This window comes from Streptomyces sp. NPDC054783 (assembly GCF_053611725.1).
Genome location: NZ_JBSHAY010000022.1, coordinates 1 through 110697, shown reverse-complemented (window position 1 = coordinate 110697; position 110697 = coordinate 1). Strand labels below are relative to the sequence as shown.

The following is a 110697-nucleotide window of genomic DNA, read 5'->3' as shown; positions in this document are numbered from 1 at the left end:
GTCGACCGCCGGCACGCAGGTCTCGCTGAGCAACCTGCAGCCGGGCGACATCCTCTACTGGGGCAGCGCGGGCAGCGCGTACCACGTGGCGGTGTACGTCGGCGACGGTATGTTCGTCGGAGCGCAGAACCCGTCCACCGGCATCGTCGAGAAGCCGCTGTCCTACGACCCGCCGACCGGCGCCGTGCGGGTGCTCTGAACACACCTCGCACCTCTCACCCGCCTGTCACGCGCACAGGGCCGCAGCCGCTCGGGGGCAGCGGCCCTTGCGTCGTTCCCGGCACCTCACAGCGCCGCTCCTGACATGCTCTGCCCGGGCCGCCGTCCGGCGGTCCGTCCACGAGCGAAGGAGACCGCGTCATGCCACGCGTGTTCGTACAGGGAAGGCCCGCCGACTACTACCCCCGCCACGCCCCCGAGGCCGGACGCGGTGCGGTGCGCCGGATCACCGAGGTCGGCGAGGAGGTCCTGCACAGGCCGTGCAGGGACGTCACGGAGTTCGGGCCCGACCTCGCCGCGCTCATCGACGACATGTTCCTCACCCTGTATGTCGCCGAAGGGGCGGGACTTGCGGCGAATCAGGTTGGAGTCGATCTCCGGCTGTTCGTGTACGACTGCCCCGATGACGATGGTGTCCGGCATGTCGGACACATCGTCAATCCTGTGCTCGAAACGCCCACGAGCGGGCGGCGGTTGCTGGACGAGGGCGAGGGCTGTCTTTCGGTGCCCGGTGCCGTGATGGCCGTACCGCGGCCGGACCGGACCGTCGTGCGCGGGCAGGACAAGGACGGCAACCCCGTGGTCGTCGAGGGCACGGGGTACTTCGCGCGCTGCCTCATCCACGAGACCGACCACACCAACGGGTACATCTACCTGGATCGGCTCTCCAAGCGGGAGAAAAAGGATGCGCTGCGGCAGATGGCCGCTCGGCGGGACGAGGTGTTCGCCCGCCGGGCCGCCAGGGCCGAGGAGCTGAGCCCGGCCCGGTAGAGGCTCAGGCCTTCGGGGCCACCTTGCTCAGGCCGTTGATGATCCGGTCCATCGCGTCGCCGCCCGTGGGGTCGGTGAGGTTCGCCAGGAGCTTGAGGGTGAACTTCATCAGCATCGGGTGGGTGAGGCCGCGCTGGGCCGCGATCTGCATGACCTTCGGGTTGCCGATGAGCTTCACGAAGGCACGGCCGAGGGTGTAGTAGCCGCCGTAGGTGTCCTTGAGGACGCGCGGGTAGCGCTGCAGGGCGATCTCGCGCTGTGCGGGAGTGGCACGCGCGTGTGCCTGCACGATGACCTCGGCGGCGATCTGGCCGGACTCCATGGCGTAGGCGATGCCCTCGCCGTTGAAGGGGTTCACCAGGCCGCCGGCGTCACCGACGAGCAGCAGGCCGCGCGTGTAGTGGGGCTGGCGGTTGAACGCCATGGGGAGGGCGGCGCCGCGGATGGGGCCGGTCATGTTCTCGGGGGTGTAGCCCCAGTCCTCCGGCATGGAGGCGCACCAGGCCTTGAGGATCTCGCGCCAGTCCAGCTCCTTGAAGGAGGCGGAGGTGTTCAGGACGCCGAGGCCGACGTTCGACGTGCCGTCGCCCATGCCGAAGATCCAGCCGTAGCCGGGCAGCAGCCGGTCCTGGGGGCCGCGGCGGTCCCACAGCTCCAGCCAGGACTCCAGGTAGTCGTCCTCGTGGCGGGGCGAGGTGAAGTAGGTGCGCACCGCGACACCCATCGGGCGGTCCTCGCGGCGGTGCAGGCCCATCGCGAGGGACAGGCGGGTGGAGTTGCCGTCGGCGGCGACGACGAGCGGCGCGTGGAAGGTGACCTCGCGCTTCTCCTCGCCGAGCTTGGCGGTGACGCCGGTGATGCGGCCGGTGCGGTCGTCGATGACCGGGCCGCTCACGTTGCAGCGCTCGTACAACCGCGCCCCCGCCTTCTGGGCGTTGCGAGCGAGCTGCTCGTCGAAGTCGTCGCGCTTGCGGACGAGTCCGTAGTTCGGGTAGGCGGCGAGATCCGGCCAGTCCAGCTGGAGGCGGCTGCCGCCGCCGATGATGCGCAGGCCCTTGTTGCGCAGCCAGCCGGCCTCCTCGGAGATGTCGATGCCCATGGCGACGAGCTGCTTGACCGCGCGCGGGGTGAGGCCGTCGCCGCACACCTTCTCGCGCGGGAACTCGGTCTTCTCCAGGAGCAGGACGTCGAGGCCGGCCTTGGCGAGGTGGTACGCGGTCGTGGAGCCGGCCGGCCCCGCGCCCACGACGATCACGTCGGCGGTGTTCTCGGAGAGGGGCTCGGTCTCGACGGTCACGGCGGGATCTCCCCAAGTTCGAAATGCATGTGCCGACCGGCACTGGACATGGGCAGTCTATTCAGCAGAATTGATCACCCGGCTGAAGGGCTGCCCTGTGAACCGACCTCTCCCCGCGGTACGGCTACGCGTTCCCACCCACGAGGACGCGATCGCCTGGCACCGGGTCTTCGACGACCCCGAGGTCATGGAGTTCTACGGCGGCAGACCGGCCGCGCTGTCGGTCTACGAGGAACTCACCGCCCGGCAGCGGCGGCACGACGCGGAACTCGGCTTCTGCCTGTGGACCATGCTGGACGAGTCCGGCGAGGTCATCGGCTTCACCGGAGCGCAGCCCTGGCGGCCGGTCTGGGGCCCGGTGGGCGCGACAGAGATCGGCTGGCGGCTCGGCCGCGCGCACTGGGGCAAGGGGTACGTCACCGCGGCCGCGCGCGAGACGCTCGAGCGGGTGCGGGCGGCCGGGGTCAAGGAGGTGGTGGCGATGGTCCGGCCGGGCAACGAGCGGTCGATCGCGGTGACCCGGCGGCTCGGAATGGAACCGGCGGAGACCTATCCGCACCCCACCCTGGACGAGCAGGCCCTCTGCTTCCGGCTCCGCCTCGATCACGAGCCGCGCGCCGACCACGAGCCCCACGCCGATCACGAACCCCGCATCAATCACGCAGAGTAGCTATCTGTCACAGAAAGACACCGGCTCCTTCCGGCCGCGGCTCACGGGAGTTACCCTTCCAGTACCGCTGGGGGTGACATCTGTGCGCATAACACCCAAAACACCCGAAGTGCGCGTGCCGCGGCTGGTCGGACTGATGGCCGTGGACGCGCGCGAAACGGCCCGGGCGCAGGGCCTGTTCCTCAATGCGCCGGACCGCCCGGACTTCCACCTCGCGGTCGTCGACTACGTCGTACGCCAGTACCCGCAGCCGGGCGCCGAGGTGCCCCGGGAGTCCATGGTGTACGTGTGGTTCGACTTCGGTGAGGGAGAGGGCGGCGGAGGCGTGCGCGAGCCACGCATCCCACGGCCGCCCGCCGGTGGCCTCCAACGCGAACTCGGTGAGCCCGGTGACGCCTTCGAGATGATCAACCGCTGAGACCCCGCCTTGAAGCCCCGGTGCAGCGCGACCACGCCGCCGGTGAGGTTGCGCCAGGCCACCTTGGACCAGCCCGCCTTGCGGAGCCGCTCGGCGAGGGCGGGCTGGTCGGGCCAGGCGCGGATGGACTCGGCGAGGTAGACGTACGCGTCCGGGTTCGAGGACACCGCCCGCGCGACCGGCGGCAGCGCCCGCATCAGGTACTCGGTGTAGACGGTCCGGAAGGGCGCCCAGGTCGGATGCGAGAACTCGCAGATCACCACGCGCCCGCCGGGCCGGGTCACCCGGTACATCTCCCGCAGCGCCGCGTCCGTGTCCTGCACGTTGCGCAGCCCGAAGGAGATCGTCACGGCGTCGAAGGTGTCGTCCTTGAACGGCAGCCGCGTCGCGTCGCCGGCCGTGATCGGCAGCCAGGTGTGCTTCTTCTTGCCGACCTGGAGCATCCCGAGCGAGAAGTCGCACGGGACGACGTACGCGCCCGTGCGCGCGAACGGCAGCGAGGAGGTGGCCGTACCGGCGGCCAGGTCGAGGACCTTCTGCGCGGGGCGCGCGTCGACCGCCTTCGCCACCTCCCTGCGCCACACCCGGTCCTGGCCGAGCGACAGCACGTCGTTCGTCAGGTCGTACCGTTCCGCCACGTCGTCGAACATCGAGGCGACTTCGTGCGGCTGCTTGTTCAGGGAAGCGCGGGTCACGCCGCCCATTGTTGCAGCCCGGACTCACGGCAGGAGCCTCGGCTTCCTCCGCGCCGCGACATCCTCCACCCGGCCGCACAACAGGACGAAGACGGCGATCAGGAGCCAGCCGATGCCGAACATGAACCACTGGCTGTCCAGGGGCAGGTATCTCTCGAAGGCGGGCACGCTCCAGAACCGGTCGATCAGCGGGACGGCCGGCACCAGGGCGATCTCGTGCCAGAGGTAGATCGTGACCGCGCGCGTTGAAGACGCTGACCGTGCGGTCCAGCCGCCGGAACCGGGTGAGCCGGGCGAAGTAGACGATCTGCCGGCCCGGCATCCAGTCGTGGACGAGCACGGCCTGCTCCACGAAGAAGCCCCAGAACCAGAAGGGCGGCAGAAGCCTTCTGAACCGGTTCTTCACGACCTTCACCGCCGGGCGCTGAAGGGACTTCGCCATGAGGGGGCCGGCAAGGGCGAACATGACGCCCATGGAGGGGAGGACGAGACCGCACCAGGCCCAGCCGAAGGTGTGGTACGTCACGACCCTGATCAGCGCCAGGGCCCTGAGGGTGTCGAAGTAGCGGTCCCGTCCGGCGGGCTCGGGGCGGGAGGGTCGTACGACGGGAGCGGCCGCGGTTCTGCGGATTCACCCGGCCGTTCGTCATGCAGCACGCCCCAGTGGAACGGCACCGAGGCGATCGGCGACTCGGCCGTGAAGTCCCGGACAGCGCGCCTGAAGAAGGACGGCGCCGACGTCCGTGTCTCCTTCGGCGGAGCCTCCGGCGAGGAGCTCGCCGGAACCTGCGACAGCGCCGCGGACCTGGCCGCCGCCTACGGCAGGGCGCTGGACGCGGCCGGCTCCAGCCGCGCCGACTTCGACGTCGGGGGCGACGGACTGACGGACTGCCGACTTCGACGTCGAGGGCGACGAACTGACCGACTCCGCCTCCGTGGCCCGGCGTTCGCAGGCGATAGCGAGGCTCCAGGGGCAACGGCCGGATCCGAAGGTCTCCTTCACCCTGCCGGTCATGCCCTCGGCCTCGACTCCGACGGCCTCGCGCTGCTGGCGTCCGCGAACCTGTATGGCGTCCAGGTCGCCGCGGTGAACGTGATGACGACGAACTACGGCGAGTCGTACACCGGTGGCATGGGCGACTACGCCGTCACCTCCGCCGAGTCCGCGCACGCCCAGTTGAAGAAGGTGTTCGGGCTGTCCGACGCGGGCACCTGACGGGACACGGCGCTCACCTCGATGATCGGGGTCAACGACGTGGACGGGGAGACCTCCGCCCTCGCCGACGCCGCGCAGGTGCGGAAGTTCGCCGAGGAGAAGAGGAGATGGAGATCGCCTGGGTGTCGATGTGGTCCACCTTCCGCGACCGGCGGTGCGAGGACGGGGCGAGCGGGCAGGACGAGGCGACGACCGACTGCAGCGGGGTCAAGCAGGGCTCGGGGGCGTTCGGGAAGGCGTTCGCGGGCTGAGCCGACGTTCCCCGACCCGGGCCGTCATCAACGGCCGCGGTACACCAGCCGCCCGCCGATCACGGTCGCCACGCAGGTCCCGGCACCACACCGGACCAGTTCGGCGCGGTCCGCGACATCGAACACGGCGAATCGGGCGGGACCGCCCGGCACCAGCTTGGGCAGCAGGATCAGCGGGGTCGGCGACAGCGCCGCCGGGCCCGGCAGGCGGTCCGGGCGTTGTCCCATCGCGAGCCCCGCTCTGCGCACCGCGTCGACCACGGCCCGCGACCGCAGCTCCCCGGCCACCGCCACCGTGCCGTGCGCCAGCATCCGCTGCACCCCGCGCCGTGCGCTCGCGCCGAGGCGGGCTGGGTCGGCGCGGAAGATCTCCCGCGCCCGCTCCCCGCCGATGGGCTCGGTACCGAGGGCATCGGCCTCGCGCGGGTCGGGATGGTACGTGGCCTCCAGCAGCTCCGGACCGTACGGGTTCAGCAGTCCCGGCGTCAGGATGCCGGGCCAACGCCGCACCCGCGCCCGCGGGTCGGCGTCGGCCAGTTCCTGGTACCGGCCGACGGCGGCGACGGACGCCCCTTCGACCAGAACCGCCGTCTCGGGCGACTGTTCGGCAACGTGAAGTGTCAACACGGAACGCCTGGTCGGCTCTAGTTGGGCGCCAGCAGCTTCAGTTCGGGGTGGGCTGTGCCGCCCTCGATCGCCGTGGACGAGATGTGGGACATCACCCGCTCGTCGACGGGGTCGTTCGCCGGGTCGTCGTGGACGACCAGGTGCTCGTAGGTCGTGGCGCGCTGCGCCGGGACCCGCCCCGCCTTCCTGATCAGGTCGATGATCTCCAGGCGGTTGGAGCGGTGCTTGGCACCGGCCGAGGAGACCACGTTCTCCTCGAGCATGATCGAGCCGAGGTCGTCCGCGCCGTAGTGCAGCGACAGCTGGCCGACCTCCTTGCCCGTGGTCAGCCAGGAACCCTGGATGTGCTGGACGTTGTCGAGGAAGACGCGGGCGATCGCGATCATCCGCAGGTACTCGAAGAGGGTGGCCTGGGTGCGGCCCTTCAGATGGTTGTTCTCGGGCTGGTACGTGTACGGGATGAAGGCGCGGAAGCCACCCGTGCGGTCCTGTACGTCACGGATCATCCGCAGGTGCTCGATGCGCTCGGCGTTCGTCTCACCCGTGCCCATGAGCATCGTGGACGTCGACTCCACACCCAGCCGGTGCGCGGTCTCCATGATCTCCAGCCAGCGCTCGCCGCTCTCCTTCAGCGGCGCGATGGCCGTGCGGGGCCGCTCGGGGAGCAGTTCCGCGCCGGCGCCGGCGAAGGAGTCGAGGCCCGCCTCGTGGATCCGGGTGATGGCCTCCTCGACCGACACACCGGAGATACGGGCCATGTGCTCGACCTCGGACGCGCCGAGAGAGTGGATGACGAGCTGCGGGAAGGCGTCCTTGATGGCCTTGAAGTGCTTCTCGTAGTACTCGACGCCGTAGTCCGGGTGGTGGCCGCCCTGGAACATGATCTGGGTGCCGCCCAGCTCGACGGTCTCCGCGCAGCGGCGCAGGATGTCGTCGAGGTCGCGGGTCCAGCCCTTGTCCTTGTCCTTGGGGGCCGCGTAGAAGGCGCAGAACTTGCACGCCGTGACGCACACGTTCGTGTAGTTGATGTTCCGCTCGATGATGTACGTGGCGATGTGTTCGATACCGGCGTACTTGCGACGCCGTACGGCGTCGGCGGCGGCGCCCAGCGCGTGCAGCGGGGCATCCCGGTAGAGGTCGAGCGCCTCCTCGGGCGTGATGCGTCCGCCCGCTGCGGCTCGGTCGAGCACGGACTGGAGGTCGGCCTTCTCGGTCACCGGGCGTCCCTTTCGTCAAGGGGTGTGGACGGACTGACTCAGCCTACGCCAGCGGTTTCACCATGCAGACGTCAGGCCGCGTACGCGCCGATCAGCAGCCCGGCGAAGGCACCGGCCAGCAGGAAGGGCCCGAAGGCGATCGCGGTCTTGCGGCCCGCCCGCCGTACGACGACGAGGGCTCCGCCGTACAGCGCGCCGAACAGGAACCCGGCGAAGGCGCCGAGCAGGACGGTGGACCAGCCGTACCAGCCCAGTACGGCACCCATGCCGACGGCCAGCTTCACATCGCCGAAGCCCATGCCGGCCGGGTTGATGAGGTACAGCGCGTAGTAGCCGGCGCCGAGCGCGAGGGCTCCGTACAGCGCGGTGAGCCAGTGACCGGCGTGCTCGGGCAGCAGTGCGGCGAGGCCCAGCAGGGCGAGGGCGGCCGCGGCGAGGGGCAGGGTCAGCGGGTCGGGCAGCCGCTGCACCCGGAGGTCGACCACGGCCAGCAGCACCCCGACCGGCGCGAGCAGCAGCCAGACCGCCAGCTCGGGGCGGGTGCCGGTGGCGGTGGCGAGGGCGGCGCAGGTCAGGGCGGTGGCGAGGGAAGCCGGGAGGGCGGCGGTGGGGGGTACGCCCGTGCGGCGGGCCTCTCCCCCGCAGGCGCCGCACGCGACCCGGCCGATCCAGCCGCGGATCGGATGGCCGTCAGGGCAGCGGTCCCGCCAGGGTTCACCGGCCGGTACGGCGAAGCGGTAGGCGGCGCGGGGCAGCAGCGCGCCCACGAGCGCGCCCCACAGCGCGGCGACGGCGGCCAGCGCCCCTGTGCTCATTCGGTCCCCCCGCTCCGCGTCCCGCTCGCCGTGCTCATCCGGCCTTCGACAGGCGCGCCACCGGGTTGCCCTCGGCGGAACTGTCCGACGTGAACCTCAGGTCGTCGCCGACCGGGGTCAACTCGACCTGGTGCGGGGTGGGTACGCAGTGGCCGGGGTTGTCCTTTGCGCCGGTCGAGGTCGCAAGGACCTGGGTCTTCGTCACCTTCTTCAGGGTGAGGACGTCGGTGCACACGCCGCCGATCTGGTCGGTCTGCCGGAGCTGTCCCAACTCCTGTCCTACGGCGGCCTGATGGACGGTGAGCCGGAAGGTGCCCTCGGGCAGACTGCCGCCGAGGCCGGTGGCCTGTCCTTCCCAGGTGCCGAGGTAGCGTCCCGGGACGGCGCCGGGCTGGTCACTTCGGCCGGTGGGGCCGCCGGAGGACTCGCTCGGTGCCGGGGAGATCGAGGGGCGGCCGCCGCCCGCGCTCTTACCGCTGCCGTCCTGTTGGGCCCAGGGCTGCAGCAGCACGCCGAGCCCCAGCCCTCCTGCTGCCAGGGCACCGGCGACGGCCAGCACCACCGTGCAGCTCAGCCGGCGCCCCCGGCCGCCCTCGGCCGGCGCGGAGGCCGCCGCCACGCTGACGGAAAGCCGACCCTGTGGCACCGCGTCACGCTGCGCGGGCACGACGGTCGGCGCTCCGGAGGAAGCCCCGGAGGAAGCTCCGGAGGAAGCTCCGGAGGAAGTCCCGTCCACGCTGGTCGGCGCGCCCGGGGAAACCCCGTCAACACCGGTCGCCGGCCCCGAGGAGGCGTTCCGCGGAGTGCCGTGGCTTGGGACGGAGGAGTTCTGGAGGCCGCCGTGGTCTGGGGTCGAGGGGTGCTGTGGGCCGCCGCCGTGGCGTGGATGCGAGGGGTGTTGCGGGTCGCCGAAGGGCCCGGCAGGAACCCCTGGTCCGCCAACCGGCGCAGAAAGGGCCTCTGAATTCATCACCGGCGCAGGCCCGAAGACCCCGGCTCCCGTGAAAGAGTTCGGCTCGGCCGGAGGAGGGGCGGAGGCAGAGGCCGGAGCCCCTCCCCAGATTGGACCGGGGACCGGGGCAGAGGCAGAGCCCTGGACCGGATCCGGACCCGACGCCGAACCCGGACCCTGACCCGGCATCGAACCCGAAACCGCCGCCGACCCCAGTCCCGGCATCGAGCCCGAAGCCGACCCCAGACCCGGCCGCGAGCCCGAAGCCGAGCCCGCCCCCGCTCCCGCTCCCGCCCCCGACCCCGACTCCCGGGTCGAAGACCCCGTCTCCGCCGGGCTGTCGAAGGCCACCGGCCCCGAGTGCGCCGCGTCCCCCGTGTCCAGGTTCAGCAGGCGTACCGCGCTGCGGCTGACCTGTTCCACCAGGGGCCCCGGGAGCCAGCCACCTGTGACCAGGCGGGTGGCTCCCTCGGGAGCGAGCCGGTGGCTCACCTCTGCTGGGGTGGGCCGGGAGGCGGGGTCCTTGGCCAGGCAGGCCGCGGCCGCCTCGCGCAACTCCCCCTCAAGGAAGCCCAGTTCCGGCTCCTCGTGAACCACCTTGTAGAGCAGCGCGGCGGACGAGTCCCCCCGGAACGGCGGCTCGCCGGTCGCCGCGTAGGCCAGCACCGCGCCGAGGGAGAAGACGTCGGCCGCGCCCGTGGCGCCCTTGCCGAGGATCTGTTCGGGTGCCATGTAGCCCGGGGAGCCGATGGACACGCCGGTGGACGTCAGGGACGCCGTGCCGTCCATGGCCCGGGCGATGCCGAAGTCGATCAGCAGCGGTCCGTCCAGGGTCAGCAGGACGTTGGAGGGCTTCACGTCCCGGTGGACCAGGCCCAGGTCGTGTACGGCGGTCAGCGCCTCGGCGAGGCCCGCGCCCAGGGCCCGTACGGTGTGGGCGGGCAGTGGGCCGGTGTCGGTGACGGCCGCGGCGAGGGACGGGCCGGCCGCGTAGGCCGTGGCGACCCAGGGCACCGGGGCGTCCGGGTCCGCGTCCAGGACGGGTGCGGTCCAGGCACCGCCGACCCGGCGGGCGGCCGCCACCTCGCGCCGGAAGCGGGCGCGGAACTCCTCGTCCAGCGCGAAGTGCGGGTGCACGATCTTCACGGCGACGGTACGGCCGCCCGCGCTGCGGCCGAGGTAGACCCGGCCCATGCCACCGGAGCCGAGCCGGCCGAGCAGCCGGTAGGGCCCGACGGTGGCCGGCTCGTCCACGTCCAGCGGCTGCATGACGCGCTCCCCCCAACCCACATCCAGTGGTGAGCAGCCTAGTGACGCCCTCTCACGTCCGCAGCAGGTCCACCTTCACATCCGCCGGGAAGCCGGTCGTCGGGCCGACCCGGCGGGCGAACTCGGCGACGGCCGCCAGTTGGGAGGTGCCGAAGCTGAAGTCGAGGGTGGTGAAGTACTGGGCCAGGGTCGCCTCGTCGAAGGCCTCCCAGCGGGCCGCCTGTTCGGCGACCTTGCCGACCTCTTCCAGGGAGAGGTTGCGGGAGGCGAGGAAGGCCTCGTGGACCTGGCGGGTGATGTCCGGCTCGCGTTCCGCGTAGTCGCGGCGGGCCGCCCAGACCGCGAAGACGAACGGCAGACCGGTCCACTCCTTCCAGAGCGCGCCGAGGTCGTGCACCTCGAGGCCGTAGCGCGGGCCGTCCAGCAGGTTCGCGCGCAGCGCCGCGTCGCCGATCAGGACCGCCGCCTCGGCCTCCTGCATCATCAGGCTGAGGTCGGGCGGGCAGGTGTAGTAGTCGGGCGCCACGTCGTAGCGCTCGGCGAGCAGGAGCTGGGCGAGGCGGACCGAGGTGCGGGAGGTCGAGCCGAGGGCGACCCGGGCGCCGTGCAGGCGGTCGAGCGGGACCTGCGAGACGATCACACAGGACATCACCGGGCCGTCGCAGCCGACGGCGATGTCCGGGAAGGCCACCAGGTCGTCGGCGTTGCGCAGGAACTCGACCAGGGTGACGGGGCCGATGTCGAGATCGCCGCGCACGAGCTGCTCGCTGAGCTTCTCGGGGGTGTCCTTGGTGAGTTCGAAGTCGAGTAGGGTGCCGGTTCTCGCGAGCCCCCAGTACAGGGGCAGGCAGTTCAGGAACTGGATGTGGCCGACGCGCGGCCGGGTGCGAGCATTGTCCACATCGCGAGACTAGACCCCGTGCGGTACGGTGCCGGGACCGACCCCACCGCCGCCGCGCCGTCAAATGGCCCAGCGAGGGTTCAAACATTCGGGTGACGTGATCTTGACCTCTATTGCTTTCGGGCGCCCGCGTGCTAGGCTCGCCGCAAGTTGCAGTTTGGTTTCCCTTGCAGTACAGAGCCTGCGGAGCATGTGACCGCGGGCTCTCGTCGTTTTCAGACGAATGCAGTTGTGCAGCACCGTTTCGCACGTGCAGGTTCTGGAGCAGGGCAACCCTTTGTGAGCCCAAGGAGGGCTTATGGCTACCGGAACCGTGAAGTGGTTCAACGCCGAAAAGGGCTTTGGCTTCATCGCCCAGGAGGGCGGCGGCCCCGACGTCTTCGTTCACTACTCCGCGATCAATGCCTCCGGCTTCCGCTCCCTCGAGGAGAACCAGCAGGTGAGCTTTGACGTGACGCAGGGCCCGAAGGGTCCGCAGGCGGAGAACGTCACCCCCGTCTGATCACTGCCTGATCGCAGAACCTGAGAGAAGTACCCAAGGAGCCCCGCGCCGTTCCGGCGACGGGGCTCCTGCCTTTCCGGCCGCGACGCGTATGAATTCTGGGCGAATTCCCGGCGTTCGCCGCGCGCTGTTACGTGTGCTGCTACGTGTGCTGCATGACGAGGACGAAGGTCGTGCCCGGCTCCAGTGCCTCGTACGAGTGCGGAACGTCACCCCGATAGGTCATGTAATCACCGGGGCCGAGTTCGGTTTCCTCCCCCGCCGGACCCGCCTTCACCCGGCCCGAGCCGACGATCAGATGCTCGACCGTGCCGGGAATGTGCGGCTCCGACGTGCGGGCCGCCCCGGGCTCGGCGCGCAGGCGGTAGAGGTCCCGCCGGGCCCCGGGAGGGCTGGCGGACAGCAGTGTGGCGACGTAGTTCGCCTGCCGCGAGGCGACCTCCGGGCCCTCGCCGGCGCGGATCACCTGGACCTGCGGCGCGGGCGGCTCGACCAGCGCGCTGAACGGCACCCCCAGCGTGACCGCGAGCGCCCAGAGCGTCTCCACGTTCGGATTGCCGCTCGCCGCCTCCAGCTGGGAGAGCGTGGACTTCGCGATTCCGGCCCGTTTGGCCAGCTCGGACAGGGACAGGCCGGTGCGGGCACGCTCGCGCTTGAGCGATGCGGCGATCCACTCCAGCGGGAGCCGGGCGGGGGTCCGGGGAGGCGGCTCGGCCATGTCGTTCGCTCCATCGGTACGATCGTTCGGCTTGACGGACGGGCGTCTCACGTTCCAGTGTAGGAAACATGCGTTCGGTACAGCGAACATTCGATGACATGTCCCTGGTTCGTGACAGCTCGCTCGTCTGGCTCGCCAGCGGCATCGTCGGCGTCTCCTTCGGCGCCGTCTCGGTTGCCGGCGGGCTGCCGGTGTGGGTGCCCGTGGTGATGTCCCTGGTGGTGTACGCCGGCTCGGCCCAGTTCAGCGCGGTGGGGGTGCTGCTCGCCGGGGGCGGGCCGGTCGCCGCCGCGGCGACGGGGCTGCTGCTCAACACCCGCACGGCCGCGTTCGGTCTGGCGGTGGCGGACATCATCGGCACCGGCCGTGCGAGCCGTCTGCTCGGCGCGCACCTGGTCACCGACGAGACGGTGGCCTTCGCCCTCGCACAGTCCGATCCGGTACGGCAGCGGAGGGCGTTCTGGATCTCCGGGCTCGGTCTGTTCGCCGTGTGGAACACCGGGGTGCTGGCGGGCGCGCTCGCCGGGGGCGCGCTGGGGGACACGGCCCGGTACGGCCTCGACGCCGCGTTTCCCGCCGTGCTGGTGGCACTGGTGCTGCCCCAGCTGCGGGCGGACGCGACGGTACGGCGGTGTGCCCTGCTCGGCGCGGTCATCGCGCTCGCGGTGACGCCCGCCGTACCCGCCGGGGTGCCGGTGCTGCTCGCGCTGGTGGGGCTCTTCCTGCACCGCCGCCAGCCCGTGGAGGCCGCCGTATGAACGCCTCAGTCGTCGTGATCCTCGCGCTGGCCCTGGGCACCTACGCCTTCCGGCTGGTGGGGCCGCTACTGCACGGGCGGGTCGAAATACCGGCCCGGGCACAGGAGCTGGCCTCGGCCGGGGCGGTGGTGCTGCTCGTCGCCCTGCTGGCCACCGGTGCGCTGACGGAGTCCGGCGGCTTCGCGGGCTGGGCCCGCCCCGCCGGAGTCCTGGTCGGTGGCGTCCTGGCGTGGCGCCGGGCGCCGTTCCCGGTCGTGGTCGTGGCCGCGGCGGCGACGACCGCGCTGCTGCGGCTGGCGGGGGTGGGCTAGGCCGGGCTATGCCGCCTTCCGCCAGATCGTCAGGTCTCCCTGCAGGAAGGCGATGTCCGGCACCGCGGTGGACTTGACCTGGATCACGTACAGTCCGATGTCGCCCTCGGTGTCCTTCATGCAGAACTCGGTGCCGGCCGCCGCCCCGGCCAGCGTCCAGCTGTGCTTCTTGTCGCTCCTGAGCATGAGCCGGCAGTCGTCGAGGGTGACGCCGTGCGCGCCCCACATCTGCATGAACACGGCGCTGTCGCTCGTCAGTTCACACCCGGTCGACCGGCAGTCGAAGCGGATGTCACCCTTGCGGTCCTCCCGCGCGGGCCACTTGCTCCGGAGGCTCAACGAGCTCTTCGCGTTCAGCTGCACCTGGGCGAACCCCTCCGGACTCGGGTCCCGGGGCGACGCCGACGCGGACGCCCCGTCCCCGGACGCGCCACCGTCACCGTCACCGGCCCCGGCCGTCGAGGAGTCCGGCGCCTCCGAGGAGGAGCCCGGCGCGGACGCCGACGACCGTGCGGCCGGTCCCGTGGCGGACGTCCTGGAGCCCGCCGTGTCCCGGCCATCGGTCCTGTCCTTCGCGTCCATGAGCGACCACGCCAGGGCCGTGACCAGCAGCGCGCTTCCCGCCACACCGGCGGCCGTGATCAGCACGGCGCGCCGCCTGCGGGTCCTCCGCCGCTCCGCCGTCGGCTGCGGCCACCCGGCCGTGGGCTGCGGGTACCCGATCAGCGGCTGCGGGGAGACCGGGGTGGGGTCGGGCACCGGCGCCGGGACGACGGCCTCCGGCCCGGTGATCTCCCGCCACACGGCCGGTCCTCCGCCCGCATCGGCGTCCGCCCCGAGCCGCTGCCGGCACCACTCCACGACCTCCGCCGCAGTCGCCCGCTCGGCGGGATCGGCGGCGAGGCAGCGGGCGAAGAGCGGACGCAGAGGCTCGGGCAGCAGGGACAGGTCGGGTGCGGAGTGCACGATGCGATACAGCATGTTGACGCCCGAGCCGTCGCCGTAGAGCGGCCTGCCCAGCGCCGCGAACGCCGCCGTCTGACCGAGCGCGAAGATATCGGTCGCCGCCGTGACCTCGTCCCCGGACGCCTGCTCCGGGGCCATGAACGCGGGCGTGCCGATGGTGTTTCCGGTCGCCGTGTACGACGTCCCGTCGGCGGCCAGCGCGATCCCGAAGTCGATCACCCGTGGCCCGTCGGCGGCCAGCAGCACGTTCGACGGTTTCAGATCCCGGTGCACGATGCCCTCGGCATGGATGGCCTGCAGCGCCTCCGCCACCCCCGCCATCAGCGTCAGCACCGCCGGCACCGGCAGCGGTCCGCGCCGCGCGACGGCCTCCGTCAGCGACGGCCCCGGCACGTAGAGCGTGGCCAGCCAGGGCGGTACGCCGTCCGCGTCGGCGTCGATCAGCTCGGCGGTGTACGCGCCCCGGACCCGCCGGGCCGCCCTGACCTCCCGCGCGAACCGCCGCCGGAAGTCCGGATCATCGGCCAGCTCCGGCCGCACGACCTTGATCGCCACCGGTCGGCCGCCGGGCGTGTGCGACAGGTAGACCCGACCCATTCCCCCCGCGCCCAGCCGCGCGGCGAGCCGGTAACCGGCCACCACCGGCGGATCGTCCACCTGCAGTGGCCGGAAAACGTCTGTCGCCTGGTCCATCGACTCTCTTCCCCCCGTTCCGATCACTTGACCGAACGACAGCAGCCTAAAGGGCCTGTCGGTGCGGGCCGGTACGGTCCCCTCCCATGACCGACAGGACCGACTTCCTCACCGCCACCCGCACCTTCTACGACGCCGTCGCCGAGGACTACGCCGACCACTTCCAAAACCAGCTCGTCGACCGGCCGCTGGAGCGGGCGCTGCTCGCCGCGTTCGCCGAACTGGTCGGCCCCGCCGGACCCGTGGCCGACCTCGGCTGCGGACCCGGCGTGGTCACCGCCCATCTCGCGAGCCTGGATCTGACGGTCTTCGGGCTCGACCTCTCCGAGTCGATGCTCACCATCGCCCGCCGCGGGCATCCCGCCCTGCGGTTCGAGCAGGGGTCGATGCTGGAGTTGCCCTGTGCCGACGATTCGCTCGCCGGGGTCGTCTCCTGGTACTCCAGCATCCACACACCTGTGGACGAACTGCCCGCGCTCTTCGCCGAGTTCCACCGCGTGCTCGCTCCCGGTGGCCGTCTCCTCCTCGCCTTCCAGTCAGGCGACGAGCCGCGGCGCCTGGATCAGCCGTGGGGGTATCCGGTGACGCTGGACTTCGAGCGACGCCGCCCCGAGTTCATGGCGAAGCTGCTGACCGACGGCGGTTTCGCCCTCCACTCCAGCACTGTTCGCGAACAGGACGCCGCACTGGCGGAGTCAGCGCCGCAGGCGATCCTTCTCGCCCAGAAGAAGGGCTGACCGGGCGGCGGGGGCGACGGTGAGGTGGGCGGCGGCGGGCTGCTTCGAGTCGCGGATGTGGATGGCGGCGGGGTGTACGGCCACTTCGAGGCAGTGGCCGCCTTCGCCGCTGCTGTAGCTCGACTTGCGCCAGGCGCACGCAAGTTCGGGGCGCTGCCCGCCCTCGCCGTCGGTATGGCTCGACTTGAACCAGGTCAAGACCGTCTGGGCCGAACTCCCGCTCAGCCCGACGCAGCGCCCGCAGCGGCCCCGCCCCGGAACTCCGCGACCGTGTGTGCGAAGGCCCGTGCCGGAGGGCTGAGGGAGTCCCAGCGGCGGACGGCCCAGCCGACGGGCAGGGGGCGCAGGCCGGGCAGCGGGATCAGTCGCAGTGTGCCTGCTCCCGGGATCGGCAGCCCCGGTACGGCGGGGACGACCGCCCGGCCCACCCCCAGCTCGGCCAGCAGCAGTGCCGTGTCCCAGTCGGCGACGCTCGTGTCGTAGGTGAAGCGGACGCCCAGCTCGGCGCAGGCCGCGTCCAGGTGGACGGCGGAGGTGGAGTTCGGGGGCAGCCGGATCAGACGGATCCCCGTCAGGTCGGCCGCGTCGAGGCGGGGCCGGCCGGCGAGGGGGTCGTCCGCGCCGACGGCGAGCACCCAGGGCAGTTCGGCGACCGTCCGCTGCTCGATGCCCCGGACCGGGGAGCCGACGGTGATCCAGGCCAGGTCGAGGGTGCCGTCGGCCAGGGCGTCGAAGGTGCCGCGCCCCGAACTGACCGTGCGGAACTCCAGGTTGACCTCGGGGTGCCGACGGCGGAAGACGACCACCGCCTGGGACATGAAGTGCCGCACGGTGGTGGCACCGGTGGCGACGCGGACGTGCCCGCTGTGGCCGTCGACCAGGTCGCGCAGTTGCCGTACGGCGAGGTCGAGCCCCGAGATTCCCTCGGCCGCGGCGGCCTCCAGTATGCGCCCGGCCTGCGTGGGGACCACGCCTCGCGGTTGCCGTTCCAGCAGCGCGACCCCTGTCTCCCGCTCCAGCCGCCGCACGTGCTGGCTGACGGCGGACTGGGTGCAGCCGAGGTCCCTGGCGACGGAACTGAGGCTGCCGGCGCGGCACACGGCCACGAACACGCGGAGGTCGTCGAGGGTCATAACTCCCAAGTTAACGCTTGGGGTTGGCAAGGAAACCCAAGGATTGACTGGAATCAGGGGCCGTACGAGGATCGATACCGGGCCACGGCCGACCCAGGCGGCAACCCGCTTCGCGCGCGAGGAGCGGGTGCCGACCTTCAGGGGCCGGTGGCCGGGCCGTACAGGCCCTCCACCTCGCTCGCGAAGTCGGTCATGATCTGCTCGCGGCGCAGCTTCATCGACGGGGTCAGGTGACCGGCCTCCTCGGTGAAGTCCCCGGGCAGTACGGCGAACCGGCGGATGGACTCCGGGCGGGAGACCAGCTTGTTGGCCTCGTCCATTGCGCGCTGCAGGACGGCCTCCAGCTCCGGGTCGCCGACGAGGAGTTCCGGGGGCACCGGGTGCTTGCCGATCATCTGCCGCCAGTGGGTGACGCCGTCGACGTCGAGGGTGATCAGCGCGGCCACGTACGGGCGGGCGTCGCCGACCAGCATCACCTGGGAGATCAGCGGGTGCTGGCGCAGCCAGTTCTCCAGCGGGGCCGGGGCCACCGACTTGCCGCCCGCCGTGATCAGCAGTTCCTTCTTGCGGCCGGTGATGGTGAGGTAGCCCTCGTCGTCCAGTTCGCCGATGTCGCCGGTGGACAGCCAGCCGTCCCGGGTCGCGGGCACGACTCCCCCGGCCTGGGGGTCCCAGTAGCCGCGCAGGACGTGGTCGCCGGAGACGAGGATCTCGCCGTCGGCGGCGATGCGGACGCGGGTGCCGGGCAGCGGCCAGCCGACCGTGCCCAGGCGGGGTTTGAGGGGTGGGGTGACGGTGGTGGCGGCGGTGGTCTCGGTCAGGCCGTAGCCCTCGAAGATCTCGATGCCGGCGCCGGCGTAGAAGGCGGCCAGGCGCCGGCCGAGCGGGGAGCCGCCGCAGATGGCGTACCGGACGCGACCGCCCATGGCGGCCCGGATCTTGCGGTAGACCAGCGGGTCGTGGAAGGCGCGGGCCGTCTTCAGGGAGCGGCTCGGGCCGCCGCCGGTGCCGGTCTGCCGGGACTCCAGCGCCTCGCCGTAGCGGACGGCGACCGCCGCGGCCCGGTCGAAGGCGGCGACCCGGCCGCCCGACTCGGCCTTCGCGCGTGCCGAGTTGTACACCTTCTCCAGCATGTACGGGATGGTCAGCAGGCAGGTCGGCCGGAAGGCGGCGAGGCCCGGCAGCAGGTCCTCGGCCGCGAGGCTCGGCGCGTGACCGAGGCGGACGCGGGCCCGGACGCAGGCGATGGCCACCATGCGGCCGAAGACATGGGACATCGGCAGGAAGAGGAGGACGGACGGCTCCTCGTCCTGGCCTTTGAAGACCGGGTAGAGCAGCTCGATGGCGTTGTCGACCTCGGCGAAGAAGTTGCCGTGGGAGAGGGCGCAGCCCTTGGGGCGGCCGGTGGTGCCCGAGGTGTAGATGAGGGTGGCGAGGGTGTCGGGGCCCAGCATGCCGCGCCGTACGGCCACTTCGCCGTCCGGCACCTGCACGCCGGCCTCGGCGAGCCGGGTCACGTGGTCCTTGTCCATCACCCACAGATGACGCAGGTCGGGCAGGTGCTGGAGTTCGGGGCCGAGGGCGGAGGCCTGGGCGGTGGTCTCGGTGATCAGGGCGACCGCGCCGGAGTCGTGCAGGATCCACCGGGTCTGGAAGACGGAGGAGGTCGGGTAGATCGGCACGGTGACCAGGCCGGCGGCCCAGGCGGCGAAGTCGAGGAGCGTCCACTCGTACGTCGTACGGGCCATGACGGCGAGTCGGTCGCCCGGCACCAGGCCCTCGGCGATCAGCCCCTTGGCCACGGCGAGGACCTGCTCGGCGAAGTGCGCGGCCGTCACGTCCGCCCAGCGGCCGTCGGGCAGCGGGCGGCTGAGCACGGTGTGGGCGGGGGCGGTCTCGGCGTTGTCGAACGGCAGGTCCGCGAGCGAGCCGTGTTTCACCGGGGGCGCGAACGGCGGTACGGACACCTCGCGTACGGCGCCGTCCAGGCGCTGGACCCAGGGCTCCACGAGGACCGGGCGGCCGTCGTAGTCGGTGGCTGAGACGGGAGTGCCGGAGGAGGCGGGGGCGTTCGGGAAGGGGGTGGACACGGGCGGCTCCTCTGGCGGGCGTGCACCTGCGGTGGTCCCTCATAGATACGGAGAAAGGGGTTACCGCTGGTTAGGCAGGTGATCGTACGGGTCCGCTGTGAGGGGATCGTGCGGGTTCGGGGAGGGTCCGGGGCCGGGGGTGTGCAGCCTCGGGGGTTGTGTGACGGAGGCTCATGTTCGCCCGTGGCCCTCGGGTTGGGACCGTACCGTAGACTTACCAGCAGTAACCTTACTCCAGAGTAAGCACGTGAGGGATGGGCATGGTGGGTGAGTTGCTGCATCTCACGGGCGGCGTGTTGCGCTCCCCCTTCAAAAGGCCCTCTCCCGAGGCGGACTTCCCGCGAGAGCGGCTGGTGCTGCCCGGGGTGCGGGTCGACCAGAACCGGCTGGCCGCCTACGAGCGGGTGTGCGGCTTTCCCACCGGCGACAGCCCCCTCCCGGTCACCTATCCGCACGTCCTCGGCTTTCCGGCGGCCATGCGGCTGATGAGCGACGGGGCGTTCCCGCTGCCGCTGCTGGGCCTCGTCCACACCTCGATCGAGATCACCCGGCACACCTCCCTTCCGGCGACCGGGGAGTACGAACTCGCCGTGCACATCGCGGGACTGGCCCCGCACCGGCGCGGCACGGAGGCCACGGTGGTCACCGCGATGCGGGCCGGCGGGGAGGTCGTGTGGGAGTCGCGCAGCACCTACCTCGCCCGGCAGCGCACCGACCGGCCCGCCGAACCCCGGAAGGAACAGCCGGCCCCGCTGCCCGTCGTCGCCGAGTGGCGGCTCGCCGGGGACGTGGGCCGGCGGTACGGCGCCGCCTCCGGCGACCGCAACCCCATCCACCTGTACCCGCTCACCGCCCGCCTCTTCGGCTTCCCGCGGGCCGTCGCCCACGGCATGTGGACGGTGGCCCGCTGCCTGGCCGCCCACGGCACGGGCGGCTCCGTCGTGGTGCGGGCGGAGTTCCGGGCGCCGGTGCTGTTGCCGGGGACGGTGGCCTACGGGGCGGATGGGTCCGGGCGGTTTGAGTTGCGGGGTGCGGGGGGTCGGGTTCACCTGCTCGGAGAGGTACGGGCACTTTCAGGCTGAGCACCGTTGAGGGGGTCTCGCCATTGCCGGGTGCGGGTGTGTGGTGGATTGCTCGCGCAGTTCCCCACGCCCCTAGGCATCTCCAGCAGGCGGGGTCCAAGAGTGGCCGGACATCAAGTTGCCCAAACCCGACCAGGCGAAGTTCATCAAGGTCGTCGCCGCCTGCCGGGCGGTGACTCCCGGCGTGGTGTTGGCCCACGCGGCCAGCGACTCCGCCGCGCCCACCAGTGCCTCCGCCAGCCCCGCGACCTCGTGTTCGGGAAGGCCGGGGTCCCGGTGGGCCTCTCGGGCCGCGACCGCCACCAGGCGGGTCACGAAGGCGACGATCTCGCGGCGCATCGCGGCGACCTCGGTCGCGAAGGGGTCACCGTGGGTGCGGGCCTGCAGGTGCAGCACGGACCAGGCGTCGGGATGCTCGGCGGTGTGCGCGAAGAACGCCTTCAGGCCGTCCCACAGCTGGCGGTCGGCGGGCAGGTCCGTGTGCACCCCGGCGCGGACGGCCTCCGTCAGGGCGGTGGCCTCGCGCCGGATGCAGGCGGTGAAGAGGTCTTCCTTGGAGTTCAGGTACAGGTAGACCAGGGGCTTGGAGACGCCGGCGAGCTCGGCTATCTCGTCCATGGAGGCGGCCATGTAGCCGCGTTGCCCGAAAATGCGTACGGCGGCGTCGAGCATCTGCTGCTCCCGCACCGCACGCGGCATTCGCTTGGTCTTCGCCCCACCCATGAGGGCAAGACTAGTTGGACGCGGCTGCCCCGCCCTGCGTCCTCGCGACGTCGTCGGCGCCGTCCTCCTGGCTGCGGTTGGCCTCCAGGTTGGCCTTCATCCGGTCGACCCTGGTCACGATCCGCACCGAGGCCCGGTCCCGCTCCTTGCGCAGCGCCACCCAGCTGATCGGCGCCGACAGGATCAGGGCGAGCAGCAGCACCCACAGGCCGTTGGAGCTGCCGAAGCCTCGCGGGAAGATCCCGGAGTAGACGGCTCCCCAGACGACCACGAGGCAGCCGGCGAAGACGCCGAGGCGCATCAGTGTGTAGCGGAGCATCTCAATCCAGTCGTCCGATTCCAAAAGGGGTCATCGTCCAGTGAAGCACGGACGGGAGGGGATCTTGCAGCGGGGTCAGTGGAGGGGGTGCAGCATGATGATGTCGTCGCGGTCGTCGCCGGGCGCCACCCGGATGGCGCCGGGTATGCGGCCGACCTCCTTGTATCCGCAGGAGCCGTAGAACCGCTCCAGGCCGAGACCGCCCCGGCACGTCAGCCGGATCGCGTCGACGCCGTCGAAGGTGCGGGCCGCGTCCGCGGCGGCCGCCAGCAGGTCACGGCCGTACCCCTTGCCCTGGTGGCTCGGGTGGACCATCACCGTGTACAGCCACACCCAGTGCGTCTGGAGCCGGTGGGTGTTGAAGGCGAAGAACGCGGTCGCGGCCGGCTCGCCGGTCTCGTCGCAGCCGACGAGCAGCCGGTGCCGGCCCTCGGCCATGCCCACGAAGTGTTTCACCAGTTCCGGCCGGACGTCCTCCCGGCTCACCGGCGGCACGAAGCCCACGGCGCCGCCCGCGTTGGATACGTCCGTCCACAGGCCGAGAATGCCGTCGCGCAGGGCCGGGGTGATGGCGGGATCCAAGGTGAAAGTAAGTGGCATAGGGCCACTGTATCTATTACCCGAGGGCGCGTGCAGCCACTTTCAGATCGGCGACGAGCCCCTGGTACGCGGCCTTCCTGTCCTCGTCGTCCGGTGCCCGCAGCACCGAGGACGGGTGCACGGTCGGCACCAGCCGCTCGGGGCGCCCGTGGATCTCCCGCTCCAGCACGGTCCCGCGCACCTCGCCCACCCGGAACGACGAACCCAGCAGCGCCTTCCCGGCCGTCGCGCCCAGCACCACGATCAGCTCGGGCTCGACCAGCGCCAGCTCCGCCGCGAGCCAGGGTCCGCAGGCGGTCATCTCCCTCAGGCTCGGCGCCTTGTGGATACGGCGCTTGCGGGGTTCGGCCTGCGTGAACTTGAAGTGCTTGACGGCGTTGGTCACATAGGCGTCGCCGGGATCGATACCGGCTTCCGCGAGCGCCTTGTCCAGCATCCGGCCGGCGGGCCCGACGAAGGGTTTGCCCTGCCGGTCCTCCTGATCACCGGGCTGCTCACCGACGAGCATCACGCGCGCGTGCGCGTTACCGGCGCCGAACACCGTCTGCGTGGCGTTCTCGTGCAGGGGGCAACCCCGGCAGCCGGCCGCAGCCTTGCGCAGGGCGGTGAGACCGGCGCCCTCCGGCACGAAGGGCTCCGCCGTGTAGGCGTCCTCGGGGGCTCTGGTCGGCATGGGGGCCGAGTACCCGCCGCGGGGCGCCCGGACCCACGTCGTCTGCGAGTGGTGGTGGGTTGCCCGCGCCCACGCGGCGGAGCCGCACACCGATACAGCCCCGCGCCCCTTGGGTCGGGACGCCGGGACCCCGCTGAAAAGTCACACCCGCATCGGCTGGGGGGACTCCCTGCGCGCCGGGTCCGGGCCGTCGTACTCCCGGATGATCTCGTACCGCGTGTTCCGCTCCACCGGGCGGAAGCCCGCGTCGCGGATGAGTTCCAGCAGGTCCTCGCGGGTCAGCTTGTTCGGCGTGCCGAAGTTGTCCGCGTCGTGGGTGATCTTGTACTCGACGACCGAGCCGTCCATGTCGTCCGCGCCGTGCTGGAGGGCGAGCTGGGCGGTCTGCACGCCGTGCATCACCCAGAAGACCTTCACGTGCGGGACGTTGTCGAACAGCAGGCGGGAGACCGCGAAGGTCTTCAGGGCCTCCGCGCCGGTCGCCATCTGGGTGCGGGCCTGAAGGCGGTTACGGATCTTGCCGTCCTTCATGTCCACGAAGTCGTGCTGGTAGCGCAGCGGGATGAAGACCTGGAAGCCGTTCGTCTCGTCCTGCAGCTCGCGCAGGCGCAGGACGTGGTCGACGCGGTGGCGGGGCTCCTCGATGTGGCCGTAGAGCATGGTGCACGGGGTCTTCAGACCCTTCTCGTGCGCCAGGCGGTGGATGCGGGACCAGTCCTCCCAGTGGGTGCGGTGGTCCACGATGTGCTGCCGGACCTCCCAGTCGAAGATCTCCGCGCCGCCGCCGGTGAGCGACTCCAGGCCCGCGTCGATCAGCTCGTCCAGGATCTCCGAGGCGGACAGACCGCTGATCGTCTCGAAGTGGTGGATCTCCGTCGCCGTGAAGGCCTTCAGGGAGACGTTCGGCAGGGCCGCCTTCAGCTCGCGCAGGGAGCGCGGGTAGTAGCGCCACGGCAGGTTCGGGTGCAGCCCGTTGACGATGTGCAGCTCGGTGAGGTTGTCCGACTCCATCGCCTTGGCGAGCTTCACGGCCTCCTCGATGCGCATCGTGTACGCGTCCTTCTCTCCCGGCTTGCGCTGGAAGGAGCAGTAGGCGCAGGAGGCCGTGCACACGTTGGTCATGTTGAGGTGCCGGTTGACGTTGAAGTGCACAACGTCGCCGTTCTTGCGGGTGCGCACCTCGTGGGCGAGGCCACCGAGCCAGGCCAGGTCGTCCGACTCGTACAGCGCGATGCCGTCCTCGCGGGTCAGCCGCTCACCGGAGCGGACCTTCTCCTCCAGCTCGCGCTTGAGCCCGACGTCCATGCCACACGCCCTTTCTACGACAGCTCGCCCCACGGTATCCCTAGACCTCTTCGGGCAGTTCCCCGACCCGGTTCTCCCACTTGGTGGAGAGCACGATGGTGGTACGGGTCCGGGAGACGCCCTTGGTGCCGGACAACCGGCGGATGATCTTCTCCAGGCCGTCCACGTCCGTCGCCCGCACCTTGAGCATGTAGGAGTCGTCGCCGGCGATGAACCAGCAGTCCTCGATCTCCGACAGGTCCCGCAGCCGCTGGGCGACGTCCTCGTGGTCGGCGGCGTCGGAGAGCGAGATGCCGATCAGCGCGATGACGCCGAGGCCGAGGGAGGCCGCGTCCACCGTGGCGCGGTAGCCGGTGATGACACCGGCCGCCTCGAGACGGTTGATGCGGTCGGTGACGCTGGGGCCCGACAGGCCGACGAGGCGCCCCAGCTCCGCGTACGAGGCCCGGCCGTTCTCCCTCAGGGCCTGGATGAGCTGCCTGTCCACCGCGTCCATGCGATCGAAGCCTTCCGCTGAAGAGGTCTGAAGAGGTCTAGGAGATCTGAAGGGGTCTGAAGAGGTCTGAAGAGGTCTGAAGAAGTTCCGGAAGTGCTGAGAGGTACTGCTCGTGCGCTACTGGTCCGTGCCGCCGCCCAGTTCGCCCTTCCAGCGCCGGTACAGGCCGTGCCCGACGCCCGCCGCGTCCAGCACCCGCCCGGCGACGAAGTCCACCAGGTCCTGGATGTGGGTGGCGCCCGCGTAGAAGGCGGGCGAGGCCGGTACGACGCTCGCTCCGGCATCGTCCAGCGCCACGAGGTGCCTCAGGGTCTGGCCGTTCAGCGGGGTCTCGCGTACGGCCACGACCAGGGGGCGGCGCTCCTTGAGGGTGACGCTCGCCGCCCGCTGCAGCAGATCCTTGGACAGGCCCAGCGCGACGCCCGCGACACAGGCCGTGGAGGCGGGCACGATCAGCATCCCCTTCGCCGGGTACGACCCCGAGGACGGCCCGGCCGCGAGGTCGCCCGCGCTCCAGTACCGCACCCCGCTGATGTCCACGTCGAAGGTCCCGGGCTTGCCGTCGGCCCCCCGGGCCAGCCATTCCCGCAGGTCGTCCTGCCAGTGGGCGTCCCGGAAGGAGATGCCCGTCTCGTCCAGCAGGGTCAGCCGCGAGGCCCGGCTGACCACCAGGTCGACGGCCTCCCCCGCCCCCAGCAGCGCGCGCAGCACGGCCGCCGCATACGGCGTCCCGGACGCACCGGAAACCCCCACGATCCAAGGCACGCGCTGCGATTCTCCTGCGTTCACACTTTGAGCGTACCGGCGGACCGGACCGTCAGACGGTCAGCCCCCGCACCAGCAGGTCGAGCAGCGCGCACACGAACAGGGCGATGCCGATGAATCCGTTGACGCTGAAGAAGGCCCTGTTCAGGCGGGAGAGGTCGTGCGGCCGGACGATCGAGTGCTCGTAGAGGAACGCACCCGCGACGATCAGCAGGCCGAACCAGAAGAAAGCACCCGCGCCGGTGACGACGCCGTACCAGACGAACAGTGCCGTGGTGATCGTGTGGCAGGCACGCGCGCCCCAGATCGCGGCCGGGATGCCGAAGCGGGCCGGTACGGACATGACGCCGATCTCGCGGTCGGTCTCGACGTCCTGGCAGGCGTAGATCAGGTCGAAGCCGCCGATCCAGATGCCGACGGCCAGGCCGAGGACGGCCGCGTCCCAGTTCCAGGTCCCGGAGACGGCCAGCCAGCCGCCCACCGGACCCATCGCCTGGGCGAGGCCCAGGATCGCCTGCGGGAAGTTGGTGAACCGTTTGCCGTAGGGGTAGACCACCATGGGGATCACCGCCACCGGCGCCAGGGCCAGGCACAGCGGGTTCAGCAGGGCCGCCGCAACGAGGAAGATCACCAGGGCGATCAGGGCGCCGGTCCACGCGTGGCGGACCGACATGGCCCCGGTGACGAGCTCGCGGTGGGCCGTACGGGGGTTCCGGGCGTCGATCTCGCGGTCGATGATCCGGTTGACCGCCATCGCGAACGTGCGCAGGCCGACCATGCAGATGGTGACCAGCAGCAGCCGGCCCCAGTGGATGTTCCTGTCCCACTCGTACATCGCCGTGAGCGAGGCGATGTACGCGAAGGGCAGCGCGAAGACCGAGTGCTCGATCATCACCAGGCGCAGAAAGGCCTTCGTGCGTCCCGGCTGGGGGATCGCGGCGGAAGCGCTGCTCACAGGCCGTACTCCTTCCAGCGGCGGTCCACCAGGGCCGCCGTAGCGGGGTCCGACAGGACCATGTCCGGCCAGCCCCCGTCGCGGGTGTAGCCCTCCTCGGGCCACTTCTTCGTCGCGTCGATCCCTGCCTTGCCGCCCCAGAACTGCTGGTAGGAGGCGTGGTCGAGATGGTCGACGGGGCCTTCGACGACCGTGAGGTCACGGGCGTAGTCGGTGTTGCCGAGGGCCCGCCAGGCGACCTCGTGCAGATCGTGCACGTCGCAGTCGGCGTCCACGACCACGATCAACTTGGTCAGGGACATCATGTGCGCCCCCCAGATCGCGTGCATCACCTTCTGCGCGTGCTTTGGGTACTTCTTGTCGATCGAGACGATCGCGCAGTTGTGGAAGCCGCCGGCCTCGGGCAGGTGGTAGTCCACGATGTCCGGGACGATGATCTTCAGCAAGGGGAGGAAGAAGCGCTCCGTCGCCCTGCCCAGCGGCCCGTCCTCCGTCGGCGGGCGGCCGACCACGATCGACTGCAGCAGCGGCCGCTTCCGCATCGTCACGCAGTCGATCTTCAGCGCGGGGAACGGCTCCTGCGGGGTGTAGAAACCGGTGTGGTCGCCGAAGGGGCCCTCGGGCAGCATCTCGCCCGGCTCCAGCCAGCCCTCCAGGACGACCTCGGCGTTCGCCGGCACCTGGAGCGGGACGGTCTTGCAGTCGACCATCTCGATCCGCCTGCCCGCGATGAACCCGGCGAACAGGTACTCGTCGATGTCGCCGGGGAGCGGGGCGGTGGAGGCGTAGGTGACGGCCGGGGGGCAGCCGAAGGCGATGGCGACGGGCAGCCGCTCGCCCCTTCGGGCGGCCACCTGGTAGTGGTTGCGGCTGTCCTTGTGGATCTGCCAGTGCATGCCGATAGTGCGCCGGTCGTGCCGCTGCAGGCGGTACAGCCCGAGGTTGCGGATGCCGCTCTCCGGGTCCTTGGTGTGCGTGAGCCCCAGGTTGAAGAAGGAGCCGCCGTCCTTGGGCCAGGTGAACAGCGCCGGGAGCCGGTCGAGGTCCACCTCGTCACCGTGCAGGACGACCTCCTGCACCGGGGCCTCCTTGACCTTCCTCGGCGGCACGTGGGTCATCGCACCGAGCTTGCCGAAGGCCTCGCGCACGCCCACGAAGCCGTGCGGCAGCTCGGGCCGCAGCAGGCCGCCGATCTTCTCGGAGATCTCGCCGTACGACTTCAGGCCCAGCGCCTTCAGCAGGCGGCGGTCGGTGCCGAAGACGTTCATGGCCAGCGGCATCGCCGAGCCCTTCACGTTCTCGAAGAGCAGGGCGGGTCCGCCGGACTTCTGCACCCGGTCGACGATCTCCCCGACTTCCAGATACGGGTCGACCTCGGCCTTGATGCGCTTGAGGTCGCCCTCGCGCTCCAGCGCCCGCAGCAGGGAGCGAAGATCGTCGTAAGCCATGTGTCCCAGTATCTGCCACCCGTTACTCTGGCCCGGTCACCGGGGCCGTCTCACTTCGTCGGGGGATCGCACGCCATGCTCAGGTATCTGCCGTTCCTGCTGGTCCTGGCCCTGTGGATCCATGCCTTCGTGGACTGCCTGAACACCCCGGAGGAAGAGGTGCGGCATCTGCCGAAGGTGATGTGGGTGATCATCATCCTGCTCTTCGGCGAGGTCCTGGTCGGCCCGGTGGCCTGGCTGATCACCGGCAGGGCGCGGCAGAGGGTCCCGGCGGGCGGTGCCACGCCCGGGCAGTGGGTCGCACCCGACGACAACCCCGAGTTCCTCAAGTCCCTGAACAAGGACGATCCCGAGCAGGCCTGATGGAACTCCGGCTGCTCGTCACCTTCGAGAAGGTCGCCACGGTGCTGAGCTTCACCCGGGCCGCGGCCGAGCTGTCGTACGCCCAGTCCAGCGTGACCGGTCAGATCCGCACCCTGGAGTCCTCCCTCGGCGTCGAGCTGTTCGACCGGCTCGGCAGCCGGATCCGGCTCACCGAGGCCGGTGAGCGGCTGCTGCCGTACGCCCGGCAGATCATCGAGCTGACCGAAGAGGCCCGGACGGCGGTCACCGAGCCGGAGGAGCCCTCCGGCACGCTGACCGTGGGCACCATGGAGTCGCTGACCTCCTACCGGCTGCCGCCGCTGCTGGAGTACTTCCACCACCGCCACCCCAGGGTCCGATTGGCGCTGCGCACCACCATCGGCGACGAGACCCGGCAGGCGCTGCGTCAGGGCACCTACGACGTCGGGTTCCTGATGGAGGAGGAGAGCGAGCACCCGGGGCTGGAGTGCGCCGTGCTCGCGGTGGAGCCGCTGGCGCTGGTCGCGGCGCCGGGGCACGCACTGAGCGGCTCCCCGGTGACGACCGCCGCCCTGACGGACCAGCCGCTGCTGGCCACCGAGCCCGGCTGCGCCTACCGGGACCTGTTCGAGCGGGAGCTGAGGTCCTTCGGGGACGTGGAGTTCATGGAGTTCGGCACGATCGAGGCCACCAAGCGCGCGGCGGCGGCCGGCCTCGGGATCGCGTTGCTGCCCGAGGTGACGGTCGCCGCCGAACTCGCGGAGGGCTCTTTGGTCCGGCTGGACTGGGAGCCGCCGTTCACGCTTCGCACGCAGCTGGCGTGGCGGGCCGGGAAGCGGCTTCCGGCGCACGCCCGGCTGTTCGCGGAGCAGGCGCGGCGGCTGGTCGCCGAGCAGGACGGGCCAGGGTGACCTTCAGGCTCGCCGTCACGATCAGCGGGACGCCCAGCGTCTGGACGAGCCCGATGTGGTGGCCGTAGACCAGCCAGTCCATCAGCATCGCCACGGCCGGGTAGACGAAGGCCAGGACGGCGATCTTCGCGGTCGGCAGCTGGGCGTAGGCGGCGTACATGAGGACGTACATCACCCCGGTGTGGATCAGCCCGAGGCCGACCAGCCAGCCCCACCTCCAGCCGGTGCCGCTCATCGCGCCGAAGTCCGCGAAGGGCAGCAGGAGCGGGATGCCGACGAGGACCTGGACGAGGGCGATCAGGTGCGGGCGGACACCGGTGATCCGCTTGGTGACCAGGGTGGACAGGCCGTAGAGCAGGGCGGCGAGGAGGGCCTGTCCGACGCCGAGCAGGTACGAGCCTCCGCTCGTGAAGTCGCCGGGGGTGACCCCCGAGACGAGGACCAGACCGGCGAAGGCGACCGCGATCCAGCCGACCTTCGCGGCGGTGAGCCGTTCGCGGAACAGCAGGGCGCCGAGGAGGACCACGTAGAAGGGCTGCGTGTGGTAGACGACCGTGGCCACCGAGATGGACGTGTGCTCGTACGACGAGAACAGCAGCACCCAGTTGAGGACGATGAACACCCCGCCCAGGACGGCGAGTCCGAGGGTGCGGCGGGTGAAGCCGTGGTCGCACAGCCAGCCCCGGGCGGCGACATAGCCGCCGAGGGCGAGGGCGCCGAACAGGACGCGGAAGAAGACGACGTCGAAGGGCGAGGCACCCGACTCCACGACGAAGACGCCGAGGGTGCCGGAGAGCATCATGGCGGTGGTCAGCTGGGCCGTGCCCCTGGTCTCTGAGGTCATGACGCCGACGCTACGAAGGGCCCCCGGTGCCGGTCCACGCGCCAGTGCGGGGTGCTGCCGATGGGGTCATCGGCGATGCCCATACCCGCAGTTCACCGGAAGACGGCCACCGGGTACGGGAGGACGGATCGTCAGGAAAGTCCGTCGTCGCGCAGGACGAGGTCGAGCAGCCCCGGGAAGCGGGCGTCGAACTCGGCCCGGCGCAGGCGGTTGACCCGCCGCGGCCCCTCGTCCCGCTGCTCCACCAGCCCGGCCCCGCGCAGCACCGCGAAGTGGTGGCTGAGGGCGGCCTTGCCGACCGGCACGTCGAAGCTGCCGCAGCTGCGGGTCCAGTCGGCGGAGCCGGCCAGCTCCCTGACCAGGGTGAGGCGCACGGGGTCGGCGAGGGCGGCGAGCGCCGTGAGGACGGGCACGTCGTCGGGGTGGGTGTGCTCCGGGGCGGTCCGGTGACTTCCGGTGGTCACGCCACGTTCCCTTCTTCCGCTTCCGCTTGCCGAGTGTTCGATGAAAACCATACACTCGCGAGTGTTCGCTTTTGATTGAACAGTCGAGTCGAGCCAGGGGTGTGGCATGCGCGCGGTGGAGTTCCAGGAGTACGGCGGTCCCGAGGTGCTGCGACCGGTGACGGCCGAGGTGCCGGAGCCCGGGCCCGGGCAGGTGAGCATCGACGTGGCGTACACCGGCGTGAACTTCGCCGACCTCAAGGCCCGCGCGGAGGGCTACCGGGTGCCCGCGCTGCCGTACGTGCCCGGCCTGGAGGTCTCCGGCCGCGTCCGCGCGCTCGGCACCGGCGTCACCGGCCTGGCCGTCGGCCAGGAGGTGGTCGCGCTCACCGAGGGCGGCGCGTACGCGGAGGTGGCGGTGGCCGAGGCGGCGACCGTCTTCCCGGTCCCCTCCGGCCTGGACCTGCGCACCGCCGCGACCCTGCCGACGGTGCTGCCCACGGCCTACGCCCTCGTCCACACCGTCGGCCGGCTCCAGCCCGGCGAGACCGTCCTCGTCCAGGGCGCGGCCGGCGGGGTCGGCACGGCGGTCGGACAGCTCGCCCGGGCCGCGGGCGCGGGGGCGGTGTACGGCGTGGTGTCCTCGGCCGCGAAGGCCGCCCACGCCAAGGGCCACGGCTACGACGAGGTGTTCGTCGGCGCCTTCCAGGGGCCGCTGCGTGCGGCGACCGGGGGGCTGGGCGCCGACCTGGTGCTGGACCCCGTCGGCGGCGACACCCTGCGCGCCGGTCTGGCCTCGCTGGCGGTCTTCGGACGCCTGGTCTCCTACGGCAACGCGAGCGGCGCCGGGCCGTGGAGCGTGGGCCAGCCCGAGCTGTACCCGCTCGGCGTCTCGGTCTGCGGCTTCTCCATCCTGAACCTGGCCCGGACCGCGCCGGAGGCGCTGCGCCGGCTGTCGGAGCGGGCGTTCGCGAAGGCGGTCGACGGCACCGTGACCCTGCCGGTGACGGCCGAGTTCCCGCTCGCCGAGGCGGCGGAGGCACACCGGCTGATGGGAGGACGGTCGAGCACGGGGAAGCTGCTGCTGCGCGCGGCCGGCTGAGCCGCCCCCAACTGCCCCTCACTGCAGGCAAATTCGCCGCCCATAACGACTTGCCATCCCCCACCAGGGGTGTTGTTAATGGTCGTCACTGAGTTGCGAGGGATCGCCTGACCTCTGGGGGACAGAAGCAGATGGACAACGGCCAGCCACCCGAGCGCCCGACCCAGGACCCGCCACCCGCACCCGCCCGGCCGGCATCCGCACCCACCACGCCGGCCCCGGCATCCGTACCCCCCGCGCCGCACGCCGCGCCCGCCGCGGCGCCGGGCATGCCGGACGTCCCCGCGCCGCCGGCGCATCCGGCGCCGGTCCGGCTGGACCTGCGGGTCAGCAAGCGGATCCTGTGGATCGGGGCGGCGGTGTACCCGCTGCAGAACATCGCCCGCGTCTACACCTTCGTCCTGCGCCCCAAGCGCAAGGAGGCGGTGCTGCGGTTCCTGCGGTACACCGCCGTGACGCTGGTCGTCGGTTTCCTCGCGATGCTGCCGGGGCTGCTGGCCTCCATCAACACGGGCGGAGGGCAGGGCAGCTCCGGCGCCGCCGGCTATGTCGTGTTCGTCTGGATCGTTGCCGCCGTCGCCGAGATCTACTTCCTGATCGAGATGATCGGCGTCCTGACCGCCGCCCCGCAGCACGTTCTCGCAGTCGAGACCTCGGGCGCGTCGACCGCGCTGGTCACCAGCCAGGACCCGCGCTACCTGGACCAGATCGTCGGCCAGATCTCCTACGCCATCGATCACCCGGACGTCGAGTTCAAGGTCACGGTGGAGAGCCTCACCGTCTCGCCGAAGAACTACTACTTCGGCGACAACGTCAACATGTACGGCGGCAGCGGAAACGTGGGGATCGGCGCATGAGCGGCACGAACAACTACTACTACGGCGACAACGTCAACATGTACGGCGGCCAGGGCAACCAGGGCATCGTCAGGAACCAGGCGGGCGGAGCCGGGCAGCAGGACCAGGCCCTGGTCGCCGCCCTCGCCGAACTGCAAGGACTGGTCGCCGAGTTGCGGGCGCAGGTCGCGACGCCCAGCGCCCAGCTCCTCGACGAGTCCCTGCCCGCCCTCAGCCCCGACGCCGCCGTGCCCACGCAGGAGCGGCACCGGGCGCTGATGGCGATCGCCGGGATCGCCACCACCGTGGGGGCCGTCGGCCAGCCGGTGGCCGAGGCGGTCCGGGCGGTCATCGGGATGATCGGCGGCTAGCCGGCGGAGGGTGCGCCGGGCAAGCGCCTCCACTCCCCGTTGCCCCGCGCTCCCCCCGCCCAGCACAGTAGGGCCATGGACGAACGACAGGCCCGGGCCTGGCTCGCCACCGCCGTGGAGGAGGCCCGCGCAGGCCTGGCCGAGGGCGGCATCCCGATCGGTGCCGCCCTCTACGCCCCCGACGGCACCCTCCTCGGCCGGGGCCGCAACCGCCGGGTCCAGGACGCCGACCCCGCCACCCACGCGGAGACCGCCGCCTTCCGCGCGGCGGGACGGCAGCGCACGTACCGTGGCACCACCATGGTCACCACCCTCTCCCCCTGCTGGTACTGCAGCGGCCTGATCCGCCAGTTCGGGATCTCCCGGGTGGTGATCGGCGAGGCCACCACCTTCCACGGCGGCCATGAGTGGCTGGCCGAGCACGGCGTGGAGATCCTGGTTCTGGAGGACCCCGAGTGCATCGCGGTGCTGCGCGCCTTCGTCAAGGACAACCCCGAGCTGTGGAATGAGGACATCGGTGAGTGACGCGTCTGTTCCCACCATCGACCTGCGCCCCTGGCCGGCCGGCGGCGAGGAGGCCCGTGCAGCGCTCGCCCGTACCGTCGACCAGGCGCTGCAGACCGCCGGGTTCCTGCTGGTCACCGGGCACGGGGTGGAGCCGGAGCTGCGGGCCGGGATCCGGCGGGCGGCACGGCGGTTCTTTCTGCTCCCGGACGAGGTCAAGCGGCGGTACGAGGCGAAGGTCGGCGGCCGGGGCTGGCTCGGGCCCGGTGCCGAGGCCAACGGGTACGCGGAGGGTACCGAGACACCGCCCGACCTGAAGGAATCGCTGACCTTCGCCACGGACGAGCCGTTCGAGGACCCGGTCGTCAACGCCGAGTGGTACGCGCCCAATGTGTGGCCCGCCGAGGTGCCGGGGCTCCGGAGCCTGTGCAGGACGTATCTGTCGCGCATGGCCGCCCTGGAGAAGGAGCTGCTGTCCCTGCTCGGATACGCGCTCGGGCTCGAGCCCGAGTTCTTCTCCCGGCACATGGACCGTCCGACGTACGGCTTCAACATCAACTGGTATCCGGGGACGGACGTCGTCGGCGCGCCGCTGCCCGGGCAGTTCCGGATCGGGCCGCACACCGACTTCGGCACCGTGACCGTCCTCGACCGCCAGGCCGGGAAGGGCGGGCTTCAGGTGTACACCGACGCCGGCGGCTGGGAGGACGCGCCGTACGACCCGGCCGCCCTCACCATCAACATCGGTGACCTGCTGGCCCGTTGGACCGGCGACCGGTGGCGGTCCGGGCGGCACCGGGTGCTGCCCCCGCCCGTCGAAGCGCCCGCCGAGGAGCTGATGTCGCTCGTGTACTTCGGCGAGTGCACCCCGGGGACCCTCGTGGAGTCCGTGCCGGCGCCGGTGGGCCGGGTGACGTACCCGCCGGTCGACTCGCATGTCTACCTGCGCGAGAAGCTGGACTCGATCACCGTCGGCTGAACCGAGCCCCCTTCCGTGTCAATCCCGTGTTCGAGCCGCCACCCGTTCCGCTGAAACGAACCCGGCGGGCATGTCCCGTTCGCGTCCCACGGCATTGGCCCCTGAAGGGGGCCCGCGACCAAGGGCCCCCTTTCTGCGATGGGAGACGCGTGCGAATCACTGACATCCAGCGCTGCGAGGTCCGGCCGGGACGGCTCGTCGAATGGACACTGAGCCCGGCGACGGTGGCGGCGGCGACGGCGCTCCCGGACGACTGCCGGCCCCCGGCGTACATCCAGGAGTCGCACATCAGGACTGCCAGGTACGTCCGGGAGGACGGCCTGTTCGTGCCGACCTGGCTCGGCACCGGCTTCGACCTGCCGGGCCCGGTCGACCTCGATGTGCTGCAGGAGGCGCTGCGCGGCTGGACGGTACGGCACGAGACGCTGCGCAGCGGCTTCCGCTGGGCGGGTCCCGCGGAGGACGAACTGCGCCGCTTCACCCTGGACGCCGCCGACGTGTCCCTGCACCGGGAGGAGGCCGGCGACTTCCGGGACGCGGACGAGCTGGTCCAGTACCTCCAGGACCGTTTCGACACCGTCGCGGACGCGCTGCGCTGGCCGAACCTGATCTACACGGCGGTCGTGCGGGAGGACGGGGCCAGCGTGTACATGGCCTTCGACCACAGCAACGTCGACGCCTACTCCCTGACCCGGATCGCCTCCGAGGTGCACGAGCTGTACACGGCGGGCCTGACCGGCGCCGGCCCCGACTCCCGTACTCCGGCGGCCAGTTACGTCGACTTCTGCGAGCTGGAGCGGGCCGACGCGGACGGCATCGACGCCCGGCACGCGATCGTCGGCCGCTGGCGCGAGTTCATCCGGCGCTGCGACGGCGTGCTGCCGGGCTTCCCCGTCGACCTCGGTGTGGAGCCGGGCGGCCCGCTGCCGAGGCAGCGGATGCTGTGCGAGCCGCTGGCCGACGCGGCCGAGGCGGCGGCGTTCGAGGCGTACTGCAGGCCGTACGGCGGCAGCCTGGTCGGCCTGCTGGCCGCGACCGGGCTGATCGTGCACGAGCTGGGCGGGCAGCCGGTGTACCGGACGGTGGTGCCGTTCCACACCCGGGTGAAGTCGCGCTGGAACGACTCCGTGGGATGGTACGTGGGCGGCGCCCCGATCGAGGTTCCGGTGGGCCGTACGACGGGCTTCCCGGACGCCCTGCGGGCGGTGCGCGCGGAGCTGCAGGCCAACCGCTCGCTGGCCCGGATGCCGCTGGCCCGGGTGCTGAGCCTGCTCGGCGCGGACTTCCGGCCGGCCTCGCCGGACCTGTACTCGATCGTCTCCTACGTCGACACCCGGGCCGTGCCCGGCGCCGAGCGCTGGACCGAGCAGCGGGCGCACGCGCTGCTGCGGGTGTCGTACGGGGACCAGGTGTGCGTGTGGGTGAACCGGCTGCACGAAGGGCTGTGGCTGGCGAGCCGGTATCCGGACACGGACGTGGCGGCGAAGAACCTGCGCCTGTACGTCGAGCGGCTGCGCGACCACATCGCCTCGGTGGCCCACGGCAGCCTGTCCGCAGTGTCCTGAGCGCCCGCGCCGCCCTAGGTGAACTGCCCGGGAAGGGGCTCCGAAGGCTCCGAGGGCTCGTGGGGCTGCGGCGCCGAAAGGCCCTGGGCAGAGTCCAGGATTTCGATCAGGCGTTCGAATTTGTTGCGCCAGTCGGCCTCCGACGCCGCCTCGCCCTGGAACTCGTGCGTGAAGCGCAGCGCGCTCTCGCTCCCGCCGCCCCGCTCCAGATGGAACCGGATCCGGCCGCCGCGCTCGACGGTGTACTCCGCGACCCGGTCCACGTCCCAGGCGGTGACCCGGCCGGAGCCCAGGTCGCGCAAGGTGACCGCGCCGTCGAGGCGGGGCTGCAGAACGTCGACGGCGGTGCACCACGCCCCGAGTCCCTCGGGGGTGGCCACCGCCGGCCAGACGTCTTCCATGGGCCTCGGGAGCCGCACCAGAAAGTGGAGTATGTGCGTGTTCCCGTGGGTCTGGCTGATGCCCTGTGCGATGGAACCGCTCATGACACCAGTGTGGGCGACCCTCGGCTCACACGCCCGCGTAGGAGTGCTTGCCGCTGACGAAGATGTTGACGCCGTAGTAGTTGAACAGCCAGCAGCCGAAGGCGATCATCGCCAGATAGGCGGCCTTGCGGCCCTTCCAGCCGGCCGTCGCGCGGGCGTGCAGGTAGCAGGCGTAGGCGACCCAGGTGATGAAGGACCAGGTCTCCTTCGGGTCCCAGTTCCAGTAGCGGCCCCAGGCGTCGCCCGCCCAGATCGCGCCCGCGATGATCGTGAACGTCCACAGCGGGAACACCGCCGCGTTGACCCGGTAGGCGAACTTGTCCAGCGAGGCCGAGGCGGGCAGCCGCTCCAGCACCGAGGTGGCGAAGGCGCCCGGCTTGCCGCCGGTCTGCAGCTTGGTCTCGTACGAGTCCTTGAACAGGTACAGGATCGTGGCGACCGCGCCGACGTAGAACACCGCGCCGCAGAAGATCGCGGTGGAGACGTGGATGTACAGCCAGTACGAGTGCAGGGCCGGGACCAGCTGGTCGCTCGCGGTGTACAGGACGGTGACCGCGAGGCCCAGGTCCAGCAGAACCGTCGTGATCAGGAACAGCCCGAGCCAGCGCACGTTCTTCTTCAGTGCCAGCAGAGCGAGGTACACGCCGACGGCCACCGTGGAGAAGGTGATGTTGAACTCGTACATGTTGCCCCACGGCGCCCGCTGGACGGAGGCCGCGCGGGCGACGACACCGGCCAGCTCCACCACGAAGGCGAGCACGGTGAGCGAGACGGCGATCCGGCCGTAGAGGTCGCCCTGCGCGTCCCCGCCGTGCGCGCCCGGCCCGTCCGGTACGTCGCGGGCGCCGGAGGCCGAGCGGACCACGACCTTCGGCCGCTCCAGCACGGCCGTACCGCCGGCCTGCTTGACGGTGACCGTGGGAGCCTTCGCGGAGGTCTCCGTGCTCGCGGTCAGCGCGGCGGCCGTACGGGCCACCTTGCTGCGGCTGCCGAAGAGCCATTCGGCGATGTACGCGAAGAAGGCCAGGGTGTAGACGGCCATCGACGAGTAGATCAGCGTGTTGCTGATGCTCGCCAGGTGTTCGTTGGTTGCGGCGGCGAGAGTCACTTCTCAGCCCCTTCGGCAGGTACGACTGGGGTGTCGGGGGATTCTGAAGAGTGGTCGTCGGGGTCGGGTGCCCCCGGCGCCTGGTCGTAGAGGATTCCGGCGAGGTCGCCCAGTTCCTCGGGCACCTTCGCGGACTCGCTGCGGCCCAGCCCGGCCATCTCGACGACCGTCACGCCGTCGGCGCCGCGCACCGCGCGCACCCACACCCGGCGTCGCTGGATGAACAGCGAGGCGGCCAGGCCGAAGATCGCGGCGAGGGCACCGCCCAGCGCCCAGCCGCTGCCGGGCTCCTGGACGATCTCGAAGCCGGCCCACTCCTTGATGTCCTTCTCGAAGGTGACGGACCCGGCGCCGTTCGGCAGCGTGAGGGTGTCGCCCGGCTGGAGAAGCTTCTTCAGCAGCTGGCCCTTGCTGTCCTTGAACGCCTTCATGTGCGTCTTGTCGAGCTGGTACACGCTCTGCGGGATACCGGAGTTGACGCCGAGGTCGCCGTGGTAGGCGTTCACCGCGAGCAGCGGGTTCACCAGCGCGGGGAACTGGGAGAGCATCGTGCCGCTCTTCGGGTCGAAGGTCGGCACGAAGAAGGCCTGGAAGCCGAGCTGGTCCTTCTTGCCCTGCGCGTCGCGGTAGCCGTCCATCACCTTGATCACACCGTTGGAGGTGACGTTTCCGTCGAGCGGCAGCAGCGGTACGGCGTCGTGGAAGACCTCCTTGCCCTTGCCGTCGCGGACCGTGATGACCGGCGCGTAGCCGTGGCTGACGAGGTAGACCTTGGAGTCGCCGATGTGCAGCGGCTGGTTGACCTTGATGGTGGTCGACCTCTGCTTGCCGTACGCACCCTCGCTGTAGTCGATCTTCGCCTGGTAGGTGCGCGGGGTGCCCCGGTTCGGACCGCTGATCTCGTAGGTGCCCCTGAAGTCCTTCAGGTCGAAGCTGAACGGCACGAGGTCGTCGTTCTGGAACAGGCTGCCGGACTTGAAGTCGTCGTACTGCGACAGCGCGTTGGAGAAGCCGTCGCCCTCCACCACCAGCTTGGTGCCGTCCGACTTGTACAGCTGGCCGGAGGCGAAGGCGATCAGCAGCACGATCAGGGCGATGTGGAAGGCCAGGTTGCCCAGCTCGCGCAGATAGCCCTTCTCGGCCGCGACGGCGTCACCGGCGACGTGGGCGCGGAAGCGGCGCTTCTTCAGCAGGGCGAGCGCGGCCTCGCGCACCTGCTCGGGCTCGGCGGTCGTACGCCACGTCGTGTAGGCGGGCAGCCGGGTCAGCCGCTTGGGGGCGGCCGGCGGCCGGCCGCGCAGCTGACCGACGAACTGCCAGGTGCGCGGGACGATACAGCCGATGAGGGAGACGAACAGCAGGATGTAGATCGCGGAGAACCACACCGAGCTGTAGACGTGGAACAGGCCGAGCTTGTCGTAGACCGGCGCGAGCGTCTTGTGTGCCTTGCGGAAGTCGTCGACCTTGTTCAGGTCGGCGCCGGTCTGCGGGATGAGCGAGCCGGGGATCGCGCCGAGCGAGAGCAGCAGGAGCAGCAACAGCGCGACCCGCATGGAGGTCAACTGCCGCCAGAACCAGCGGGCCCAGCCGATGACGCCGAGGCCGGGCGCGGCGGACAGCTCCTCGCGCGGGGCGGTGGACAGCTGGGAGCCGGCCGCGCCGAGGTCCTCCTGGTCCTGGCTCGCCTGGTCCCGGCTCTTGTCGGTTTCGGTTGTGCTCATCGATCAGATCCCCACAGTGAAGCCGTCGGACCAGGTCTGCATCTGCTGCACCAGACTGTCCCAGGCGCCGGTCAGCAGCAGCACACCGGTCACGATCATCATCGTGCCGCCGATGCGCATCACCCAGACATAGTGGCGCTTGACCCAGCCGAACGCGCCGAGCGCCTTGCGGAAGGCGACGGCGGCCAGCACGAAGGGCACGCCGAGCCCGATGCAGTAGGCGATCATCAGCACCGCGCCGCGTCCGGCGCTCGACTGGTCCATGGAAAGGAGGTTCACGGACGCGAGGGTCGGGCCGATGCAGGGCGTCCAGCCGATGCCGAACAGGGCACCGAGGACGGGAGCGCCGATCAGTCCGGCGGCCGGCCGCCTGTGGAAGCGGAACTCGCGCTGGGTGAGCCAGGGCATCAGCCCCATGAAGAAGACACCCATGACGATCATGAGCACGCCGAGCACCTTGGACAGCGTGCCTTGGTACTCCTGCAGGGTGGAGCCGAAAAAGCCGAACAGCGCCCCGCCGGAGACGAACACGGCGCTGAACCCGAGCACGAACAGCGCGGCCCCGCCGACCATCCGCCCCCGCCGGGCCTCGGCCAGGTCGGTGCCGGCGACGCCGGTGACATAGGAGAGGTAGCCGGGGACCAGGGGCAGGACGCAGGGGGAGAAGAAGGAGACGAGCCCGCCGAGCAGCGCGACCGGCAGGGCGATCAGCAGGGCGCCGCTCCGCACCGTCTCGTTCTGGCCGGTCGCGGCCAGCGTCACCAGTGCGCTCACGTCACTTCTCCGCGAGGACCGGCTTGAGCATCTTCAGCAGGGCGGTGTCGTCGAGCGCCTCCAGGGCCCGCGCGGCGACCTTCCCGTGCCTGTCGATGACGAGCGTGGAGGGGATCAGCTGCGGGTTGAGGGTGCCCTTCTTGAAGCGGAGCATCAGCTTGCCCGTGGGGTCGTACAGGCTCGGGTAGCTGATCCCGTGCTCCTTCTCGAAGGCGACCGCGGGAGTGGTGCTGGTGTCCCGGGTGTTGATGCCGACGAACCTCACGCCCTTGCCGTCGTACTGCTTCGACACCTTGGAGAAGTACTGCGCCTCTTCCCGGCACGGCCCGCACCACGAGCCCCAGACGTTGATGACGACGACCTGGCCCTTGTAGTCGGCGACGTCCAGGGTCTTGCCGTCGATGGTCTCGCCCGACAGGTCCGGGGCGCTCGCGCGCTTGCCCGCCGGGACCGTGGCGATGCCGTTGTGGCCGGTGACGAAGTTGGTGTTGCCACCGCCGCCGGAGGTGCCGCCCTTGCCGCACGCGGACAGGGTCAGGGCCGCGACGGCGGCCACGGCGCTGAGCAGGACGGCGCGGCTACGGGTACTCATGTGAAAAGTTTCGCATGTCCGTTCCGGCGATCTGTGGCACCCCCCTGCCGGGCGGAAAACCGCATTTCAGGGCGTATTTACACGGGACATTTCCGGCAGGGGGTCGAGCGAGAGACCGTGCGGGGAAGCGAGCGGGAGGCTACGCGAGGAAGGTCTTCCAGCCGCCGGCCGGCGCCTGTCCGGGCGCCAGCGTGCGCAGCTTGGCGAGCACCTCGGGCTTCTGCACGTCGATCCAGTCACAGAACTGCCGGAAGGAGACGAGCCGTACGTCGGCGCCCTTCTCCTTCGCCCGGGCGATGTGCTTGAAGGCCTGCTCGACGGCGTCCATGTAGATGCCGCCGTTCCAGTGCTCGAAGTGGTTGCCGATGAAGAACGGCGCCCGGTTCGAGAAGTATGCCCGCTTGAAGCCGGCGATGTACGCCCCGGCCGCCTGCTCGCGCCAGGCCGGGTAGTTGGAGGCCGGCGCCTTGGTCGAGTTCTGCGACTGGTTGAACATCATGTTGTAGTCCATCGAGAGGACCTGGAACTTCCTGCCGGGGAAGGGAACCTCCTGCAGCGGCAGGTCCCACAGCCCCTGCTTCTTCACCGGCCACATCTGCAGACCGCCCGGCGAGGAGGCGTCGTAACGCCAGCCCAGTTCACGGGCGGTGGGCAGCAGGTTCTCCTGGTTGAGCAGACAGGGCGTACGGCCGCCGACGAGTTCCTTGTCGTAGTCGAACGGCAGGGCCGGCATGTCGGTGAGGCCGGTGTTGGTCTTCCAGTTCTTGACGAAGGACTTGGCCTGCTTGATCTCGCTGTGCCACTGCTGGGGCGTCCACCACTTGACCGAGGTGTGGGCATCGCCGCAGAAGTGGCCGTTGAAGTGGGTGCCTATCTCGTGGCCTTCGAGCCAGGCCCGGCGGACGTTGGTCAACGTCGCCTTGATGTGGTCGTCGGCAAGGTAGCCGATGTCGGAGGCGCCGACCCTGTTGTTCGGCGGCACGTACAGGCGCTTCTTCGACTCGGGCAGCAGATACAGGCCCGACAGGAAGAAGGTCATGCTCGCGCCGTGCTGCTTGGCCAGGTCCAGGAAGCGCGGGAAGAGCCCGTTGCCGACCTCGCCGGCGCCGTCCCAGGAGAAGATCACGAACTGCGGCGGGGTCTGGCCGGGCTGCAGCGGCTCGGGCGCGGCCGGCTGGTGCGGCTGTTTGCCGGTGTACGACGTGGAGCCGTCCCCGATGAGTTGGCCCTGCGGGGCGCCGCTCGCGCCTCCGTCCTGGCCGTTCTTTCCGTCGCCGGAACCGTTCGACCGCCCGGCGCCGTCCGATGACGTGTGGCTCCCGCAGCCGGCGAGGGTGGCGGCGGCAGCGGCACCCGCGCCGAGGCCGAGTATTCCCCGGCGGGAGAGGGTCCGGGAGACGGTGCGCATGGAAATCCCCGATTCATCGCGCCTTCTGGTGGTCACCCATTCAGAGGGCACGACGATCGGGGGGGTTCCGATAATTCTTATGTTTTTCGCAATAGTTGCGGCAAAGACACCCTAAGTGACGTCAAACGGGCCGTCAGAAAACCGCAATCAGACGACCTCAGGCCCCGAAGGCCTTCCCCTGCGCGGCACCCTTGCCCTGCTGCGGCTTGGCACCGGCCCGCAGATGAACCGGGACGAGATCGATGGCGGGCTCGCTGTAGCCGACCGACACGATCTTGTCGCCGAGGTAGGTGAAGGACGTGAGAGAGGCCAGCGTGCACTGCCGCTTGCGCGGATCGTGCCACAGCCGGCGCCGCTCGACATAGGACCGCACGATCCAGATCGGCAGCTGATGGCTGACCAGCACCGCCTCGCGCCCGCGCGCCTGGTCCTTGGCCGCGTTCAGCGCGCCCATCATCCGCACGACCTGGTCGACGTACGGCTCGCCCCAGGACGGCCGGAACGGGTTGACCAGGTGCTTCCAGTTCCCCGGCCGCTGCAGCGCGCCGTCGCCGACGCCGAAGGTCTTGCCCTGGAAGACGTTGCCGGCCTCGATGAGCCGCTCGTCGGTGTCCAGGTCGAGACCGTGCGCCTTGGCGATCGGGGTGGCCGTCTCCTGCGCCCGCTCCAGCGGTGAGGCGCAGACGTAACTCACGTCCCGCGAGGCGAGGTGCTCGGCGACCCGGTCGGCCATCTGCCGCCCCAGCTCGGACAGGTGGTAGCCGGGCAGCCGCCCGTACAGGATCCCGGTCGGGTTCTCGACCTCGCCGTGCCGCATGAGATGGACGACGGTGACGTCCTTGTCCCTGCTGCTGTCGCTGCCGCTGTTGCTGGTGCTGTTGCTCACGCGGTGGCCTCCGCAGCCGCCCGGGCCGCCGCCGGAAGGGCGTCGGCGATCTTCTGCACGGCCCGCTCGTCGTGGGCCGTCGACACGAACCAGGACTCGAAGGACGACGGCGGCAGGTAGACGCCGTTCGACAGCAGCGAGTGGAAGAAAGCGGTGAAGCGGAACGACTCCTGCCGCTTGGCGTCCTCGTAGTCGCGCACCTGCCGGTCGGTGAAGAACACCGAGAACATGTTGGAGGCGGTCTGCACCCGGTGCGCCACGCCCTCCTTGTTCAGCGCCTCGGTGACGAGGGCCTGGATCTGCGCGGACACCGCGTTCACCGTGTCGTACGCGGCCTCGTCCAGCAGCCGCAGCTGGGCGAGCCCGGCGGCGGTGGCTACGGGGTTCCCGGAGAGCGTGCCGGCCTGGTAGACGGGCCCGGCGGGCGCCAGGTGTGCCATGACATCGGCACGCCCACCGAAGGCGGCGGCGGGGAACCCGCCCCCCATCACCTTCCCGAACGTCATCAGATCCGGCTTGACCCCGTCGATCCCGTACCACCCGGCGCGGCTCGTGCGGAAGCCGGTCATCACCTCGTCGGAGATGTAGAGGGCGCCGTTCTTGTGGCAGGCGTCCCTGAGCCCCCGGTTGAACCCGGGCTCCGGCGGCACGACGCCCATGTTGCCGGGCGAGGCCTCGGTGATCACGCACGCGATCTCGCCGGGGTGCCGGTGGAAGGCCTCCTGCACGGCCTCCAGGTCGTTGTACGGCAGCACGATCGTGTCGCCGGCCTGGGCGCCCGTGACACCGGGGGTGTCGGGCAGCGCGAAGGTCGCGACACCGGACCCCGCGGAAGCGAGGAGGGAGTCCACATGCCCGTGGTAGCAGCCGGCGAACTTGATCACCTTGGACCGCCGGGTGAACCCGCGGGCGAGCCGGATGGCGGACATGGTCGCCTCGGTGCCGCTGCTGACGAGCCGGACCTGCTCGACGGGCTCGACCCGGGCGACGATCTCCTCGGCGAGCGCGACCTCGCCCTCACCCGGCGTGCCGAAGGACGTACCGCGGGCGACGGCCTCCTGGACGGCGGCGATGACCTCGGGGTGCGCGTGCCCGAGGATCATGGGCCCCCAGGAGCAGACGAGGTCGACGTACTCCCGCCCGTCCGCATCGGTCAGGTAGGGGCCGCGGCCGGACACCATGAAGCGGGGCGTGCCGCCGACGGCGCGGAAGGCGCGCACCGGGGAGTTCACACCGCCGGGCGTGACGGCACAGGCGCGGTCGAAGAGCGCCTGGGAGGCCGGCGCATCGTAGGGATAGGGCGTTTCGCTCAGGGCACTCATGGCGTGCGACTTCTCCGGCTTCTCGGACTCCGGTGACTTGGGTGACCTCCTCAGGGTAGGCCGCGGGCGGACCGCGAGGCGGCCGACCTCCGGTCCGCAGCGCCACGGGGGTGCCATCTGCGAGACTGAGACCTGATACACACAGCTCTTACGCACGTAATGATCAGAGGCCGGACAAGAACCCGTGGACTGTTGTTCCACCGCACGTTTCGGCGGGCGGGCGTGGGGGAGGTCACTGACACGATGATCGGGTTGCGCGGCGGGGGCCACGCGTCCTAGAAAAGCAGTCGGGTGGAGATATGCATCGCGGTGGCGGACTGGGCGAGGGGACTGATGACCTGGGTCCTCGACGTGCCCGGCGGGGAAGGCACCGGCGCGACGCGGAGGAATCGACTGAAGCACGGCAGAGCGACGCACGTCAGACGCAGGATGTACCGGGTGAGCCCGAGCGGTACGAGCGGCGGACCGACCGGCAGCTGGAGAGCCAGCTCGACCGGCCGACGGACCGCCGGCTCGACCACCGGGCCGACCGCCTGAGGGCGGGGAGCAGGAATGGTGGTCGGGTGGGGGTGACGTACAAATACTTCGGCGCGCCTGACGGCGCGACCGCGGCTCGCGTCCCCATCTCGATGCGTCCCGAGGAACTCGGCGGCGACGAGCTGGGCATGAACGGCATGTTCACCAAGATCAAGCCGGAGACCATGGCCGCGATGGTGCTGACCGGCATCGAGGGCGTCCCCCTGCACAAGGTCCCGCCCCTGGAACTGGTCGTCCTCCACCCCGACTACGCCGTCGTCAAGCTCCCCATGACCGTCGTCGACCCCCTGCGCGGCATCGGCGAGGAAGCGGTCGGCGCGGCAGCCTTCATCTGGTCGACGGTCCCGGACCGCGGCGGGCCCCGGGATGCGTTCAATGTGTACCAGTTGCTGCACGAGTGGCAGGACTTCAGCCATCGGCTGCATGAGGCGGGGCATCAGCCTTATTGCCTTGTGTGGCCCTGAGCTGGGGCTTCTGTCGGATTGGGCGGTGTCTTCGCACCCTGCCCTCGTCATGCGCCGGGAGGGGCCGCCAGGCGGCCAGGACACATGCGCCCCACTCAGCGACCCCGGCAACGCTTCACGAACCGGCATCTCAGGCACCTTCATGACCGCGGAAATCCCGTCGTTGCCGCGGGCGCTGTCGCTCTAGGGTGCTGGAGTGCTGAGCGGCAGTCAGATAAGCGAGTTCGCCGAGCGAGGCTTCGTCGTGGTTCCGCAGGTGGTGCGGGACGATCTTCTGGACCAGGCGGCCCGGCGGATCGATGAGGTCATCGCCGCCGATCCACCCGCCGCCGACACGCACGGCAGCCACTTCTACTTCCTGCGGACCGAGGACGAGCCGGCGCTGATGGCGCCTTTGACCGGCAGCCCCGCCTTCGCTCTCGCCGAGGAACTGGCCGGGGCCGGAACACTGGAGGTCCCCTGGCAGGTCCAGGTCGCGCTGAACATACCGCCGTACTCACACCGACCCGGCCTTCCCCACATCGATGCCGGCAACCCCGAGCCGACCGGCGAGCCGGTCCGCGGCACGTTCACGCTCCTGGCCGGTCTCCTGATGACCGACCAGCTCACGGAGGACTCCGGCAACCTCTGGGTCTGGCCGGGCACGCATCTCACGCACGCCGCATACTTCCGTGACCACGGCCCGCAGATGTTCTGCGCCTACCCACCGATCGACCTCCCCGAGCCCGAGCAGATCAAGGGACGGGCCGGCGACCTGCTGCTTGCGCACTACCTCCTCGGCCACAACATCGGCGGCAACTACGCATCCGAGCAGACGCGACGTGCGCTCTACTTCCGGATCAGCGCCCTTGACCATGCCTCCCATCGAGACGAGTTCCTCCAGGACCCGTGGCTCGACTACAGGCCCCTGAGGCCGCAGTCATAGAGCTGAGCCGGCTGGGGTTCACCGACGTCGGCCATCACCTGCCGGTAGGCCAAGGCACCGTGATCAGTGAGTGGTCCGGCGCTCGACGGTGTCTCTCTCCTCATGGCGGTCGGCGTCACGGCCCCGGTCACTGCGGAAGGAACAGGCCTTCCAGGTGAACCCGTGAAGTGGCTTCCAACATCATCGGTTGCTCCTGCTTGTCCACATATTCCTTCAAGGAACAGCAAAGCCCGGACGCCTCGCACAAAGAAGGACAATCCGCCCACCCGGGAGATTCGGCTCGGCCAACCGGAGGCCACACTTCCGCGAAAGAGCTGCAGCACCCACGCAACAGGGATCTCTAAATCCGCCCACAGCAGGCATCTGACCTCGGGTTCTTTACTAGACGTTGACATTTCTTCGACTTGGTAAAGACGTCGCACGGGGTGCATGTGAATCATGTGATCGCCCCCCACGGCTCAGCACATTTGTTGCAACAGGAGTTGCAGATGATTCACGCACGCCTAAGAGCGTGGCCAAGAACGGCTAAAGCCCGCATACCCAGACGGTCCCGGAGGCGTATAGGGGTCGCCGCCGCGCTGTCGCTGGCGATGCTGGCCGAGGCGGCGCTGGTGCTGGACGCGACCGGCGAGGCCTTCGCGGTCGGCAAGACCGGAGCTGCTGCCGCTTCCGCGACCAAGGCCAAGAAACCGACCGGGCCGGCGCAGGCGGACGATGCGGCCTCGGCCGTGCTGATGGCCCGGTTGCAGGGCCGCAGGATCGAGGTGCTGTCGGCACGGACGGCGGACACGACGACCTGGGCGCTGCCTTCGGGGTCGTTCCAGACCGAGTCGTTCGCCGGTCCGATCCGGGTGAAGCGGGACGGCGCGTGGCGTGACGTCGACACCTCGCTGACGGACGCGGGCGCCGATCTGAAGCCGAAGGAGGCGGCCGCCGACGTCGCCGTCTCCGACGGTGGTGACAGCCGGCTGGCTTCGGTGGCCCGGGGCAAGACCCGGTTCTCCATGGGCTGGCAGAGCAAGCTGCCCGCGCCGAAGGTGTCGGGGGCGACGGCCTCGTACGCCCTGGGTTCCGGTCAGACGTTGAAGGTCACTGCGCTCAAGCAGGGCTTCTCCGAGGACGTGGTCCTGGGGAGCAGGCCCAACGAGCCGGTGTCGTACCGGATTCCGCTGCGGCTGGACGGGCTGAAGTTGTCCCGGGCCCACTCGGGGCATCTGCTGATGAAGGACGCGTCCGGCAAGGTGGTGGCCGAGGCGCCGGCACCGATGATGTGGGACTCCTCCCGGGACCGGCGTTCGGGTGAGTCCGCGCACCGGGCGCGGGTCGCCACAAAGGTCGAGACCGGCACGGACGGGTCGCAGACCCTCGTCCTGACCCCGGACAAGAAGTTCCTCTCGGACCCCGCTCTCACCTATCCGGTGACCGTGGACCCCACGTCCACGCTGGCCGTCACGACGGACACCTGGGTGCAGACCCCCGACTACCCGGACTCGCAGGTCTCCTCCGAGGAACTGAAGTCGGGTACCTACGACGCGGGCACGGACGTGGCGCGGTCGTATCTGAAGTTCGACGTGTCGCCGTTCGCGGGCAAGCACATCCAGTCGGCGACGATGTCGCTGTACAACTACTACTCGTCGACTTGCTCGACGTCGGGTGCGACCACGGACGCCAAGCGGATCACCTCCACGTGGTCCTCCTCGTCGGTCACCTGGGGCGCCCAGCCCACCACCACGACCACCAACAAGGCGACGAACAGCGGGCACTGGGGCTACGACTCCTCCTGCCCCGGAGCCTGGTCGAACTGGAACCTCCAGGCCATGGTGCAGGACTGGGCCAATGGCTCGACCAATTACGGCCTCCAGGTCGCCAGCGCCAACGAGAACGACGCCACCACCTGGCGCCGGTTCCGCTCGGCCAACTACTCCACGTCCGGGTACGCGCCGAAGCTGGTGGTGACCTACAACTCCTACCCCGGCGTACCGACCGCGGCGGCCGTCTCGCCCTCGGCCGTCAACGCCTACAACGGCAAGCGGTACGTGACCTCGCTGACGCCGACCCTGTCGGCGAAGGTGACGGACGCGGACGGTGGCACGGTCAAGGCCCAGTTCGAGGTCACCCCGGACCCCGCGTACAACGACACCACGTACACGTACACCGCGACCAGCGCGGGTGTGGCGTCCGGTTCCACGGCCACCCTGGCCGTCCCGTCGGCCAACGCCTTCCCCGCGGGCTCGCATCTGCGGCTCCGGGTGCGCGGCTACGACTCCACCGACTACGGGTCCTGGACCGGGTACACCCCGTTCGTGCTGAACACGGCGCTGCCCGCGGCACCCAGCATCAGCTGCTCCTCGTATCCGCAGGACACCTGGTCGGCAAAGGCGACCGGCGCGGTGACCTGCACGCTCGACACGACGTCGACGGACGGTCAGGGCTTCAAGTGGGGCCTGGACGACCCGGCGATGAAGCAGAGCGTGTACGACACGGTGGACGGCAGCGGTGGTGACCCGCTGAACATCTCCATCACCCCCGCCGACGGCTGGCACACCCTGTACGCCCAGACCATCGACTCGGGCGGCAACCTGTCCTCGACGAACACGAAGTACTCCTTCGGTGTGGGCGCGGACGGTGCCGCGCTGCTGAGCCCCGGCGACGGTGACCGCCCCGCACGCCGGGTGGCGCTGGCGTCGACCGGCAAGAACACCTACACCGGTGTGACCTACCAGTACCGTCGCGGTGAGACCGACACCTGGCACAACGTGCCCCTCGCCGACGTCACCAAGAGCAGTGACGGCTCGGCCGTGGCGGCCTGGCCGCTGGCCGCACCGAGCGGTGCGCCTCCGGCGCTGACGTGGAACATCACCACGTCGCTGACCGAGGACGGCCCGGTCGACCTGCGTGCCGCGTTCACCGACGGAACGACGACGGGATACTCCCCGGTGTCGACGGTCACGGTGGACCGCAACGCCGGCACCGCGCCCTCCGAAGAGGTCGGTCCGGGTACGGTCAATGATCTGACCGGTGACTACACCCTGTCGGCCACGGACGCGTCCGCGTTCGACATGACCGTGACGCGCACGGCCTCCTCTCGGAAGCCGACTGCGGGTGCGGACGCCGAGGGCCAGGTGGCCATCTTCGGCCCGCAGTGGACGGCCGGCACGACCGCGGAGATCACCGACTCCGACTACGCCTACCTGCGCCAGACCTCCTCCACCTCGGTGGCGGTCGTGGACGTGGACGGCGACGAGACCGGGTTCACCGCCACCTCCACGGGCGGCTGGAAGAGCGAGCCGGGTTCGGAGGACCTGACGCTGACCGGGGCCGTGACGGGTACGTTCACGCTGAAGGACACCGACGGTACGACGACCACGTTCGCGAAGGTCGATCCCGCCGCCACCACCTGGGAGGTGTCCGCGACCTTCCTGCCGACCAGCAACTCCACCACCACGGTGGTCTCGGAGAAGGTCGTCAACGGTTCGACGACGCTGGCCCGTCCGAAGTATGTGATCGCGCCCACCTCCGCGGTGTCGTCGGCGACGTGCTCGACGACGCCGTCCACCAAGGGCTGCCGCGTCCTGGAGTACGTGTACGCCCCCACCACGACCGCCACGTCCTCGGTGTTCGGTGACTACACGGGCCAGGTGTCGCAGATCAAGCTGTGGGCGACCGACCCGGGTGCGGGCTCTGCGACCGCGTCGGTGATCGCGCAGTACGACTACGACACCTCCGGCCGGCTCCGCGAGAGCTGGGACCCCCGGATCTCGCCTGCGCTGACGACCGCCTACACCTACGACAGCGCCGGCCGGGTCGCGACCCAGACGTCGCCCGGTGAGCTGCCGTGGACCTTCACCTACGGCCAGGCCGGCAACGCGGCCACCGCGGGCGACGGCATGCTGCTCTCCGCCTCCCGTCCCACCCTGGTGGCGGGCTCGAAGACGCAGACCGACGGCGGCACCGCCACGACCAGCATGGTCTACGACGTTCCGCTGACCGGCACCAGCGCCCCGTACTCGATGGGTCCCACGGACGTCGCGGCCTGGGGCCAGACGGACATCCCGTCCGACGCGACAGCGGTGTTCCCGGTGGACGTGGTTCCCGCGTCGCATACCGGCTCGAACCTGTCGGCGGCGAACTACACCCGCGCTTCGATCTCGTATGCGGACGCGTCCGGCCGTGAGGTCAACAGTGCGAAGCCGGGTGGTCATCTGACCACGACCGAGTACGACCACTTCGGTAACACGGTCCGTGAGCTGACCGCGGGTAACCGTGAGCTGGCTCTCGCCACGAGCGGTGCGGGACAGTCCGAGCAGACCCTGCTCGGGATCAGCGGCCTGTCCACGGCGGACCGCGCGGAGCAGCTGTCCACCACGCATGTGTTCTCCACCGACGGGCAGCAGGAGCTGGAGAGCTTCGGCCCGCTGCACATGAGCACCCTGGCCGGTGTCCTGCACGCCGGTACGGGCGGTACCGACCTGCCTGCGGGCAGTGAGGTGGCGGCACGTCAGCACACCGTCACCGCCTATGACGAGGGCCGGCCCACCGACGGTTCGGCCACGGTGTCCAACCAGCCGACCACCGTCACCGTCGGCGCCTACGTGGACGGGTACCCGTCCGACGGCGACATGCGGGTCTCGAAGACCGCGTACGACTGGGTCAAGGGCGTGCCCACGTCCACCACGGACGACCCGGGCGGTCTCAACCTCGTCAAGACCACGACGTACGACAGCCAGGGCCGGGTCATCAAGACCAGCCTGCCCAAGTCGAACGGCGCCGACGCCGGTGCCACGGTGACCACCTACTACTCGGCGACGGGCACCGGTGCCTGCAACGGGCGTCCGGAGTGGGCGGACCTGGTCTGCTCGGTGGGTCCTGCCGGTGCCATCACCGGCGGCGGTACCAACCCCGCCCAGCTGCCCACCAAGACGACCGAGTATGACCGGTGGGGCAACGTCTCCAAGCTGACGGAGACGGCCAACGGGGTCACTCGCACCACCACGACCACTGCTGACGCCGCCGGCCGTCCGACCCTGGTGTCGGTGACGGGCGGGGTGGGCACCGCGGTCGCGGACACCACCACCACCTACGACACGGCCAACGGCAAGGTCGCCACGACCACGTCGAACGGCCAGACCATCACGCATGTCACCGACATGCTGGGACGGGAGATCTCCTACAGCGACGGCAGCGGCAACACCGCGGCCACCCAGTACGACGCGCTCGACCGGCCCACCCAGGTGACCGACTCTGCGCCGTCGACGACCACGTACACCTACGACACCGCCAAGGACCCGCGCGGCCTGGAGACCTCCCGCACCGACTCCGTCGCGGGTGCTTTCAACGCCACCTACGACGCGGACGGTGACCTGGCCACCGAGCAGCTGCCCGGCGGCTACACCCTCACCGACACCCAGGACGAGACCGGCGCGGAGACCTCCCGCATCTACACCAAGGACAGCGACGGCACCGTCGTCGCCTCCGACACCGTCGACCAGTCCATCCAGGGCCAGGTCGTCGACGACACCGACACGGGAGGCCAGACCTACTCCCGTGACTACACCTACGACAACACCGGCCGCCTGACCCAGGCGGACGACACCGCCCCGGACGGGACCTGCACCCGCCGCGGCTACACCTTCGACAGCAACACCAACCGCACCGCCCTGGCCACCAGCGTCAGCGCGGCGGGCACGGCGTGCAGCTCCAGCGGCGCCACCACCGTCAACAACTCCTACGACAGCGCCGACCGCCTGGTGAACGCGGGCACCGTCTACGACGCCTTCGGCCGCACCACCACCCAGGCCTCCGGCACGACCATCGCCTACTACACCAACGACCTCGTCCAGCAGCAGGCCTCCGGCACCAGCCGGCAGACCTGGACCCTCGACGCCGCCCAGCGCCTCGCGTCCTGGACGACGGAGACCAACAACGCCGGCACCTGGACCCAGACCGGGTCCAAGGTCAACCACTACGGCGCGGACGGCGACAGCCCCGACTGGATCAAGGAGGACACCACAGGCACCATCACCCGCAACGTCCAGGGTGCCGGCGGCGACCTGGACGCCACCACGAACGCCACGGGCAACACCGTCCTGCAACTGACCGACATCCACGGCGACGTCACCGTCCAACTCCCGCTGGACATCTCCAAGCCCGTCGTCGCGTCGGCCTACGACGAGTACGGAAACCCTGAGGCCGGCACCGCAGCCACCCGCTACGGCTGGCTGGGCGGCAAGCAGCGCTCCAGTGAGACGGTCACCGGCGCCACCCTCATGGGCGTACGCCTCTACGACCCCACCGCCGGACGTTTCCTGTCCACCGACCCGGTTCCCGGCGGCTCGGCCAACGCCTACGACTACTGCAACGGCGACCCGATCAACCACTACGACCTGGACGGACGCAGCTGGTGGCGCCGGTGGGTGCACAGAGCGGGACGTTTCGTCGCGCATCACCAGACGTGGGTCTCCTACGGTCTGGCCGCGGGCTGCTCCTTCGTCACCGAAGGATGGGGTGCCCCGGCCTGTGCGGCGGGAGCCGGCGCTGTGACAGGCTGGATCGCCTACCGCTACGGCACCAAGCGACGGCACCGGCACATCGGTGGCTACTGGGCCAGTACCTGGCGCGGAGCTCGTGACGGGCTGCTGAGCTACGGCGCCGGACGCACGGCCCACTACGTCCGCAGGGGCCGCGCCCTGTGGCGGTCGGCGCGACTCTGGCGCAGAGGGCTCTACAGCCACATCTGGCCGCACTTCTGATGTAGCAGTTCCCAGTCTCAGACAGGAGTACAACGCGTGTTCGGAGATCCACGCCGACACACCCGCCGATGGGCCGCACAGCACCCCCTCGGTACCGGGGTCGTCATGGGGACGCTCTTCTTCCTCATCGAGATCGCGGCGACCGGGGACTTTGTCGGCACCTTGCCGTTCGCGGGGGTCATCGGCGGCATCTTCTGGCTCACGGCCCTGAACGAGCGACGCAGGCGCAGAGCTGCCGGCAGGCAACAGCAGCTCTGACCGTGTGAGCGGGGTGGGGCAGTGCGAGCTCACTGCCCCACCGCGTGCGGAAAGTCCGTTCCGGCCCTGGAGGACACAGCGCCGGACGGAAGACAGTTCACTGCGGGGCGGCCGGTCCGAGATCCTTGGCGGTCGCCCCGCCCGATTCCCGCAAAGAACCTGGAAAGAAGTACATGCGTCGATTCGCAGCGCTGCTGATAGCGCCCGCCCTCCTGCTGGTGGGGTGCAGCAGCAACGATTCATCCCACCAGTCCCGGCCGGACGGCTGGCACCGGCCGCTCGCGGCCCCCTCGGTGCCGGTGCACGCGCGGCCCGAGCCCGCTGCGGTGCACACGGACGCCGTACTGCCCACCGTCTCCGGACAGTTCGGGCGCGCGGCCACGATCTCGGTTCCGAAGTCCGCGCCGAGCGGCAAGTTCGTCGTCGCACCGCAGACGCAGGGGCGGGGACCCGCCGCGCACACCGGCGACGTGGCCGTCGTCCGCTACACCGCCAAGGTGTGGCGCACCGGCAGGACACTGCCCGGCTCGTACGACAAGGGCGCCCGCCCCCAGGTGTTCGCCGTCGGGCGCGGCGCGACCCTGACCGCCCTGGACCGGGCCGTGCAGGGACAGCGGGCCGGGAGCAGGGTCCTGGTCGTCGCACCCCCTGCCGCCGCCTACGGCACCACCGGCAGCGCCCAGCTCCACATCACCGGCAAGGACACCATCGTCTACGCCGTCGACGTCCTCGACGTCATCGGCGCCCACGCCCTCGTCACGGGCGACCAGCACCCGGTCCCCGACGCCCTGCCCTCGGTCCACATGAACAAGAACGACGGCACCGCCACCCTCACCGTCCCCGACCAGGCACCCCCCAAGGGCCTGGTCGTCAAGCGCCTGGTGGACGGCACCGGCCCGGCGGCCAAGACCGGACAGACCCTGGTCCTCCAGTACTCCTCAGCCGCATGGGACACCGCCCGCGGCAAGGACGAGGCGCCTGTCTTCCTCAGCTCCCGCGCCGACGGCGCCCCGCTGCCCGTCGTGATCGGCCGCGGCAACGTCATCGTCGGCTGGGACCGCGCCCTGACCGGCCAGCGGGTCGGCAGCCGAATCCTCGCCATCATCCCCGCAAAGCTCGCCTACGGCCCCCATCCCCCGAAGGGCCTGGAACCCGACGCCACCGTCGTCTCCGTCCTCGACATCCTGGCCGCCGTCTGAGGCACAGCCCCTCCGCACGGCCGCGGAGTTCGGCCGCAGACGAACCCGTTCCCCCGGGCCGGCGGGCGCTCGCGCTCCGCGCCGGGCGGCCTATACCTCGATGTGTGAGCCCATGATGACGGTGCGGTCGCGAGGCAGGCCGAAGTACTCGGCGGCGTCGGCCGTGATGTAGGAGGTTGCGACGAACAGGCGCTTGCGCCAGGGGGCCATCGTCGGGGCCTTTCCGCGCCGCAGCTCGATCTTCGACAGGAAGTAGGACGCCTGGTCGAGGTGCAGCGGCCCTTCGGTCTGGGACGGGTCGAGCATCCCGAGGGTGCCGGGCACGTCGGGTGTCTCCATGTAGCCGAACCGGGCGGTGACGTGGATGATCCCGTCGTCCGCGTAGCCGAGGTCGTCGACGACGATCCGCTGGTCGGCCGGAACGCGGGGCACGGGTTCGGTGGCCAGGGAGAGGATCACGACCTGGTCGTGGCGCACATGGTTGTGCTCGACGTTGGCCCGCATGGCCAACGGTGCGGTCTGCTTGCCCCGGTTGAGGAAGACGGCCGTGCCGGGGATCCGGCGCGTCGGCACCTTCCCCGAGCGGAGGTCGTCGATGAACCCGGGCAGCGGACCTTCGAGCCGTGCCCGTTCGGCGGTGACGAGTTCGCGCCCGCGCTGCCAGGTCGTCATGACGGTGAACACGGTCAGGCCGATCAGCAGCGGCAGCCACGCGCCGTGGACGAGCTTGGTCAGGTTGGCCGCCACGAACAGCAGGTCCACGAAGAGCAGCACGCTCGCGCCGACGACGATCAGCCACCTGGGCGTACGCCACTTCGCGCGGGCGACGTAGAAGAACAGCAGGGTGGTGATGGTGATGGTGCCGGTGACCGCCATGCCGAACGCGAAGGCGAGCGCCGTGGAGCTGCGGAAGGCGAAGACCAGGGTGAGCACCGAGACCATGAGCAGCCAGTTGATCCAGGGGACGTAGATCTGGCCGATGGTGGATTCCGAGGTGTGCGCGATCCGCAGCCTCGGCAGGTAGCCGAGCTGGGCGGCCTGGGAGGTGACCGAGTACGCGCCGGTGATCACCGCCTGGGAGGCGATGACGGTGGCCGCCGTGGCGAGCACGACCATCGGCCACTGTCCCCAGTCGGGCACGAGCAGGAAGAAGGGGCTGCTGATGTTGTGCGGATCGGCGAGGATCAGGGCGCCCTGGCCGAAGTAGCTCAGGATGCAGGCGGGGAAGACGAGGAACAGCCAGGCGCGGGTGATCGACCGGCGGCCGAAGTGGCCCATGTCGGCGTACAGCGCCTCGGCGCCGGTGACCGCGAGCACGACCGCGGCCAGGGCGAAGAAGGCGGTGCCGAAATGACCGAACAGAAAGCCCAGCGCGTACGTCGGTGACAGCGCCCGGAGGATGCCGGGGTGGTCGGCGATGCCGGCGATGCCGCACGCGCCGATGGCCGCGAACCAGGCGATCATGACCGGCCCGAACACCCGGCCCACCGCCGCGGTTCCCCGGCGCTGCACCACGAACAGCATCACGATGATCACCGCGGTGATGGGTACGACCGCGCCGCCCAGCGACGGCTGGACGACCTTGAGCCCCTCGACCGCGGACAGCACCGAGATCGCCGGGGTGATCATGCTGTCGCCGAAGAACAGCGACGCGCCGAAGATGCCCAGCGCGGCCAGTACGGCGGTTGTCCGTCCGGCCCGCCGCGAGCCCCACCGCCGCAGCAGGGTGATCAGCGCCATGATGCCGCCCTCGCCCTCGTTGTCGGCGCGCATCGCCAGCAGCACGTAGGTGACCAGGACGATGATCACCACCGACCAGAACACCAGGGACACCACGCCGTACACGTTCTCGGTGCTGACCGGGACGGGGTGCGGGTCGCTCGGGTTGAACACGGTCTGGAGGGTGTAGATCGGGCTGGTGCCGATGTCGCCGAAGACCACGCCGAGGGCACCGATCACCAGCGCGAGTCGCACCGAGTCGTGGGCGCTCGCCTCCGGAGCTTGTGGCGCCCGCGGTGCGGCTCCGTCGTCCGACGCGGTCCCCTGCCGGCGTCCGGCCATGGTGATCCTCCTCCGTGCCGGCCGCTGAACTGCAGGCCAGGACATCGGGGCGGACGATACCCACCCCATGGCGCAACCTCCGGCAGGGGGGCGTTCGGCCTCGAACGGCGTTTCGCGCCGTCGGCCCGCAGGGGGACGTCTTGTCGAGGTCACGGGGATGTTCTGCCGGCCCCAGGGGATGTTGATTCACCCCGTTACCGGGCTCGGTTCACCGGCACCGGCGCATTCGCCGCATAGTGAGATGTGCACGTGTGCAGGAACCGACCCGAATCGCCGGGATTGCCCCCAGGGAGCGGGAAAGGGAGGCGGAGCCGTGCCCATCTCTCGTCGTGACGCCCTCAGGCTGGCCGGGGCTTCCGTGCTGGCCCAAGCGGGAGCCGGAGCGGTCGTCGGCTGTGACGCGCGGGCGGTGACGAGCGCGGCCGCTCCCTCGGACAAGGCGGACCACACGCTGCGGATCGCGACCGGTCGGGTCGAGCTCGCGCCGGACACGGTCGTCTCCACCACGACGTACAACGGCAGTTTCCCCGGTCCGCTGCTGCGGTTCGCCGAAGGCCGCCCGGTCGTGGTCGACGTCCACAACGACACGGCCACCCCCGAGCTGCTGCACTGGCACGGCCAGCGGGTTCCCGCCGACGTCGACGGGTCCGCGGAGGAAGGCACCCCGTACATCCCCGCGCACGGGATGCGCCGCCTGTCGTTCACCCCCGGACCGGCGGGTTTCCGCTTCTACCACACCCATGTGACAGCGCTCGGTGACCTGACCCGGGCCACGTACTCCGGTCAGGCCGGCCCGGTCTACATCGAGCCGAAGGCGCACCCGGGGGCCTACGACCAGGAAGTGTTCCTGACGCTGAAGGAGTTCCAGCCCTCCCTCAGCCACGGCGGGGACATCCCCCAGACCTTCCTCGCCGGTTCCCCGGCGCCGGATCTGAAACGCAGGGGCGAGCAGGCGATGGCCGACTCCCTGGCCCGGGGCATGCCGCGCGGCTACGAAGTCGGCTACCGCGCCTTCAGCGTCAACGGCCGCAAACTGGGCCACGGCCAACCGATCAGGGTCAGGACCGGACAGCGCGTGCTGTTCCACGTCCTCAACGCCAGCGCCACCGAGATCCGCAGCCTCGCCCTGCCCGGCCACACCTTCACCGTGGTCGCGCTCGACGGCAACCCCGTACCCCGCCGGGCCCGCGTGCCGGTGCTGTGGATCGGCACCGCCGAACGCGTCTCGGCGCTGGTGGAGATGAACCACCCGGGTGTGTGGGTGCTGGGAGACCTGTCGGACGACGACCGGAACGCCGGCATGGGCACCGTGGTGGAGTACGCCGGCCGCAGCGGTTCCCCGCGGTGGACCGCGCCGCCCGCGTTCACCTGGGACTACCGCGCCTTCGCCCGTCCCGGCTCCGCCGCACAGCGGCCCGACCGCACGATCGACCTGCTGGTGGAGAAGCGCAACGCTGCCGACGGGGGATTCAACATCTGGCCCCTCAACGGCGTCCCCTTCTCCCTGGACACCGACAGGCCGGTGCTGGACGTCGAGCGCGGCAAGCGGTACCGGATGCGGCTGCGCAACGCCTCCGACGACATCCACCCCCTCCACCTGCACCGGCACACCTTCGAGATCACGCACATCGCCGGCACCGCCACCCACGGCCTGCGCAAGGACGTCGTCATGCTCGGCGGCTACCAGAGCCTCGACCTCGACTTCACCGCCGACCAGCCGGGACTGTCCCTGTTCCACTGCCACCAGCAGCTCCACATGGACTACGGGTTCATGATCCTGCTGCGCTGCTCCTGATCCCGCAGACCTCGGGTGCCCTCCCACCCGTTGGGAACCGGCCGCGGTCGGTCTATCGTCGGAATTCTCAGGTCAGGACGAGGAGGACGGCCGGTGATGCCGCAGGACGAGGCCGTGGTCGGCTGTACGGGCAAGGTGCTCATCGGGACGCGCGGATCCGCGGGCCCCGGGGAGGTCCTGGTGCGGGTCAGAGGCGGCTCCGAGACCTTCCTGGCGTGGTCCGAGGATCCCCTGCCCGCGGGCGCTACGGTCCTCGTGATCGAATCACGGGGATGCCGCGAGGTCGGCGTCATCGAGTGGGTGGATCCATTGGACGCGCTCGGCGGCGAGGCCGCCGACGCAGGCTGAGGAGTACAAGCATGTTCGGATACCGCGTTCCCGCTCCCGACGAGGCGATGTTGATCTCGGGCGGCAGGCGGGGACTGGGGGGCGCGCCGTTCCGAGTGGTGACGGGCCACGGAAAGTTCGTGCTCCCGGTCTTTCGCAAGGTCCGGTTCCTCACCCTCTCCATGTGCGAGGCCGAGGTCACCGAGACCTGTGTGACCAAGCAGGGCATCTCGCTGCACGTCCGCGCGGTCATCGCCTTCAAGGTCGGCAACGACCACGAGAGCATCATCAACGCAGGTCAGCGCTTCCTCTCCGACCAGGAGCAGATGTCGGTGCTGACCGGCCGGATCTTCGCCGGCCACCTGCGGGCGATCATCGGCTCGATGACGGTCGAGGAGATCGTCACCGAGCGGCAGAAGCTCGCCGCCGAGGTCCTGGACACCTCCAAGGTGGAGATGGCGAAGATCGGCCTGATCGTCGACTCGCTGCAGATCCAGTCCATCGACGACGGCAACACCGGCTACATCGACGCCATGTCGGCCCCGCACAAGGCCGCCATCCAGCGGCAGGCCCAGATCGCCCAGGCCCAGGCCACCCAGGCCGCGGTCGAGGCGGAGCAGGCGGCGGCCCGTAAGCAGGCCGAGTACGCCCGGCAGACCGCCATCGTCAAGGCCGAGTACTCCGCCGAGGTGGACCGCGCCCAGGCGCAGGCCGCGCAGGCCGGACCGCTGGCGCAGGCCCACGCCCAGCAGGAGGTGCTCGCCGCCCAGACGGAACTGGCCGAGCGCCAGGCCAGGTTGCGCCAGCAGCAGCTGGTCGCCGAGGTCGTCAAGCCCGCCGAGGCCGAGGCCGAGCGGGTCAAGATCCTCGCCGCCGCCGAGGCGCAGCGCATGAAGATCCAGGCGGAGGCCGCGGCCTCCTACGACCGGGTGGCGCTCGACCGGATGCTCATCGACCAGCTCCCGCAGATCGTGAAGGAGGCCGCCGGCGGCCTGTCCGGCGCCAACGTCAACGTCCTGAACGGCGCGGACGGCCTCGGCGAGATCGCCGCCGGCCTGGTGTCCCAGGGCATGACGATCCTCGACTCGGTCCGCCAGGGCCTGGGCCAGGACAAGGACAACAAGGCGGACGCCGACAGGGGCCTGCTCCAGCTGCACTCGGGCAACAGGGACCGCAAGTCGGACGACGGTCCGGTGGACATGGACTAGCGGTCCGCCGACATGACCGTGAAGTGGCGCTCGGTGCCGGGGCGTTCGAGTCCGTCCAGCACGGCGACCGCCAGGTCCTCGGCGCTGATCCAGGACCGGCCGTGGGCATCCGTCAGCAAGGTGCCGGTGCCGCGCCGGTAGCGGCCGGTGCGTTCGCCGGGTTCCAGTACGGCCGGCGGACGGAACGGTGTCAGGTGGTGCAGTCCGCGCTGAGCCACCGGATCGCCTCGCTGGAGCGGGAGTTGGGAGTGCGGCTGTTCGCGCGGTCCAGCCGCCGGGTCGAACTGACCGGCGCCGGTGCGGCGTTCCTCGTGGGCGCACGCGAGTGTCTGGCCGCCGCCGACCGCGCGGTCGGCGGCGCCGCGGCCGCGCCCGGCGTGGTGCGCGGGCGGCTGGCGGTCGGCGTGATCGTGACCGCGGCCGCCGTCGACGTACCCGAGCTGCTGCAGCGCTACCGCGCCCGGCACCCGGAGGTCCGGGTCGTCCTGCGGTCCGGACGCAGTGACGAGATGGCGGCGGCGATCCGCGCCGGGGAGCTGGACATCGCCTTCCTGGGCCTGCCGGAGGGCGAGCGGCCGGCCGGGGTGGAGACCCTCGTACTCGATCACGACCGGCATGTCCTGGTGGTGCCGGCCGGGCACCGGCCGGCGGGCGCCTCCCGGGTCACGCTGGCGGAGATCGCGGGCGAGACCTTCGTGGACTTCGTGGCCGGGACGCCCGCCCGCGCCCAGTCCGACCGGGCGTTCGGCGCCGCGGGTCTGTCCCGTGACGTCGCGTACGAGTCGGGGGTCGTGGAGCTGATCACCCGGCTGATCGGGCGCGGGCTCGGCATCGCCCTGCTGCCGTCTGCGTTCATCCGGCCGCTCGCCGACGACGATCCCGGGCTGGTCCTGGTTCCGGTGGTCGACGGGCCGCGGCGGCTGGAGTACCTGGCGTGGAGCCGGTTCAACCCCAGCCCGGCGACCCGGGCGATGCTCGAGGTCCTCGGCGTCGGACAGCCGTCGGCGAGGAGCTGACCGCCCTGGACGGAGATCAGGCCCGGGCGGCATCGCCCCCTCGTACCGCGCCCGCCAGCTCCAGCAGCTCCTCCACCTCCCACTGGTCATACGCGTGCCGGCCGTACTTGACGGCGAGCACGCTGCCGTCCGCCGCGATCAGGAAGTCCGCGGGGAGGCCGAGCCGGCCGCCGTGCGGACGGGACGGGGCGCGCTCGCGGCCGCGCAGTATCGCCCAGGCGCTGCGCAGCACCGCCCGCACGATCGGCCCCCACACCCGCGGGTCCAGCAGTGCCCGGGGTGCCGACTCGACGCCGAACTCGGCGTACAGCCGCTTGTCCGGGTCGGCCACGACGGCGAAGGGCAGGTCCGCCGTGTGCTCCCGCAGTTCCTCGGCGCGCGAGTGGAAGACGACGACCTCCTGGATGCCGGCCGCCCCGATCTCCGCGTGCCGCCGCACGAAGGACCGCAGGTGCAGATTGCAGACCGGGCAGCCCGCGAAGCGGCGGAACTGGAGGTGGACCAGGCGGTCCGGGTCGGGCACGGGGAGCGGCGGGCCGGAGACGGGGGTGAGCTCGCGGGGGCCGAGCTGGGAGCCGGGGCGGAGGGGCCGCCGGGGCGTGGACGAGGACATGGACATCTGTCTCCCTCGTGGGCACGGACACGTAGGCGTACGTCGTACACCTACGAGCGTAAGCGTATGCCGTACGCTGTCAAGCGCCATGCCCCGACCCCGCTCTTTGACCCCCGACCGACTGGCGTCGGCCGCGCTCGCCGTCCTCGACCGCGAGGGGCTGACCGGGCTGTCCATGCGTACGGTCGCCAAGGAGCTCGGCATGAGCACGATGGCGCTCTACCGGTACGTCGCCGACCGCGAGGAACTGGAGCTACTCGTCGTGGAGTTCGCGCTCGGCGCGGTCGACACGGGAGCCCCGCCGGCGGACCTGCCGTGGCGCGAGCGCGTCGAGGTGATGGTGCGGCGGCTGCGGGACACGCTGCGCGCACATCCGTCGGTGATCCCGCTGTCGGTCGCCCACCGGCACCACTCCCGCGCCGTGCTGCGCTGGTCGGAGACGGTGCTCGGCGTCCTCACGGACGCGGGCTTCGCGGGCGAGCATCGGGTCGTGGCCCTGCGCAGCCTGGTCGCCTACGTCAACGGCGCCCTGCAGCTGGCGCAGCTCGGCTCCCTGTCGGGCGCGGGCACGCAGGCCATCTCCGCACTGGACCCCGGGGAGTTCCCGCTCATGGCCCGGACCGCGGCACACGCCCAACGGGTCGACGCCGAGCGGGAGTTCTTCGGCGGCCTCGTGGTGCTGCTGCGCGGTCTGGAGCCCTGAGGGGGTTCGGTTCAGTCCAGCTGGAGCCGGTCCGCCAGGCCCGCCTCTTCGAACGCCTTCACGACGTCGTCGCGGGTCTCGGTGAAGTGGGCCCAGCTGTCGCAGTGGGCCGGGACCACCCGGCGGGCGGCGAGCAGCCGTGCGGCGGTGGCGGCGCCCTGGCCGTCGAGGACGAGGAGGGCGTCGTCGAGGACGGGCATCCTGGGCGCGCCGGCGAAGAGGACGGCGGTGTCGACGGGGGCGTACCGGTCGGCGATCTCCTGGACCAGTTCCAGGGAGGCGTTGTCGCCGCTGACGTAGACGCCGGGCAGGTCGGCGGAGGTCAGCAGGAAGCCGGTGACCTCGCCGACGAGGAGCTCGGAGCCCTTGGGGCCGTGCAGGGCCGGGGCGGCGGTGACGGTGACCGTGCCGCCGTCGGGGCGGGCCAGCTCGACGGACTGCCACGGGGTGAGCGGCTCGGTGGTGCCGCCGAGCCGGGCGGCCGCCGCAGGGGTGGTGAGGGTGCGCGGAGCGGCGGCGAGCAGGGCGCGGCCGGAGTGGTCGAGGTTGTCGGCGTGCTGGTCGTGCGAGAGCAGGAGGACGTCCACGGGGCCGAGTTCGGCGGCGCTCGTACGGGGCGGCGCGGTCTTGGTGAGGGTGCGGCCGCTGGGGGACGGGTAGTCGCCGGGGGCGTCGAAGGTGGGGTCGGTGAGGAAGCGGAGTCCGCCGTACTCGATGAGGACGGTGGGGCCGCCGAGGACGCGGACGGGGATCTGCTCGCCGAAGTCACCGGCGCGGGCGGCAGCAGCAGCCATGAACTTTCTCCTCACGGATAAGAATGATGTCATCCGTGAGACACACTATCCCCCTCTCACGGATGGCGGCAAGCCGTACCATGAGAAGCATGAGTTCCGTGATCCCTGCCGAGGAGCACGCCGGCGCGGTTCCGCCGCCCGCGCCCGGCGCCGCCGAGCATCTCGCCCTCGACCTCGCCAACAGCGCGGTCGTCCTGCCCGGCGGCCAGCGGGTCGACCTCCTCGGCACGCCCGCGGGGGCACAGCGCTGGCTGGTGGACCGCGGGCTCGCTCCGGCCGGCGCCGGCCTGCGCGAGACCTGCGCGAGCCGGCTGCGGTCGCTGCGGGAGCACGTCCGCCCGCTGCTCGCCTCCCGCATCGAGGGCCGCCCCGCCCCCGCCGACGCCCTCGACGCCGTCAACGAGGCGCTCACCCTCGCCCCGGCCGCCTCCCTGCTGCACTGGTCGGCCGAGCAGGGGCTGCACCGCGCCACGGCCCACCCGACCACCCAGATCGTCGAGCACGCCCTGGCCGCCCTCGCCGCCGACGCCGCCGACCTGCTCACCGGCCCCGACGCCGACCGCCTCACCGCCTGCGGCTCCGCCCCCTGCAACCGCTACCTGCTCCGCCACGGCCGCCGCCACTGGTGCTCCACCCGCTGCGGCGACCGCGCCCGCGCGGCCCGCGCCTACGCCCGCCGGACGGGCCGCACGGAGGAAAAAGACTGAGTGGGACCGGGCGAAAACCCGCCCCGCGCCATCACCGTCCCCCCGACCGACCCTACGTATTGTAGGTTCCCAACCGCCGGCGGCCGCAGGGCTGTTCATTCGTCAGTTCATCGGGGGATCAATGCAGGACACGGAAACGGAGGCCGGCGGGGAGGTCTGCGTGCGCAGCCTGGCGCCGACGCTGACCCTGCTGGCCGTCAGCCTTCTCATCGCCGCTGTCGGCGTGTACGAACTGTGCGGGTTCGGGCTGCACAGTCTCGACCGGCGGCCGCACCTGTTCAGCGACGGGCTCGCGACCGGCGGGGTGATCGTCGCCGTGGTCGCGGCCGGTGCGGCGGTGGGCAACCTGGGCTGGCATCTGATGGCGGCCCGGCGCGGCAGGGGAAGGGCCGGGTAAGAGGCTCGGTACCGGAGGGTCCGGGTAAGAGCGGTTGTCGGTACGCTCCTCTCCGGAAGACGACCCGACCGGACTACCCTACAAGCTGTAGGGTCAGGGTCGGCCCCGACCGGGGTCGTCCCGTCCCCCACCCCAAGGTGACCAGTCACCATGCCCGCTCAGCACCAGACCCTGATCTCCCCGCAGGTCCCCGCCCAGCGCGGTCCCCGGCGCATCCCCCAGCTGCCCGTGCCAGGCCCCCGCCTGCGCGCGCGGGCGGCCTCGGCCACCGTGTGGTACCTGCGGCTGATCGCCGTCTTCAACATCATCGCGGTCATGTCACTGCCGTTCCGCAAAGAGGTGCAGGCACACAACGACGGCAAGCTCTTCACCGCCCGCCACGTCCACGCGCACACGCACCACGCCGGCCAGTTCTTCACGCCGTACCTGGCCACCGCCGGTCTGGTCTCGGCCGCGGCGGCGATCTTCCTGGCGCTGGTGATGCGGCGCGGCAAGCGGGCCGCCTGGGTGGTCAACCTGCTGTGCGCGGGCCCCCTGTTCGTGCTCTACGTCCTCGCCCTCACCCAGCACCCGTTCCGCGACCACGCCTTCAACTGGGTCTCCACCGCCCTCACCGGCCTCTTCGTGGCCGCCCTGCTGATCGGCCGCCGTGAGTTCAACGCCATCGGCGACCCCTCCAACCCGAAGCTCGCGCTGGCCGTCGGCGTCGGCGGCATCCTGGTGACCGGCGGTATCGGCACGCTGCTCGTGCACGCCACCAACAAGCTGCCCCACGCCCCCTGGGGCGAAGAGCTCGCCTACACCCTGCTGCGCGGCATCAGCGTCGGCCCGCTCGCCGACCGGGTCGACTCCGTGCACGCGCCCCGCTGGGCCGACATCATCGTCAACATCCTGCTCGCCGCCGCCTTCTGCCTCGTCCTGTACGCCTGCTTCCGCTCCCCGCGCGGCCGGAAGCTGCTCACCGAGGAGGACGAGACCCGGCTGCGGGCCCTGCTGGAGAAGCACGGCGCGCGCGACTCCCTCGGCTACTTCGCGCTGCGCCGCGACAAGGCCGCCGTCTTCTCCCCCACCGGCAAGGCCGCGGTCACCTACCGCGTCGTCGGCGCGGTCTCCCTCGCCTCCGGCGACCCGATCGGCGACCCCGAGGCCTGGCCCGGCGCCATCGACGCCTGGCTCAGCGAGGCCCGCCGGCATGCCTGGACCCCGGCCGTCATGGGCGCGAGCGAGGAGGCCGGCACCATCTACGCCCGGCACGGCCTGGACGCCCTGGAACTCGGCGACGAGGCGATCGTCGACATCGCCGACTTCACCCTGGAGGGCCGCGCCATGCGCGTGGTCCGCCAGGCCCACAACCGGGTCAAGCGGGCCGGCTACACCGTCCGCATCCGCCGCCACGAGGACATCCCCGCCGACGAGATGGCCCTGCTCATCGAGCGCGCCGACCGCTGGCGCGACGGCGCCACCGAGCGCGGCTTCTCCATGGCGCTGGGCCGGCTCGGCGACCCGGAGGACGGCCGCTGCGTGATGCTGGAGTGCCGCGACGCGAACGACGAGCCGCGCGCCCTGCTCAGCTTCGTGCCCTGGGGCGAGCACGGCCTCTCGCTGGACCTGATGCGCCGCGACCGCGACTGCGAGAACGGCCTGATGGAGTACATGGTCGTGGAACTCCTGCTGCGCGCCAAGGAGTTGGGCGTCCAGCGGGTGTCGCTGAACTTCGCGATGTTCCGCTCGGTCTTCGAACGCGGCGCCCGCCTCGGCGCGGGCCCGGTCCTGCGCCTGTGGCGCTCGACCCTCACCTTCTTCTCACGCTGGTGGCAGATCGAGTCCCTCTACCGCGCCAACGCCAAGTACCGCCCGGTGTGGGAACCGCGTTTCCTGCTCTTCGCCAAGAGCAGCGACATCCCGAGGATCGGTCTGGCGAGCGCCCGGGCGGAGGGTTTCCTCACGCTGCCGGGGATGGGCGGCCGGGAGTCCTGAGCCGCTGGAGGCCGCTCACCTCACCCCGACCGTCCGCAGCGCCGTAACCACCAACGACCTTGCCACGCACGCGGCTGTGCGCGCCGACACACACTCCCGCGGGCTGTGCGCCACCCGCGCGTCCCCCGGCCCGTGCTGCAGGGCCGGTATCCCGGCCGCCGTGTACAACCGCAGGTCACTGCCGTACGGCGCCTTCGCGCTCACGCGGCCGGGAACCGCCTTCCACGGCCGCGCAGGGCTCCGCCACGGTCCGCCGCAGCGGATGCCCCTCCGCGAGCCGGCCACGGGCGAACTGCCCACCGGTCCGCTCCTGAGGCCCGGCCCGATCATCACCCCAGGGCAGGCTCCGGCAACACCCCCCGAACGCCACCACCGCTCGGCCCGGCGGGGCCGGGCAGCCGTACTCAGCGCATCGCGAAGGGGCGGGAGGCGGTGTCGATCACGCGGTGCCCGCACCCGGCAGGCCCACGGCGCTCATCCGCCCACCGTGAAACCGATCACCGCTCCGCCGCCCTCCCGCCGGAAGGCGAACGGTGCCCCGCCATGTGCCATGGCGACCTCGCGGACGATGGACAGGCCGAGGCCGGAGCCCGGGAGGGAGCGCGCGTCCGCGGCGCGGTAGAAGCGGTCGAAGATCCGGATGAGGTCGCCCTCGGCGATACCCGGCCCCCGGTCCAGCACCTCCACCCGCACGGTCCCCGCCCGCCCCGGCCCGGTGATGCTGATCTCGATGGGTCCCTTCCCGCCCCGGTCGAACTTGGCCGCGTTCTCCACCAGGTTCGACATGGCCCGCTGAAGCATCCCGGGCCGCCCGTCGGTCGTCGTCTCACCGCTGGTGCGCAGCACGATCTCCCGCCCGGTGCGGCGTCGTGCGAGCCCCATGACGTCCTCGGCGATGTCGGCGAGGTCCACCCGCTGCGGCGGCTCGGTGTCGGACTGCCCCGCCGCGAGGTCGACCAGCTCGTTGACCAGGTCGGTCAGCTCCCGCGCCTCCTGGGTGAGGTCGGCGACCAGTTCCTCCCGGGTGGCGGGCGGCAGTTCGTCGATGCGGCGCAGGAGGGAGATGTTGGTGCGCAGGGACGTCAGCGGGGTGCGCAGTTCGTGCCCCGCGTCCTGCACCAGGCGCCGCTGGTCCTCCTCGGACTGGGCCAGGCGGCCCAGCATGCGGTCGAAGGCGCGGCCGAGCCGACCCACCTCGTCCAGGCCCGCGACCGGCACCTCGATGCCCAGCCGACGGGTGCGGGCCACGTCCTCCGCGGCGGAGGTGAGGATCACCAGGCGCCGGGTGATCCGGCGGGCCAGCCACCAGCCGAACAGACCGGCCGCCACCACCACCGCCGCCATCAGGATCAGCGTGCGCTGCTGCAGCGTGCGCAGCAGGTCCTCGGTGTCGCTGAACTCCTGCGCGACCTGGACGGCGCCCCGCCCGTCGCCGAGGGAGACGGTGGCGACGCGGAACAGGTCCGTGTCCACCAGTACGTCCTTGTGCTCGACCACCTTCCCGGCCGTCACCGCGAGCGCCATGGCCTTGTCGCGGGAGGTGACGGGCAGGCTCGGGTTGCCGTGGTCCACGATCTGGCCCTGTGCGCCCAGCACCTGGACATCGGTGCGGGCGGGCCGGACCAGGTCGTGCCCGGGGCGGGAGGAGGAGAAGTCCTCGGGGACCATCTCGTGCTGCCGCACCTCGTCCCGGACGTCCTGTACGACCTGCGTGAACACCGACTGCTGGTCGACCCGGACCAGCCGGGCGGCACTGCCGTAGGACAGGATGCCGACCAGGATCGTGACGGCGGCGGTGACGGCCGCGAAGGAGACGGCGAAGGTGGTGCGCAGGGAGACCAGCTTGGGCCGGCCGGGCGCCAGCAGCCGCCGCAGCCGGCTCACCTAGTCCTCCCGGAGCACGTAACCCACGCCCCGCACGGTGTGGATCAGCTGCGGCGCGCCGGGCTCGTCCAGCTTGCGGCGCAGGTAGCCGACGTAGACGGCGAGGTTCTTCGACCCGGGCCCGAAGTCGTAGCCCCAGATCCGGTCGTAGATCGTGGAGTGGTCGAGCACGATGCCCGCGTTGCGCACGAGCAGTTCCAGCAGCTCGAACTCGGTGCGGGTCAGTTCCAGCTCGCGCTTGCCGCGCCAGGCCCGGCGGGCCTGCAGGTCCATGCGGATACCGGCGGCCTCGATCTGCCGGTCGGAGAGCTGGGGCTCCCGGCCGCCGTTGTCGCCGCCGCCGACCGCGCCGCTGCCGGCGGGCACCGGGCTGGTGCGGCGCAGCAGCGCGCGCAGCCGGGCGAAGACCTCCTCGACGTCGAACGGCTTGACCACGTAGTCGTCGGCGCCGGCGTCCAGGCCCGCGATGCGGTCGGCGGTCTCCACGAGCGCGGTGAGCATGAGGATCGGGGTGCGGTCACCCTCGGCGCGCAGCACCCGGCAGACCTGGAGGCCGTCGATCCCCGGCATCATCACATCGAGCACGAGGACGTCCGGCGGCGTCTTGTGGGCCTGTGCCAGCGCCTCGACGCCGTCGGCCACCGCCGTCACCTCGTACCCTTCCAGGGTCAGGGCACGCTCCAGGGCATGGCGGATGGCACGGTCGTCTTCAGCGAGCAGCACAGTCTGGGGCACGCACCCAGTTTGCCAAGGCCTGAAGCAGTTCGGTCGGGGCGGGCGGACCTACGATCACGCTTTTTACCCGCCTCTCACCGTCACACGGGCAACCCGCCCCGCCGCCCTACCGTCTTCTCACCTTGCGTGAGCGCCGAGCCGGGCGAGCTGCTCCTCGAACGGTACGACCAGCGGCGCGGCCTCCCGCCCGGGCGCGGCCGCCCGTAGCCCCGCCATCAGGCCGGCCAGCTCGCCCGCCGCCCGCTCGATCCGCCCGGGCAGTCCTTCCTCGCCCCAGTCCTCCGACGCCGCGTACACCCCCGTCGGCACGACCACGGCCCGCAGGTGGGCGAACAGCGGCCGCAGCGCGTGCTCCAGCACCAGCGAGTGCCGGGCCGTACCCCCGGTGGCGGCGACCAGCACCGGCTTGCCCACCAGCGCTTCCTTGTCCAGCACGTCGAAGAACGACTTGAAGAGCCCGCTGTAGGACGCCGAGAACACCGGTGTGACGACGATCAGCCCGTCGGCCCCCGCCACCGCGTCCTGCGCGGCGGCGAGCGCCGTCCCGGCGAAGCCGTTGGTGAAGTTGTGCGCGATCTCGACGGCGAGGTCCCGCAGCTCGACCACCTCCACGTCGACCTCAGCCGCCCGCGCCACGGCGGTGGCGAGCCGGTCGGCCAGCAGCCGGGTGGAGGACGGGACGCTCAGTCCCGCGGACACGACGACGAGCTTCATGCGGCGCTCTCCTTCTGTGCGTCCTTCTGTGCGGCGGCGAGCAGGGACGGGTGGGTCGGGGCCTTGGGCACGTCCGCCGGGCGGCCGATCGCGAACTCCTTGCGCAGTACGGGCACGACCTCCTCGCCGAGCATGTCGATCTGCTCCAGCACGGTCTTCAGCGGCAGCCCGGCGTGGTCCACCAGGAACAGCTGGCGCTGGTAGTCACCGGCATAGCTGCGGAAGGACAGGGTCTTCTCGATCACCTGCTCGGGCGTGCCGACGGTGAGCGGGGTCTGGTCGGTGAACTCCTCCAGGGAGGGCCCGTGGCCGTAGACCGGCGCGTTGTCGAAGTAGGGCCGGAACTCGCGCACCGCGTCCTGCGAGTTCTTCCGCATGAACACCTGGCCGCCGAGGCCGACGATCGCCTGCTCGGGCGTGCCGTGCCCGTAGTGGGCGAACCGGGTCCGGTACAGCTCGACCATCCGCTTGGTGTGGTCGGCCGGCCAGAAGATGTTGTTGTGGAAGAAGCCGTCGCCGTAGTAGGCCGCCTGCTCGGCGATCTCCGGGGAGCGGATGGAGCCGTGCCAGACGAAGGGCGGTACGCCGTCCAGCGGGCGCGGGGTGGAGGTGAAGCCCTGCAGCGGGGTGCGGAACTTCCCTTCCCAGTCCACGACGTCCTCGCGCCACAGCCGGCGCAGCAGGGCGTAGTTCTCGATGGCGAGGTTGATGCCCTGCCGGATGTCCTGGCCGAACCAGGGGTAGACCGGCCCGGTGTTGCCGCGGCCCATCATCAGGTCGACGCGCCCGTCGGCCAGGTGCTGGAGCATCGCGAAGTCCTCCGCGATCTTCACCGGGTCGTTGGTGGTGATCAGGGTGGTGGACGTGGAGAGGATCAGGTTCTCCGTCCGGGCCGCCACATAGCCGAGCATGGTCGTCGGGGACGACGGCACGAACGGCGGGTTGTGGTGCTCGCCGGTGGCGAAGACGTCCAGGCCGACCTCCTCGGCCTTGAGCGCGACGGCGACCATGGCCTTGATGCGCTCCGCCTCGGTCGGCGTACGCCCCGTGGTGGGGTCCGGCGTGACGTCGCCGACCGTGAAGATCCCGAACTGCATGGTCGCTCACCCTCCAGGTTGTTTACCGTTCAACTATATCCGTCGAACAGTTTCCCACCCCTGGTTTGTTCCAGCCCCTCAGGGCACGATCACCAGCCGACCGCGCACCCCGCCCTCCGCGAGCCGCGCATGCGCCTTGACCGCCTCCTCCAGGGCGTACGTCTCCGCCACCCGCAGGGTCAGCACGCCCTCGTCCACCAGCCGGACCAGCTCCGCGAGCTGCGCACCGTCGGCCCGCACCCACACGTTCTGCGTGCGCACCCCCCGCTCCGCCGCCGGCAGCACCCCGTCCCGGACCGCGACGAACCCGCCCCCGTCCCGCACCCACGCGAGCGCCGGCGCCCCGAGCACGGCCGCGTCCAGCACCGCGTCCACACTCCCCCGCTCCACCCCGCCCGCCGTGAAGCGCACGGCACCCAGCGAGCGCACCAGCTCCGCGTCGCCCGCCCGGGCGTGCCCGGTCACCTCGATCCCCCGGTGCGCGGCCAGCTGCACCGCGAACCCGCCGACCGCACCCGCGGCCCCGGTCACCAGCAGCCGGTCGCCCGGCGCGAGGTCCAGCAGGTCCAGGGCCTGCAGCGCGGTCAGCCCGTTCAGCGGCAGGGTGCCCGCGTGCGCCGCGTCCACCGAGGCGGGCGCCGCGGCCACGGCCTCCGCGTCCACGACCACGTACTCGGCATGGGATCCCAGCGGCTCCGCAACCCCCGCCACCAGCGCCACCACCGGATCGCCGACCACCCAGGAGGCGGGCGCACCCACCGCGTCCACCGTGCCGGCCACGTCCCAGCCGAGCCCGAGGGTCTTGCCGGCCCCGCCGAAGACGCCGGCGCGCACGGCCGCGTCCACCGGGTTCAGCGCACCCGCGGCCACCTTGATCCGCACCTGCCGCGCCCCCGGCTCCGGCACCGCCACGTCCGCGATCTCCACACTCTCCGGCCCACCGAACGCCCTCACCACAGCAGCACGCATGACAACTCTCCCCATACACAAGGCAGTTGATGACTTCGCGGCACCTTTCCGCCGCAGCACCAACCGTAGGAGAGCTACTATCCATCCGAAAGTAGTTACCTGAGAGTGCGTAGCTGACCCGAAGGAGAGGGATCATGGCGACCACGACCGCCGCCCAGCGCCGCGAACAGGCCCGCGCCGACTACGACGCCTTCCTGCGCGCGTGCCCCTCCCACCAGCTGCTCGGCCGGCTCAGCGACAAGTGGGTGAGCCTGGTCATCGCCGCCCTGTCCGGCGGCCCCAAGCGCTACAGCGACCTCGGCCGCACGATCGCCGGCGTCAGCCCCAAGATGCTCACCCAGACCCTGCGCACCCTCGAACGGGACGGCATCATCAGCCGCACCATCACCCCGTCCGTCCCCGTCCGCGTCGACTACGCCCTCACCCCGCTCGGCGCCAGCCTCGGCAGCCTGCTGACCGCCGTGAAGGACTGGGCCGAGACCCACTTCGAGGAGGTACGAGCGGCCCGCGAACGCTACGACGCGGAGAACCCCGCCTGAACCCTGATCAGCGGGCCTCAGAAGGCGTACGCGTCCCCCGTGTCCAACGGCGTCTCCTTCAGCCGCACCGGCACGTCCAGCTGCTCACCCACCCCGTTCACGGCCGGCGCGCCCGTCCCGCACACCACCGTCCGCTCGTCCTCCCGGGCACACCGCGCCGTCAGCTGCTGCGTCTCGGCCAGCGCCACCGACCAGCGCAGCCGCACGGTCGCGTCCGGCACGGCGGCCGGACCGCCGTTGCGCGGCGTCAGCTTCACCTCGACCTTGTCGCCACTCATCACCGCCGTCCCGTGGAAGGCCAGATCGGCCTCGGGCACCGGCGCCGGAGCGGCCACCGCGGCGCCCGACGCCGACAGCACACCGGCCAGGGCCCCCGCCACCATCCACGTCCGCATCCGCACGCCGCTCACCACTCCGCACTCGCGATCGATCCCACTGCCGAACGGATGTATGCCACGCGGACCACGGCGCAGGCGCCGTCCATCAGGTGACAAGCCGCGCACCGGCTCCCGCACCCCGCATGCGAGGCTGCTGCCCATGTCGATCCTCCGCTCCGCCACCCTCTTCGTCGTCGCCGCCGTCTTCGAGATCGGCGGCGCCTGGCTGATCTGGCAGGGCGTACGCGAGCACCGGGGCTGGCTGTGGATGACCGGCGGGGTCCTGGCCCTCGGCGCCTACGGCTTCGTCGCCACCTTCCAGCCGGACGCCCACTTCGGCCGCATCCTGGCCGCGTACGGCGGCATCTTCGTCGCGGGCTCACTGCTGTGGGGCGCGGTCGCGGACGGCTACCGCCCCGACCGCTACGACATCGTGGGCGCGCTGATCTGCCTGGCCGGCATGGCCGTGATCATGTGGGCCCCGAGGAACGGCGCCTGAGCCTCACTTAGGCTGGACGCAGCCTTTAGCCACCAGACCCTGAGGAGCTGCCCATGGCCCCCGCCTCCCGCATCGCCGTCGTCACCGGTGCGAGCAGCGGCATCGGCGCGGCCACGGCCCGGCAGCTCGCCGAGGCCGGCTACCGCGTCGTCCTCACCGCCCGCCGCAAGGACCGCATCGAGGCGCTGGCGGAGCAGCTGACCAGGGCGGGCCACTCGGCGGTGGCCTACCAGCTGGACGTGACCGACCGCGCGGCCGTCGACGAGTTCGCGACCGCCTTCCAGACCGTCGGCGTCCTGGTCAACAACGCGGGCGGCGCCCTCGGCGCCGACCCGGTGGCCACCGGCGACCCGGCGGACTGGCGCACGATGTACGAGACGAACGTCATCGGCACCCTGAACCTCACCCAGGCCCTGCTGCCCAGGCTGGTGGCGAGCGGCGACGGCGTGATCGTGGTCGTCTCCTCCACCGCGGGCCACGGCACCTACGAGGGCGGCGGTGGCTACGTCGCCGCCAAGCACGGCGCCCACGTCCTCGCCGAGACCCTCCGCCTGGAGATCGTCGGGCAGCCGGTGCGCGTCATCGAGATCGCGCCCGGCATGGTCAAGACCGACGAATTCGCCCTGACCCGCTTCGCCGGCGACGAGGCGAAGGCGGCCAAGGTCTACGAGGGCGTGGCCGAGCCCCTCACGGCGGACGACGTGGCGGAGACGATCACCTGGGCGGTCACCCGCCCCAGCCACGTCAACGTGGACCTCCTCGTCCTGCGCCCCCGCGCCCAGGCCTCCAACACCAAGGTCCACAGGGAGCCGTGATGCCCGAGACCCCCGAGACCCCCGCCTCCGCCGACTCCCCGGAAAGCCTGGAGCAACGCCGCCTGGCCCAGGAAACCAAGGACGAACGCAAGGTCTGGTACTTCCTGGGCTACTTCCTCTTCGGCATCCACATCGTGGCGTTCGTGATGATCTACGCGGTACGGCACGCGAAATGACCCCCGTTCGAGCCGAACGGGCGAGGCTCCCGTAGCCAGGGGGCCTCGCCCGATCAGCCCTTCACGCAGACAACCTGCTTCAGCTTGGCCACGACCTGCACCAAGTCCCGCTGCTGGTCGACAACCTGGTCAATGGACTTGTAGGCGCCCGGGATCTCGTCCACGACGCCGGAGTCCTTGCGGCACTCCACACCCCGGGTCTGCTCCTCCAGATCCTTGGTCGAGAACCGACGCTTGGCCGCGTTGCGGCTCATCCGCCGACCCGCGCCGTGCGAGGCCGAGTTGAAGGCCTTCTCGTTGCCGAGACCCTTCACGATGTACGACCCCGTGCCCATCGAGCCCGGGATGATCCCGTACTCGCCGGAGCCGGCCCGGATCGCTCCCTTGCGGGTCACGAGCAGGTCCATGCCGTCGTACCGCTCCTCCGCCACGTAGTTGTGGTGGCAGGAGATCTCCGGCTCAAAGGTCGGCTTCGCCTTCTTGAACTCCTTGCGGATCACGTCCTTCAGGAGCGCCATCATCAGCGTGCGGTTGTACTTGGCGTACTCCTGCGCCCAGAACAGGTCATTTCGGTAGGCCGCCATCTGCGGGGTGTCCGAGACGAAGACCGCCAAGTCCCGGTCGACCAGGCCCTGGTTGTGCGGGAGCTTCTGGGCCACGCCGATGTGGTGCTCGGCGAGTTCCTTGCCGATGTTGCGGGAGCCGGAGTGGAGCATGAGCCACACGGAATCAGATGTATCGACACATACCTCGACAAAGTGGTTGCCGCTGCCGAGTGTTCCCATCTGCTTCGAGGCCCGGTCCGCACGGAACCTGACCGCTTCCGCAACCCCGTCGAACCGCCCCCAGAAGTCGTCCCACCCGGCCGTGGCCAACCCGTGGAAGTCCCCCGGCTCCACGGCGTCCTCATGCATCCCCCGCCCCACCGGAATCGCCTGCTCGATCTTCGACCGCAGTCGCGACAGGTCACCCGGCAGGTCGTTCGCCGTCAGCGACGTCTTCACCGCCGACATTCCGCACCCGATGTCCACCCCGACCGCCGCCGGGCACACCGCGCCCCGCATGGCGATGACGGAGCCGACCGTCGCGCCCTTGCCGTAGTGCACGTCCGGCATCACGGCCAGGCCCTTGATCCACGGCAGGGTCGCCACGTTCTGGAGCTGGCGCAGGGCCACGTCCTCGACCGTCGCGGGGTCGGTCCACATCCGGATCGGGACCTTCGCGCCCGGCATCTCCACGTACGACATACGTTCCTCATTCCCCCGAAAACGACAACAAAGGCTTACACAAGGCTTATAAGCGGCAAAGTGGAAAAGCAATGCCGATGCCAGCGAAAAAGGACAAGGGACCGGCGGTCACGGCAGCGCGTGCGATACACATTGTCTCCAGGGGACGCCCCGCTGCGGCAAGCGAATAACCAGCGGGGACACTGGACCACCAAGCGAGTGCACACCCGGAAGGAGCCCGACCGTGCAGCGGAAGGCGTACGTAACCGGCACCGCCGCCCTCCTCGCGGCGCTGCTGGCCGGCTGCACGAGCGGCTCGGGCAGTGACAGCCCCACGGACAACGCCAATCCGGGCGAGGCCGGCACCGCCACGGTCGCCGCCCAGCCCGGCAAGTACCGCACGCTCCCCGAACCCTGCGGCGCGCTCGGTCACGACACGCTCGGCTCGATGCTGCCCGGCATCAAGCAGATCACCGACCCCGTCCAGCGGGACAAGGCCTACCAGGGCCAGGCCGCGCTCACCTACGACACCGATCGCAAGGTGGGCTGCCGTTGGAAGGTGGAGTCCGCAGACGCCACCGACCGTCTCTCGGTCGACTTCGAGCGCGTGGTGTCGTACGACAACACGGTCAGCGACGACGACGAGGCGCAGAAGCTGTTCGAGGGCAAGGAGTCGGCCGCCGACCTCCCCCAGCCGAGCGGCTCCGCGGGGACGAGCGGGTCACCGACGTCCTCGGCCTCCTCCTCGCCCTCGCCGTCGTCCTCCTCGCCCTCGGCGTCCTCTTCCTCGTCCGCGCCCAGCGGCAGTCCCTCCGGTTCTCCCAGCGGCTCCCCGTCCGGCTCCCCCTCCGATTCCGCCGCGGCTCTGCAGCCGCGGGTGCTGTCCGATCTCGGTGACGAGGCGTATATCGACGACAAGCTCGGTTCGTCCGGTTCGACCGTCGAACAGCGGACGGTGACTGTGGTGTTCCGCACGTCCAACGTCGTCGTCACCATCGAGTACGAGGAGCAGCCGACGGCCGTAGGTACGGTCCCGGACAGCAAGGAAATGCAGGACAGGGCCCGTAATCTGGCCTCTCAACTGGATGATGCGCTGGGCGGTTGACCGCCCCGGGAGCCGCTCGCTGCACCCCGCGCAAAGCACCGGAACGGAAACCGCACAGCTCCTTCACCGCGTACCGTGGGGCCCCGCAGGAACCCGCACGACCACCGAGCGTCATGAGTGAAGGAACCATGCAGCGAGCAGCCCAGCAAGACGACCGTGCCCAGCGACAGATGCGTGGCAAGCGCCTGAGCCGTGTTCTTCTCTGCGCGGCAGCCGTGCCGGCGGTGCTGATCACCGCCGCCTGTTCGTCGGGCTCGGGCGACTCCAAGGGCGCGGGCACCGACAGCAGCGCGCAGCAGTCCGCGGGCGGCGGCACGCAGTCCTCGGCGAGCGCGTCCCCGACCGTGCAGGCGGCCGCGTACCAGAAGCTGCCCGACGCGTGCGCGGTGCTGTCGAAGAAGACCCTGACGGGCCTGGTGCCGAAGGACACGTCGGGCAGGAAGGGCGGTTCGGACGACCCGTCGTCGCGTGGCTCCTGCTCCTGGAGCAGCCTGGACAACAACGGTGTGAAGGGCTCGCAGTTCCGCTGGCTGAACGTGTCCCTGCTCCGTTTCGACTCGGACACCACGCGCGGTGCCGGTGACACGCAGGGCCACACGTACTTCGCCCAGCAGGTCAAGGACGCCGAGTCGGTGCCTGGTGCGAAGAACACCAAGGAGATCCCGCTGTCCGGCACGGGCGCGGAGGCGACGGCGGTGCGCTACGACCTGAAGAAGAAGGAAGGCCTCTTCAAGCAGCAGACGGTGGTCGCGCGGGTCGAGAACGTGGTCGTCACGCTCGACTACAACGGCGCCGGTCTCGCGGGCGAGCAGACCCCGAACGCCGACGACCTGACGAAGGCGGCGGAGAACGCGATCAAGGAGGCGGTCGGGGCGGTGCGGTCCGCCAACGACTCTTCCTCGTCGACCGGTTCGGGTGCGAAGACCTCGGCCTCCCCGTCGCAGTCGGCGTCGAAGTCCCCGTCCAAGTCGGCCTCTTCCAGCGCTTCTCCGTCCAAGTCGGCGACGAAGAAGAACTGACCGACCGGTCCGAAGGGGTCCGAAGCCCCGACCGGTACCACGTTCGCCGTTCGCGTGTGCCACCCTGTTGCGCGCAACAACAGGCAAGGGGAGGGGAGTACGAGTGGCCGCGCCACTGCAGTTGACTCGATTGCACCGCGTTCTCATCGGCGTGGTCGTGACCGGCGCCTTGATCATCGCCGGTATCGGCTTCGCCGGCTCCTACGCGGCCGTCCGTGAGCTGGCCATCAAAAAGGGCTTCGGGAACTTCTCCTATGTCTTCCCGGTGGGCATCGACGCGGGCATCTGTGTCCTGCTGGCCCTGGACCTGCTCCTGACCTGGATCCGCATACCCTTCCCGCTGCTGCGGCAGACGGCGTGGCTGCTGACGGCGGCGACGATCGCGTTCAACGGCGCCGCCGCCTGGCCGGACCCGCTGGGTGTCGGCATGCACGCGGTGATCCCGGTGCTGTTCGTGGTGGCGGTGGAGGCGGCCCGGCACGCGATCGGCCGGATCGCCGACATCACGGCGGACAAGCACATGGAGGGCGTCCGCCTGACCCGGTGGCTGCTCTCCCCCGTCCCCACCTTCCTGCTCTGGCGCCGCATGAAGCTGTGGGAGCTGCGCTCCTACGACCAGGTGATCAAGCTGGAGCAGGAACGTCTCGTCTACCAGGCCCGCCTGCGCTCCCGCTTCGGCCGCGCCTGGCGCCGGAAGGCCCCGGTGGAGTCCCTGATGCCGTTGCGGCTCGCGAGGTACGGCGTCCCGCTGGCGGAGACTGCCGGGGCGGGCCTGGCGGCGGCGGGCATTGAACCGGTCCTGTTGCCGGCCGTGCCCCAGCAACTGCGGCTGACGGCGGCCGACGCCACCGCGGTGGCCGCGGGCGGTCGTGCCGTCGGGGCGGTATCCGTCCCGCAGCAGGCGGCACCTGCCGGCGAGCAGCGCCCCCAGGAACCTCCGGTGGACGAGCAGAGCCCCTGGTTCCAGGCCCCGCGGCAGGTCGACTACCACGGCGGCTACGACCCGAGCTACGACCCGATGCTGCAGGAGCCTCAGTACGCCCCCGACGAACAGTACGAGGACTGGTACGAGGAGCAGCAGCCGGAGGACTTCCAGCAGCCCTCGTCCGAGGAGACCGGCAGCTTCCCCATCCCGGTGGGCCCGAACCGCACCCGCGAGCTCGGTGAGGGCGGCGGCGCCCCGGAGCCCGACGAGGAGTCGTACTACCAGGTCTTCCGTCAGTCGATCGACGGCAGCTTCCCCACCCCGCACCAGTTCGGCGAGGCAGTGGAGGCGACGTACAGCATGAAGCTCCCCAGCCGTGAGGCCGACCGCATGGTCAAGCGCTTCACCAACCGCTTCAACGCGGAGCTGGAAGAGAACCACATCGCATAGGAACCGCAGGAAAAAAGGGGCCCTTTGCCGAGGGCCCCTTTTTCCGTTACCGCTCAGCCGTACCGGTTACGCGTACCGGCTTACTCCCCGAGCAGGCGCCGCACCCGCTCCTGCCCCACCGCGAGCAGCAGCGTGGGCAGCCGGGGCCCGGTGTCGCGCCCGACGAGCAGGTGGTACAGCAGGGCGAAGAACGCGCGCTGGGCCGTCTTGATCTCGGCGGGCAGCTCCTTCGGCGTGGCGTCGGCCGGGAACCCGGCCTGCACCTTGGGCACGCCGTAGACGAGGTGGGTCAGCCCGTCGAGCGACCAGTGCTCGGCGAGCCCGTCGAGCAGCAGCCGTACCGACTGCTGGGAGGCCTCGTCGAGGGACTTCAGCAGCTCGGCGTCGGGCTCGTCGCGCACGATGGTCCGCTGGTCGGCGGGCACGTGCGTGTTGATCCAGGCCTCGGCCCTGTCGTACCGGGGCCGCGCCTCGTCCAGGGAGGCGAGCGGCTGCTCCGGGTCCAGCTCGGAGAGGATCCGCAGCGCCTGGTCCTCGTGTCCGGCGGTGATGTCGGCGACGGACGCGAGCGTGCGGTACGGCAGCGGGCGCGGCGTCTTCGGCAGCTCAGCGGCGGCCGTACCGACGGCGCGCGTGTACGCGGCGACGTCGGCCGGCAGGGCGGAGCCGTCGGCGACCTTGGCCGCGAGCTTGTCCCACTCGTCGTACAGCCGCTGGATCTCCTGGTCGAAGGCGATCTTGAAGGACTGGTTGGGCCTGCGGCGGGCGTAGAGCCAGCGCAGGATCTGCGGCTCCATGATCTTCAGCGCGTCGGCGGGGGTCGGAACCCCACCACGCGACGACGACATCTTCGCCATGCCGCTGATGCCCACGAAGGCGTACATGGGTCCGATGGGCTGCTTGCCGCCGAAGATCCCGACGATCTGGCCGCCGACCTGGAAGCTCGACCCGGGCGAGGAGTGGTCGACGCCGCTCGGCTCGAAGACGACGCCCTCGTACGCCCAGCGCATCGGCCAGTCGACCTTCCAGACCAGCTTGCCGCGGTTGAACTCGCTGAGCCGCACCGTCTCGGTGAAGCCGCACGCGGTGCAGGTGTAGGCGAGCTCGGTGGAGTCGTCGTCGTACGAGGTGACGGTGGTCAGGTCCTTCTCGCAGTTGCCGCAGTACGGCTTGTACGGGAAGTACCCGGCGGAGCCGGAGCTGCCGTCGTCCTCGGACGCCGCGCCCGAGCCCTCCTCGGCCTCCAGCTCGGCCTCGTCGACGGCCTTCTGCTGCTGCTTCTTCGGGGCCTTCTTCGTGCGGTACTGGGCGAGGATCGCGTCGATCTCGCCACGCTGCTTCATGGCGTGCAGGATCTGCTCGCGGTAGGTGCCGGAGGTGTACTGCGCGGTCTGGCTGATCCCGTCGAACTCGACACCCAGCTCGGCCAGCGAGGCGATCATGGCGGCCTTGAAGTGCTCGGCCCAGTTCGGGTACGACGACCCGCGCGGCGCCGGCACCGAGGTCAGCGGCTTGCCGATGTGCTCGGCCCAGGACTCGTCGATCCCGGCGATGCCTGCCGGGACCTTGCGGTACCGGTCGTAGTCGTCCCAGGAGATCAGGTGCCGGACCTCGTACCCGCGGCGGCGGATCTCGTCGGCGACCAGGTGCGGGGTCATGACCTCGCGCAGGTTGCCGAGGTGAATCGGACCCGACGGCGAGAGTCCGGACGCGACGACGACCGGTTTGCCCGGGGCCCGGCGCTCCGATTCCTCGATGACCTCATCCGCGAAACGGGAGACCCAGTCGGTGGTCTCGGTGCTCTGAGCCACGATCGGCACGTCCTTCTTTCTGAACGGGGTGGCACTCCGTCTGATCGGGGTGACACTCCATTCTCACAGACCGGCTCGCGCCCGCGAAAACGGCTTTACCCGCCGTGGGATACTGGCTGGGACTATCCATCCCCACGAGGAGAACGGCACCCATTCCTATGGCCTCGGTCACGTCCCTCAGCGATTCCGTCCAGCAGCACCTCGCGTCCGCCCTCTCGGCCACCCTGCCGGAGGCCGCCGGCGCGGACCCGCTGCTGCGACGAAGCGACCGGGCCGACTTCCAGGCCAACGGGATCCTCGCGCTGGCCAAGAAGGCGAAGGCGAACCCGAGGGAGCTGGCGACGCAGGTCGTCTCCCAGGTGGTGACGGGTGAGGAGCTGATCAAGGACGTCGAGGTCTCCGGCCCCGGCTTCCTGAACATCACGATCGCGGACCGGGCGATCACCGCGAACCTGGCCGCGCGGTACGCGGACGAGACCGGCCGCCTCGGCGTGCCGACCGCCGCCGAGCCGGGCACGACGGTGATCGACTACGCGCAGCCGAACGTGGCGAAGGAGATGCACGTAGGCCATCTGCGGTCCGCCGTGATCGGCGACTCGGTGGTCCAGCTCCTCGAGTTCACGGGTGAGAACGTGGTCCGGCGCCACCACATCGGCGACTGGGGCACCCAGTTCGGCATGCTGATCCAGTACCTGGACGAGCACCCGCACGAGCTGGACCACAAGGCGTCCACCGAGGACACGGCAGTCTCCGGCGAGGAGGCGATGTCGAACCTCGACCGCCTCTACAAGGCCGCGCGGAAGCTGTTCGACTCCGACGAGGAGTTCAAGACGCGTGCCCGGCGCCGGGTGGTCGACCTCCAGGCCGGCGACCCGCGCACCCTTGCCATCTGGCAGAAGTTCGTGGACGAGTCGAAGATCTACTTCTTCTCCGTCTTCGAGAAGCTGGACATGGAGGTCCGCGACCCCGACATCGTCGGCGAGTCCGGCTACAACGACATGCTGGCCGAGACCTGCCGCCTCCTGGAGGAGTCCGGTGTCGCGGTACGCAGCGAGGGCGCCCTGTGCGTCTTCTTCGACGACGTCAAGGGCCCGGACGGCAACCCGGTCCCGCTGATCGTCCAGAAGTCGGACGGCGGCTACGGCTACGCGGCGACGGACCTGTCCGCCATCCGCGACCGCGTCTTCAACCTGAAGGCGAACAACCTCGTCTACGTGGTGGACGCCCGCCAGGCCCTGCACTTCAAGATGGTCTTCGAGACGGCGCGGCGGGCCGGCTGGCTGAACGAGGACGTCACCGCCTTCCAGCTGGCCTTCGGCACGGTCCTCGGCAAGGACGGCAAGCCGTTCAAGACGCGTGAGGGCGAGACGGTCCGCCTGGTCGACCTCCTCGACGAGGCGATCGACCGCGCCTCGGCCGTCGTACGGGAGAAGGCCCAGGACCTGTCCGAGGAGGAGATCGCCGAGCGGGGTGCCCAGGTGGGCATCGGCGCGGTGAAGTACGCGGACCTGTCGACGTCGGCGAACCGGGACTACAAGTTCGACCTGGACCAGATGGTCTCGCTCAACGGCGACACGAGCGTGTATCTGCAGTACGCGTACGCCCGTATCCGGTCCATCCTGCGCAAGGCCGGCGAGACCCGCCCGGCGGCGCACCCGGAGCTGGCGCTGGCGGAGGCGGAGCGCGCCCTCGGGCTGCACGTGGACGCGTTCGCGGAGACGGTCACGGAGGCGGCCGCGGAGTACGCCCCGCACAAGCTGGCGGCGTACCTCTACCAGCTGGCCTCCCTCTACACGTCCTTCTACGACAAGTGCCCGGTCCTGAAGGCCGAGACGCCGCAGCAGGTGGAGAACCGCCTCTTCCTGTGCGACATCACGGCCCGCACCCTGCACCGGGGCATGGCCCTGCTGGGCATCCGGACGCCGGAGAAGCTCTGACTCCCTGACGGGCAGCCGGCGCGCGGGTCGGGAGTGCAACTAGGACAGCAGCTGTCCTAGTTGCACCCTAGGGTCCTCCTCATGACTACGGAGACCGCTTCCGCGCCCGCGTTCCGCTTCGCCGCCGTCACGTTCGACTGCGCCGACCCCGCCGAAATGGCCCGCTTCTACGGCGAGTTGCTCGGCATGTCCGTCCTCTTCTCCACCGACGACTTCGTCCTCCTCGGCAAGGAGGGCGCGACCGGCCTGGGCTTCAACCGGCTCGCCGACTACCGCCCGCCCACCTGGCCGGACCCGGCTCAGGAGAAGCAGGCGCACATCGAGCTGGGCGTGGACGACCTGGACGGCGCCGAGAAGCGGCTGCTCGAACTGGGCGCCGCCAAGCCGGAGTTCCAGCCGGGCGAGGAGCGGTGGCGGGTGCTGCTGGACCCCGCCGGGCATCCGTTCTGCATCACGACGCTGGTCTAGGGGCAGGACGAACTCGCACCACACGAGCTTGCCGGGCGGGGAGCCGTTTCCCTACGCCCCACTTGTCGGCCGGCACCGACACGAGCAGCAGCCCACGCCCGCCCTCGTCCGGCGCGTCCACGATTTCGGGAACACCGGTTCCGCTGTCGTGCACCTCGCCCCGAACGAGGGCGCCGTCGTATCGCAGCCGCAAAAGAAACCCCCGCCCCGGCGGCACGCCCCGGCCTGCCTCGAAGTCGCCGTCTCCGCCCGCACCGTCCACATCCGCGGCTCAAAGAACAGCCCCGCCGCTAGCCCCACCCTGCACCTCACGCCCGCCACCTGGGTCGCCTTCACCGCCTCCCCCAAGTGACCGTCGGCCCCGTCTGCCGCGCGGCGCGCGTTGGGGCCAGAACAGGACGTACGCCGCCGAGCCGACGCAGAACGCCAGGCGTATGAGGCCCCGGGTGGAGTCCGACGGGACCACCAGGGCGCTGCCGTAGAGGGAGATGAGGGCGATCCAGCTGACCCACGGGACCAGGCGGCGCTGGCCGATCGAGTCCCAGATGAGGGTGCCGAGAAGGACCGAGGCGTTGTAGTAGGTGTACACGCTGGGGTCCAGGAGGATGCGGGCGTCGGCGGCCAGGAAGACCACCGCCGGCCAGCGGCCCCGTCGTACCGCCAGGGCACCGAGACCCATGCCCAGCGCCATCTGCGCGGGGCGGTCCCACCAAGGCGTCGCGGGGTCGTTCACGCCGAACCAGCGCAGTGAGGACGCCCGTTGGTTGGGGATGGTGAAGCGGGCCGCGTGCAGGGTTTCCAGGTGGCTCAGGTAGAAGGGCAGCCAGGCCACCGCCACCAGGCCGAATGTCCAGGCCGCCGCGCGCAGGCGGGTCGGGCGCGGCAGGGCCAGCAACAACGGCAGAAAACCTACGGCCCAGGGCTTGGAGTCGACCGCCAGCGCCAGGAAGACGCCCACCCACGTCGCGTTGCCCCGGACCAGTGCGCGGACCGCGAGCGTGGTGAAGAACAGGGCCAGGACGTCGTCGAGGTGGGCGAAACGGACCGAGACCTCGACCCACATGGGCATGAAGGCCGTTCCGGCGACCAGGACGCGTTGCTGGAGGCGTTTGTGGTTGACGCCCGTGCCGAGGTAGTGGTCGGCCGCCGCGCGGCCCACCAGGACGAGCATGTAGAGGCCCAGGCCGGACATGAACGCGTCGGCCAGTTTCTCACCAAGGGCGGCGGGGAAGGGTGCGAAGAGTCCGGCGACCAGAAAGCTGACCGGGCCGATCTGCAGCTCGGGGTGGTTGGCATAGAGAGCGAGGCCGCCACCGTCGCCTTGGCCGAAGAGCAGTTGCTCGCCCTCGCGCAGATAGTGCCAGGACACGGCCGCGTGACGTTCGGCCACGACGAACCAGACGGCGGTCCACAGGGTGAGCAGCACGATGTGCCACCGCACCGGGTAACGCCCGATCCGCACGTTCCTCCGTCCCTCCCGTCACACCGGTCACCGTGTCCGCATCCATCACAACACCACCCGGTAAGAGCGGCTGCGGCGGACGTGGGTTCCTCGGGACGGCAGGGCAACGTCGTTGTCAGTGGCGGCCCTTACAGTCACGGGCATGGCGACTCTTCCCAATCCGCTGCCCAAACTGGCCACCGATCCCAGCGGCCGTTCCCTGGGGCTGCAACTGCCTCCCGGCAGGCTCATCGACGAAACCGACGACGGCCCCTGGCACGAACCCCTGCTGTGGCAGGCGGGGAAGCCGGCCGCGCCGGGCACGTGGAAGGCACTGGGCGCGCCGGGCGCCCGGGTCGGCCTGCTGCCGGTGCTCGTGGACGTCGGCGGGAGGCAGGGCGGTCCCACGGAGTGGGAGCTGATGCCCCGGTTGATGTCCTACCCAGGTGATCACGACGCCGAGGACGTCCTCGTCGACTACTGGGGGTACTGGACGGAAGAGGAGGAAGAGGGAGAAGAGGAGGAAGAGGGAGAGGGGGAGGAAAGGGAGGGATCGGCCGAGGAAGTGGGCGAGGACGAGCCGGCCGAGTTGCTCGCGCCGTTCGGGTCCGCCTGGCCTGGGCTCGCGCCCGCCTCCACCCCGACCGCCGATCCCGACACCCGCGCGGCCCAGGTGGCCGACTCGCTGACGGAAGCCGCCTCCGGGTGGTTCAAGGAGGCGCGGCTCGCCCTGGTTCCGGCCCGCCGGTCAGCAGACATACCGGCGGCGATCGGCTGGACCGGCCCGCTGAACCACGACAACGACGTGGCCCGGCTGTGCGCGGTCCTCCGCTCGTGGGAGGACCGCTTCGGCGTACGGGTGGTGGGGCTCGGCTTCGACATCCTGGTCGTGTCCGTCGCGGCCCCGCCCAGCACGCTCGCGGACGCGGAGGTGCTGGCCGCCGAACACTTCGCCTTCTGCCCGGACAACCTCACGCAGAGCGGACCGACCAGCCTGCGGGACTACGCCAAGCACCTGGTCGGTAACCCCACCTGGTCCTTCTGGTGGGACTGATCCCCGGCCGCCGTCAGCCCCCGAGTCCCCGCCCCAGCCTGCGCAGCCCCTCCGCGATCTCCTCCGGGGCCTGGGTGACGAAGCACAGGCGGAGGGTGGAGGGGTCGGGAGTGCCGGCGTAGAAGGGCGCGCCGGGGACGTAGGCCACGTTCTGCTCGACGGCGCGGGGCAGCAGGGCGAGGGTGTCGTACGACTCCGGCAGGCGCGCCCAGAGGAACATCCCGCCTTGGGGCCGGGTCCACACCGACCCGGCCGGGAGCGCGTCGGGCAGCCCGGACAGCATGGCGTCCCGGCGTTCGCCGTACACGGCCCGCACCCGGGCCACATGGGCGTCCAGGACGTCCAAGTACCGGGCTGCGGCGAGCTGGTTGAGCGTCGGGGTGTGCAGGTCGGCCGCCTGCTTGGCCACGGCGCAGGCCCGGCGCAGTTCGGCGGGCGCACGCAGCCAGCCGAGGCGCAGGCCGGGGGCCATCACCTTGGAGAAGGAGCCGAGCAGGACGGTGCGGTCCTCGGCGCCCGGGAGGGAGGCGATCCAGGGGACGCGCTCGCCGTCGTAGCGGAGTTCGCCGTACGGGTCGTCCTCGACGATCCACAGGCCCAGGCGGGCGGCCACGGCGGCGATCTCCGCGCGGCGCGGAGCGGGCATCGTACGGCCGGTGGGGTTCTGGAAGGTGGGGACGAGGTAGAGCAGCTTGGGGCGCTCGCGGCGGATCGCCGCCTCCAGCGCGGCCGGGTCCACGCCGTCCGCGTCGCCCGGCACGGCCACCACGCGCGCTCCCGCGAGGCCGAGGACCTGAAGTGCCGCCAGATAGCAGGGGCTTTCCACCAGGACCGTGTCGCCGGGTTCGAGCAGGGCCGTCGCCAGGAGGGACAGGGCCTGCTGGGAGCCGGTGGTGATCAGTAGCTCGTCGGGCGCGGTGACCAGACCACGGGCGCTGATGCGCGCGGCCAGGCCCGCCCGGAGCGCCGGCTCGCCCTCGGTCGTGGAGTACTGCAGCGCCCGCTCCGGGACCGTCGCCAGCACCTCCTGGAACGCCGCCGCGATGCCCTCCCGGTCGAAGAGCTCGGGCGCCGGGAGACCGCCCGCGAAGTTGATGACCTCGGGGCGAGCGGTGACCGCGAGGATGTCCCGCACGGGCGAACCCCCCACACTGCGAGCACGCGCGGCGAGCGGCGGGACGGGAGCGGGAGCCGGGGCAGGCGTCAGGTCCGGCTCGGGGACAGCCGGGGCGGGAATCGGGTCCGGCTCGGCGACGGTCGTGGCGGATCTCGGGGCGGGCTCGGCGGCGGTCATGGCACGGCTCTCCTTCGGCTCTGGGAGCCGTCAGGCTAGAGAACTACATGCCGCCTACACCGGTAATTCCGCGATCCGGACGGCCCGTTCGCGGCGGGCAGTGCCGACGACGCCAGTGCCGGACTCCGCTTCGCATGGCGCCCACACCAGTGGGCGCCGCATCGAGCCGCGTCCGCGAGGTCAGCGCAGCTTCTGTGCCGCCTCGGTCGCCCAGTAGGTGAGGATGTTGCGGGCCCCGGCGCGCTTGATGCCGGTCAGGGTCTCGAAGATGGCCCGGTCGCGGTCGACCCAGCCCTTCTCGGCGGCGGCCTCGATCATCGAGTACTCGCCGGAGATCTGGTAGGCGGCGACCGGCACGTCCACGGCGTCCGCGACCCGGGCGAGGACGTCGAGGTACGGCCCGGCCGGCTTGACCATGACCATGTCCGCGCCCTCCTCCAGATCGAGGGACAGCTCCCGCAGGGACTCGCGCCAGTTGGCGGGGTCCTGCTGGTAGGTCTTGCGGTCACCCTGGAGCGAGGAGGCGACGGCCTCGCGGAAGGGGCCGTAGAAGGCGGACGAGTACTTGGCGGTGTAGGCGAGGATCGCCACGTCCTCGCGCCCGATCTGGTCGAGCGCGTCGCGGATGACGCCGATCTGGCCGTCCATCATCCCGCTGGGCCCGACGACATGGGCGCCGGCGTCGGCCTGCACCTGGGCCATCTCGGCGTACCGCTCCAGGGTCGCGTCGTTGTCGACCCGGCCCTCGGCGTCCAGGACCCCGCAGTGTCCGTGGTCGGTGGTCTCGTCCAGGCACAGGTCGGACATGACGAGCAGGTCGTCGCCGACCTCGGCACGCACGTCCCGGATGGCGACCTGGAGGATCCCGTCCGGGTCGGTGCCGGCCGTGCCCTGCGCGTCCTTCTTGGCCTCCTCCGGCACACCGAACAGCATGATTCCGGAGACCCCGGCCTGCACGGCCTCCAGTGCGGCCTTCTTCAGGCTGTCGCGGGTGTGCTGGACGACACCGGGCATCGCGGCGATCGGCACGGGCTCGCTCACGCCCTCGCGGACGAAGGCGGGGAGGATGAAGTCGGCGGGGTGCAGTCGCGTCTCGGCGACCATGCGCCGCATGACGGGCGAGGTCCGCAGTCGCCGGGGACGGGTACCGGGAAACGATCCGTACTTCGTCATCCCTCTACGCTACGCCCGCCCGGTCCCCACATTTGCCGACGTCCTGTCGGCTGACCCCGCCCGGTGCGGCCGGCCTGCCCCGGACGAAGATTTTGCGGTAGCTCGACCATTCTTCGAACCGCCCCCACCTGCGCGGTGTCCGGAATGCCCGCCCCTTGTCCCCGGTGGTAACGCCGAGTTCACTCCGCACCCCCTCCCCAGCGTTCTACGCGCGTGGTGTCATGCCCGCGCCACCCCTCCTCGCCCGTGAGCCTAGGAGTCACGCATGCTGCGGAAGGTCCTCACCCGCGCGGCCATCGCCCTGACCGCCGGTACCGCCGTCGTCGCCACGGCCGTCCCCGCCAACGCCGCGAGCTACTCGGCGTTCGCCTTCTCCCAGAGCGGCAGCCAGCCCACGATCTACGACTTCATCGACTCGGCCACCAGCACGCTCGACATGACCATGTACGAGCTGGAGGACACCACGGCCGTCAACGACCTCATCGCCCTGAAGAACAAGGGCGTCACGGTCCGCGTCATACTCGACCGCCAGCACAAGACCGCCAACAACTCGGCGTACACGTCCCTGACCAACGCGGGCATAGGCGTGGTCTGGTCGTCCTCGGCGTTCGTCTACACCCACCAGAAGACGATCACCGTCGACGGCGTCAAGTCCCTGGTGATGACCGGCAATCTGACGGCGCAGTACTACACGACCAGCCGCGACTACGGCGTCTTCACCGACGACACGCGCGACGTCGCCTCCATCGAGAAGGTCTTCAACGCCGACTACACGGCGACCTCGATCACCCCCACCGACGGCGACCACCTGCTGTGGTCCCCCACCGACTCCCGCAACCGCCTGGTGTCCTTCGTCAACTCCGCGACCAAGAGCCTCGACGTGGAGGAGCTGGAGTTCAGCGACAGCACGGTGGTCAACGCGATCGTGGCCCGCGCCAAGGCCGGCGTGAAGGTCCGCGTGGTCCTGGAGAATCCTTCCAGCTACTCCAGTGAGGTCTCCGCCGTCAAGGCCGCCGGCGGCACGGTCGTCGGCTACTCCGACCCCAACGGCTTCTACATCCACGCCAAGGCCATGGTCGCCGACTACGGCCTGACCACCCAGGAGGTCGAGGCCGGCTCCATGAACATCAGCAGCAACTCCCTCAGCAGCAACCGGGAGCTGGGCATCATCCTCACCGGCACGGGCGTGGCCCAGCCGGTGGCTCAGACGATCGAGACGACGTTCAACAGCGACTACGCGGGCGGCACGGGGGCCTGACCGGCACGTGCGGCAGGCGGGCGTCGCCTTGCACCCGCCTGCCGCTCAGCCTTCACCGAGGTCCGCGAGGATGCGATCGATCAGCTCGACCCGGTCGGGGGCGTGTCGCATCCGGGAACGGCAGTCCTCCAAACGGCGCACCACTCCGAACGGAACACGTTCCGCTCCCACGTCCTCCACGCCTCTCCCCAGGGCCTGCAGCCCCCAGTACTGGTTGAAGGGGAGTGATTCGCTGGTCACCGCGTCGACCAGCGCGTCCAGCGCCTCTGGCTCGGACAGCGCGTACAGGCGTGCGTAGGCAGCCAGGCGCAGTCCGGCGTCCTGGGAGCCGAGCAACGCGCCGGCGTCGAAGTCCCGCACACGCTGGGTCGCACGTACCAGGCGGGCGAAGATCTGGTCCATCCGGTGGGTCCGCGCTCGGCCGGCGGGCAGTTCAAGACGTACTTTCACGTACTCGGCCGCCAGTTCCCTGACCGCGTCCCGGGCCTCGGTGTCGTCCACGGCTCCGCCCTCGGGGCCGTCCCCGGCAAGAGCCGCGTTCGCCGTCCGCTGGACGGCCTCGATCCTGCGCTCGATGTCCCGGAACTCGATCCTCCCGAGCCCCGGCACCTCGATGCTGCGGAACAACTCCCCGAGCCACGGCACCACCGCCACCGCGAGCAGCATCACCGTGACACCGTCGATCTTGAGACCGGGTGCCAGGACATGCAGAACAGCGGCCGCAACCCCGAAGCATGTCAACGCCACCGCCGCCGCACGCCGTCGTAACCAGCGGGCTGCACCATCACGTCGTCGATCTCCCCCACCCATGCCGGTCAGCATCGCAGACGCGAGATCACGACGAAGGTGATTCGGTCAGGAGTGGCCCCGGGGACGCAGCGGGCAGGTGTCCCAGGAGAAGCGGCGTAATCGAGCCTGCGCGATGTGCTCGGCCGTGTTGCCGTAGCCGATGTTGAGGTGGCGACCGAGAACTACGATCGCCACGCTGGCGGCGCCGGCCGCTTTCAGCGCGGCGCCCGCGGACTGCGCATGGTTGCCCGTGGCCCAGGTGTCATCGATGAGCAGTACGCTTTCGCCCCGCAGCCGCGCTGACGCATAGCGTCTGGAAGAGGCAGCTCGGCCCAGATCGGCCGCCTCTGGTGTCGGGACGAGCAGGTCGCGGTGGCGGTCCCGGGTGACCCCGGCCATGTCGGCGACCATGGCACGAAGGGGGTGATCGCCACGCCCGCTCGTGCTGGGAACCGTGGTCACGATGTCGAAGGAGGGCACTGCGCAGTGAGTCCTGATGCACTCCTCGTGCATGGCCAGGAAACGCCATAGAACGGCTGCCAGCCCCATGCGGAAGTACTGCTGCTGAGGCCCCGCTGCGTTCTTGTAGCGCCAGAGCTCGTTGGCATACTGCTCGCCCTTGAGGGCCAGGCTGACAGGAACGACGGCGTCGGCCGTTCCCACCCCGAGAAGCTTGGCGGCCTCGTTGCACCGCCAACAGGTGGGATACCCGACGTTGGCGGGACCTCGGCAGACCCGACACACGCCCGGGCCGGGCAGCAGCGGATGGACCAGGAAGTTGGCGTAGCGGGCGGACAGCCCGACGACGGTTGCCACGTCGGCCCGCCAGTCAGGTCCAGGTCAGCTCGCCCGTGGTGGGGACGAGGGAGTCGAGGTGGCGGAAGACGTCCTCCGGGCCGTCAATGACGGTCGTATTGGGCCTGGTGGCGTACTCCCGCGCCCATTCGTGAGTCAGCAGTGAGCGCATGAGGAACACCCGGCGGCCGTGCTCCAGCGCGAGTCGGGCCTGCATCCGGGCGCCGCTGCGGTAGGCGGCCTCGATGACGACGGTGGCCAGGCTATAGCCGCTCATCACCGCGTTACGCATGGGGAAGGACGCCTTCGACGGAGGAGCGTCGGGCCAGAACTGGGAGATCAACAACCCCTTTTCGGCGATCTCCTGCTGGAGCCGCGCGTTCTGGGCCGGGTAGACATGGCGCAGACCGGTTCCGATCACAGCGATGGTTCGGCCGCCGGCGGCCAGAGCGCTGCCATGCGCGGCGGTGTCGATACCCGCAGCCAGCCCGCTGACTACGGTGACACCGCGCTCGGCAAGACCACCCGCGATCGTACGGGCGTGGGCGACGCCCTCCGGAGTGGGCGTGCGGGTGCCGACCACGGCGACACGCAGGTCGTCATCGGCCGTCGCCCCCCGGAGAAAGAGCAGAGGGGGACGCTGATGGACCAGCCTCAGGTAGAGCGGATAGTCAGGATCGAGAATCGTGACCAGCCGCATGCCGTCACGCTCCCAGCCCACGATCTCCGCCGCGACCTCCTCCAGATCGACAGAGGGCCCGGTGCCGAAGAGCGCTCCCTGTCCCGAGAGATCAAGTGAGTCTTCGAGGACATCCCGGGCACTTCCGACCGTTTCCACCTGGTCGGTGACCTCGGACCAGGGCCGATCACCGCGCCGCAGCAGCGCGACGAGGGCGGCTCGCTCCAGTTCCTGGTCCACGCCGCAAGTATAGGAACGGCTCCCCCCGGAGCGGGCAGCTTGCGCAGGGGCCACGGGCCGGGACAGCAGGCTCACGCGGCGCACACCTCCTGGCCCGGAGCCGCACAGTCAGCGCGGCAGTCACGACAGAGGCCGGGATGTGGGGCGCGGAAGGCGCGCTCGCAGCCGTCGCACGTCTGGAACCGTTCGCGCCGAGGGGCGGCCGCGGCCCCCGTCGCATCGACCGGCGCGGGCGTGGGGCGGGCAGGGAGCGGTACGGGCAGCAACTCATCCAGGCGGTAGGCGATCAGCTTCGCGGGATTCCTCATCTCGGTGGGAAGACCGTTGGTGAGGGTGTGGTGGATGTCGGCTGCCGTCACTCCGCTGTCGAGCCAGGCGGTGACGGCCGGCGCGAGCCGGTCCACGTCGCGGCGGGAGAGGATGAGGCGGCTGTCGGTGCGGCGCAGGCCCGCGAGGAGGGTGACGGCCCTGTCATGTCGACTGTCGCGCGGGCCGCGCTCCTCAGGTGCCGTGGACGTTGTTGCGGGCGCGGGCACCTGCCGACGATGGGATTGGCCGTCCTCCTCGGGCGCCTCCGGTACGTCCGTCCCCGCAACGGGCCGACGGTCTCCGCAGCGGGTCGTCGCGGGGCGTCCGGCCACACGAAGAGACGCGGGAGAAGCGGCCCCCGAGGCGGCGGCAGGGGTGTGGTGGGCGTACGTACGCGTGACCAGGCGACCCGACTCCGTGTGCTCGCGCACCCGCTCCAGGTAGCCGTGCGCCTCCAGTTCGCGCAGCGCGGCGGCGATCCGGTCCCGTCCCTCGGGGAAGCGTTCGGCGAGGCTGCGGATGTCGACCGGGGTGCCGTCGGGCACCGACAGGATGTGGGTGGCGAGTCCGATGGCGGTCAGCGACAGCTCGCGGTGCTGGGCCAAGTGGTTGCCGACGACCACGTACTGGCCGGACTGGTACGTGCGTACGTGGGTGACACCGGAGTGGGTGGTGGATCGCCGAACACCCTGAATCGGGCGCAGGACAGCGTTAGGCTTCTTCTCAGCCATGGGGAAGAGGTCTCGACTTCCTCGTTGGTCAGGCCCTCGCACTGGGATTGCCGTCCCGGCGGGGGCCGATGCATGTGTGGGCTTGTGGAGTTGTGACGGAGGCAATTGCCTCGGGGCGAGACTGCACGCCCAATCCGCCGCCGCGCCAGCCGGACCGACCACTTTCACCCGCCCGGGTGACCTACGCGCGGTTTGGTTTGGTTGGTTGGTTTTTTCCCCGGGTTCTTTGGTCTTTTACCGCCCGCAGCCCCGGCCCGCCTGCGACCGGGACGCCTGTTTCCCGGCTCCGGTCGTCAGATCCAGTTCCGCCCACACCGTCTTGCACGGCACAGGTCCGTGCCGCACACCCCAGCGGTCCGCCAACTCCTCGACCAGCAGCAGGCCGTAGCCGGACTCGGCCGGCCCGGTGGCGGCGGTCTGCGGAACGGGCAGTGCGTCACCACGCGTGTCGGTGACCTCGATGCGCAGAACGCCCTCGGCCGTCACCGCGAGAGCGAGCCGGAAGCTCCGACCGGGAGCTCGGCCGTGCAGCGCGGCGTTCGCCGTCAGCTCGGCGACGATCAGCCGGGCGGGGTCCAACGGCAGCCCCCAGGAGCGCAGCTGCTCGGTTGCCGGCAGTCGCCCGAGACGGGCGTCTCGCCGGGTCGCGGAGAGAGGCACGCAGAACTGCCGCACCGGAATGTGGAGGGTGGAGATTTGCTCGTTCACGTCACTCAGCGTGTCCAAGCGTGCTTAGCCTGTGAAGAACGGCAGCCCGTGCGGACGGGGGCTGTCCGCGTGGTGTCCGGTTACGTCCGGGCCGTACGGGGTGAGTGGTGACGGGAGGACGGCTTGCAGGTCCTGCCCCTGGACCGTGAGGACAATGCCGGTCTGGCAGGTTCGTTCAGGCTGCTGCGACTGCGGGATGGCAGCACCGTCGGACACAACGAGGTCCAACTCATCAGCCGCGTGATCACCGACCCGAGAGAGGTTCAGGTGCTGGACATCCGCTATGGGATCATCCGCGCACAGGCTCTCACCCCTCGGGAGTCACTGGCCTTCATCGAGAAAGTGCTTGGAGAGACATGAAGCCGGAGTGGATAAAGAGCAGCTACAGCACGCCCGATGGCCCCGACTGCGTCGAAGTGGCCGCGCTCGATCGGGACCACGTCCTCGTCCGCGACTCCAAGAACCCCACCGGCCCCCGCCTCGCCCTCACCCCCACGGCGTGGGCCCGCTTCCTGCCGTACGTCTCGCAGCGCTGACAGAACGGAAAGGCGGAGTGCCCCGGCAAGGAGCACTCCGCCACACCTCACGTAGTAGACCGGCGCCGCCGAGCCCCCGGCCGCCGCTCGCTCGGCCGGGTCACCGGATCCCCGTTCTCCGCTGCAGCAGCCCGCCGCTTCAGCCCGAAGTCGGCGAGCGCCTCCGCCAGCTTGTGGACGGACGGCTCCGGGGCCATGACGTCCACCCGCAGGCCATGCTCCTCGGCCGTCTTCGCCGTAGCCGGGCCGATGCAGGCGATCACCGTCACGTTGTGCGGCTTGCCCGCGATACCGACCAGGTTCCGGACCGTCGACGAGGACGTGAAGAGGACCGCGTCGAAGCCGCCGCCCTTGATCGCCTCGCGGGTCTCGGCCGGCGGCGGCGAGGCGCGGACGGTCCGGTAGGCGGTGACGTCGTCCACCTCCCAGCCGAGCTCGATCAGACCGGCGACAAGCGTCTCCGTCGCGATGTCGGCACGGGGCAGGAAAACCCTGTCGATCGGGTCGAACACCGGGTCGTACGGCGGCCAGTCCTCCAGGAGGCCCGCCGCCGACTGCTCACCGCTCGGCACCAGGTCCGGCTTCACGCCGAAGGCGACCAGCGCCCTGGCCGTCTGCTCGCCCACCGCGGCCACCTTGATGCCCGCGAAGGCACGCGCGTCGAGGCCGTACTCCTCGAACTTCTCCCGTACCGCCTTCACCGCGTTGACCGACGTGAAGGCGATCCACTCGTAGCGGCCGGTGACCAGGCCCTTGACCGCCCGCTCCATCTGCTGGGGCGTGCGCGGCGGCTCGACCGCGATCGTCGGGACCTCGTGCGGCACGGCGCCGTAGGACCGAAGCTGGTCGGAGAGCGACGCCGCCTGCTCCTTCGTACGCGGCACGAGCACCTTCCAGCCGAACAGCGGCTTGGACTCGAACCACGACAGCTGGTCGCGCCGGGCGGCGGCGGAACGCTCGCCGACCACGGCTATCACCGGCCGGCCGCCGTCCGGGGACGGCAGCACCTTCGCCTGCTTCAGGGTCTGCGCGATCGTACCGAGCGTCGCCGTCCAGGTGCGCTGACGGGTCGTCGTACCGGCGATCGTGACGGACAGGGGGGTGTCCGGCTTGCGGCCCGCCGCGACCAACTCGCCCGCCGCCGCGGCGACCGAGTCCAGGGTCGTGGAGACGACGACCGTGCCGTCCGAGGCGCCGACCTCCGTCCAGCAACGCTCCGACGCGGTACGGGCATCCACGAAGCGGACGTCCGCGCCCTCGGCGTCCCGCAGCGGCACACCGGCGTACGCGGGCACGCCGACCGCCGCCGCGACTCCCGGGACCACCTCGAAGGGCACCCCGGCGGAGGCGCAGGCGAGCATTTCCTCGGCCGCGTACGTATCAAGTCCCGGGTCCCCGGACACCGCACGGACGACCCGCCTGCCGCCCCGCGCAGCCTCCATGACAAGATGAGCGGCATCCCGGGCAGCAGCCGGGGCAGCGGCGGGTGTTGACGTGCCGTCAACGACCGTCAGCTGGGGCGTGCCCGTGCCCGGCGGCGAGACCGAAGAGGGATCGGCGTCCGTCTGCACGACGGAGACGCCCTGTCGGGCGTGCGTCCGGATCACGTCGAGCACCTCGTGCTCGGCGATCAGGACGTCCGCGTTCGACAGCGCCTCCACGGCGCGCAGAGTCAGCAGTCCCGGATCTCCGGGTCCGGCACCGAGGAAGGTGACGTGCCCGTGTTCAGGACCGGCGGCAGGAAGGGCGGTGGGGCTCAATGTGCTCGCTCCCCCATCAGACCGGCCGCGCCCTGGGCGAGCATCTCGGTGGCGAGTTCGCGACCGAGTGCCAGCGCCTGGTCGTGCGTCTGGGGCACGGGACCGGTGGTGGACAGCTGCACCGTGCGGGTGCCGTCGGGCGTGCCGACGACGCCGCGCAGGCGCATTTCCTTGACAATCTGCCCGTCGGCCAGAAGGTCGGCCAGCGCGCCCACGGGGGCGCTGCAACCGGCCTCCAGGGCGGCGAGCAGTGACCGTTCGGCGGTCACGGCGGCCCGCGTGAACGGGTCGTCGAGCTCGCCGAGTGCCGCGATCAGGTCCGCGTTGTCCGCGGCGCACTCGATCGCCAGGGCCCCCTGGCCGGGGGCGGGCAAAACCGTGTCGACCGACAGGAAGTCGGTCACCTCGTCGATCCGGCCTATCCGGTTCAGTCCGGCGGCGGCCAGCACGACGGCGTCGAGTTCGCCGTCCTGGACGTACCGGATCCGGGTGTCGACGTTGCCGCGTATCGCGACCGTCTGTATGTCCAGGCCGTGGGCGCGGGCGTACGCGTTCAGCTGCGCCATGCGGCGCGGCGCGCCGGTGCCGATGCGCGCCCCGCGCGGCAGGTCCGTGAACTTCAGCGCGTCCCGGGCGACGATCACGTCGCGCGGGTCCTCGCGCACCGGTACGGCGGCCAGGACCAGGTCCTCGGGCTGCGCGGTCGGCAGGTCCTTGAGCGAATGAACCGCGAAGTCGACCTCGCCCTTCAGCAGCGCGTCGCGCAGCGCCGTGACGAACACGCCGGTGCCGCCGATCTGCGCGAGTGCCTCGCGGGAGACATCGCCGTACGTGGTGATCTCGACCAGCTCGACGGGCCGCCCGGTCACCCGGCGGACGGCCTCCGCCACCTGCCCGGACTGGGCCATGGCGAGTTTGCTGCGCCTGGTCCCCAGCCTCAGTGCCTTCTCAGTCATGCCGGTCGGTCCTTCTTGTCTGTGCTGTCCCCGGCCCGGGAGACGGAGGCGACCGTCTCGGGGTCGAGGTCGAACAGGGTGCGCAGCGCGTCCGCGTACCCGGCGCCGCCGGGCTCGGCCGCGAGCTGCTTGACCCGTACGGTCGGCGCGTGCAGCAGCTTGTCGACGACCCGGTGCACGGCCTGCCGGATCTCCCCGCGCTGGCGTTCGTCCAGGTCGGGCAGACGGCCGTCGAGCCGCGCGATCTCACTGGCGACGACGTCGGCGGCCATGGCGCGCAGCGCGACCACGGTCGGCGTGATGTGCGCCGCCCGCTGCGCCGCCCCGAAGGCCGCGACCTCGTCGGAGACGATACGCCGGACCTGGTCCACATCGGCGGCCATCGGCGCGTCGGCGGAAGCCTCCGCCAGCGACTCGATGTCCACGAGCCGCACCCCGGCCAGCCGGTGCACGGCCGCGTCGATGTCCCGGGGCATGGCCAGGTCGAGCAGGAAGAGGAAGGGCGCCGGACGCTCGGCCGGCGGCTCCGGTCTGCGCCGCTCGGGGATGCGGCCCACGCTCGCGGCGGTCGCGGCGAGCGCGGTGATCAGCTCGGCGTCCGCCTCGGGGCTGCGGCGGCCCGAGCGGTCGATCGTCTTGCCTGCGGCCCAGGCCGCGTGCTGCTCCAGGGTGGCCGCGTCCATGCCGGCGACGGCGGCCTCGCCCATGAGGGAGAAGCCGGGCTGTACGGCGGCCAGGTCCAGCGGGCAGTTCTCGTCGTTGCCGACGGTGCCGGCCGGCAGCGGCGCCGCCCTCTCGGCCGTGACACCGGTGTCGGCGACGGCCGGCCGGCCGGTGCGGCCCTCGACCGCCTGCGCGACCGCCTGCGCCGTGAGCACCAGGCCCGTGGCCCCGGTGCAGGAGACGACGACGTCGGCACGTGTCAGCTCGCCCGGCACGGCGTCCATCCGTACCGCGCGGGCGGTCACCGCGTTGTCGTCGGCCTCGGTGAGGATCTGCGCGAGCCGCTCGGCGCGCTCGAAGGTGCGGTTGGCGACGATAACCTCGGCGACCCCGGCCCGCGCGAGCGTGGCGGCGGCCAGCGAGGACATCGACCCGGCGCCGATGACCAGCGCCTTCTTGCCCCGGGCCCAGTCCTCGACGGCTCCGCCGACGGCCAGCTGCTCCAGGCCGAAGGTGACCAGGGACTGGCCGGCGCGGTCGATGCCGGTCTCGGAGTGGGCGCGCTTGCCGACCCGCAGACCCTGCTGGAACAGGTCGTTCGTCAGCTTGCCGGCGGTGTGCAGCTCCTGCGCCTTGGCCAGGGAGTCCTTGATCTGGCCGAGGATCTGCCCCTCGCCGACGACCATCGAGTCCAGGCCGCAGGCCACCGAGAACAGGTGGTGGATGGCCCGGTCCTCGTAGTGCACGTAGAGGTAGGGAGTGAGCTCCTCCAGGCCGACGCCGCTGTGCTGGGCGAGCAGCGTGGACAGCTCTGCCACACCGGCGTGGAACTTGTCGACGTCGGCGTACAGCTCGATGCGGTTGCAGGTGGCGAGCACCGCGGCCTCGGTGGCCGGCTCGGCGGCGACCGTGTCCTGCAACAGCTTTATCTGGGCGTCCGCGCTCAGCGCGGCCCGCTCCAGCACGCTGACCGGCGCGCTGCGGTGGCTCAGCCCGACGACGAGGAGACTCATGCCGGCATCACGGCGGGTACGTCCCCGTCGGGCCCCTGGTCGGCGGAATCGTCGGCGGCCGCGCCACGGGGAGCGGACGCGGGCAGCGCGCCCTCGCCCACCGCGGTCTCCATGGGGGACTCCTCACCGGCCTTGCGCTGCTCGTGGAAGGCGAGGATCTGGAGTTCGATCGAAAGGTCGACCTTGCGCACGTCGACGCCGTCCGGGACGGACAGCACGGTCGGCGCGAAGTTCAGGATGGAGGTCACCCCGGCGGCCACGAGCCGGTCGCAGACCTGCTGGGCGGCACCGGCGGGGGTGGCGATGACGCCGATGGACACCCCGTTGTCCTTGATGATCTTCTCGAGGTCGTCGGTGTGCTGCACCGGGATACCGGCGACGGGCTTCCCGGCCATGGCGGGGTCGGCGTCGATCAGCGCGGCGACCCGGAAACCGCGCGAGGCGAACCCGCCGTAATTGGCCAGGGCGGCGCCGAGGTTACCGATACCGACGATGACAACCGGCCAGTCCTGGGTCAGGCCGAGTTCACGGGAGATCTGGTAGACGAGATACTCCACGTCGTAGCCGACACCGCGCGTTCCGTAGGAGCCCAGGTAGGAGAAGTCCTTGCGCAGCTTGGCGGAGTTGACCCCCGCCGCGGCCGCGAGCTCCTCGGAGGAGACCGTGGGTACCGAGCGCTCCGACAGCGCGGTGAGGGCTCGGAGGTACAGCGGAAGCCTGGCGACGGTGGCCTCGGGAATCCCTCGGCCACGGGTCGCCGGTCGGTGTGTTCGGCCAGTTGCCACGGTGCTCCTGCGGGTAGAGCGGGGCTGCGGGCGGTCGTACGTCCCCAGACCGCCCCGTCGACAGCAGGCTATGTCTTTGTGAACGCGTGCACAAAGATGGTGTCCGATTTGCCCGGCAGAAGTGACCGGGGTCACGCGCCTTTCACGCCCTCGACGGGAACCGGCGCATACGCACCGACGCTCCTTCGTTACTGGGGGCAAAATCGCACACTCTCCTCACGAATCCCGCCCCCGAGATCACTCCGCCGTCGATCCTAAGCGACTTTCCGACCTGTTTGGACTACTCGGTCAGTGCCCGGCGCAGACGCTCCTCGTTCACGCGCCAGAAGGTGTGCTGTTCACCGTCGATCAGTACGACCGGGATCTGCTCCCAGTACCGGTCGTGCAGGGCCTTGTCCTCGGTGATGTCCCTCTGTTCCCAGGACACGCCCAGTTCCCCGCAGACCTTCTCGACCACGGCCTGCGCGTCGTCGCACAGATGACAGCCGGGCTTGCGGATCAGCGTGACCAGCCGGACACGGGGGTCGGCGGGGTCGGTCGGGTCTGCCTTGCGCCGGAAAAGTGGACTCATACCGGCCATTCTCGCGCGTGCCGCGCACGCTTCGGATCAGGTCTTTAACGGCCCGGTCGCGGAGAGTTCACACACACCCAACCTCTCTTCCGACGGAAGCACCGAACAGACTGGCTATGCTCACGACATGGCCGCTCTTGGATGGCTCACTCCCCGTAGGCGCTCCGCCACGGCGCGCAGCGTGTTGGCAGGCGAGGCCTCGGCGGAGGCTGCCCGCAAGTCCTCGCAGGAGGCGCAGGAAACTCCGCAGGTCACCCACAGGGAACCGGAGTTCCCCGTCATCGGCGACGAGAAGGCGGCTGCCTTCTTCGACCTCGACAACACCGTCATGCAGGGCGCCGCGCTGTTCCACTTCGGCCGGGGCCTGTACAAGCGGAAGTTCTTCGAGACGCGCGACCTCGCCAAGTTCGCCTGGCAGCAGGCCTGGTTCCGGCTGGCCGGCGTCGAGGACCCCGAGCACATGCAGGACGCGCGCGACTCGGCGCTGTCGATCGTCAAGGGCCACCGGGTCGCCGAGCTGGAGTCGATCGGCGAGGAGATCTACGACGAGTACATGGCCGACCGCATCTGGCCCGGCACCCGCGCCCTGGCCCAGGCCCACCTGGACGCCGGGCAGAAGGTGTGGCTGGTCACGGCGGCCCCGGTGGAGATCGCCCAGGTGATCGCCCGCCGCCTGGGCCTCACCGGCGCGCTCGGCACGGTGGCCGAGTCGGTGGACGGCGTCTACACCGGCAAGCTGGTCGGCGAGCCGCTGCACGGGCCGGCGAAGGCGGAAGCGGTACGCGCGCTGGCCTCGGCCGAGGGCCTGGACCTCTCCCGCTGCGCCGCCTACAGCGACAGCCACAACGACATCCCGATGCTGTCCCTGGTCGGCCACCCCTACGCCATCAACCCCGACGCCAAGCTGCGCAGGCACGCCCGCGAGAAGGACTGGCGCCTGCGCGACTACCGCACGGGCCGGAAGGCGGCGAAGGTCGGCATTCCGGCGGCGGCGGGCGTCGGAGCGGTCGCCGGTGGCACTGCGGCGGCGATCGCTTTGAGCCGACGGCGGCGGTAGCCCGGCGCTGGTCGCGCCCACGCGGCGGAGCCGCATGTCGACGCAGCCCCGCGCCCCTTTGGGGCACTTCCCCGCGCGCCTGGATTATGCCGCGGCCATTTCAACACGCCCTGTACCTCACCGAAACCGGCCAGATTTCGGTCAACAAGTGATCAGACTGCGGCACTTGATAGGACGTCAATCAGTAACAGAAGCGACGCAATCGATGATTTGAGCAACTCGGTGTAGCAGTGCCTGCACGAAGCGTTATTCTCCTCAGACGCAAACCGGTACCTCTCCGTCGCTACGACGAGTGAATGGTTCCGTACTGCACGTGATGGAAGCTCTGCCTCTGGGAGTCCCGTGTACCCACACGTCGGGGTTGACGCCTCGGGCCTGGCTACGCTGCGCGCAATGGTCGCGACGGTCAAAGTGACGCTGCGCGGCCTCGTCCCCACCGCGTACGCCGTCCCCGCCCTCGCCGGCGCCGCGCCCGTGGGCCCGTGCTACGCACTGGCCGACGGCGGCGCCGCGGTCGGCAGACGAGGGCGCTCCGCCGGGGGCGCCGCCACCGCCCGCCGCCCGGCCGCCGACAGCGACAGCGCCCGGATGATGGACCTGGTCGAGCGTGCCCAGGCGGGCGAGGCCGAGGCCTTCGGCCGACTGTACGACCAGTACAGCGACACGGTGTATCGGTACATCTACTACCGCGTCGGCGGCCGCGCGACCGCCGAGGACCTGACGAGCGAGACCTTTCTGCGGGCCCTGCGCCGGATCGGCACCTTCACCTGGCAGGGCCGCGACTTCGGGGCCTGGCTGGTCACGATCGCCCGTAACCTCGTCGCCGACCACTTCAAGTCCAGCCGCTTCCGCCTGGAGGTCACCACCGGCGAGATGCTCGACGCCAACGAGGTCGAGCGCTCCCCGGAGGACTCCGTCCTGGAGTCCCTGTCGAACGCCGCGCTGCTGGACGCCGTACGCCGGCTCAACCCGCAGCAGCAGGAGTGCGTGACGCTCCGCTTCCTCCAGGGCCTCTCGGTCGCCGAGACGGCCCGCGTCATGGGCAAGAACGAGGGCGCCATCAAGACCCTCCAGTACCGCGCCGTCCGCACGCTCGCCCGTCTCCTGCCGGACGACGCGCGCTGAGCGCGGCGACTCTCGGCAACACTCAACTCACGTTCCGTGAACGCCCGTTGCCGTTCCGATCCGGGCATCCGCCGTCCGTAACCCAAGTGCCGCGCCAGTCGTTGTGCGGGATACAGGCTCCCTGTGGTCACGTCCTGGCCGACCCTGATCGCTCGATCGTGTGAAGTGGTCGCAGGCGTGCAACCCTCAGGACCCCCTGGGGAGTCGACCGTCATGACGAGAGGAGGTGCCGCCAGTGATCGCGAACGTATCGGCGCACCGGCGGGCGAACGCCTTCGCCCAGGCCCTGGAAGAGCAGTCCGACCGGGACACGGCGGCCGAGCAGTCCGTAGGCACGGCGGGTTCCCCGCCGACCGCCGAGGAACAGACCGAGCGGGGCGAGCTGCTGGCCCTGGCAGTGGGCCTCGGCGCACTGCCCAAGCCGCAGCTCGACCCCGAGGTCAAGGTCGTGCAGCGCGCCCAGTTGGTGGCCGCGATGGAGGCCATGCTCAAGGAGGGCACGGGGGCGGCGGACGCGTCGGTACCGGAACAGCGCGCGTCCCGGTCACGGGGCGCGCACCGGGCGAGCCCGCTGGGCAAACTCCGCCCGCGTTCCCGGCTGACCAAGGGGCTCGCGGCGGGCGGACTCAGCGTGGGCGTGGCCGCGGGAGCCTTCGGCGGGGTCGCCGCCGCCAGCTCGAGCGCCCTGCCCGGTGACTCCCTCTACGGCCTCAAACGCGGCATCGAGGACTTCAAGCTCAACTACCTGACCAACGGCGACGACCAGCGCGGCCAGACCTACCTCGACCAGGCCTCCACCCGGCTCAACGAGGCCCGCCGGCTGATGGAGCGCGGCCGCGGCGGCCACCTCGACCACGAGTCCATCAGCGAGATCCGCCGCACGCTCTCCGGCATGCAGCAGGACGTCAGCGAGGGCCACCGCCTGCTGCACGAGGCCTACGAGGCGAACCCCGACCACCTGGGACCCATCCAGGCCCTGTCCACCTTCTCCCGCTCCCACCGGGAGGCGTGGACCGCGCTCAGCGACAGGCTGCCCGTACAGCTCGGTGACGTCAAAGAGCAGGTGTCGTCGGTGTTCGACGCCATAGACCAAGAGGTCGCCCCGCTGCAGTCCCTGCTCCCGCGGTCGCCCGGCCAGGGCGGCGACGGCAAGCGGCAGGGCTCCGGCTCGGCATCCACCGGCTCCTCCGGCGGCCACCGGTCGACGGCACCCAGTTCCTCCGGCACCACCCCGTCCTCCGGCAAGCACGCACGCTCCGGCGACCCGAGCGGATCGGCCACCAACAGCAGCGGCGAGGGCCTGCTCGGCGGGTCCACGGGCGGCCTGCTGGAGCCGCCGAAGACCGGCACCGGCAGCAGCACCCCGTCCACCAGCAAATCCCCGGCAACGCCCCCCGCCGTCACTCTCCCGCCGCTCCTCCCCGGCCTCCTTCCGGGCCTGGGCATCGAAGGCGAGGACACGCACTAGCGGCGGTACGACCACGCCAGTGGCCTACGACAGTGGGGGCGCCCTTTCCGAGCAGGGCGCCCCCACTCGGCTTTCTCAGAAGAGCAGATCAGAAGAGCAGATCAGCAGAACACCGGTCAGAAGAACACCGACCGGCGCTGCACCAGCAGCTTGTACAGCGTGTGCTGGATCTGCTCGCGCACCTGGTCGGTCAGGTTGAACATCAGCATCGGATCCTCGGCCGCCTCCGCCGGATACCCGTCCGTCGGAATCGGCTCCCCGAACTGGATCGTCCACTTCGTCGGCAACGGAACCGCACCGAGCGGCCCCAGCCACGGAAACGTCGGCGTCAGCGGGAAGTACGGAAAACCCAGCACCCGCGCCAACGTCTTCGCGTTGCCGATCATCGGGTAGATCTCCTCCGCCCCCACGATCGAGCACGGAATGATCGGAGCTCCCTGCCGCAGCGCGGTCGACACAAAGCCGCCCCGCCCGAACCGCTGCAGCTTGTACCGCTCGCTGAAAGGTTTCCCGATGCCCTTGAAGCCCTCCGGCATCACCCCGACCAGCTCACCCTGAGCCAGCAGCCGCTCGGCGTCCTCCGCGCAGGCCAGGGTGTGCCCCAGCTTGCGGGCCAGCTCGTTGACCACCGGCAGCACGAAGACCAAGTCGGCCGCCAGCAGCCGCAGATGGCGGTCGGCCGGGTGGCGGTCGTGCACGGCGACCTGCATCATCAGCCCGTCCAGCGGCAGCGTCCCGGAGTGGTTGGCGACGATCAGCGCACCGCCCTTCGCCGGGATGTTCTCGATGCCCTTCACCTCGACCCGGAAGTACTTCTCGTACACCGGCCGCAGCAGCGACATCAGGACCTGGTCGGTCAGCTCCTCGTCGTAACCGAAGTCGTCGACGTCGTAGTCCCCGGTCAGCCGGCGCCGCAGAAAGGCCAGCCCGGCCGCCACACGCCGCTCCAGGCCGCTGCCTGGCCCGTCGGCACCCGACGACCGCTCCTGCGGCTGCTCCGGCTTCTTCTCACGGCTCACAGGCCCATCTTCCCGTGCCCGGCCCCGGCCCGGCAGCGGCTGGACCTCACCCATCTCCCCGGTCCCGGTCCCTGACTCGGCGTGGGCGCCGCGCCGGCTGCCCGTGCCGCGGCGCCGCGCCGGGCGCTGTGCGGCGCTCCCGCGGGACCGGTCGTCGTCGAACGGAATGACCTTGGCGTCCGCCATCGTTGCCGCTCTCCTCAGTCGGTGCTGTCGGCGCTGTGCGTCGTGGGCCTGCCGCCGCCCCTCACGGCGAGCGCGGCGACCCGGTCGACGGCCCCCGCGAGAGCCTCCGGCGGCACCAGTCCGGGACCCTGGCCGCGCGCGAAGTCCGCGAAGGTCTCCGCCGTCGTGTACCTGGGCGTGTAGCCCAGCGTCTCGCGCATCTGGACGGTGTCCACCACCCGCCCGTGCGTGAGCAGCCGGATCTGCTCCGGCGAGAAGTCCGTCATACCGAGCGTACGCACCAGCGAACCCGCCCAGGTGACCGCGGGGAGCAGCAGCGGCACGGTCGGCCGCCCGAGCCGCCGGGAGCACTGCGAGAGCAGCAGCACACCGTCCCCGGCGATGTTGAACGTGCCGCTGTTGAGGGTGCCCCTGCGCGGCTCGTGGGAGGCGATCCTGAGCACCTCGACGACGTCGTCCTCGTGCACGAACTGCAGCCGCGGGTCGTAACCGAACACGGTCGGCAGGACGGGCAGCGCGAAGTAGGAGGCGAGCGGGGTGTCGGCGGCCGGCCCCAGGATGTTGGCGAACCGCAGCACGCACACGGCGACGTCCGGCCGCCGCCGGGCGAACCCGCGCACATACCCCTCGACCTCGACGGCGTCCTTGGCGAAGCCGCCGCTCGGCAGGGACTTCGGCGGGGTCGTCTCGGTGAACACGGCCGGATCGCGCGGCGCGGAGCCGTACACGTTCGTGCTGGACTTCACCACCAGCCGCTTCACGGTCGGCGACTTCTGGCAGGCGCCGAGCAGCTGCATGGTGCCGATGACGTTGGTCTCCTTGACCGTGGCCCGGTTGCCGCTGCCCAGCGCCGTGCCGGTCACGTCCATGTGGACGACCGTGTCGGCGCCGGTCTCGGCGAGCACCCGTGCGATCGTCGCCTGCCGGATGTCGGCCTGGATGAAGTCCGCGCCGCCCAGACGGTGCGCCGGCGGCACCGCGTCCACGGCGATCACCCGGTCGACCTCGGGATCCCGCTGGATCCGCCGTACGAACCGGCCGCCCAGTTGCCGGGCCGCTCCGGTGACGAGCACGACCTTCCCCAAGATCAGCGCCTTCCCTCGTACGTGATGCGTACGGCCAACCTAGCGGGTCGATGTTGCGCTGTGATGACCGCCCGATGCACGAAGTGACGGAAATTCACTCATCGGAATATGCCAGGTCGCCGCAAACGCCTGTGGCCCCCCATCAGTATCGATGGGAGGCCACAGATCCGCGCTGACACGCTCTCGCGGCGCCGCTTACTTCTTGTTGCGGCGCTGAACGCGCGTGCGCTTGAGCAGCTTGCGGTGCTTCTTCTTGGCCATCCGCTTGCGCCGCTTCTTGATAACAGAGCCCACGACTACCCTCGCTCACTTCTCATCACTCGGTTGTTTGGGCGCCATGGGCCCACACGACCTACGAGGGGCTAGCCTACCCAACCGAGCGCCAAGGTCGTAATCGAGGGGGGTGCCCCGGGTCACCCCGGGGTCACCCTGGAGTTGCCGTCAGGCCGTCTCCACCCCCACATAGCTGTCACGGAGGTACTCGTGTACCGCTTGCTCCGGGACACGGAACGACCGCCCGACCCGGATAGCGGGCAGATGACCGCTGTGCACCAGGCGGTACACGGTCATCTTCGACACTCGCATCACCGAGGCGACCTCCGCCACGGTAAGGAACACGACCTCGTTCAGAGGCCTCTCGTCAGCTGCAGCCATGACACACCTGAACCTTCCGCACTCGACGGCCACCGGCTTCCCCTTCCGGTGACTCTTCGTCGTTGCGTGCTCACTCCCCAATGTAGGGGCGGGTGATGCAAGTGGGGAAGAGGTGCACCCATCGCAGGCCTACTGTGACAGACATGCTCGTTTGAGTACGTAGCGGGTGAGCGGCCGGTAGTGATCAGACGGCCCGGCGTCCTCAACCGGAACGGCGACGGACACGCGCCCCTCCGCCTCCCCCACGAACAGCGCCGGATCGTCGGTGTCGGCCAGACCGATGGCCTCGAACCCCAGCTGACCAGCGCCGCAGACCCACCCGTGGTCCCCCACGACCAACTCGGGCATCGGCCCTCCACCCTCCGCCGCGGCCTCCAGCGCGACCCGAACCGGCAGCGGCGAATGACTGTGCACGCCGGGCTCACAACCGGGGCGCCCACCGTCGGTTTCCCGCACCAACCCGACCCCTCGTGCGTAGTCCACTGCACACGTACGTAGACCGAACCGGGTCAATATGTCGACACAGCGACCCTGCGCGGGAGTGAGCACGTCACACCCCGCCGCCGAGAGTGCGTCCGCCAAGCCGGCGTAGAACCCGAGCAGCCGCTGCGGATGCCCGGTCCCGAACAACACGGGCGCACCGCGCCTGGCCGCCTCCCGGATCCGCCCCGCAAAGACGTCCAACGCGGCCAGCGTGCGCTCCGGATCGATCACGTCCGGCCCCGAAGTGTGCCGGGGATCGGCCGAAACCCCGCACTTCTCCGCCATCAGCCCCAGCAACTCCGGCTGCCCCCAGGCACCATCGGGATCGATCCCGATCAGCACCCGGGGATCCCGGGCCGCGAACAGCCGATAACTCCGCAGACTGTCCTCCCGGGAGGTCCCCACCTCCCCGGCAAACCGAACAGCCAGCAGATGCGCGCGCAGAGCTCCGCTGGTCGACATGGGTGCGATGGTGACGCATGGGGGCGACAGAGGGGGTGCAAACCGGGGAAGTGTGCACGGTTGGCGTAATGCGGGACGAAGGCGACGGGTGCCTTCTCGGCCACCTGAGCCTCTCGGGCCCGCTCTCGGTTTCAGGGGAGCAACCCGCGCAACGGGAACACCGCCCGACGAGTGGCCCGTACGGCCTGGTCCAGGCGGTCTGCTGGGTCGTAACCCGACTCCCACGACGCCCAACTCACCGGCCACCGCCCATCGGTCATCCGCTGCGGACCGAACTGCCGGGTCCGAGCGAACACCTCCTGCCGCCACGCCTCGGGGATCGCCGCCTCCGGTGCCACCGGCCGCCCCGCCGCGATCCCCACCAGATGCGTCCACGACCGCGGCACGACGTCGACCACCGCGTACCCGCCGCCGCCGAGCGCGACCCACTTCCCCCCGGCGTACTCGTGCGCCAGCTCATGACACGCCACCTGCACGGCCCGCTGCGCGTCCAGCGACACCGCAAGGTGCGCGAGCGGATCCTCGAAGTGCGTATCCGCCCCGTGCTGCGACACGAGCACCTGCGGCCGGAACTCCGCGAGCAGCTCCGGCACCACAGCGTGGAACGCCCGCACCCACCCCGCGTCCCCCGTCCCCGCAGGCAGCGCCACGTTCACCGCGGCGCCCTCCCCCGCCCCGGCCCCGGTCTCCTCCGGCCACCCGGTCTGCGGGAACAACGTACGGGGATGCTCGTGCAGCGAGATCGTCAGAACCCGCGGGTCCTCCCAGAACGCCGCCTGCACCCCGTCCCCGTGATGCACGTCGACATCCACGTAGGCGACTCGCTCGGCCCCCAGTTCCAGCAACCGGGCGATGGCCAGCGAGGCGTCGTTGTAGACGCAGAACCCCGACGCGCCCCCGGGCATCGCGTGATGCAGTCCGCCGGCGAAATTCACGGCGTGCTCGGCCTCCCCCCGCCACACCGCCTCCGCCGCACCCACCGACTGCCCGGCGATCAGCGCGGACACCTCGTGCATGCCCGCGAACGCGGGATCGTCGAGGGTCCCGAGCCCGTACGACAGGTCCGCCGCCGCCGGATCGGCCGACGCGGCCTTCACGGCGTCGATGTAGTCCTGCCGATGGACCAGCCGCAGCGTCGACTCCCCGGCCGGTTTGGCCGCGACGACCTCCATCTCCCGGTCGAGCCCGAAGGCACCCACCAGCTTCCGGGTCAGTGCCAGCCGGACCGGATCCATCGGATGGTCCGGGCCGAAGTCATAGCCCGTTACTGCCTCGTCCCACATCAGCTGTGCGCGGCCGCTCATGACCGCCACCGTATCGGTCCGGTTGAGCAGCGAACGACCTGGCGTACACCAGCGTCACCAGCACCAACACCATCGGCACGAGCATGGCGCCCCGATAGCTCCAGGCACCGCCCAGAGCACCCACCAACGGCGAACCGATCAGAAAGCCCACGTAATTGAAGATGTTGAGCCGGGCGATGGCCGCATCCGAAGCCCCGGGGAACAGCCGCCCCGCCGCCGCGAACGTCTGCGGCACCAGCACGCACAACCCCAGACCCAGCAGCGTGAACCCGAGCATCCCCACCCACGCCCCGGGCGCCGAGGCCACCACCGCGAACCCACCGGCCGCCACCAGCGTCCCGAGCCGCACGACCGCCACGGCCCCGAACCGCCGCACCCCGAAGTCCCCGATGGCCCGCCCCAGCAGCGTCGTCACCATGTACACGTTGTACGGCACCGTCGCCAGCTGCTCCGAGCTGCCCAGCACGTCCTTCAGGTACTTCGCGCTCCAGTTGGAGACGGTCGAGTCCCCGATGTAGGCGAAGGTCATCACCAGACACAGCGGCAGCAGCAGCTTGAAGACGAGGCCCCCGGCCCGGCCCTGCGCCTCCCCCACCGGCGCCGGATCGCCGTCGACGTACCACCGGCTCCCCACGAGCGTCGCCGGCAGCAGGACGGCCACCACCGGCAGGTACGACACCCACAGCGCGAGATGCCAGTGCGCCCCGACCCACGCCAGCGAGGCACCCAGGATCCCGCCCAGGCTGTACGCGGCATGGAAGCTGAGCATGATGCTGCGCCCGTACGACCGCTGCAGGCTCACCCCGAGCATGTTCATGGAGGCGTCCAGCGCGCCCACGGCCAGCCCGAACGCGCCCAGCGCCACCGCCAGCTCCGCGATGTGCCCGCCCGCCCCGGCGCCGAGCAGCGCCAGCAGGACGACCGGCTGGGACCAGCGCAGCAGCCGGCTGGGCCGTATCCGCTTCACCAGCTGCTCGGTGGTCACACTGCCGGCACCGGCGAGGATCGGTACGGCGGCCAGGAAGACCGGCAGCAGCGCGTCGGAGACGCCGTACCGGTCCTGGATGGCCGGGATCCGCGTCACCAGCAGGGCGAAGGTGGCGCCCTGAGCGAAGAAGCTGAACGCCAGCGAGGCCCTACCGCGCCGCAGCACATCAGTCATGGCGGCGAGCGTAGGGCCCCGGGCTACCTGTGGGTAGATCCAGCCAAAGATGAATTCCCTTCAGCTTTGCCGAGTGCCGCTTCGTCGAGTGGCGGCTCAGGCGACGACAGCGACTTCGGGTGTCCCGGTCCTGGCGGCCTCGACCTCGGCAGCCAGCATCTCCTCCATCGGCCCGACGGCCAGGCCACCGCTGACCACGAACCCGATCACCATCGCGCCGACGAGGAAGACGCTGCCGAGCCACACCATCGTGTCCACGGGAATGGTGTACGCACCCACAACCCGGGCGACACACTCGGCGAGCAGCACCAGCCCCCAGACAACCGAGAACGCCTTCTCCTTGCTCCGGAAGGCCGCGGACCGGACCGAAGCCCCGGAGACGAGCCGCTCCCAGGCGGCCTCCCTGGCCTCGTCGCCCTTCACCAGGAACGGCTTCATGCCCGCGGTCATCATCGGCTTGCCCAGCCAGACGGAGGCGAGGATGCCGAAGGCGACGACGCTGCTGACCCCGCTGTCCTTGGCGAGCATCAGCCGCGGGTCACCGGAGACGAAGCTCAGCAGCAACGAGACGACGTTGACGACCAGGATGAGACCGGCCAGCGCGTTCGTCCTGCGCTCCTTGACCAGGCCCCACACGGTCCGCAGCGCCGGCACCACACTGCTCCAGGCGAGCGCGGCGAAGGTGCTCATCCCGAAGGCGTCCTTGAGGAGGTAGTACGAGCCGAGCGGCACCGCCACGTCCAGGAGCAGCGGCTTGAAGTTGTCCAGCACGCTCGGGTTCTGCTTCTGCTGCTCGGTACGGCCCTGGGTCCCCGTGTTCTTCGTCATGCCCTCAGCTTCGCCGCCGCAGGAGGTCGCCCAGTAGAAACGATCGTCCGGACGTCCGCATGACAATTGTCAGCCCCGGACCGATGGCTCAGGTCATACCAGCAGGTCAGCCAACTCGCCCATGGAGGAGAACAGTTGGCCGGCGCCGGCCAGCTTCGCCGCCGGTGTCATCGCGGTGAAGCCGTAGACCGCCATCCCGGCCGCCATGGCCGCTTGGACGCCCAGCGGAGAGTCCTCCACGACCAGACACCGCTCCGGCGCCACCCCCATGCGCTCCGCGGCGTACAGGAAGAGATCGGGCGCCGGCTTCCCGCGCCCCACGTCCTCGGAGCTGAAGATCCGCTCCTCCGCGAACCACCGGCCGAGCCCGGTCGTACGGTGCCCGACCCGGATCCGCGCATGACTCCCCGAGGAGGCCACGCAGTACGGCACCCCGTCCGCGGCCAGTTTCTCCAGTACGCCGGCCACGCCCGCCACGGGCTGCAACTCCCGCTCGAACGCGGCGAACACGCGCGCGTGGAAGACGTCGTCGAAGTCGTCCGGCAGCCGCTGACCGGTCCGCTCCAGCACGAGCTCATGGATCCGGTGCATCGCCGAGCCCATGTAGTCCCGGATGGAGTCCTCGTACGACGTCGGGTGCCCCAACTCGGTCAGATAGGCGGCCAGACACCGATTGGAGATGGGCTCGCTGTCGACGAGCACGCCGTCGTTGTCGAAGATGATCAGGTCGTAGCGCATGGGCCAACCCTAAACGCAGAAAGGCCCACGCCATTCGGCGTGGGCCTTTCTCAAGAATTGTTCGGCGGTGTCCTACTCTCCCACAGGGTCCCCCCTGCAGTACCATCGGC

The 110697-nt window shown here is 70.7% G+C and carries 109 protein-coding genes and 7 pseudogenes (1 of these 116 only partly in view); 48 read left to right on the top strand and 68 right to left on the bottom strand.

Features of this window, described 5'->3' with window-relative positions:
• Window positions 1–199: the end of a C40 family peptidase gene (locus ACWGJ5_RS31480; RefSeq protein WP_453313024.1), read on the top strand. It extends 611 nt beyond the left edge of the window; only the last 199 of its 810 coding nucleotides appear in the window; its start codon lies off the left edge, out of view; the stop codon is at window positions 197–199.
• A gap of 161 nt (window positions 200–360) precedes the next feature.
• The gene (def, locus tag ACWGJ5_RS31475) at window positions 361–990 is read left to right on the top strand and encodes a peptide deformylase (RefSeq protein ID WP_453313023.1); all 630 of its coding nucleotides are present in this window, start codon (window positions 361–363) and stop codon (window positions 988–990) included.
• Window positions 991–994: 4 nt separating this feature from the next.
• Here the strand turns inward: def and ACWGJ5_RS31470 are convergent, their stop codons facing one another.
• Entirely contained in the window at window positions 995–2287 is a 1293-nt protein-coding gene (locus ACWGJ5_RS31470) for a geranylgeranyl reductase family protein (protein WP_453313022.1), read from the bottom strand.
• Between the two features lie 97 nt (window positions 2288–2384).
• On the opposite strand from ACWGJ5_RS31470, the gene ACWGJ5_RS31465 reads away from it, so the two are divergent.
• The gene (locus tag ACWGJ5_RS31465) at window positions 2385–2957 is read left to right on the top strand and encodes a GNAT family N-acetyltransferase (RefSeq protein WP_453313021.1); all 573 of its coding nucleotides are present in this window, start codon (window positions 2385–2387) and stop codon (window positions 2955–2957) included.
• Window positions 2958–3066: 109 nt separating this feature from the next.
• Window positions 3067–3375 (top strand): PASTA domain-containing protein, encoded by a 309-nt coding sequence (locus tag ACWGJ5_RS31460; protein WP_228625056.1) that lies wholly within the window; start codon window positions 3067–3069, stop codon window positions 3373–3375.
• Window positions 3376–3380: 5 nt separating this feature from the next.
• Here the strand turns inward: ACWGJ5_RS31460 and ACWGJ5_RS31455 are convergent.
• The 3 genes and pseudogenes from ACWGJ5_RS31455 to ACWGJ5_RS31445 all read right to left on the bottom strand — a co-directional run.
• Window positions 3381–4070, bottom strand: a pseudogene (locus ACWGJ5_RS31455) (demethylmenaquinone methyltransferase); the annotation flags it as partial.
• Between the two features lie 24 nt (window positions 4071–4094).
• Entirely contained in the window at window positions 4095–4274 is a 180-nt protein-coding gene (locus ACWGJ5_RS31450) for a hypothetical protein (RefSeq protein WP_453313020.1), read from the bottom strand.
• A gap of 205 nt (window positions 4275–4479) precedes the next feature.
• Window positions 4480–4596, bottom strand: a pseudogene (locus ACWGJ5_RS31445) (acyltransferase family protein); the annotation flags it as partial.
• Between ACWGJ5_RS31445 and ACWGJ5_RS31440 the strand changes: the two are divergent.
• Window positions 4585–5537 (top strand): annotated as a pseudogene (locus tag ACWGJ5_RS31440) (chitinase). The pseudogenes ACWGJ5_RS31445 and ACWGJ5_RS31440 overlap by 12 nt on opposite strands.
• Before the next feature lie 27 nt (window positions 5538–5564).
• Here ACWGJ5_RS31440 and ACWGJ5_RS31435 read toward each other — a convergent pair.
• The 5 genes from ACWGJ5_RS31435 to ACWGJ5_RS31415 form a co-directional block, all read right to left on the bottom strand.
• On the bottom strand, window positions 5565–6164 hold the full coding sequence (locus tag ACWGJ5_RS31435; protein ID WP_453313019.1) for a hypothetical protein: 600 nt from the start codon (window positions 6162–6164) through the stop codon (window positions 5565–5567).
• A gap of 17 nt (window positions 6165–6181) precedes the next feature.
• Window positions 6182–7381: a cyclic dehypoxanthinyl futalosine synthase gene (gene mqnC / locus ACWGJ5_RS31430; RefSeq protein WP_453313018.1), complete on the bottom strand. Its 1200-nt coding sequence runs from the start codon at window positions 7379–7381 to the stop codon at window positions 6182–6184.
• Between the two features lie 71 nt (window positions 7382–7452).
• Window positions 7453–8196 carry a prepilin peptidase gene (locus ACWGJ5_RS31425; RefSeq protein WP_453313017.1) on the bottom strand — a complete coding sequence of 248 codons (744 nt, stop codon included), beginning with the start codon at window positions 8194–8196 and terminating at the stop codon, window positions 7453–7455.
• Between the two features lie 34 nt (window positions 8197–8230).
• A complete protein-coding gene (locus ACWGJ5_RS31420; RefSeq protein ID WP_453313016.1) occupies window positions 8231–10417 on the bottom strand; it encodes a serine/threonine-protein kinase in 2187 nt (728 codons plus the stop codon).
• 52 nt (window positions 10418–10469) lie between these two features.
• Window positions 10470–11318 carry a menaquinone biosynthetic enzyme MqnA/MqnD family protein gene (locus ACWGJ5_RS31415; protein ID WP_228624962.1) on the bottom strand — a complete coding sequence of 283 codons (849 nt, stop codon included), beginning with the start codon at window positions 11316–11318 and terminating at the stop codon, window positions 10470–10472.
• A gap of 298 nt (window positions 11319–11616) precedes the next feature.
• On the opposite strand from ACWGJ5_RS31415, the gene ACWGJ5_RS31410 reads away from it, so the two are divergent.
• Window positions 11617–11820: a cold-shock protein gene (locus tag ACWGJ5_RS31410; protein WP_003992177.1), complete on the top strand. Its 204-nt coding sequence runs from the start codon at window positions 11617–11619 to the stop codon at window positions 11818–11820.
• 142 nt (window positions 11821–11962) lie between these two features.
• Here ACWGJ5_RS31410 and ACWGJ5_RS31405 read toward each other — a convergent pair whose 3' ends face one another.
• Complete coding sequence (locus tag ACWGJ5_RS31405) at window positions 11963–12538, bottom strand: helix-turn-helix domain-containing protein (protein ID WP_453313015.1); 576 nt, start codon at window positions 12536–12538, stop codon at window positions 11963–11965.
• Between the two features lie 68 nt (window positions 12539–12606).
• Here ACWGJ5_RS31405 and ACWGJ5_RS31400 point away from each other — a divergent pair, with 68 nt between their 5' ends.
• Both ACWGJ5_RS31400 and ACWGJ5_RS31395 read left to right on the top strand, forming a co-directional pair.
• Complete coding sequence (locus tag ACWGJ5_RS31400) at window positions 12607–13296, top strand: AzlC family ABC transporter permease (RefSeq protein WP_453313014.1); 690 nt, start codon at window positions 12607–12609, stop codon at window positions 13294–13296.
• Window positions 13293–13607 (top strand): AzlD domain-containing protein, encoded by a 315-nt coding sequence (locus tag ACWGJ5_RS31395; protein WP_453313013.1) that lies wholly within the window; start codon window positions 13293–13295, stop codon window positions 13605–13607. Before ACWGJ5_RS31400 ends, ACWGJ5_RS31395 begins: the two co-directional genes overlap by 4 nt.
• A gap of 6 nt (window positions 13608–13613) precedes the next feature.
• Here ACWGJ5_RS31395 and ACWGJ5_RS31390 read toward each other — a convergent pair whose 3' ends face one another.
• A complete protein-coding gene (locus ACWGJ5_RS31390) occupies window positions 13614–15266 on the bottom strand; it encodes a serine/threonine-protein kinase (protein ID WP_453313012.1) in 1653 nt (550 codons plus the stop codon).
• Window positions 15267–15352: 86 nt separating this feature from the next.
• Here ACWGJ5_RS31390 and ACWGJ5_RS31385 point away from each other — a divergent pair, with 86 nt between their 5' ends.
• Window positions 15353–16003: a class I SAM-dependent methyltransferase gene (locus tag ACWGJ5_RS31385; protein ID WP_453313011.1), complete on the top strand. Its 651-nt coding sequence runs from the start codon at window positions 15353–15355 to the stop codon at window positions 16001–16003.
• Here ACWGJ5_RS31385 and ACWGJ5_RS31380 read toward each other — a convergent pair.
• The 3 genes from ACWGJ5_RS31380 to ACWGJ5_RS31370 all read right to left on the bottom strand — a co-directional run bounded on the left by ACWGJ5_RS31380 (window position 15962) and on the right by ACWGJ5_RS31370 (window position 19226).
• The gene (locus tag ACWGJ5_RS31380) at window positions 15962–16201 is read right to left on the bottom strand and encodes a DUF397 domain-containing protein (RefSeq protein WP_453313010.1); all 240 of its coding nucleotides are present in this window, start codon (window positions 16199–16201) and stop codon (window positions 15962–15964) included. The two genes, ACWGJ5_RS31385 and ACWGJ5_RS31380, sit on opposite strands and share 42 nt — an antisense overlap.
• 23 nt (window positions 16202–16224) lie before the next feature.
• On the bottom strand, window positions 16225–17136 hold the full coding sequence (locus ACWGJ5_RS31375; protein ID WP_453313009.1) for a LysR family transcriptional regulator: 912 nt from the start codon (window positions 17134–17136) through the stop codon (window positions 16225–16227).
• Between the two features lie 137 nt (window positions 17137–17273).
• Window positions 17274–19226, bottom strand: coding sequence for an AMP-dependent synthetase/ligase (locus ACWGJ5_RS31370; RefSeq protein ID WP_453313008.1), 1953 nt, complete (start codon window positions 19224–19226; stop codon window positions 17274–17276).
• A gap of 260 nt (window positions 19227–19486) precedes the next feature.
• Between ACWGJ5_RS31370 and ACWGJ5_RS31365 the strand changes: the two genes are divergently transcribed.
• A complete protein-coding gene (locus ACWGJ5_RS31365; protein ID WP_453313007.1) occupies window positions 19487–20308 on the top strand; it encodes a MaoC/PaaZ C-terminal domain-containing protein in 822 nt (273 codons plus the stop codon).
• 72 nt (window positions 20309–20380) lie between these two features.
• Here ACWGJ5_RS31365 and ACWGJ5_RS31360 read toward each other — a convergent pair whose 3' ends face one another.
• The 9 genes from ACWGJ5_RS31360 to ACWGJ5_RS31320 all read right to left on the bottom strand — a co-directional run bounded on the left by ACWGJ5_RS31360 (window position 20381) and on the right by ACWGJ5_RS31320 (window position 27592).
• Window positions 20381–21031 carry a TetR/AcrR family transcriptional regulator gene (locus ACWGJ5_RS31360; protein ID WP_453313006.1) on the bottom strand — a complete coding sequence of 217 codons (651 nt, stop codon included), beginning with the start codon at window positions 21029–21031 and terminating at the stop codon, window positions 20381–20383.
• A gap of 10 nt (window positions 21032–21041) precedes the next feature.
• Window positions 21042–21350 carry a DUF4229 domain-containing protein gene (locus ACWGJ5_RS31355; RefSeq protein WP_453313005.1) on the bottom strand — a complete coding sequence of 103 codons (309 nt, stop codon included), beginning with the start codon at window positions 21348–21350 and terminating at the stop codon, window positions 21042–21044.
• 75 nt (window positions 21351–21425) lie between these two features.
• Window positions 21426–21950 carry an N-acetyltransferase family protein gene (locus tag ACWGJ5_RS31350; protein ID WP_453313004.1) on the bottom strand — a complete coding sequence of 175 codons (525 nt, stop codon included), beginning with the start codon at window positions 21948–21950 and terminating at the stop codon, window positions 21426–21428.
• Window positions 21951–21966: 16 nt separating this feature from the next.
• Entirely contained in the window at window positions 21967–22623 is a 657-nt protein-coding gene (locus ACWGJ5_RS31345) for a UdgX family uracil-DNA binding protein (protein ID WP_453313003.1), read from the bottom strand.
• A 141-nt stretch (window positions 22624–22764) separates the two neighbouring features.
• Complete coding sequence (mqnE, locus tag ACWGJ5_RS31340) at window positions 22765–23928, bottom strand: aminofutalosine synthase MqnE (protein ID WP_453313002.1); 1164 nt, start codon at window positions 23926–23928, stop codon at window positions 22765–22767.
• 40 nt (window positions 23929–23968) lie between these two features.
• On the bottom strand, window positions 23969–24424 hold the full coding sequence (locus ACWGJ5_RS31335) for an Lrp/AsnC family transcriptional regulator (RefSeq protein WP_453313001.1): 456 nt from the start codon (window positions 24422–24424) through the stop codon (window positions 23969–23971).
• 117 nt (window positions 24425–24541) lie between these two features.
• Window positions 24542–25189, bottom strand: coding sequence for a UbiX family flavin prenyltransferase (locus ACWGJ5_RS31330; RefSeq protein ID WP_385316272.1), 648 nt, complete (start codon window positions 25187–25189; stop codon window positions 24542–24544).
• A 52-nt stretch (window positions 25190–25241) separates the two neighbouring features.
• Window positions 25242–26144: a menaquinone biosynthesis prenyltransferase MqnP gene (gene mqnP, locus ACWGJ5_RS31325; protein ID WP_453313000.1), complete on the bottom strand. Its 903-nt coding sequence runs from the start codon at window positions 26142–26144 to the stop codon at window positions 25242–25244.
• Window positions 26141–27592, bottom strand: coding sequence for a menaquinone biosynthesis decarboxylase (locus ACWGJ5_RS31320; protein WP_453312999.1), 1452 nt, complete (start codon window positions 27590–27592; stop codon window positions 26141–26143). Before ACWGJ5_RS31320 ends, mqnP begins: the two co-directional genes overlap by 4 nt.
• A 75-nt stretch (window positions 27593–27667) precedes the next feature.
• Between ACWGJ5_RS31320 and ACWGJ5_RS31315 the strand changes: the two are divergent.
• Both ACWGJ5_RS31315 and ACWGJ5_RS31310 read left to right on the top strand, forming a co-directional pair.
• Window positions 27668–27940 (top strand): annotated as a pseudogene (locus ACWGJ5_RS31315) (PLD nuclease N-terminal domain-containing protein); the annotation flags it as partial.
• Window positions 27941–27954: 14 nt separating this feature from the next.
• Entirely contained in the window at window positions 27955–28845 is an 891-nt protein-coding gene (locus ACWGJ5_RS31310) for a LysR family transcriptional regulator (protein WP_453312998.1), read from the top strand.
• Here the strand turns inward: ACWGJ5_RS31310 and ACWGJ5_RS31305 are convergent.
• Together ACWGJ5_RS31305 and ACWGJ5_RS31300 are read right to left on the bottom strand one after the other, a co-directional pair.
• A complete protein-coding gene (locus tag ACWGJ5_RS31305) occupies window positions 28733–29689 on the bottom strand; it encodes a DMT family transporter (protein WP_453312997.1) in 957 nt (318 codons plus the stop codon). The genes ACWGJ5_RS31310 and ACWGJ5_RS31305 overlap by 113 nt on opposite strands.
• A gap of 131 nt (window positions 29690–29820) precedes the next feature.
• Window positions 29821–30153, bottom strand: a complete 333-nt coding sequence (locus ACWGJ5_RS31300) for an ArsR/SmtB family transcription factor (RefSeq protein ID WP_453312996.1) — start codon at window positions 30151–30153, stop codon at window positions 29821–29823.
• A gap of 106 nt (window positions 30154–30259) precedes the next feature.
• On the opposite strand from ACWGJ5_RS31300, the gene ACWGJ5_RS31295 reads away from it, so the two are divergent.
• From ACWGJ5_RS31295 to ACWGJ5_RS31270, 6 genes are all read left to right on the top strand, one after another.
• Complete coding sequence (locus ACWGJ5_RS31295) at window positions 30260–31234, top strand: quinone oxidoreductase family protein (RefSeq protein WP_453312995.1); 975 nt, start codon at window positions 30260–30262, stop codon at window positions 31232–31234.
• 131 nt (window positions 31235–31365) lie between these two features.
• Window positions 31366–32091, top strand: a complete 726-nt coding sequence (locus ACWGJ5_RS31290; protein ID WP_453312994.1) for a DUF6232 family protein — start codon at window positions 31366–31368, stop codon at window positions 32089–32091.
• Window positions 32088–32441 (top strand): hypothetical protein, encoded by a 354-nt coding sequence (locus tag ACWGJ5_RS31285; protein WP_453312993.1) that lies wholly within the window; start codon window positions 32088–32090, stop codon window positions 32439–32441. Before ACWGJ5_RS31290 ends, ACWGJ5_RS31285 begins: the two co-directional genes overlap by 4 nt.
• Window positions 32442–32516: 75 nt before the next feature.
• Window positions 32517–32966 carry a nucleoside deaminase gene (locus ACWGJ5_RS31280; protein ID WP_453312992.1) on the top strand — a complete coding sequence of 150 codons (450 nt, stop codon included), beginning with the start codon at window positions 32517–32519 and terminating at the stop codon, window positions 32964–32966.
• Complete coding sequence (locus tag ACWGJ5_RS31275) at window positions 32947–33924, top strand: isopenicillin N synthase family dioxygenase (protein WP_453312991.1); 978 nt, start codon at window positions 32947–32949, stop codon at window positions 33922–33924. The genes ACWGJ5_RS31280 and ACWGJ5_RS31275 overlap by 20 nt, the downstream gene beginning before the upstream one ends.
• A 149-nt stretch (window positions 33925–34073) precedes the next feature.
• Window positions 34074–35489 (top strand): condensation domain-containing protein, encoded by a 1416-nt coding sequence (locus tag ACWGJ5_RS31270; protein ID WP_453312990.1) that lies wholly within the window; start codon window positions 34074–34076, stop codon window positions 35487–35489.
• Window positions 35490–35503: 14 nt separating this feature from the next.
• Here ACWGJ5_RS31270 and ACWGJ5_RS31265 read toward each other — a convergent pair whose 3' ends face one another.
• From ACWGJ5_RS31265 to hemL, 8 genes are all read right to left on the bottom strand, one after another.
• Window positions 35504–35974 (bottom strand): hypothetical protein, encoded by a 471-nt coding sequence (locus ACWGJ5_RS31265; RefSeq protein WP_453312989.1) that lies wholly within the window; start codon window positions 35972–35974, stop codon window positions 35504–35506.
• Window positions 35975–35999: 25 nt separating this feature from the next.
• The gene (gene ccsB / locus ACWGJ5_RS31260; protein ID WP_453312988.1) at window positions 36000–37082 is read right to left on the bottom strand and encodes a c-type cytochrome biogenesis protein CcsB; all 1083 of its coding nucleotides are present in this window, start codon (window positions 37080–37082) and stop codon (window positions 36000–36002) included.
• Window positions 37079–38803: a cytochrome c biogenesis protein ResB gene (resB, locus tag ACWGJ5_RS31255; RefSeq protein WP_453312987.1), complete on the bottom strand. Its 1725-nt coding sequence runs from the start codon at window positions 38801–38803 to the stop codon at window positions 37079–37081. Before resB ends, ccsB begins: the two co-directional genes overlap by 4 nt.
• A gap of 3 nt (window positions 38804–38806) precedes the next feature.
• Entirely contained in the window at window positions 38807–39577 is a 771-nt protein-coding gene (locus ACWGJ5_RS31250; protein ID WP_453312986.1) for a cytochrome c biogenesis CcdA family protein, read from the bottom strand.
• Window position 39578: 1 nt separating this feature from the next.
• Complete coding sequence (locus ACWGJ5_RS31245; RefSeq protein WP_453312985.1) at window positions 39579–40169, bottom strand: TlpA family protein disulfide reductase; 591 nt, start codon at window positions 40167–40169, stop codon at window positions 39579–39581.
• Between the two features lie 139 nt (window positions 40170–40308).
• Complete coding sequence (locus tag ACWGJ5_RS31240; protein ID WP_453312984.1) at window positions 40309–41577, bottom strand: hypothetical protein; 1269 nt, start codon at window positions 41575–41577, stop codon at window positions 40309–40311.
• Between the two features lie 157 nt (window positions 41578–41734).
• Window positions 41735–42394 carry a histidine phosphatase family protein gene (locus ACWGJ5_RS31235; protein ID WP_453313055.1) on the bottom strand — a complete coding sequence of 220 codons (660 nt, stop codon included), beginning with the start codon at window positions 42392–42394 and terminating at the stop codon, window positions 41735–41737.
• A gap of 65 nt (window positions 42395–42459) precedes the next feature.
• Window positions 42460–43776: a glutamate-1-semialdehyde 2,1-aminomutase gene (hemL, locus tag ACWGJ5_RS31230; protein ID WP_228625051.1), complete on the bottom strand. Its 1317-nt coding sequence runs from the start codon at window positions 43774–43776 to the stop codon at window positions 42460–42462.
• 572 nt (window positions 43777–44348) lie between these two features.
• On the opposite strand from hemL, the gene ACWGJ5_RS31225 reads away from it, so the two are divergent.
• The 5 genes from ACWGJ5_RS31225 to ACWGJ5_RS31205 all read left to right on the top strand — a co-directional run bounded on the left by ACWGJ5_RS31225 (window position 44349) and on the right by ACWGJ5_RS31205 (window position 53917).
• Window positions 44349–44786, top strand: a complete 438-nt coding sequence (locus tag ACWGJ5_RS31225) for a hypothetical protein (protein WP_003974483.1) — start codon at window positions 44349–44351, stop codon at window positions 44784–44786.
• A 196-nt stretch (window positions 44787–44982) separates the two neighbouring features.
• Entirely contained in the window at window positions 44983–45711 is a 729-nt protein-coding gene (locus ACWGJ5_RS31220) for a phytanoyl-CoA dioxygenase family protein (protein ID WP_453312983.1), read from the top strand.
• Window positions 45712–46301: 590 nt separating this feature from the next.
• A complete protein-coding gene (locus ACWGJ5_RS31215; RefSeq protein ID WP_453312982.1) occupies window positions 46302–52460 on the top strand; it encodes a DNRLRE domain-containing protein in 6159 nt (2052 codons plus the stop codon).
• 105 nt (window positions 52461–52565) lie between these two features.
• Window positions 52566–52718: a hypothetical protein gene (locus tag ACWGJ5_RS31210; RefSeq protein ID WP_453312981.1), complete on the top strand. Its 153-nt coding sequence runs from the start codon at window positions 52566–52568 to the stop codon at window positions 52716–52718.
• Between the two features lie 173 nt (window positions 52719–52891).
• A complete protein-coding gene (locus ACWGJ5_RS31205; protein ID WP_453312980.1) occupies window positions 52892–53917 on the top strand; it encodes an FKBP-type peptidyl-prolyl cis-trans isomerase in 1026 nt (341 codons plus the stop codon).
• Window positions 53918–54007: 90 nt separating this feature from the next.
• Here ACWGJ5_RS31205 and ACWGJ5_RS31200 read toward each other — a convergent pair whose 3' ends face one another.
• Window positions 54008–55978 carry a potassium transporter Kup gene (locus ACWGJ5_RS31200; protein WP_453312979.1) on the bottom strand — a complete coding sequence of 657 codons (1971 nt, stop codon included), beginning with the start codon at window positions 55976–55978 and terminating at the stop codon, window positions 54008–54010.
• Between the two features lie 313 nt (window positions 55979–56291).
• Between ACWGJ5_RS31200 and ACWGJ5_RS31195 the strand changes: the two genes are divergently transcribed.
• The 3 genes from ACWGJ5_RS31195 (at window position 56292) to ACWGJ5_RS31185 (ending at window position 59308) form a co-directional block, all read left to right on the top strand.
• A complete protein-coding gene (locus tag ACWGJ5_RS31195) occupies window positions 56292–57773 on the top strand; it encodes a multicopper oxidase family protein (protein WP_453312978.1) in 1482 nt (493 codons plus the stop codon).
• 96 nt (window positions 57774–57869) lie between these two features.
• A complete protein-coding gene (locus tag ACWGJ5_RS31190; protein ID WP_453312977.1) occupies window positions 57870–58121 on the top strand; it encodes a hypothetical protein in 252 nt (83 codons plus the stop codon).
• Between the two features lie 11 nt (window positions 58122–58132).
• A complete protein-coding gene (locus ACWGJ5_RS31185; RefSeq protein ID WP_453312976.1) occupies window positions 58133–59308 on the top strand; it encodes an SPFH domain-containing protein in 1176 nt (391 codons plus the stop codon).
• On the opposite strand, the pseudogene ACWGJ5_RS31180 reads toward ACWGJ5_RS31185, so the two are convergent.
• A pseudogene (locus tag ACWGJ5_RS31180) lies at window positions 59305–59487 on the bottom strand (hypothetical protein); the annotation flags it as partial. The gene ACWGJ5_RS31185 and the pseudogene ACWGJ5_RS31180 overlap by 4 nt on opposite strands.
• Between ACWGJ5_RS31180 and ACWGJ5_RS31175 the strand changes: the two are divergent.
• Window positions 59416–60324, top strand: a complete 909-nt coding sequence (locus ACWGJ5_RS31175) for a LysR substrate-binding domain-containing protein (protein ID WP_453313054.1) — start codon at window positions 59416–59418, stop codon at window positions 60322–60324. The pseudogene ACWGJ5_RS31180 and the gene ACWGJ5_RS31175 sit on opposite strands and share 72 nt — an antisense overlap.
• 16 nt (window positions 60325–60340) lie before the next feature.
• Here the strand turns inward: ACWGJ5_RS31175 and ACWGJ5_RS31170 are convergent, their stop codons facing one another.
• Entirely contained in the window at window positions 60341–60937 is a 597-nt protein-coding gene (locus tag ACWGJ5_RS31170; RefSeq protein ID WP_453313053.1) for a peroxiredoxin-like family protein, read from the bottom strand.
• 88 nt (window positions 60938–61025) lie between these two features.
• Between ACWGJ5_RS31170 and ACWGJ5_RS31165 the strand changes: the two genes are divergently transcribed.
• On the top strand, window positions 61026–61640 hold the full coding sequence (locus tag ACWGJ5_RS31165) for a TetR/AcrR family transcriptional regulator (RefSeq protein WP_453312975.1): 615 nt from the start codon (window positions 61026–61028) through the stop codon (window positions 61638–61640).
• Between the two features lie 11 nt (window positions 61641–61651).
• Here the strand turns inward: ACWGJ5_RS31165 and ACWGJ5_RS31160 are convergent, their stop codons facing one another.
• On the bottom strand, window positions 61652–62434 hold the full coding sequence (locus tag ACWGJ5_RS31160; RefSeq protein ID WP_453312974.1) for an MBL fold metallo-hydrolase: 783 nt from the start codon (window positions 62432–62434) through the stop codon (window positions 61652–61654).
• Between the two features lie 80 nt (window positions 62435–62514).
• On the opposite strand from ACWGJ5_RS31160, the gene ACWGJ5_RS31155 reads away from it, so the two are divergent.
• The 3 genes from ACWGJ5_RS31155 to ACWGJ5_RS31145 all read left to right on the top strand — a co-directional run bounded on the left by ACWGJ5_RS31155 (window position 62515) and on the right by ACWGJ5_RS31145 (window position 65515).
• On the top strand, window positions 62515–63141 hold the full coding sequence (locus tag ACWGJ5_RS31155; protein WP_453312973.1) for a CGNR zinc finger domain-containing protein: 627 nt from the start codon (window positions 62515–62517) through the stop codon (window positions 63139–63141).
• 121 nt (window positions 63142–63262) lie between these two features.
• Window positions 63263–63538: a hypothetical protein gene (locus ACWGJ5_RS31150; protein WP_453312972.1), complete on the top strand. Its 276-nt coding sequence runs from the start codon at window positions 63263–63265 to the stop codon at window positions 63536–63538.
• Window positions 63539–63688: 150 nt separating this feature from the next.
• Window positions 63689–65515 (top strand): phosphatidylglycerol lysyltransferase domain-containing protein, encoded by a 1827-nt coding sequence (locus ACWGJ5_RS31145; RefSeq protein WP_453312971.1) that lies wholly within the window; start codon window positions 63689–63691, stop codon window positions 65513–65515.
• 474 nt (window positions 65516–65989) lie between these two features.
• Here the strand turns inward: ACWGJ5_RS31145 and ACWGJ5_RS31140 are convergent, their stop codons facing one another.
• The 5 genes from ACWGJ5_RS31140 to ACWGJ5_RS31120 form a co-directional block, all read right to left on the bottom strand.
• Window positions 65990–67399, bottom strand: a complete 1410-nt coding sequence (locus ACWGJ5_RS31140; RefSeq protein ID WP_453312970.1) for a HAMP domain-containing sensor histidine kinase — start codon at window positions 67397–67399, stop codon at window positions 65990–65992.
• Window positions 67400–68122 carry a response regulator transcription factor gene (locus tag ACWGJ5_RS31135; RefSeq protein WP_453313052.1) on the bottom strand — a complete coding sequence of 241 codons (723 nt, stop codon included), beginning with the start codon at window positions 68120–68122 and terminating at the stop codon, window positions 67400–67402.
• A 129-nt stretch (window positions 68123–68251) separates the two neighbouring features.
• On the bottom strand, window positions 68252–68848 hold the full coding sequence (locus tag ACWGJ5_RS31130; RefSeq protein WP_453312969.1) for an FMN reductase: 597 nt from the start codon (window positions 68846–68848) through the stop codon (window positions 68252–68254).
• Window positions 68845–69945, bottom strand: coding sequence for an LLM class flavin-dependent oxidoreductase (locus ACWGJ5_RS31125; RefSeq protein ID WP_453312968.1), 1101 nt, complete (start codon window positions 69943–69945; stop codon window positions 68845–68847). Before ACWGJ5_RS31125 ends, ACWGJ5_RS31130 begins: the two co-directional genes overlap by 4 nt.
• A gap of 78 nt (window positions 69946–70023) precedes the next feature.
• A complete protein-coding gene (locus tag ACWGJ5_RS31120; protein WP_453312967.1) occupies window positions 70024–70914 on the bottom strand; it encodes an NADP-dependent oxidoreductase in 891 nt (296 codons plus the stop codon).
• A 134-nt stretch (window positions 70915–71048) separates the two neighbouring features.
• Between ACWGJ5_RS31120 and ACWGJ5_RS31115 the strand changes: the two genes are divergently transcribed.
• The gene (locus ACWGJ5_RS31115) at window positions 71049–71453 is read left to right on the top strand and encodes a winged helix-turn-helix transcriptional regulator (protein ID WP_453312966.1); all 405 of its coding nucleotides are present in this window, start codon (window positions 71049–71051) and stop codon (window positions 71451–71453) included.
• A 17-nt stretch (window positions 71454–71470) separates the two neighbouring features.
• Here ACWGJ5_RS31115 and ACWGJ5_RS31110 read toward each other — a convergent pair whose 3' ends face one another.
• Complete coding sequence (locus tag ACWGJ5_RS31110; protein WP_453313051.1) at window positions 71471–71848, bottom strand: hypothetical protein; 378 nt, start codon at window positions 71846–71848, stop codon at window positions 71471–71473.
• 142 nt (window positions 71849–71990) lie between these two features.
• On the opposite strand from ACWGJ5_RS31110, the gene ACWGJ5_RS31105 reads away from it, so the two are divergent.
• From ACWGJ5_RS31105 to ACWGJ5_RS31095, 3 genes are read left to right on the top strand one after another with little or no spacing between them, the layout of a single operon-like run.
• Window positions 71991–72329, top strand: coding sequence for a YnfA family protein (locus tag ACWGJ5_RS31105; RefSeq protein ID WP_453312965.1), 339 nt, complete (start codon window positions 71991–71993; stop codon window positions 72327–72329).
• Window positions 72330–72382: 53 nt separating this feature from the next.
• Window positions 72383–73144: an SDR family NAD(P)-dependent oxidoreductase gene (locus tag ACWGJ5_RS31100; protein ID WP_453312964.1), complete on the top strand. Its 762-nt coding sequence runs from the start codon at window positions 72383–72385 to the stop codon at window positions 73142–73144.
• Entirely contained in the window at window positions 73144–73320 is a 177-nt protein-coding gene (locus ACWGJ5_RS31095; protein WP_453312963.1) for a hypothetical protein, read from the top strand. The genes ACWGJ5_RS31100 and ACWGJ5_RS31095 overlap by 1 nt, the downstream gene beginning before the upstream one ends.
• Window positions 73321–73373: 53 nt before the next feature.
• Here ACWGJ5_RS31095 and ACWGJ5_RS31090 read toward each other — a convergent pair whose 3' ends face one another.
• Window positions 73374–74567 carry an RtcB family protein gene (locus ACWGJ5_RS31090; RefSeq protein WP_453312962.1) on the bottom strand — a complete coding sequence of 398 codons (1194 nt, stop codon included), beginning with the start codon at window positions 74565–74567 and terminating at the stop codon, window positions 73374–73376.
• A 223-nt stretch (window positions 74568–74790) separates the two neighbouring features.
• On the opposite strand from ACWGJ5_RS31090, the gene ACWGJ5_RS31085 reads away from it, so the two are divergent.
• The 3 genes from ACWGJ5_RS31085 (at window position 74791) to ACWGJ5_RS31075 (ending at window position 78045) form a co-directional block, all read left to right on the top strand.
• Window positions 74791–75651 (top strand): DUF3558 domain-containing protein, encoded by an 861-nt coding sequence (locus ACWGJ5_RS31085; protein ID WP_453312961.1) that lies wholly within the window; start codon window positions 74791–74793, stop codon window positions 75649–75651.
• Window positions 75652–75779: 128 nt separating this feature from the next.
• Window positions 75780–76670 carry a DUF3558 domain-containing protein gene (locus tag ACWGJ5_RS31080; protein ID WP_453312960.1) on the top strand — a complete coding sequence of 297 codons (891 nt, stop codon included), beginning with the start codon at window positions 75780–75782 and terminating at the stop codon, window positions 76668–76670.
• Between the two features lie 103 nt (window positions 76671–76773).
• Complete coding sequence (locus ACWGJ5_RS31075) at window positions 76774–78045, top strand: DUF2637 domain-containing protein (protein ID WP_453312959.1); 1272 nt, start codon at window positions 76774–76776, stop codon at window positions 78043–78045.
• Between the two features lie 80 nt (window positions 78046–78125).
• On the opposite strand, the gene lysS is transcribed toward ACWGJ5_RS31075, so the two are convergent.
• On the bottom strand, window positions 78126–79865 hold the full coding sequence (lysS, locus tag ACWGJ5_RS31070; protein WP_453312958.1) for a lysine--tRNA ligase: 1740 nt from the start codon (window positions 79863–79865) through the stop codon (window positions 78126–78128).
• Between the two features lie 149 nt (window positions 79866–80014).
• On the opposite strand from lysS, the gene argS reads away from it, so the two are divergent.
• Together argS and ACWGJ5_RS31060 are read left to right on the top strand one after the other, a co-directional pair.
• Complete coding sequence (argS, locus tag ACWGJ5_RS31065) at window positions 80015–81793, top strand: arginine--tRNA ligase (RefSeq protein ID WP_453312957.1); 1779 nt, start codon at window positions 80015–80017, stop codon at window positions 81791–81793.
• 81 nt (window positions 81794–81874) lie between these two features.
• Window positions 81875–82261, top strand: coding sequence for a VOC family protein (locus ACWGJ5_RS31060; protein WP_453312956.1), 387 nt, complete (start codon window positions 81875–81877; stop codon window positions 82259–82261).
• Window positions 82262–82270: 9 nt separating this feature from the next.
• Here ACWGJ5_RS31060 and ACWGJ5_RS31055 read toward each other — a convergent pair.
• Window positions 82271–82481: pseudogene (locus tag ACWGJ5_RS31055) on the bottom strand (ATP-binding protein); the annotation flags it as partial.
• On the opposite strand from ACWGJ5_RS31055, the gene ACWGJ5_RS31050 reads away from it, so the two are divergent.
• Window positions 82410–82613, top strand: coding sequence for a DUF397 domain-containing protein (locus tag ACWGJ5_RS31050; RefSeq protein ID WP_453312955.1), 204 nt, complete (start codon window positions 82410–82412; stop codon window positions 82611–82613). The pseudogene ACWGJ5_RS31055 and the gene ACWGJ5_RS31050 overlap by 72 nt on opposite strands.
• Here the strand turns inward: ACWGJ5_RS31050 and ACWGJ5_RS31045 are convergent.
• Window positions 82533–83723 carry a hypothetical protein gene (locus ACWGJ5_RS31045; RefSeq protein ID WP_453312954.1) on the bottom strand — a complete coding sequence of 397 codons (1191 nt, stop codon included), beginning with the start codon at window positions 83721–83723 and terminating at the stop codon, window positions 82533–82535. The two genes, ACWGJ5_RS31050 and ACWGJ5_RS31045, sit on opposite strands and share 81 nt — an antisense overlap.
• 142 nt (window positions 83724–83865) lie before the next feature.
• Between ACWGJ5_RS31045 and ACWGJ5_RS31040 the strand changes: the two genes are divergently transcribed.
• Entirely contained in the window at window positions 83866–84756 is an 891-nt protein-coding gene (locus ACWGJ5_RS31040; protein ID WP_453312953.1) for a DUF4253 domain-containing protein, read from the top strand.
• Between the two features lie 13 nt (window positions 84757–84769).
• On the opposite strand, the gene ACWGJ5_RS31035 is transcribed toward ACWGJ5_RS31040, so the two are convergent.
• Together ACWGJ5_RS31035 and hemB are read right to left on the bottom strand one after the other, a co-directional pair.
• Window positions 84770–86050: an aminotransferase-like domain-containing protein gene (locus tag ACWGJ5_RS31035; RefSeq protein WP_453312952.1), complete on the bottom strand. Its 1281-nt coding sequence runs from the start codon at window positions 86048–86050 to the stop codon at window positions 84770–84772.
• A gap of 180 nt (window positions 86051–86230) precedes the next feature.
• The gene (hemB, locus tag ACWGJ5_RS31030; RefSeq protein ID WP_453312951.1) at window positions 86231–87223 is read right to left on the bottom strand and encodes a porphobilinogen synthase; all 993 of its coding nucleotides are present in this window, start codon (window positions 87221–87223) and stop codon (window positions 86231–86233) included.
• A gap of 265 nt (window positions 87224–87488) precedes the next feature.
• Here hemB and ACWGJ5_RS31025 point away from each other — a divergent pair, with 265 nt between their 5' ends.
• The gene (locus ACWGJ5_RS31025; protein ID WP_453312950.1) at window positions 87489–88481 is read left to right on the top strand and encodes a phospholipase D-like domain-containing protein; all 993 of its coding nucleotides are present in this window, start codon (window positions 87489–87491) and stop codon (window positions 88479–88481) included.
• 45 nt (window positions 88482–88526) lie between these two features.
• Here the strand turns inward: ACWGJ5_RS31025 and ACWGJ5_RS31020 are convergent, their stop codons facing one another.
• From ACWGJ5_RS31020 to ACWGJ5_RS31000, 5 genes are all read right to left on the bottom strand, one after another.
• Window positions 88527–89228 carry a hypothetical protein gene (locus ACWGJ5_RS31020; protein WP_453312949.1) on the bottom strand — a complete coding sequence of 234 codons (702 nt, stop codon included), beginning with the start codon at window positions 89226–89228 and terminating at the stop codon, window positions 88527–88529.
• Between the two features lie 108 nt (window positions 89229–89336).
• Window positions 89337–90086 carry a hypothetical protein gene (locus ACWGJ5_RS31015; RefSeq protein ID WP_453312948.1) on the bottom strand — a complete coding sequence of 250 codons (750 nt, stop codon included), beginning with the start codon at window positions 90084–90086 and terminating at the stop codon, window positions 89337–89339.
• A 13-nt stretch (window positions 90087–90099) separates the two neighbouring features.
• Entirely contained in the window at window positions 90100–91059 is a 960-nt protein-coding gene (dprA, locus tag ACWGJ5_RS31010; protein ID WP_453312947.1) for a DNA-processing protein DprA, read from the bottom strand.
• Complete coding sequence (locus ACWGJ5_RS31005) at window positions 91056–92024, bottom strand: helix-turn-helix domain-containing protein (protein WP_453312946.1); 969 nt, start codon at window positions 92022–92024, stop codon at window positions 91056–91058. The genes dprA and ACWGJ5_RS31005 overlap by 4 nt, the downstream gene beginning before the upstream one ends.
• A gap of 234 nt (window positions 92025–92258) precedes the next feature.
• The gene (locus ACWGJ5_RS31000) at window positions 92259–92732 is read right to left on the bottom strand and encodes an ATP-binding protein (protein WP_453312945.1); all 474 of its coding nucleotides are present in this window, start codon (window positions 92730–92732) and stop codon (window positions 92259–92261) included.
• Between the two features lie 123 nt (window positions 92733–92855).
• Between ACWGJ5_RS31000 and ACWGJ5_RS30995 the strand changes: the two are divergent.
• Both ACWGJ5_RS30995 and ACWGJ5_RS30990 read left to right on the top strand, forming a co-directional pair.
• Window positions 92856–93092: pseudogene (locus ACWGJ5_RS30995) on the top strand (Scr1 family TA system antitoxin-like transcriptional regulator); the annotation flags it as partial.
• On the top strand, window positions 93089–93268 hold the full coding sequence (locus ACWGJ5_RS30990) for a DUF397 domain-containing protein (protein WP_453312944.1): 180 nt from the start codon (window positions 93089–93091) through the stop codon (window positions 93266–93268). The pseudogene ACWGJ5_RS30995 and the gene ACWGJ5_RS30990, both read left to right, overlap by 4 nt.
• Window positions 93269–93315: 47 nt before the next feature.
• Here ACWGJ5_RS30990 and ACWGJ5_RS30985 read toward each other — a convergent pair whose 3' ends face one another.
• From ACWGJ5_RS30985 to ACWGJ5_RS30965, 5 genes are all read right to left on the bottom strand, one after another.
• Complete coding sequence (locus ACWGJ5_RS30985; protein ID WP_453312943.1) at window positions 93316–95028, bottom strand: uroporphyrinogen-III synthase; 1713 nt, start codon at window positions 95026–95028, stop codon at window positions 93316–93318.
• A complete protein-coding gene (gene hemC, locus ACWGJ5_RS30980; RefSeq protein ID WP_453312942.1) occupies window positions 95025–95984 on the bottom strand; it encodes a hydroxymethylbilane synthase in 960 nt (319 codons plus the stop codon). The genes ACWGJ5_RS30985 and hemC overlap by 4 nt, the downstream gene beginning before the upstream one ends.
• Window positions 95981–97660, bottom strand: a complete 1680-nt coding sequence (locus tag ACWGJ5_RS30975; RefSeq protein WP_453312941.1) for a glutamyl-tRNA reductase — start codon at window positions 97658–97660, stop codon at window positions 95981–95983. The genes hemC and ACWGJ5_RS30975 overlap by 4 nt, the downstream gene beginning before the upstream one ends.
• Entirely contained in the window at window positions 97657–98445 is a 789-nt protein-coding gene (locus tag ACWGJ5_RS30970) for a redox-sensing transcriptional repressor Rex (RefSeq protein WP_453312940.1), read from the bottom strand. The genes ACWGJ5_RS30975 and ACWGJ5_RS30970 overlap by 4 nt, the downstream gene beginning before the upstream one ends.
• A 280-nt stretch (window positions 98446–98725) precedes the next feature.
• Entirely contained in the window at window positions 98726–99025 is a 300-nt protein-coding gene (locus ACWGJ5_RS30965; RefSeq protein ID WP_453312939.1) for a glutaredoxin family protein, read from the bottom strand.
• 118 nt (window positions 99026–99143) lie between these two features.
• Here ACWGJ5_RS30965 and ACWGJ5_RS30960 point away from each other — a divergent pair, with 118 nt between their 5' ends.
• The 3 genes from ACWGJ5_RS30960 (at window position 99144) to ACWGJ5_RS30950 (ending at window position 102666) form a co-directional block, all read left to right on the top strand.
• The gene (locus ACWGJ5_RS30960; RefSeq protein WP_453312938.1) at window positions 99144–100073 is read left to right on the top strand and encodes an HAD family hydrolase; all 930 of its coding nucleotides are present in this window, start codon (window positions 99144–99146) and stop codon (window positions 100071–100073) included.
• 342 nt (window positions 100074–100415) lie between these two features.
• Window positions 100416–101198, top strand: a complete 783-nt coding sequence (locus tag ACWGJ5_RS30955; RefSeq protein WP_453312937.1) for an ECF subfamily RNA polymerase sigma factor, BldN family — start codon at window positions 100416–100418, stop codon at window positions 101196–101198.
• Window positions 101199–101433: 235 nt separating this feature from the next.
• Window positions 101434–102666, top strand: a complete 1233-nt coding sequence (locus ACWGJ5_RS30950) for a DUF5667 domain-containing protein (protein ID WP_453312936.1) — start codon at window positions 101434–101436, stop codon at window positions 102664–102666.
• Between the two features lie 116 nt (window positions 102667–102782).
• On the opposite strand, the gene ACWGJ5_RS30945 is transcribed toward ACWGJ5_RS30950, so the two are convergent.
• The 9 genes from ACWGJ5_RS30945 to ACWGJ5_RS30905 form a co-directional block, all read right to left on the bottom strand.
• Entirely contained in the window at window positions 102783–103871 is a 1089-nt protein-coding gene (locus tag ACWGJ5_RS30945; protein WP_453312935.1) for a lysophospholipid acyltransferase family protein, read from the bottom strand.
• A 14-nt stretch (window positions 103872–103885) separates the two neighbouring features.
• Window positions 103886–104956 carry an NAD-dependent epimerase/dehydratase family protein gene (locus tag ACWGJ5_RS30940; protein ID WP_453312934.1) on the bottom strand — a complete coding sequence of 357 codons (1071 nt, stop codon included), beginning with the start codon at window positions 104954–104956 and terminating at the stop codon, window positions 103886–103888.
• 195 nt (window positions 104957–105151) lie between these two features.
• Window positions 105152–105250, bottom strand: a complete 99-nt coding sequence (locus tag ACWGJ5_RS30935) for a 30S ribosomal protein bS22 (protein ID WP_003948845.1) — start codon at window positions 105248–105250, stop codon at window positions 105152–105154.
• Window positions 105251–105397: 147 nt separating this feature from the next.
• Window positions 105398–105610 carry a helix-turn-helix domain-containing protein gene (locus ACWGJ5_RS30930; protein ID WP_159045602.1) on the bottom strand — a complete coding sequence of 71 codons (213 nt, stop codon included), beginning with the start codon at window positions 105608–105610 and terminating at the stop codon, window positions 105398–105400.
• 129 nt (window positions 105611–105739) lie between these two features.
• Window positions 105740–106555: a phosphatase gene (locus ACWGJ5_RS30925; RefSeq protein ID WP_453312933.1), complete on the bottom strand. Its 816-nt coding sequence runs from the start codon at window positions 106553–106555 to the stop codon at window positions 105740–105742.
• Window positions 106556–106686: 131 nt separating this feature from the next.
• Window positions 106687–107859, bottom strand: a complete 1173-nt coding sequence (locus ACWGJ5_RS30920; RefSeq protein WP_453312932.1) for an acetoin utilization protein AcuC — start codon at window positions 107857–107859, stop codon at window positions 106687–106689.
• Complete coding sequence (locus ACWGJ5_RS30915; RefSeq protein ID WP_453312931.1) at window positions 107810–109021, bottom strand: MFS transporter; 1212 nt, start codon at window positions 109019–109021, stop codon at window positions 107810–107812. Before ACWGJ5_RS30915 ends, ACWGJ5_RS30920 begins: the two co-directional genes overlap by 50 nt.
• A gap of 96 nt (window positions 109022–109117) precedes the next feature.
• The gene (locus ACWGJ5_RS30910; protein ID WP_453312930.1) at window positions 109118–109849 is read right to left on the bottom strand and encodes a VC0807 family protein; all 732 of its coding nucleotides are present in this window, start codon (window positions 109847–109849) and stop codon (window positions 109118–109120) included.
• Window positions 109850–109942: 93 nt separating this feature from the next.
• Window positions 109943–110587 carry an HAD family hydrolase gene (locus ACWGJ5_RS30905; RefSeq protein WP_453312929.1) on the bottom strand — a complete coding sequence of 215 codons (645 nt, stop codon included), beginning with the start codon at window positions 110585–110587 and terminating at the stop codon, window positions 109943–109945.
• Window positions 110588–110697: the final 110 nt, after the last annotated feature.

What these genes read in the sequence shown, in the direction of transcription:
- ACWGJ5_RS31170 (WP_453313053.1), bottom strand. Translation starts at nt 60,937, where the DNA reads ATGTCCTCGTCCACGCCCCGGCGGCCCCTCCGCCCCGGCTCCCAGCTC.
- ACWGJ5_RS30930 (WP_159045602.1), bottom strand. Translation starts at nt 105,610, where the DNA reads ATGGCTGCAGCTGACGAGAGGCCTCTGAACGAGGTCGTGTTCCTTACC.
- ACWGJ5_RS31320 (WP_453312999.1), bottom strand. Translation starts at nt 27,592, where the DNA reads ATGGCTTACGACGATCTTCGCTCCCTGCTGCGGGCGCTGGAGCGCGAG.
- ACWGJ5_RS31365 (WP_453313007.1), top strand. Translation starts at nt 19,487, where the DNA reads ATGGTGGGTGAGTTGCTGCATCTCACGGGCGGCGTGTTGCGCTCCCCC.
- ACWGJ5_RS30990 (WP_453312944.1), top strand. Translation starts at nt 93,089, where the DNA reads ATGAAGCCGGAGTGGATAAAGAGCAGCTACAGCACGCCCGATGGCCCC.
- ACWGJ5_RS31360 (WP_453313006.1), bottom strand. Translation starts at nt 21,031, where the DNA reads ATGGGTGGGGCGAAGACCAAGCGAATGCCGCGTGCGGTGCGGGAGCAG.
- ACWGJ5_RS30945 (WP_453312935.1), bottom strand. Translation starts at nt 103,871, where the DNA reads ATGGCGGACGCCAAGGTCATTCCGTTCGACGACGACCGGTCCCGCGGG.
- ACWGJ5_RS30925 (WP_453312933.1), bottom strand. Translation starts at nt 106,555, where the DNA reads ATGTCGACCAGCGGAGCTCTGCGCGCGCATCTGCTGGCTGTTCGGTTT.
- hemC (WP_453312942.1), bottom strand. Translation starts at nt 95,984, where the DNA reads ATGACTGAGAAGGCACTGAGGCTGGGGACCAGGCGCAGCAAACTCGCC.
- ACWGJ5_RS31035 (WP_453312952.1), bottom strand. Translation starts at nt 86,050, where the DNA reads ATGACCGCCGCCGAGCCCGCCCCGAGATCCGCCACGACCGTCGCCGAG.
- ACWGJ5_RS31165 (WP_453312975.1), top strand. Translation starts at nt 61,026, where the DNA reads ATGCCCCGACCCCGCTCTTTGACCCCCGACCGACTGGCGTCGGCCGCG.
- ACWGJ5_RS31210 (WP_453312981.1), top strand. Translation starts at nt 52,566, where the DNA reads ATGGGGACGCTCTTCTTCCTCATCGAGATCGCGGCGACCGGGGACTTT.
- ACWGJ5_RS31235 (WP_453313055.1), bottom strand. Translation starts at nt 42,394, where the DNA reads ATGCGGCACGGCGAGGTCGAGAACCCGACCGGGATCCTGTACGGGCGG.
- ACWGJ5_RS31200 (WP_453312979.1), bottom strand. Translation starts at nt 55,978, where the DNA reads ATGGCCGGACGCCGGCAGGGGACCGCGTCGGACGACGGAGCCGCACCG.
- ACWGJ5_RS31410 (WP_003992177.1), top strand. Translation starts at nt 11,617, where the DNA reads ATGGCTACCGGAACCGTGAAGTGGTTCAACGCCGAAAAGGGCTTTGGC.
- ACWGJ5_RS31090 (WP_453312962.1), bottom strand. Translation starts at nt 74,567, where the DNA reads ATGTCGTACGTGGAGATGCCGGGCGCGAAGGTCCCGATCCGGATGTGG.
- ACWGJ5_RS31205 (WP_453312980.1), top strand. Translation starts at nt 52,892, where the DNA reads ATGCGTCGATTCGCAGCGCTGCTGATAGCGCCCGCCCTCCTGCTGGTG.
- ACWGJ5_RS31350 (WP_453313004.1), bottom strand. Translation starts at nt 21,950, where the DNA reads ATGCCACTTACTTTCACCTTGGATCCCGCCATCACCCCGGCCCTGCGC.
- ACWGJ5_RS30915 (WP_453312931.1), bottom strand. Translation starts at nt 109,021, where the DNA reads ATGACTGATGTGCTGCGGCGCGGTAGGGCCTCGCTGGCGTTCAGCTTC.
- ACWGJ5_RS30965 (WP_453312939.1), bottom strand. Translation starts at nt 99,025, where the DNA reads ATGGCCGGTATGAGTCCACTTTTCCGGCGCAAGGCAGACCCGACCGAC.
- argS (WP_453312957.1), top strand. Translation starts at nt 80,015, where the DNA reads ATGGCCTCGGTCACGTCCCTCAGCGATTCCGTCCAGCAGCACCTCGCG.
- ACWGJ5_RS31190 (WP_453312977.1), top strand. Translation starts at nt 57,870, where the DNA reads ATGCCGCAGGACGAGGCCGTGGTCGGCTGTACGGGCAAGGTGCTCATC.
- ACWGJ5_RS30920 (WP_453312932.1), bottom strand. Translation starts at nt 107,859, where the DNA reads ATGAGCGGCCGCGCACAGCTGATGTGGGACGAGGCAGTAACGGGCTAT.
- ACWGJ5_RS31095 (WP_453312963.1), top strand. Translation starts at nt 73,144, where the DNA reads ATGCCCGAGACCCCCGAGACCCCCGCCTCCGCCGACTCCCCGGAAAGC.
- ACWGJ5_RS31150 (WP_453312972.1), top strand. Translation starts at nt 63,263, where the DNA reads ATGCAGGACACGGAAACGGAGGCCGGCGGGGAGGTCTGCGTGCGCAGC.
- ACWGJ5_RS31280 (WP_453312992.1), top strand. Translation starts at nt 32,517, where the DNA reads ATGGACGAACGACAGGCCCGGGCCTGGCTCGCCACCGCCGTGGAGGAG.
- ACWGJ5_RS31040 (WP_453312953.1), top strand. Translation starts at nt 83,866, where the DNA reads ATGGCGACTCTTCCCAATCCGCTGCCCAAACTGGCCACCGATCCCAGC.
- ACWGJ5_RS31355 (WP_453313005.1), bottom strand. Translation starts at nt 21,350, where the DNA reads ATGCTCCGCTACACACTGATGCGCCTCGGCGTCTTCGCCGGCTGCCTC.
- ACWGJ5_RS31335 (WP_453313001.1), bottom strand. Translation starts at nt 24,424, where the DNA reads ATGGACGCGGTGGACAGGCAGCTCATCCAGGCCCTGAGGGAGAACGGC.
- ACWGJ5_RS31425 (WP_453313017.1), bottom strand. Translation starts at nt 8,196, where the DNA reads ATGAGCACAGGGGCGCTGGCCGCCGTCGCCGCGCTGTGGGGCGCGCTC.
- ACWGJ5_RS31240 (WP_453312984.1), bottom strand. Translation starts at nt 41,577, where the DNA reads ATGCGCACCGTCTCCCGGACCCTCTCCCGCCGGGGAATACTCGGCCTC.
- ACWGJ5_RS31005 (WP_453312946.1), bottom strand. Translation starts at nt 92,024, where the DNA reads ATGGCTGAGAAGAAGCCTAACGCTGTCCTGCGCCCGATTCAGGGTGTT.
- ACWGJ5_RS31100 (WP_453312964.1), top strand. Translation starts at nt 72,383, where the DNA reads ATGGCCCCCGCCTCCCGCATCGCCGTCGTCACCGGTGCGAGCAGCGGC.
- ACWGJ5_RS31025 (WP_453312950.1), top strand. Translation starts at nt 87,489, where the DNA reads ATGCTGCGGAAGGTCCTCACCCGCGCGGCCATCGCCCTGACCGCCGGT.
- ACWGJ5_RS31310 (WP_453312998.1), top strand. Translation starts at nt 27,955, where the DNA reads ATGGAACTCCGGCTGCTCGTCACCTTCGAGAAGGTCGCCACGGTGCTG.
- ACWGJ5_RS31390 (WP_453313012.1), bottom strand. Translation starts at nt 15,266, where the DNA reads ATGGACCAGGCGACAGACGTTTTCCGGCCACTGCAGGTGGACGATCCG.
- ACWGJ5_RS31405 (WP_453313015.1), bottom strand. Translation starts at nt 12,538, where the DNA reads ATGGCCGAGCCGCCTCCCCGGACCCCCGCCCGGCTCCCGCTGGAGTGG.
- mqnE (WP_453313002.1), bottom strand. Translation starts at nt 23,928, where the DNA reads ATGGACGTCGGGCTCAAGCGCGAGCTGGAGGAGAAGGTCCGCTCCGGT.
- resB (WP_453312987.1), bottom strand. Translation starts at nt 38,803, where the DNA reads ATGAGCACAACCGAAACCGACAAGAGCCGGGACCAGGCGAGCCAGGAC.
- ACWGJ5_RS30975 (WP_453312941.1), bottom strand. Translation starts at nt 97,660, where the DNA reads ATGAGTCTCCTCGTCGTCGGGCTGAGCCACCGCAGCGCGCCGGTCAGC.
- ACWGJ5_RS31125 (WP_453312968.1), bottom strand. Translation starts at nt 69,945, where the DNA reads ATGCAGTTCGGGATCTTCACGGTCGGCGACGTCACGCCGGACCCCACC.
- ACWGJ5_RS31060 (WP_453312956.1), top strand. Translation starts at nt 81,875, where the DNA reads ATGACTACGGAGACCGCTTCCGCGCCCGCGTTCCGCTTCGCCGCCGTC.
- ACWGJ5_RS31275 (WP_453312991.1), top strand. Translation starts at nt 32,947, where the DNA reads ATGAGGACATCGGTGAGTGACGCGTCTGTTCCCACCATCGACCTGCGC.
- ACWGJ5_RS31305 (WP_453312997.1), bottom strand. Translation starts at nt 29,689, where the DNA reads ATGACCTCAGAGACCAGGGGCACGGCCCAGCTGACCACCGCCATGATG.
- ACWGJ5_RS30905 (WP_453312929.1), bottom strand. Translation starts at nt 110,587, where the DNA reads ATGCGCTACGACCTGATCATCTTCGACAACGACGGCGTGCTCGTCGAC.
- ACWGJ5_RS31290 (WP_453312994.1), top strand. Translation starts at nt 31,366, where the DNA reads ATGGACAACGGCCAGCCACCCGAGCGCCCGACCCAGGACCCGCCACCC.
- hemB (WP_453312951.1), bottom strand. Translation starts at nt 87,223, where the DNA reads ATGACGAAGTACGGATCGTTTCCCGGTACCCGTCCCCGGCGACTGCGG.
- ACWGJ5_RS31285 (WP_453312993.1), top strand. Translation starts at nt 32,088, where the DNA reads ATGAGCGGCACGAACAACTACTACTACGGCGACAACGTCAACATGTAC.
- ACWGJ5_RS30960 (WP_453312938.1), top strand. Translation starts at nt 99,144, where the DNA reads ATGGCCGCTCTTGGATGGCTCACTCCCCGTAGGCGCTCCGCCACGGCG.
- ACWGJ5_RS31080 (WP_453312960.1), top strand. Translation starts at nt 75,780, where the DNA reads ATGCAGCGAGCAGCCCAGCAAGACGACCGTGCCCAGCGACAGATGCGT.
- ACWGJ5_RS31160 (WP_453312974.1), bottom strand. Translation starts at nt 62,434, where the DNA reads ATGGCTGCTGCTGCCGCCCGCGCCGGTGACTTCGGCGAGCAGATCCCC.
- ACWGJ5_RS31145 (WP_453312971.1), top strand. Translation starts at nt 63,689, where the DNA reads ATGCCCGCTCAGCACCAGACCCTGATCTCCCCGCAGGTCCCCGCCCAG.
- ACWGJ5_RS31375 (WP_453313009.1), bottom strand. Translation starts at nt 17,136, where the DNA reads ATGACCCTCGACGACCTCCGCGTGTTCGTGGCCGTGTGCCGCGCCGGC.
- ACWGJ5_RS31185 (WP_453312976.1), top strand. Translation starts at nt 58,133, where the DNA reads ATGTTCGGATACCGCGTTCCCGCTCCCGACGAGGCGATGTTGATCTCG.
- ACWGJ5_RS31245 (WP_453312985.1), bottom strand. Translation starts at nt 40,169, where the DNA reads ATGAGTACCCGTAGCCGCGCCGTCCTGCTCAGCGCCGTGGCCGCCGTC.
- ACWGJ5_RS31295 (WP_453312995.1), top strand. Translation starts at nt 30,260, where the DNA reads ATGCGCGCGGTGGAGTTCCAGGAGTACGGCGGTCCCGAGGTGCTGCGA.
- ACWGJ5_RS31215 (WP_453312982.1), top strand. Translation starts at nt 46,302, where the DNA reads ATGCTGGCCGAGGCGGCGCTGGTGCTGGACGCGACCGGCGAGGCCTTC.
- ACWGJ5_RS31385 (WP_453313011.1), top strand. Translation starts at nt 15,353, where the DNA reads ATGACCGACAGGACCGACTTCCTCACCGCCACCCGCACCTTCTACGAC.
- def (WP_453313023.1), top strand. Translation starts at nt 361, where the DNA reads ATGCCACGCGTGTTCGTACAGGGAAGGCCCGCCGACTACTACCCCCGC.
- ACWGJ5_RS31420 (WP_453313016.1), bottom strand. Translation starts at nt 10,417, where the DNA reads ATGCAGCCGCTGGACGTGGACGAGCCGGCCACCGTCGGGCCCTACCGG.
- ACWGJ5_RS31395 (WP_453313013.1), top strand. Translation starts at nt 13,293, where the DNA reads ATGAACGCCTCAGTCGTCGTGATCCTCGCGCTGGCCCTGGGCACCTAC.
- ACWGJ5_RS31105 (WP_453312965.1), top strand. Translation starts at nt 71,991, where the DNA reads ATGTCGATCCTCCGCTCCGCCACCCTCTTCGTCGTCGCCGCCGTCTTC.
- ACWGJ5_RS31110 (WP_453313051.1), bottom strand. Translation starts at nt 71,848, where the DNA reads ATGCGGACGTGGATGGTGGCGGGGGCCCTGGCCGGTGTGCTGTCGGCG.
- ACWGJ5_RS30910 (WP_453312930.1), bottom strand. Translation starts at nt 109,849, where the DNA reads ATGACGAAGAACACGGGGACCCAGGGCCGTACCGAGCAGCAGAAGCAG.
- ACWGJ5_RS31120 (WP_453312967.1), bottom strand. Translation starts at nt 70,914, where the DNA reads ATGCGTGCTGCTGTGGTGAGGGCGTTCGGTGGGCCGGAGAGTGTGGAG.
- ACWGJ5_RS31400 (WP_453313014.1), top strand. Translation starts at nt 12,607, where the DNA reads ATGCGTTCGGTACAGCGAACATTCGATGACATGTCCCTGGTTCGTGAC.
- ACWGJ5_RS31130 (WP_453312969.1), bottom strand. Translation starts at nt 68,848, where the DNA reads ATGAAGCTCGTCGTCGTGTCCGCGGGACTGAGCGTCCCGTCCTCCACC.
- ACWGJ5_RS31115 (WP_453312966.1), top strand. Translation starts at nt 71,049, where the DNA reads ATGGCGACCACGACCGCCGCCCAGCGCCGCGAACAGGCCCGCGCCGAC.
- ACWGJ5_RS31265 (WP_453312989.1), bottom strand. Translation starts at nt 35,974, where the DNA reads ATGAGCGGTTCCATCGCACAGGGCATCAGCCAGACCCACGGGAACACG.
- ACWGJ5_RS31155 (WP_453312973.1), top strand. Translation starts at nt 62,515, where the DNA reads ATGAGAAGCATGAGTTCCGTGATCCCTGCCGAGGAGCACGCCGGCGCG.
- ACWGJ5_RS31345 (WP_453313003.1), bottom strand. Translation starts at nt 22,623, where the DNA reads ATGCCGACCAGAGCCCCCGAGGACGCCTACACGGCGGAGCCCTTCGTG.